Source organism: Pseudoalteromonas sp. RWi3 (genome assembly GCF_054960735.1).
On the sequence record NZ_JBHNYL010000005.1, the window covers coordinates 57672 to 173014 of the forward strand.

102 protein-coding genes (2 of these 102 cut by a window edge) are annotated in these 115343 nt (G+C 40.3%); 52 read left to right on the forward strand and 50 right to left on the reverse strand.

Translation table 11 applies throughout. The annotated features are described in order from the left end of the window. Positions 1-112: the beginning of a 5-carboxymethyl-2-hydroxymuconate Delta-isomerase gene (locus tag ACFI4Z_RS08910; protein ID WP_462670277.1), read on the reverse strand. Its footprint begins 218 nt before the window's first position; only the first 112 of its 330 coding nucleotides appear in the window; its start codon is at positions 110-112; the stop codon falls past the left edge of the window. Between the two features lie 286 nt (positions 113-398). Here ACFI4Z_RS08910 and ACFI4Z_RS08915 point away from each other — a divergent pair, with 286 nt between their 5' ends. From ACFI4Z_RS08915 to ACFI4Z_RS08940, 6 genes are all read left to right on the forward strand, one after another. After that, positions 399-869 (forward strand): CreA family protein, encoded by a 471-nt coding sequence (locus ACFI4Z_RS08915; protein ID WP_462670278.1) that lies wholly within the window; start codon positions 399-401, stop codon positions 867-869. Between the two features lie 15 nt (positions 870-884). After that, positions 885-1667, forward strand: a complete 783-nt coding sequence (locus ACFI4Z_RS08920; RefSeq protein WP_462670279.1) for a hypothetical protein — start codon at positions 885-887, stop codon at positions 1665-1667. 4 nt (positions 1668-1671) lie between these two features. Further along, complete coding sequence (locus ACFI4Z_RS08925; RefSeq protein WP_462670280.1) at positions 1672-2295, forward strand: LysE family translocator; 624 nt, start codon at positions 1672-1674, stop codon at positions 2293-2295. Between the two features lie 12 nt (positions 2296-2307). Then, positions 2308-2802: a gamma-glutamylcyclotransferase family protein gene (locus ACFI4Z_RS08930; protein WP_462670281.1), complete on the forward strand. Its 495-nt coding sequence runs from the start codon at positions 2308-2310 to the stop codon at positions 2800-2802. A 21-nt stretch (positions 2803-2823) separates the two neighbouring features. Then, positions 2824-4371: a serine hydrolase gene (locus ACFI4Z_RS08935; RefSeq protein WP_462670282.1), complete on the forward strand. Its 1548-nt coding sequence runs from the start codon at positions 2824-2826 to the stop codon at positions 4369-4371. Positions 4372-4457: 86 nt separating this feature from the next. Then, a complete protein-coding gene (locus ACFI4Z_RS08940) occupies positions 4458-5375 on the forward strand; it encodes a histone deacetylase family protein (RefSeq protein WP_462670283.1) in 918 nt (305 codons plus the stop codon). On the opposite strand, the gene ACFI4Z_RS08945 is transcribed toward ACFI4Z_RS08940, so the two are convergent. Next, the gene (locus tag ACFI4Z_RS08945) at positions 5361-5657 is read right to left on the reverse strand and encodes a DUF4144 family protein (RefSeq protein ID WP_462670284.1); all 297 of its coding nucleotides are present in this window, start codon (positions 5655-5657) and stop codon (positions 5361-5363) included. The two genes, ACFI4Z_RS08940 and ACFI4Z_RS08945, sit on opposite strands and share 15 nt — an antisense overlap. Before the next feature lie 74 nt (positions 5658-5731). Between ACFI4Z_RS08945 and ACFI4Z_RS08950 the strand changes: the two genes are divergently transcribed. After that, positions 5732-8251 (forward strand): EAL domain-containing protein, encoded by a 2520-nt coding sequence (locus tag ACFI4Z_RS08950; RefSeq protein ID WP_462670285.1) that lies wholly within the window; start codon positions 5732-5734, stop codon positions 8249-8251. On the opposite strand, the gene ACFI4Z_RS08955 is transcribed toward ACFI4Z_RS08950, so the two are convergent. From ACFI4Z_RS08955 to rsmD, 13 genes are all read right to left on the reverse strand, one after another. Beyond that, positions 8223-9032 carry a DUF2797 domain-containing protein gene (locus ACFI4Z_RS08955; RefSeq protein WP_462670286.1) on the reverse strand — a complete coding sequence of 270 codons (810 nt, stop codon included), beginning with the start codon at positions 9030-9032 and terminating at the stop codon, positions 8223-8225. The genes ACFI4Z_RS08950 and ACFI4Z_RS08955 overlap by 29 nt on opposite strands. Before the next feature lie 104 nt (positions 9033-9136). Further along, a complete protein-coding gene (locus ACFI4Z_RS08960; RefSeq protein ID WP_462670287.1) occupies positions 9137-11647 on the reverse strand; it encodes an EAL domain-containing protein in 2511 nt (836 codons plus the stop codon). Between the two features lie 106 nt (positions 11648-11753). After that, entirely contained in the window at positions 11754-13037 is a 1284-nt protein-coding gene (gene purD / locus ACFI4Z_RS08965; protein ID WP_462670288.1) for a phosphoribosylamine--glycine ligase, read from the reverse strand. 18 nt (positions 13038-13055) lie between these two features. After that, positions 13056-13874, reverse strand: a complete 819-nt coding sequence (locus ACFI4Z_RS08970) for a class I SAM-dependent methyltransferase (RefSeq protein ID WP_462670289.1) — start codon at positions 13872-13874, stop codon at positions 13056-13058. A gap of 108 nt (positions 13875-13982) precedes the next feature. Next, positions 13983-15569, reverse strand: coding sequence for a bifunctional phosphoribosylaminoimidazolecarboxamide formyltransferase/IMP cyclohydrolase (purH, locus tag ACFI4Z_RS08975; RefSeq protein WP_135473826.1), 1587 nt, complete (start codon positions 15567-15569; stop codon positions 13983-13985). A 214-nt stretch (positions 15570-15783) separates the two neighbouring features. Next, the gene (gene fis / locus ACFI4Z_RS08980) at positions 15784-16074 is read right to left on the reverse strand and encodes a DNA-binding transcriptional regulator Fis (protein WP_002957804.1); all 291 of its coding nucleotides are present in this window, start codon (positions 16072-16074) and stop codon (positions 15784-15786) included. Between the two features lie 20 nt (positions 16075-16094). After that, positions 16095-17066 (reverse strand): tRNA dihydrouridine synthase DusB, encoded by a 972-nt coding sequence (dusB, locus tag ACFI4Z_RS08985; protein ID WP_210114660.1) that lies wholly within the window; start codon positions 17064-17066, stop codon positions 16095-16097. 277 nt (positions 17067-17343) lie between these two features. Beyond that, positions 17344-18228 carry a 50S ribosomal protein L11 methyltransferase gene (prmA, locus tag ACFI4Z_RS08990; protein WP_462670290.1) on the reverse strand — a complete coding sequence of 295 codons (885 nt, stop codon included), beginning with the start codon at positions 18226-18228 and terminating at the stop codon, positions 17344-17346. Positions 18229-18295: 67 nt separating this feature from the next. Beyond that, positions 18296-20140, reverse strand: coding sequence for an RNA polymerase sigma factor RpoD (gene rpoD / locus ACFI4Z_RS08995; RefSeq protein ID WP_099294767.1), 1845 nt, complete (start codon positions 20138-20140; stop codon positions 18296-18298). A 123-nt stretch (positions 20141-20263) separates the two neighbouring features. Further along, positions 20264-22018, reverse strand: coding sequence for a DNA primase (gene dnaG / locus ACFI4Z_RS09000; RefSeq protein WP_462670291.1), 1755 nt, complete (start codon positions 22016-22018; stop codon positions 20264-20266). 163 nt (positions 22019-22181) lie between these two features. Beyond that, complete coding sequence (locus ACFI4Z_RS09005; RefSeq protein ID WP_394192596.1) at positions 22182-22628, reverse strand: GatB/YqeY domain-containing protein; 447 nt, start codon at positions 22626-22628, stop codon at positions 22182-22184. 20 nt (positions 22629-22648) lie between these two features. Beyond that, positions 22649-22864 carry a 30S ribosomal protein S21 gene (gene rpsU, locus ACFI4Z_RS09010; RefSeq protein ID WP_002957797.1) on the reverse strand — a complete coding sequence of 72 codons (216 nt, stop codon included), beginning with the start codon at positions 22862-22864 and terminating at the stop codon, positions 22649-22651. A gap of 164 nt (positions 22865-23028) precedes the next feature. After that, entirely contained in the window at positions 23029-23628 is a 600-nt protein-coding gene (rsmD, locus tag ACFI4Z_RS09015) for a 16S rRNA (guanine(966)-N(2))-methyltransferase RsmD (RefSeq protein WP_462670292.1), read from the reverse strand. Between the two features lie 198 nt (positions 23629-23826). On the opposite strand from rsmD, the gene ftsY reads away from it, so the two are divergent. The 6 genes from ftsY (at position 23827) to ACFI4Z_RS09045 (ending at position 29638) form a co-directional block, all read left to right on the forward strand. After that, a complete protein-coding gene (gene ftsY, locus ACFI4Z_RS09020; RefSeq protein WP_462670423.1) occupies positions 23827-25857 on the forward strand; it encodes a signal recognition particle-docking protein FtsY in 2031 nt (676 codons plus the stop codon). A gap of 58 nt (positions 25858-25915) precedes the next feature. Beyond that, positions 25916-26593: a cell division ATP-binding protein FtsE gene (ftsE, locus tag ACFI4Z_RS09025; RefSeq protein WP_462670293.1), complete on the forward strand. Its 678-nt coding sequence runs from the start codon at positions 25916-25918 to the stop codon at positions 26591-26593. Then, positions 26590-27576, forward strand: coding sequence for a permease-like cell division protein FtsX (gene ftsX / locus ACFI4Z_RS09030; protein ID WP_462670294.1), 987 nt, complete (start codon positions 26590-26592; stop codon positions 27574-27576). The genes ftsE and ftsX overlap by 4 nt, the downstream gene beginning before the upstream one ends. Before the next feature lie 223 nt (positions 27577-27799). Next, positions 27800-28663 carry an RNA polymerase sigma factor RpoH gene (gene rpoH / locus ACFI4Z_RS09035; RefSeq protein ID WP_099294756.1) on the forward strand — a complete coding sequence of 288 codons (864 nt, stop codon included), beginning with the start codon at positions 27800-27802 and terminating at the stop codon, positions 28661-28663. A 150-nt stretch (positions 28664-28813) separates the two neighbouring features. After that, on the forward strand, positions 28814-28948 hold the full coding sequence (locus ACFI4Z_RS09040; RefSeq protein ID WP_462670295.1) for a hypothetical protein: 135 nt from the start codon (positions 28814-28816) through the stop codon (positions 28946-28948). Positions 28949-29173: 225 nt separating this feature from the next. Then, positions 29174-29638 carry a DUF2059 domain-containing protein gene (locus ACFI4Z_RS09045; protein ID WP_462670296.1) on the forward strand — a complete coding sequence of 155 codons (465 nt, stop codon included), beginning with the start codon at positions 29174-29176 and terminating at the stop codon, positions 29636-29638. 276 nt (positions 29639-29914) lie between these two features. Here ACFI4Z_RS09045 and ACFI4Z_RS09050 read toward each other — a convergent pair whose 3' ends face one another. The 4 genes from ACFI4Z_RS09050 to gpmM all read right to left on the reverse strand — a co-directional run bounded on the left by ACFI4Z_RS09050 (position 29915) and on the right by gpmM (position 34697). After that, positions 29915-30655, reverse strand: a complete 741-nt coding sequence (locus ACFI4Z_RS09050) for a divergent polysaccharide deacetylase family protein (RefSeq protein ID WP_462670297.1) — start codon at positions 30653-30655, stop codon at positions 29915-29917. Positions 30656-30715: 60 nt separating this feature from the next. Then, the gene (locus tag ACFI4Z_RS09055) at positions 30716-31900 is read right to left on the reverse strand and encodes a S41 family peptidase (protein ID WP_462670424.1); all 1185 of its coding nucleotides are present in this window, start codon (positions 31898-31900) and stop codon (positions 30716-30718) included. 109 nt (positions 31901-32009) lie between these two features. After that, complete coding sequence (locus ACFI4Z_RS09060; RefSeq protein WP_462670298.1) at positions 32010-33149, reverse strand: murein hydrolase activator EnvC family protein; 1140 nt, start codon at positions 33147-33149, stop codon at positions 32010-32012. A gap of 3 nt (positions 33150-33152) precedes the next feature. Continuing rightward, complete coding sequence (gpmM, locus tag ACFI4Z_RS09065; RefSeq protein ID WP_462670299.1) at positions 33153-34697, reverse strand: 2,3-bisphosphoglycerate-independent phosphoglycerate mutase; 1545 nt, start codon at positions 34695-34697, stop codon at positions 33153-33155. Between the two features lie 203 nt (positions 34698-34900). Here gpmM and ACFI4Z_RS09070 point away from each other — a divergent pair, with 203 nt between their 5' ends. From ACFI4Z_RS09070 to gpsA, 4 genes are read left to right on the forward strand one after another with little or no spacing between them, the layout of a single operon-like run. Continuing rightward, positions 34901-35332: a rhodanese-like domain-containing protein gene (locus tag ACFI4Z_RS09070; protein ID WP_099294742.1), complete on the forward strand. Its 432-nt coding sequence runs from the start codon at positions 34901-34903 to the stop codon at positions 35330-35332. A 30-nt stretch (positions 35333-35362) separates the two neighbouring features. Then, complete coding sequence (gene grxC, locus ACFI4Z_RS09075) at positions 35363-35620, forward strand: glutaredoxin 3 (RefSeq protein WP_462670300.1); 258 nt, start codon at positions 35363-35365, stop codon at positions 35618-35620. Positions 35621-35667: 47 nt separating this feature from the next. Further along, the gene (gene secB / locus ACFI4Z_RS09080; RefSeq protein ID WP_462670301.1) at positions 35668-36153 is read left to right on the forward strand and encodes a protein-export chaperone SecB; all 486 of its coding nucleotides are present in this window, start codon (positions 35668-35670) and stop codon (positions 36151-36153) included. 3 nt (positions 36154-36156) lie between these two features. Then, positions 36157-37164 (forward strand): NAD(P)H-dependent glycerol-3-phosphate dehydrogenase, encoded by a 1008-nt coding sequence (gpsA, locus tag ACFI4Z_RS09085; RefSeq protein WP_462670302.1) that lies wholly within the window; start codon positions 36157-36159, stop codon positions 37162-37164. Positions 37165-37245: 81 nt separating this feature from the next. Here gpsA and trmL read toward each other — a convergent pair whose 3' ends face one another. Then, the gene (gene trmL / locus ACFI4Z_RS09090; protein WP_099294734.1) at positions 37246-37710 is read right to left on the reverse strand and encodes a tRNA (uridine(34)/cytosine(34)/5-carboxymethylaminomethyluridine(34)-2'-O)-methyltransferase TrmL; all 465 of its coding nucleotides are present in this window, start codon (positions 37708-37710) and stop codon (positions 37246-37248) included. A gap of 108 nt (positions 37711-37818) precedes the next feature. Between trmL and ACFI4Z_RS09095 the strand changes: the two genes are divergently transcribed. Further along, complete coding sequence (locus ACFI4Z_RS09095) at positions 37819-38727, forward strand: cation diffusion facilitator family transporter (RefSeq protein ID WP_462670303.1); 909 nt, start codon at positions 37819-37821, stop codon at positions 38725-38727. On the opposite strand, the gene ACFI4Z_RS09100 is transcribed toward ACFI4Z_RS09095, so the two are convergent. The 3 genes from ACFI4Z_RS09100 to ACFI4Z_RS09110 are packed head-to-tail and all read right to left on the reverse strand — an operon-like array spanning position 38694 to position 41729. Then, positions 38694-39644, reverse strand: a complete 951-nt coding sequence (locus ACFI4Z_RS09100) for an alpha/beta fold hydrolase (RefSeq protein WP_462670304.1) — start codon at positions 39642-39644, stop codon at positions 38694-38696. The two genes, ACFI4Z_RS09095 and ACFI4Z_RS09100, sit on opposite strands and share 34 nt — an antisense overlap. Positions 39645-39646: 2 nt before the next feature. Next, the gene (locus ACFI4Z_RS09105; RefSeq protein WP_462670305.1) at positions 39647-41062 is read right to left on the reverse strand and encodes an ATP-binding protein; all 1416 of its coding nucleotides are present in this window, start codon (positions 41060-41062) and stop codon (positions 39647-39649) included. Beyond that, complete coding sequence (locus tag ACFI4Z_RS09110) at positions 41040-41729, reverse strand: response regulator (protein ID WP_462670306.1); 690 nt, start codon at positions 41727-41729, stop codon at positions 41040-41042. Before ACFI4Z_RS09110 ends, ACFI4Z_RS09105 begins: the two co-directional genes overlap by 23 nt. Positions 41730-41895: 166 nt before the next feature. Between ACFI4Z_RS09110 and ACFI4Z_RS09115 the strand changes: the two genes are divergently transcribed. After that, positions 41896-42429 carry a Spy/CpxP family protein refolding chaperone gene (locus ACFI4Z_RS09115; protein ID WP_462670307.1) on the forward strand — a complete coding sequence of 178 codons (534 nt, stop codon included), beginning with the start codon at positions 41896-41898 and terminating at the stop codon, positions 42427-42429. A gap of 223 nt (positions 42430-42652) precedes the next feature. On the opposite strand, the gene yacG is transcribed toward ACFI4Z_RS09115, so the two are convergent. The 7 genes from yacG to nadC all read right to left on the reverse strand — a co-directional run bounded on the left by yacG (position 42653) and on the right by nadC (position 50837). Further along, positions 42653-42883 carry a DNA gyrase inhibitor YacG gene (yacG, locus tag ACFI4Z_RS09120; RefSeq protein WP_462670308.1) on the reverse strand — a complete coding sequence of 77 codons (231 nt, stop codon included), beginning with the start codon at positions 42881-42883 and terminating at the stop codon, positions 42653-42655. A gap of 961 nt (positions 42884-43844) precedes the next feature. Next, complete coding sequence (pilB, locus tag ACFI4Z_RS09125) at positions 43845-45524, reverse strand: type IV-A pilus assembly ATPase PilB (protein WP_462670309.1); 1680 nt, start codon at positions 45522-45524, stop codon at positions 43845-43847. Positions 45525-45647: 123 nt separating this feature from the next. Continuing rightward, positions 45648-46283: a dephospho-CoA kinase gene (gene coaE, locus ACFI4Z_RS09130; protein WP_462670310.1), complete on the reverse strand. Its 636-nt coding sequence runs from the start codon at positions 46281-46283 to the stop codon at positions 45648-45650. Position 46284: 1 nt separating this feature from the next. After that, on the reverse strand, positions 46285-47184 hold the full coding sequence (locus ACFI4Z_RS09135) for a prepilin peptidase (RefSeq protein WP_462670311.1): 900 nt from the start codon (positions 47182-47184) through the stop codon (positions 46285-46287). Positions 47185-47790: 606 nt separating this feature from the next. Further along, positions 47791-49014 (reverse strand): type II secretion system F family protein, encoded by a 1224-nt coding sequence (locus ACFI4Z_RS09140; RefSeq protein ID WP_462670312.1) that lies wholly within the window; start codon positions 49012-49014, stop codon positions 47791-47793. A gap of 83 nt (positions 49015-49097) precedes the next feature. Next, a complete protein-coding gene (locus ACFI4Z_RS09145) occupies positions 49098-49529 on the reverse strand; it encodes a pilin (RefSeq protein ID WP_462670313.1) in 432 nt (143 codons plus the stop codon). A 462-nt stretch (positions 49530-49991) separates the two neighbouring features. Continuing rightward, positions 49992-50837: a carboxylating nicotinate-nucleotide diphosphorylase gene (nadC, locus tag ACFI4Z_RS09150; protein ID WP_462670314.1), complete on the reverse strand. Its 846-nt coding sequence runs from the start codon at positions 50835-50837 to the stop codon at positions 49992-49994. A 235-nt stretch (positions 50838-51072) separates the two neighbouring features. Between nadC and ampD the strand changes: the two genes are divergently transcribed. From ampD to ACFI4Z_RS09205, 11 genes are all read left to right on the forward strand, one after another. Continuing rightward, entirely contained in the window at positions 51073-51618 is a 546-nt protein-coding gene (gene ampD, locus ACFI4Z_RS09155; RefSeq protein WP_462670315.1) for a 1,6-anhydro-N-acetylmuramyl-L-alanine amidase AmpD, read from the forward strand. A gap of 24 nt (positions 51619-51642) precedes the next feature. After that, positions 51643-52494 carry a beta-lactamase regulator AmpE gene (gene ampE / locus ACFI4Z_RS09160; protein WP_462670316.1) on the forward strand — a complete coding sequence of 284 codons (852 nt, stop codon included), beginning with the start codon at positions 51643-51645 and terminating at the stop codon, positions 52492-52494. Between the two features lie 590 nt (positions 52495-53084). After that, positions 53085-53834 (forward strand): pyruvate dehydrogenase complex transcriptional repressor PdhR, encoded by a 750-nt coding sequence (gene pdhR / locus ACFI4Z_RS09165; protein ID WP_099294704.1) that lies wholly within the window; start codon positions 53085-53087, stop codon positions 53832-53834. 93 nt (positions 53835-53927) lie between these two features. Beyond that, entirely contained in the window at positions 53928-56594 is a 2667-nt protein-coding gene (gene aceE, locus ACFI4Z_RS09170) for a pyruvate dehydrogenase (acetyl-transferring), homodimeric type (protein WP_462670317.1), read from the forward strand. 11 nt (positions 56595-56605) lie between these two features. Then, positions 56606-58519 (forward strand): pyruvate dehydrogenase complex dihydrolipoyllysine-residue acetyltransferase, encoded by a 1914-nt coding sequence (gene aceF, locus ACFI4Z_RS09175; RefSeq protein ID WP_462670318.1) that lies wholly within the window; start codon positions 56606-56608, stop codon positions 58517-58519. A 199-nt stretch (positions 58520-58718) separates the two neighbouring features. Further along, positions 58719-60146 (forward strand): dihydrolipoyl dehydrogenase, encoded by a 1428-nt coding sequence (gene lpdA, locus ACFI4Z_RS09180; RefSeq protein WP_099294698.1) that lies wholly within the window; start codon positions 58719-58721, stop codon positions 60144-60146. A 230-nt stretch (positions 60147-60376) separates the two neighbouring features. Continuing rightward, entirely contained in the window at positions 60377-61066 is a 690-nt protein-coding gene (locus ACFI4Z_RS09185; protein WP_462670319.1) for a tRNA-uridine aminocarboxypropyltransferase, read from the forward strand. Positions 61067-61879: 813 nt separating this feature from the next. Further along, on the forward strand, positions 61880-62884 hold the full coding sequence (locus tag ACFI4Z_RS09190) for a Fe(3+) ABC transporter substrate-binding protein (protein ID WP_462670320.1): 1005 nt from the start codon (positions 61880-61882) through the stop codon (positions 62882-62884). Further along, positions 62884-64515, forward strand: a complete 1632-nt coding sequence (locus tag ACFI4Z_RS09195; protein WP_462670321.1) for an ABC transporter permease — start codon at positions 62884-62886, stop codon at positions 64513-64515. Before ACFI4Z_RS09190 ends, ACFI4Z_RS09195 begins: the two co-directional genes overlap by 1 nt. Next, positions 64516-65559: an ABC transporter ATP-binding protein gene (locus tag ACFI4Z_RS09200; RefSeq protein ID WP_462670322.1), complete on the forward strand. Its 1044-nt coding sequence runs from the start codon at positions 64516-64518 to the stop codon at positions 65557-65559. Between the two features lie 46 nt (positions 65560-65605). Next, positions 65606-66505, forward strand: coding sequence for a Dyp-type peroxidase (locus tag ACFI4Z_RS09205; protein ID WP_462670323.1), 900 nt, complete (start codon positions 65606-65608; stop codon positions 66503-66505). A gap of 22 nt (positions 66506-66527) precedes the next feature. Here ACFI4Z_RS09205 and argR read toward each other — a convergent pair whose 3' ends face one another. Beyond that, positions 66528-66995 carry a transcriptional regulator ArgR gene (gene argR / locus ACFI4Z_RS09210; RefSeq protein WP_002957753.1) on the reverse strand — a complete coding sequence of 156 codons (468 nt, stop codon included), beginning with the start codon at positions 66993-66995 and terminating at the stop codon, positions 66528-66530. Positions 66996-67245: 250 nt separating this feature from the next. Here argR and mdh point away from each other — a divergent pair, with 250 nt between their 5' ends. Further along, the gene (mdh, locus tag ACFI4Z_RS09215; protein ID WP_099294685.1) at positions 67246-68181 is read left to right on the forward strand and encodes a malate dehydrogenase; all 936 of its coding nucleotides are present in this window, start codon (positions 67246-67248) and stop codon (positions 68179-68181) included. A gap of 86 nt (positions 68182-68267) precedes the next feature. Here the strand turns inward: mdh and ispB are convergent, their stop codons facing one another. After that, a complete protein-coding gene (ispB, locus tag ACFI4Z_RS09220; protein WP_462670324.1) occupies positions 68268-69239 on the reverse strand; it encodes an octaprenyl diphosphate synthase in 972 nt (323 codons plus the stop codon). 409 nt (positions 69240-69648) lie between these two features. Between ispB and rplU the strand changes: the two genes are divergently transcribed. The 5 genes from rplU (at position 69649) to ACFI4Z_RS09245 (ending at position 72550) form a co-directional block, all read left to right on the forward strand. Beyond that, positions 69649-69960: a 50S ribosomal protein L21 gene (gene rplU / locus ACFI4Z_RS09225; protein WP_004587921.1), complete on the forward strand. Its 312-nt coding sequence runs from the start codon at positions 69649-69651 to the stop codon at positions 69958-69960. Between the two features lie 16 nt (positions 69961-69976). Continuing rightward, positions 69977-70234, forward strand: a complete 258-nt coding sequence (gene rpmA / locus ACFI4Z_RS09230) for a 50S ribosomal protein L27 (RefSeq protein ID WP_087531066.1) — start codon at positions 69977-69979, stop codon at positions 70232-70234. A gap of 138 nt (positions 70235-70372) precedes the next feature. Further along, entirely contained in the window at positions 70373-71527 is a 1155-nt protein-coding gene (gene cgtA, locus ACFI4Z_RS09235) for an Obg family GTPase CgtA (RefSeq protein ID WP_462670325.1), read from the forward strand. A gap of 86 nt (positions 71528-71613) precedes the next feature. Next, a complete protein-coding gene (gene folA, locus ACFI4Z_RS09240; protein ID WP_462670425.1) occupies positions 71614-72093 on the forward strand; it encodes a type 3 dihydrofolate reductase in 480 nt (159 codons plus the stop codon). Between the two features lie 79 nt (positions 72094-72172). Further along, positions 72173-72550 (forward strand): DUF3718 domain-containing protein, encoded by a 378-nt coding sequence (locus ACFI4Z_RS09245; RefSeq protein WP_462670326.1) that lies wholly within the window; start codon positions 72173-72175, stop codon positions 72548-72550. Between the two features lie 670 nt (positions 72551-73220). Here the strand turns inward: ACFI4Z_RS09245 and ACFI4Z_RS09250 are convergent. The 7 genes from ACFI4Z_RS09250 to lptD all read right to left on the reverse strand — a co-directional run bounded on the left by ACFI4Z_RS09250 (position 73221) and on the right by lptD (position 81924). Further along, on the reverse strand, positions 73221-75236 hold the full coding sequence (locus ACFI4Z_RS09250; protein ID WP_462670327.1) for a methyl-accepting chemotaxis protein: 2016 nt from the start codon (positions 75234-75236) through the stop codon (positions 73221-73223). Between the two features lie 131 nt (positions 75237-75367). Next, the gene (locus tag ACFI4Z_RS09255) at positions 75368-76183 is read right to left on the reverse strand and encodes a symmetrical bis(5'-nucleosyl)-tetraphosphatase (protein ID WP_462670328.1); all 816 of its coding nucleotides are present in this window, start codon (positions 76181-76183) and stop codon (positions 75368-75370) included. A gap of 5 nt (positions 76184-76188) precedes the next feature. Continuing rightward, positions 76189-76578, reverse strand: coding sequence for a Co2+/Mg2+ efflux protein ApaG (gene apaG, locus ACFI4Z_RS09260; RefSeq protein ID WP_394192637.1), 390 nt, complete (start codon positions 76576-76578; stop codon positions 76189-76191). Continuing rightward, on the reverse strand, positions 76562-77368 hold the full coding sequence (gene rsmA, locus ACFI4Z_RS09265; protein ID WP_099294660.1) for a 16S rRNA (adenine(1518)-N(6)/adenine(1519)-N(6))-dimethyltransferase RsmA: 807 nt from the start codon (positions 77366-77368) through the stop codon (positions 76562-76564). Before rsmA ends, apaG begins: the two co-directional genes overlap by 17 nt. Next, positions 77365-78357 carry a 4-hydroxythreonine-4-phosphate dehydrogenase PdxA gene (gene pdxA / locus ACFI4Z_RS09270; protein WP_462670329.1) on the reverse strand — a complete coding sequence of 331 codons (993 nt, stop codon included), beginning with the start codon at positions 78355-78357 and terminating at the stop codon, positions 77365-77367. The genes rsmA and pdxA overlap by 4 nt, the downstream gene beginning before the upstream one ends. 3 nt (positions 78358-78360) lie before the next feature. Beyond that, positions 78361-79668, reverse strand: coding sequence for a peptidylprolyl isomerase SurA (surA, locus tag ACFI4Z_RS09275; RefSeq protein WP_462670426.1), 1308 nt, complete (start codon positions 79666-79668; stop codon positions 78361-78363). 12 nt (positions 79669-79680) lie between these two features. Then, positions 79681-81924: an LPS assembly protein LptD gene (gene lptD / locus ACFI4Z_RS09280; protein ID WP_462670330.1), complete on the reverse strand. Its 2244-nt coding sequence runs from the start codon at positions 81922-81924 to the stop codon at positions 79681-79683. Positions 81925-82027: 103 nt separating this feature from the next. Between lptD and ACFI4Z_RS09285 the strand changes: the two genes are divergently transcribed. From ACFI4Z_RS09285 to djlA, 3 genes are read left to right on the forward strand one after another with little or no spacing between them, the layout of a single operon-like run. Beyond that, positions 82028-83032 (forward strand): aminoglycoside phosphotransferase family protein, encoded by a 1005-nt coding sequence (locus ACFI4Z_RS09285; protein ID WP_462670331.1) that lies wholly within the window; start codon positions 82028-82030, stop codon positions 83030-83032. Position 83033: 1 nt separating this feature from the next. Beyond that, positions 83034-83705 carry an N-acetylmuramate alpha-1-phosphate uridylyltransferase MurU gene (murU, locus tag ACFI4Z_RS09290; RefSeq protein ID WP_462670332.1) on the forward strand — a complete coding sequence of 224 codons (672 nt, stop codon included), beginning with the start codon at positions 83034-83036 and terminating at the stop codon, positions 83703-83705. After that, positions 83695-84570: a co-chaperone DjlA gene (gene djlA / locus ACFI4Z_RS09295; RefSeq protein WP_462670333.1), complete on the forward strand. Its 876-nt coding sequence runs from the start codon at positions 83695-83697 to the stop codon at positions 84568-84570. Before murU ends, djlA begins: the two co-directional genes overlap by 11 nt. Here the strand turns inward: djlA and ACFI4Z_RS09300 are convergent. Both ACFI4Z_RS09300 and rluA read right to left on the reverse strand, forming a co-directional pair. Further along, positions 84553-85521, reverse strand: coding sequence for a DUF3530 family protein (locus tag ACFI4Z_RS09300; RefSeq protein WP_462670334.1), 969 nt, complete (start codon positions 85519-85521; stop codon positions 84553-84555). The two genes, djlA and ACFI4Z_RS09300, sit on opposite strands and share 18 nt — an antisense overlap. 76 nt (positions 85522-85597) lie before the next feature. Continuing rightward, positions 85598-86251 (reverse strand): bifunctional tRNA pseudouridine(32) synthase/23S rRNA pseudouridine(746) synthase RluA, encoded by a 654-nt coding sequence (rluA, locus tag ACFI4Z_RS09305; protein WP_462670335.1) that lies wholly within the window; start codon positions 86249-86251, stop codon positions 85598-85600. A 135-nt stretch (positions 86252-86386) separates the two neighbouring features. On the opposite strand from rluA, the gene ACFI4Z_RS09310 reads away from it, so the two are divergent. Further along, complete coding sequence (locus ACFI4Z_RS09310) at positions 86387-86614, forward strand: ribbon-helix-helix domain-containing protein (protein ID WP_462670336.1); 228 nt, start codon at positions 86387-86389, stop codon at positions 86612-86614. Next, positions 86614-86901, forward strand: a complete 288-nt coding sequence (locus tag ACFI4Z_RS09315; RefSeq protein ID WP_462670337.1) for a type II toxin-antitoxin system RelE/ParE family toxin — start codon at positions 86614-86616, stop codon at positions 86899-86901. Before ACFI4Z_RS09310 ends, ACFI4Z_RS09315 begins: the two co-directional genes overlap by 1 nt. A 143-nt stretch (positions 86902-87044) precedes the next feature. Here the strand turns inward: ACFI4Z_RS09315 and rapA are convergent, their stop codons facing one another. After that, entirely contained in the window at positions 87045-89939 is a 2895-nt protein-coding gene (rapA, locus tag ACFI4Z_RS09320) for an RNA polymerase-associated protein RapA (protein WP_462670338.1), read from the reverse strand. Positions 89940-90235: 296 nt separating this feature from the next. Between rapA and ACFI4Z_RS09325 the strand changes: the two genes are divergently transcribed. The 3 genes from ACFI4Z_RS09325 to ACFI4Z_RS09335 all read left to right on the forward strand — a co-directional run bounded on the left by ACFI4Z_RS09325 (position 90236) and on the right by ACFI4Z_RS09335 (position 96400). Further along, positions 90236-91633, forward strand: coding sequence for a PhoH family protein (locus ACFI4Z_RS09325; protein WP_462670339.1), 1398 nt, complete (start codon positions 90236-90238; stop codon positions 91631-91633). A 65-nt stretch (positions 91634-91698) separates the two neighbouring features. Further along, entirely contained in the window at positions 91699-95463 is a 3765-nt protein-coding gene (locus tag ACFI4Z_RS09330; protein ID WP_462670340.1) for a PAS domain-containing hybrid sensor histidine kinase/response regulator, read from the forward strand. Position 95464: 1 nt separating this feature from the next. After that, positions 95465-96400, forward strand: coding sequence for a diguanylate cyclase (locus ACFI4Z_RS09335; RefSeq protein WP_462670341.1), 936 nt, complete (start codon positions 95465-95467; stop codon positions 96398-96400). A 12-nt stretch (positions 96401-96412) separates the two neighbouring features. Here ACFI4Z_RS09335 and ACFI4Z_RS09340 read toward each other — a convergent pair whose 3' ends face one another. Further along, positions 96413-96796 (reverse strand): DUF3192 domain-containing protein, encoded by a 384-nt coding sequence (locus tag ACFI4Z_RS09340; RefSeq protein WP_462670342.1) that lies wholly within the window; start codon positions 96794-96796, stop codon positions 96413-96415. A gap of 167 nt (positions 96797-96963) precedes the next feature. Then, positions 96964-97908, reverse strand: coding sequence for a D-2-hydroxyacid dehydrogenase (locus ACFI4Z_RS09345; RefSeq protein ID WP_462670343.1), 945 nt, complete (start codon positions 97906-97908; stop codon positions 96964-96966). Positions 97909-98012: 104 nt separating this feature from the next. Here ACFI4Z_RS09345 and zntR point away from each other — a divergent pair, with 104 nt between their 5' ends. The 4 genes from zntR to ACFI4Z_RS09365 all read left to right on the forward strand — a co-directional run bounded on the left by zntR (position 98013) and on the right by ACFI4Z_RS09365 (position 101426). Continuing rightward, entirely contained in the window at positions 98013-98423 is a 411-nt protein-coding gene (zntR, locus tag ACFI4Z_RS09350) for a Zn(2+)-responsive transcriptional regulator (RefSeq protein WP_462670344.1), read from the forward strand. After that, entirely contained in the window at positions 98410-99558 is a 1149-nt protein-coding gene (locus ACFI4Z_RS09355) for an SO_0444 family Cu/Zn efflux transporter (RefSeq protein WP_462670345.1), read from the forward strand. The genes zntR and ACFI4Z_RS09355 overlap by 14 nt, the downstream gene beginning before the upstream one ends. A 161-nt stretch (positions 99559-99719) precedes the next feature. Beyond that, on the forward strand, positions 99720-100853 hold the full coding sequence (locus ACFI4Z_RS09360) for a 1-acyl-sn-glycerol-3-phosphate acyltransferase (protein ID WP_462670346.1): 1134 nt from the start codon (positions 99720-99722) through the stop codon (positions 100851-100853). Positions 100854-101183: 330 nt separating this feature from the next. After that, entirely contained in the window at positions 101184-101426 is a 243-nt protein-coding gene (locus ACFI4Z_RS09365; RefSeq protein WP_462670347.1) for a DUF1289 domain-containing protein, read from the forward strand. On the opposite strand, the gene ACFI4Z_RS09370 is transcribed toward ACFI4Z_RS09365, so the two are convergent. Then, complete coding sequence (locus ACFI4Z_RS09370) at positions 101423-102079, reverse strand: hypothetical protein (protein ID WP_462670348.1); 657 nt, start codon at positions 102077-102079, stop codon at positions 101423-101425. The genes ACFI4Z_RS09365 and ACFI4Z_RS09370 overlap by 4 nt on opposite strands. A gap of 444 nt (positions 102080-102523) precedes the next feature. Between ACFI4Z_RS09370 and ACFI4Z_RS09375 the strand changes: the two genes are divergently transcribed. Genes ACFI4Z_RS09375 through ACFI4Z_RS09385 form a run of 3 tightly spaced genes read left to right on the forward strand, consistent with a single transcriptional unit; the run spans position 102524 to position 107676 of the window. Beyond that, positions 102524-102727: a DUF3283 family protein gene (locus tag ACFI4Z_RS09375; protein ID WP_394192657.1), complete on the forward strand. Its 204-nt coding sequence runs from the start codon at positions 102524-102526 to the stop codon at positions 102725-102727. A gap of 2 nt (positions 102728-102729) precedes the next feature. Then, positions 102730-103158: a GNAT family N-acetyltransferase gene (locus ACFI4Z_RS09380; protein ID WP_462670349.1), complete on the forward strand. Its 429-nt coding sequence runs from the start codon at positions 102730-102732 to the stop codon at positions 103156-103158. 3 nt (positions 103159-103161) lie between these two features. Further along, the gene (locus ACFI4Z_RS09385) at positions 103162-107676 is read left to right on the forward strand and encodes an EAL domain-containing protein (protein WP_462670350.1); all 4515 of its coding nucleotides are present in this window, start codon (positions 103162-103164) and stop codon (positions 107674-107676) included. A 102-nt stretch (positions 107677-107778) separates the two neighbouring features. Here ACFI4Z_RS09385 and ACFI4Z_RS09390 read toward each other — a convergent pair whose 3' ends face one another. After that, positions 107779-108744 (reverse strand): ion transporter, encoded by a 966-nt coding sequence (locus tag ACFI4Z_RS09390; protein ID WP_462670351.1) that lies wholly within the window; start codon positions 108742-108744, stop codon positions 107779-107781. Positions 108745-108752: 8 nt separating this feature from the next. Continuing rightward, a complete protein-coding gene (locus tag ACFI4Z_RS09395; RefSeq protein ID WP_462670352.1) occupies positions 108753-111431 on the reverse strand; it encodes a bifunctional acetate--CoA ligase family protein/GNAT family N-acetyltransferase in 2679 nt (892 codons plus the stop codon). Between the two features lie 116 nt (positions 111432-111547). Here ACFI4Z_RS09395 and ACFI4Z_RS09400 point away from each other — a divergent pair, with 116 nt between their 5' ends. Next, complete coding sequence (locus ACFI4Z_RS09400; protein WP_462670353.1) at positions 111548-112264, forward strand: SIMPL domain-containing protein; 717 nt, start codon at positions 111548-111550, stop codon at positions 112262-112264. Positions 112265-112355: 91 nt separating this feature from the next. Here ACFI4Z_RS09400 and ACFI4Z_RS09405 read toward each other — a convergent pair whose 3' ends face one another. The 3 genes from ACFI4Z_RS09405 to hemW all read right to left on the reverse strand — a co-directional run. Further along, complete coding sequence (locus ACFI4Z_RS09405) at positions 112356-113048, reverse strand: hypothetical protein (protein WP_462670354.1); 693 nt, start codon at positions 113046-113048, stop codon at positions 112356-112358. A gap of 125 nt (positions 113049-113173) precedes the next feature. After that, positions 113174-115006, reverse strand: a complete 1833-nt coding sequence (locus tag ACFI4Z_RS09410) for a DUF885 domain-containing protein (RefSeq protein ID WP_462670355.1) — start codon at positions 115004-115006, stop codon at positions 113174-113176. A gap of 82 nt (positions 115007-115088) precedes the next feature. Beyond that, positions 115089-115343, reverse strand: partial view of a radical SAM family heme chaperone HemW gene (gene hemW / locus ACFI4Z_RS09415; protein WP_462670356.1) — the 3' portion only. The gene runs 882 nt beyond the window's last position; only the last 255 of its 1137 coding nucleotides appear in the window; its start codon lies beyond the right edge, outside the window — the gene reads right to left on this strand; it ends in the stop codon at positions 115089-115091.

Here is a 115343-nt window from a genome sequence, read left to right on the forward strand (position 1 = left end):
TTGTCGAAAGCTCAAACAAACCACTTTCAAACGTGGTCTGGTGTACTTTATTTACTAAGACTTGAGGTAATAGAGGTAAATCTTCAGAATGTTCAATCACTATATGAGGCATTGCAAATTCCTTAAAAGCGGTAAATAAATACACAGGTTTGAAATTGATTAAAAGCGCCGTCGTTAAAATGCATAAGCATCACTCATCATTAACTATAGTGGCAACCTTATGGGTTCCAAATAAAACGGCAATAGACTTATTAAACAGTGTTTGTTTTTTTCATCATAATGCCGCTCGTTGTCGAAGAATATTTCAGTTATTATTGAAACATAGCAATTACAAAAATGTAACCGTAGAGCACACAGTTTAGGTGTTAATGTTGCAGCATTTGAATTTAAGGAATGGTATGAAATCATTAAAAGTAATTAGTCTAGTGGGGTTGTTAGCTTTACAAGTTGGGTGCTCAGACGATGCTGCATCTGTAAGTTTAGGGCTATTTACAACGAAAGATATCAAAGTAGTTTCTCAACAAGACCCGTTGGTCACCGGGGTGACATGCCATATTAGTCATATTGAAGCGAATTTAGATTTTTCAGATCCATCGGATATGTCTATTGCATGTCGCCAAACCGGTCCTATTACAGCTGAGCAGTTAGCTGACATTGACCGAAGCAAGTCAGGCGAAGTTGTTTTTAAATCATCAAAAAGTATTTTATTTAAATCTTTAAAAGTACGTCGAATTTATGATGCACAAACACGGTCGTTATTATATCTCTCATATTCAACTAAAGAATCGACTGGGAGTCATCATCACGCTTTATCGACTGTGCCGCTTTATAATACTCAGGCATGGCAATGGGCAAGTACCCAACAATAAAATTAAGAGTTGATTATGTTAGCTTTATTTAAATCTAAGCCGTTGTTAGACGCACAAGAACAACAATGGTTAATCGATACATTTGTGTGGGCTGTTGAGCATTTTGACAGCGAGTTTTTTATCAATAAAACACAGTTAGTGTTACCGAATCATCAATTTTTTCCTGATCCAGTATCCAGTATTGAAGAAATGGCTAGCAAAGTATTTCAGCGAGTTGTGGATTATGCGGGTATGCAAGCGTGGCCAATCCAGCTTGTTGGGCCTACGCAGCTTCAGCCACAAGTGTTCCCCCATTTTGAGTTTACTGACACGCTACGCTCATCAAACAGCTCCCTCATAGTTGCACCGCCGCATTTAATTAATGTCTCGTTTAATCCAAACCAAATAAATCAACCGCAGGATTTGGTAGCGAGCTTTGCTGGCACATTAGCAACGATCATGATTCACCATGTTGGTGTTTTGCCTCCTGGCGGGAAAGAGTTTTTACCACAGGCTAGTGATGCGCTTGCATGCTTTTTAGGGTTTGGTGTGATGATGAGTAACACTGTTTATCAGTTTAAAGGTGGCTGCGGGTCGTGCTATAACCCTTACGCGAACAGGCAGGCTGCATTAACTGAGTCGCAAACTTTGTTTATGCACGCTTTAATATGTCACTTTAAAGGCCACCACGACACTAAAAAGCATCTCAAACCACATTTGCGTAGCCAATTCAAGAAAGCGCAAAAAGAGATAAAAGCACTATTAAATGAAACTGCAAACCCGCTTTTACTAGCGCTCGACGAAAAAAAGGCCGGATAAAGATTTGAATTATTTAGATGAATTTATCCTCATAGCGTTGGCACACTTTTTTGCAGTAGCAAGTCCAGGTCCCGATTTTGCAATTGTGCTTAAACAAAGTATTCAACATGGTCGGCGTAATGCGCTATGGACTAGCTTTGGTGTTGGCTTAGCGATTTTACTTCATGTGGGTTATTGCTTATTGGGGGTTGCGGTTTTGTTAGCTCAATCACCTACGGTATTTATGGCGTTAAAGTACTTAGCAGGCGCTTATTTAGCATATATAGGATTTCAAGCGCTGCGTAGCGCTAAGCCCTCAGTAAATTCGGGCGAAGAGGTACCTCAAACCCAAAGTGAGGAGTCACTCTGGGTTGCGTTTCGGCGTGGCTTTTTAACGAATGCACTTAACCCTAAAGCAACATTATTCTTTATGTCGTTATTTACTTTGGTGATCAGTCAAACAACACCGCTGTTAGTGCAAGCAGGTTATGGTGTGTATATGGCTGTGGCAACGTGGGTTTGGTTTTCGTTTTTATCATTAGTGTTATCAAAGCCTGTAGTTAGAGGCTTTTTTCAAAAGAGTGGTTATTGGTTCGACCGTGGTATAGGCGTGGTTTTAATCGCATTAGCATTACGTGTGGTTTTGTAGGAGTAAACAAGCATGGCACTTTATAATTTTTCGTTTGGCTCAAATATGTCGTCAAATCGTTTATTAGCACGTCTTCCTGAAGTTAAACGAGTAGGGACGGCACGTTTAATAGGGTATGAGTTAACGTTTGATATGGTCAGCCTGGATGGGTCTGGTAAATGCAGTGTAAGAAAAAGCACCGCTCAAGACGCACAAGTGTATGGGGTGGTATACCAAGTAACTGCTGATGAAAAAGAGATTCTCGATGTGATTGAAGGACCGCGTTACGATTGTGTTGATGTTGAAGTTATTTTACTTGATGGCAAAAAAATAGCCGCACATTGTTATATTGCAAATACCACAGATGCAACAATTCTACCTTATGACTGGTACATAGAGCACGTTCATCGCGGTGCGCTTGAAGCCGGGCTACCAAATGAGTACAGTGAAAACATAAAATCTCGGCCCACTCGCCAAGATAGCGATAAAGTACGTGCAGCTGTTGAGTTTGCCGTACATCAACAATAAAAAAATACGCCAAGGAATGTTATGAAATTAACAAAACTCGCTATTGCAGCCTCGTTATTCACGGGCTTTGCATTTAACAGCCACGCAGAAATAAACACCACGGAGCTTAATCACGTAATCGAAAACTCTATGGCACGTTTTGATGTCCCTGGGATGGCTGTCGCTGTTGTTGAAAATGATAAAGTCGTATTTGCTAAGGGCTTTGGTGTAAGCCATTTAGATACAGGAAAAAAAGTAAATAAAAACACCTTATTTGGTATTGCATCAAATACAAAGGCATTTACTGCCGCGGCGTTAGCCAAGCTGGTTGATGAAGACAAAATCAGCTGGGATGACAAAGTGATTGATCATCTACCTGAATTTCGTTTATACGATTCATATGTCACCCGAGAGATGACTATCCGTGATTTATTAAGCCACCGCAGTGGTTTAGGTTTAGGTCAAGGCGATTTGATGATCTGGCCTGATACTGATAAATCAGTAGAAGAAATCTTAGCAGGTTTAAAGTATTTAAAGCCGGCGAGTAGTTTTCGCAGTAAATACGCCTATAACAACTTAATGTTTGTTACCGCTGGCGAAGTCGTTGCCCGTGTTTCTGGTATGAGCTGGAACGACTACATTGAAAAAAACATATTACAGCCGTTAAAAATGAAAAACTCACGCGCTGGTTTTTCACGTATCCCAAGTAGCAATAAAAACTGGGCGACGGGTCACATACCTATGGATGGCAAATTAAATCCATTTTTTGTTAATTACTTAGAAGACTTTCGTGGTGCAGGAGCAATTGCATCAAGTGTCAGTGATATGAGTCAGTGGCTTCGTACGCAACTTGCTGGTGGCAAAATGCCAAATGGTGAGCAACTTTTTAGTGAAAAACAACAAGCGCAAATGTGGCACCCGCATATTACCTCTATGGCATCAAAAAAAGCGTATGAAGCGTATCACCAGCAGTTTAGAGGATACGGCTTAGGTTGGAGTATTGAAGACTTCCATGGGGTAAAAAAGCTTGCTCTCGGTGGCGGAATTTTAGGTATGGTATCGCAGGTAACATTGGTACCCGAGAAGAATTTAGGTATTGTCATCTTGAGCAATCAGCAAGCATTTAGTGCACTCTCTGCGATTACTTACGAAGTGCTAGAGGATGCATTTGACCTTGAAGATAAAGACTGGGTTGAAGATTTAGCGAAAAAGCACTTTGAAGGTAAGCAAAAAGCGTACGCCAATGCCAAGCCGGAAGCACCTGCAGATTACCAGCCACAACTACCAAATATCAGCTACACAGGCACTTTAAGTGATGATTGGTATGGTGATGTAATCATTGAAGAGTTAAACGGTAAGCTACGTATTGATTTTACCCATACTAAGCGTTTAAAAGGCCAGCTTGAGCATTACACAGGTAATACTTTTATTGTTAAGTGGGATGAAAAACTGTTGGAAGCAGATGCATTTATAACGTTTGAGATGAGTACGACAAACCGCGTTAAGCAGGCAAAAATGCGTGCAGTCTCAACGACAGTTACTGATTTTAGCTTTGATTTTAGAAACCTAAATTTACAAGCCCAAAACTAATAAGTAGAACACATAAACCAAAGTCGCAAAGCCACCTTAGGGTGGCTTTGTTATAGTTACCTCAGCTAAATTATTAGGAGCTTTGTATGCGTACTGCAATTATCTCTCATCCACACTGTCGTAAACATAAAATGATAGCGGATCATCCAGAGTGTCCTGAGCGTTTGGATGCAATTGCAGATCGTCTACTTGCAAGTGGATTGGATATTGCCGTAGAGCAAAAACAAGCGCCAAAAGCATCAAGAGATCATTATTTACTTGTGCATGATGAGTCTCTTATTAAGCATGTTGAAAATACTTTGCCTGATGAAGGACTTGCCTCATTAGATGGTGATACTTGGTTATGTCCTGATTCTTTAAAAGCAGTTGAACGAGCGGTAGGAGCTGGCCTGATGGCGGTAGATGAAGTACTTGCTGATAACTTAGATGCGGCTTTTTGTTCTGTCAGACCACCTGGACATCATGCAACACGTTCTGCATCGAGCGGGTTCTGCGTGTATAACAATTTAGCAATTGCGGTTAGGTATGCGCAAAGCAAAGGCGTTAAACGCATTGCTATTGTTGATTTTGATGTGCATCACGGTAACGGCACGCAAGATATTTTTATGGACGATGAAAACGTTCTTTTTTGCTCTTTGTTTCAATATCCCTTTTATCCCAATACTGCCATTGAAAATAATGCCACGTTAGTCAATTCTCCACTGCCAATTGCCAGTGATGGTAATGATTTAAAAGCACTTTATGATCAGCAATGGTTGCCTAAACTGTCAGCTTTTAAACCTGAGCTTATTTTTATTAGTGCAGGCTTTGATGCGCACCTTGAAGATGACATGGCAAGTCTAAAATTTGTCGAGGATGATTATGTTTGGCTAACAGAGCAGCTAGCCTCATTAAGCAAAACACTTAATTGTAAAGGGATTATCTCTTATCTTGAAGGCGGATATGCTTTATCGGCATTAGGACGCAGCGCTGTAGCGCACGTTAAAGCACTAGTCGATAGCTAATAAATCAAATGCCTGAGCCGGTGTTAAGTGGTCTATTTTAGCTAAGCAACATTGCCCTTCTTTTGCTAAATACTCTTTAACCAATGTGGCTAATTCGCTGGATGATAACGCTTGTGAGGGAGTGTTATTTAGTTTCTTATAGCCTGTTTTTTTATCTAATAAAATCACCTCTTCTTGCTGGTCTTTACTTATCCCATACAGTAAATTTTCGAGATCGCTAGGCTGTTCTATAATGTCAATTTCTTGGTTATAAATCAGTATTAAGGGGTGGAAGTGACTCATTTATTGTCCTAAATCAAGTTGTTTTTACTGAGGCTATTTATACTTTATACCCTTTCGCTGCCAAGAACTCTATTATGCCCCAAAACAGCCGTTATCAAAAAGTTCATGATGTATATACTAACAAGGTTATTGCTTGCGCAAAAGATACTAGGCTTATAGAGGCGGTCAAGCTTATGCGAGCACATAATGTGAGCGCTGTGTTTGTAAGGGGGCAGCAAGATATTGTTGGGGTTTGGACAGAGTCAGATTGCATGAAGCTCGATTTCACTAATCAATCTGTCAAAGACATTGTTATTGAACAGGTTATGTCTTCCCCTGTTTTGAAGGTCTCTAGTAAGCAGCTTTTGAGTGATGCAGCGCTTATTTTTCATCAAAATAACGTACGCCATTTATTAGTCACTGATGAAAATAATTTGCCGTGTGGGGTATTAAGTATCAGTGACATTGTACGCAATCAAGGGCTGGATCATTACTTACAATTTAGAACAATCAACGATCAATACAATAAAAATATTTTGATTGTACCAAGCGATATGATTGTGACTGACGCGATCGCTAAAATGCGCCAGCGCAATGATAAAGCAATTCTTGTGTATAATGAACATTTACAAGAGCACGGAATTATAACCCAGCGTGATTTACTGAACTTAATTCTTGATAGCTGTGGCGATGGTTTATGCTGGGACTTTGTTAATCGTTCTGTTCATCATATTAGCCCATCTGAAAGCTTATTTGATGCATATCGATTAATGTCTCATAACCATGTTCGGCATTTAATTGTTATCGAAGAAGGCGAAATCGAAGGTGTACTGTCACTTGAGCATTTGATTAATGAAATTGAAAGTGCGTATTGTTGTGAGCTTGAAAAAGTGCTGCAGCAACGAGATGCAGCATTACAACATTCACAACGTAATCTATTCCTAGCCAATAAAATTATTGACTGCTCGTTAGATGGCATCATGATCACCTCGCAAGAAGGTGAGATAATTCAAGTAAATCCTGCATTTACTGAATTAACAGGCTATAAAGAGTTTGAAGTTATAGGTAAAAATCCCAGTTTATTAAGCTCAGGTCGACACAATCATAATTTTTATAAACAAATGTGGCAGCAAATTGAAGAGCATGGAGTGTGGCAAGGAGAAATTTGTAATCGTAAAAAAAGTGGCGAATTGTATGTTGAGTGGCTGACGATTATTGAAATTAAGGAGCCGCATAATAGCGAAAAATTATATGCTGCAATTTTTAGTGATATTACAGAGCGCAAAAATGCAGAAGAAAAAATAGTCCAATTAGCTTATTTTGATGAACTGACAGGGCTACCTAACAGACGCTTATTTAACGATAGGTTAAATATGGCGCTGGCCAGTGCCCATCGTGATAATAGTATGCTTGCTGTTATGTTTATAGATTTAGATAGGTTCAAAGAGATTAACGACACGCTAGGCCATGGAGCGGGCGACCATTTACTGCAGTTAGTTGCTAAGCGTATAGACCGTATACTTGATGAAGGTGACACCCTCGCTCGTTTGGGAGGTGATGAGTTTGTTGTACTGTTTAATGTTGAAAATTTCGAATCGGTCAGCAAGCTGGCGAATACTATCTTAAAGAATTTAGAAGCTTCATTCGTGCTAGAGGGGACTGATGTGCGGGTGACCGCTTCTTTAGGGGCCGCAGTTTACCCTGAGGACGGTCAAGACAGCGAAACACTGTTAAAGCATGCTGATATTGCGATGTACCGTTCAAAAGATCAGGGCCGTAATTCTTTTCAGTTATTTAAATCCTCTATGAACGCACGCTCACTTGAGCGGTTAGCAATGATGAGCCGCTTTCAATTTGCTCTAGAAAATGATGAATTTGAGCTCTATTTTCAACCCAAACTAAATCTACAAAGCAAAGAACTTCAGGGGGTTGAGGCATTATTGCGATGGCACGACCCTACACTCGGTGTTATCTCGCCTGCGCATTTTATTCCATTAGCAGAAGAACTTGGGTTGATTGTGCAACTTGATTTATGGGTTATAGAGCAGGCAGGGAAGCACCTTGAACAGTGGCAAACTTTGGGTATCAAAGCGGGTCGATTAGCTATTAATATTTCCGCATGCCATTTAAGTCAGGGAAAATTGGCGAGTAGTATTGAAGCCATGCTGACTAAATACACGCTATCAGGTCGCTTACTTGAGATTGAACTCACCGAAAGCAGTTTTATTAGTTCGTTCACACAAGCTAAGAAAGAGCTGAAAAAGGTAAAGGCGCTCGGAGTTAATATAGCTTTAGATGATTTTGGTACGGGGTATTCGGCATTAAGTTACTTAACGAAACTGCCGTTTGATGCCTTGAAAATTGATGCCAGTTTTATTGCAAAAGTGCCCGATGAATACGGCAATAGCGAAATAGTGGCAGCTATTGTCTCATTGGCAAAAAATTTAAACTTAACGGTAATTGCTGAAGGTGTAGAGAAACCAACGCAACAAATGTATTTATTGAGTTTAGGCTGTGATGTTATTCAGGGATATCACTATTGCCGCCCGTTAGCGCAGCGGCAATGGTTAGCGTTTTATTCGCAATTTACTCAACAGTTACTTCATAAGATGTAAATTTACGGATATTAATAACGCCTTTATCAAAAATTAAGTATTGGCCTTTAATTCCTTGCAAAATACCGCTTACAACAGGTTCTTTATCAAAATTAAACGAACTTATTTTAGTAGGGTATTGTGTCACTGGAAAGGTTAAATCAACTACGTCTTCGTCAAGCTGTTCAATGGCTGTTGCACCAAATAGCTCGGCAAGCTCATTAAGCTTATCTGCAATTTGCGGTATTAATTCAGCAGCAGAGGCTTTCAAATCAAGCACTTCACTTTGACCTTTGAGCATATTGCGCCAATTGGTTTTATCAGCAATAAACTGCGCGAGTGCAACTTCAACTAAACCAGATTGTAAGCGTGTCTGTACTTTAAAAATAGGCAATGCTTGCGTTGCACCTTGGTCAACCCAGCGTGTAGGGATTTGTGTATGGCGAGTGATACCCACTTTAAGCCCTGACGTATTAGCTAAGTAAACATAATGTGGGATCATGCAGTTTTCTTCGCCCCACTGGGGTTCGCGGCAGGTACCTTGATCATAATGGCAAGTTTCAGGTTTCATGATACACATATCACAGCTGGCAAGCTTACGCATGCAAACAAAGCAATGGCCTTGCGAGTAGCTTTTTTTGGTCTTTTTACCACAGCTAGAGCATAAAATCGTGCCACTAAACGTGAGTGTAAGTTGCTTACCAATATAAGCATTCAAATCAATCAATTCATCACCAACAGGAAGGTGATATTGGATTGGCTGTGTCAGAGAAGATTTTAGCTTTTTGAGTGTGCCTTGCATCTTTACGCCCCTAAAGATGTTTAAAAAAGGGATGGTACCAAAAATACTGCTGTATGTGGTAGCTATAAGCGATTATGCATAGGCCAGAGTAAGGTGTGTCTTTCTTACTGCTCGTTTAAGAAATTAAGGTACTCATCGAATGGAATCGGTCTAGAGTAATAATAACCTTGAGTAAAATCAGCTCCCATTGCTTTTAGAGCATTGTGAGTATGCTCATCCTCAACGCCTTCAGCTGTTACCGTGATCCCTAAATTATGCGCCATATCAATGGCTGTTTTTACAATTACTTTATGGGATGCGTTACTCTCTAAGTTACTGACAAAGGAGCGATCAATTTTCAAGTTAGAAAATGTATAGTGTAGTAGATAGGTTAACGACGCATAGCCTGTGCCAAAATCATCAAGTATGACGTGTATACCTTGCTCATGAAATTGCGATATTAGGTGTTGCATTTTTTCTTGATTTTTCACTAATGCGGATTCAGTAAGTTCAAACTTAATTTGTCTTGCTGGTATGTTGTATTTTAGTAATATATTTTCAACTTTTTCCGCTAACTTGTTGATGCTTAAGTTTTTAGCACTTAAGTTAATACTCACTGTATGTTCAGTGAAACCTTGTTTATTAAGTTCTTGCAAATCGCGGCAACTTTTTTCTAATACCCATAAAGTTAGTTCATTGATAAGTCCTGTTCTTTCTGCAAGTTGTATGAGTTCTTCAATATTTAAATAACGACACTCAGGTGTTGGCCAGCGTAGTAAAACTTCGCTGCCAACAATGCGTTTAGTGCTAAGATCTAATTGTGCTTGGTGGTATAAAGCGAGGCTGTCATTTTTAATGGCGGCTTGCAGTTTTGCGGCAAGTTCTATATCCATAAATTGATTAGTCTTTTGTTGCGAATCACTAATACTTGTGAGGCTGCTTTTAGCTTGCTTTAGCGTGACGTAACCGCGTTGCAAGCATGCCTCAAAGTTATCACTATCTAATGAAAAGCTAATAGCGGCAGCATACTTTAATTGCAAACTTAATCCTTGTATTTCATATTGTTTAGGTAACCCCTTAACAATTTTAGCTAAGCATAATGACAACTCTTCTGCACTTTGTGTTTTTGTTGAAATGCAGGCAAAAATACCCGTTCCTAAGTCAGCTAACTTAGAGTGGCTATCTAATGTTGAATCTAAAAATGAAAATTGGCGCTCACCAGTAAGCTGTAGCTCCAGAGATTGAGCCACTTTAATGATTAAGTTATTACTTTGCGTGGGGGTCAGCAAAGTATGCAATGAGTGAAAGTAGCGAATTTTAATTAAACATAAGGTGTTTTTTCGCTGTGCTTGTTCAAGGCTCATATAAGCTTGCTTTAACATTGCGCTATTAAGTAATTTCGTTTGTTGTGTATGGGTTGCGTGGTAAAGCGCACGCTCACGCTGGTAGCGCACACGATCAGCCAGTGCCATAGCCATTAAAATAACTTCACATAAAATAGCTACTAAAAATGCATGGCGAATAGCAAAACTGTATGGCAATACATCGGTTAATTCTAAAGGCTGAATTGCAGCGCCAATAATAAGTGGTATCCATGAAATAACATAAAACTTAGCCCATCTAAAACCACTGCGAAGTTTGTTGTAAATCATAATGATGCAGATAATGTATAACAGCACCATGGTGGAAAAAAAGATCCTCGCCGCGATATTTTCAACAATAAAAAAGGAGGCTAAGGCCAAAATAAACATAATGACCATTAAGCCGATGCTGGCCTTAAAGCGCCAGCAGCGCTCTTTGTGATAACGTAAGAACATGGTGCAAAATGCGAGCGTGAAAATAGAGATAGCGTAATTGCTAACGATAATATATTTTTGAAAAAACAGCTGCCAGCTAACAGGCCAGAGGTAAAAGCCAAACCCAAGTACAGCGCCCATTAAAATTATGGCGCTGATAATGTAGCCAATGTAAATCAGGTATACACGGTCCCTAATACCAAAAAAGAGTACTAGGTTGTAGAGTGCAGCCATAATAAGTACGCCAACAAAGATACCCCAAATTGTTGCTTGTGAGCGGTTTAAACTTTGAAAGTCCACCTCTGAATACAAGTTAATAGGCGTTTTACTGATACCTGTTGTGTCTATCTTAACTAACAAGCTGTGGCTAGTATTTGAAGGAATGTCCAAATAAATATGAGGCACGCTATATTGGAAAAGAGTTAACCCCTCTTTTAAATCACCAAGCTGAGTCTGTGTAACCACCTCATTGTTCTCATCTAAGTGATACACCGTTAAGTGATCTATCATCGGGTTATCAAAGTGAGCGACAACGCTTTCGTCTTTATGGCTGCGGTTATCGAGTTTTATTTGTAGCCAATAATTGCGAGGGGTGAAGTTCCAGTTTATTGTCTCAAATGGCTTATTAATAAAAGTATGGAGGCTGTTCAATACAGTCTTATTTGGCAGCTTTTTAGTATCGTCAATTAAATAGCTATGCTTTAAATAGATTGGAGTTGTTTTATCAATTGTGTATTTAGTGGGGTTCGCGAGATTGCTTGCAAAATTTGCAATAACATAAAATAACAGTACTAATATTAAAACAGCAATAAAGTGATAACGTAAGTAATTATTTTTCAATGTTTGTCGTCTTTTGCGAATCGTCCAGTAAGTGTAGCACCTTTCTAAAAAGAAAAAGCGCAGTGAACTGCGCTTTATATTAAATTTTACAACAATAAAGTATGGCTTATTGCTCGCGTGCAATTGCACGATAAGCAATATCGGTACGGTACTCCATGCCTTCCCAGTTAATTTCCTCAACCAGTTTATAGGCACGCTGTTGTGCTTCGGTAACAGTGTTACCAAGGGCCGTTGCACATAACACGCGCCCGCCAGCAGTCACAACGTTATCGCCGTCTTGCTTAGTTCCTGCGTGAAATACTTTTTCGCCTTCAGGGTAGCTTACTTTTAGGCCATTGATTGCGTCACCTTTCGGGTAGCTATCAGGGTAGCCTTTAGCAGCTAATACCACACCTACAGCTGCGCGTGAATCAAACTCAATGGTTGTTTTATCAAGTTCTACACGGTTAGCAGCTTCAATCAATTCGACCAAGTCTGACTGTAAGCGTAGCATCATAGGTTGTGTCTCAGGGTCGCCAAAACGACAGTTATACTCGATAACTTTCGGTGTGCCGTCGCTGTCGATCATCAAACCTGCGTATAGGAATCCTGTATAAGGGTGGCCTTCACTAGCCATACCTGCAACTGTTGGGTTGATAACTTCATCCATAATGCGCTGATGGATTTCGTCAGTTACAACTGGGGCTGGTGAGTATGCACCCATGCCACCTGTGTTTGGACCTTTATCGCCATTGTAGGCACGTTTATGATCTTGGCTAGTAGCAAACGGTAGTACGTTTTCGCCATCAACCATAACGATGAAAGAGGCTTCTTCACCCTCTAAAAACTCTTCAATCACAACGCGACTGCCCGCTTCACCAAAAGCGTTTCCTGCCAGCATGTCACGAATAGCATCCTCGGCATCAGCTTCAGTCATTGCAACAATAACGCCTTTACCTGCTGCTAAACCGTCTGCTTTTATAACAATCGGCGCACCTTTTTCTTTTAAATAGGCAAGGGCAGGGTCGATTTGTTCAAACGTTTGGTAATCCGCAGTTGGAATATTGTGGCGTGCTAAAAAGTCTTTAGTAAACGATTTAGAGCCTTCCAGCTGAGCAGCCCCGGCTGTTGGGCCGAATATTGCTAAGCCGTGCTCACGGAATTTATCTACTACACCCAGTACCAGTGGTACTTCAGGGCCCACGATAGTGAGGCCAACATTGTTTTGCTTTGCAAAGTTAAGTAGGCCGTCTAAGTCTTCAACGTTAATGGCAACGTTCTCAAGCTTAGGCTCATGGGCTGTACCTGCATTACCAGGGGCAACGAATACAGTGGTTACTTTGGTGTTTTGAGCGGCCTTAAACGCAAGTGCGTGTTCGCGGCCGCCGCTGCCAATGACTAATACATTCATGGCGAATTATCCTATCTATTAAAGCGGTTTTTTAAATTTCAGCGTCATACGGTCACTTTCACCAATCGCTTTATATTTAGCTGCGTCTTTTTCATCAAGCGCTAAGCGAGGTGGGAGAGTCCATACCCCTTTAGGGTGATCAGCTGTATCAAGAGGGTTTGCATTAATTTCACTGCTTGCTTCAAGTTCAAAACCTGCTTGTTTAGCAAGTGCAATAACAACACTTTGCTTCATATAACCTGATGACTTTTGCATTTCATCAGCGCTACTTTCTGGTAAGCGATGCTCTACCACACCTAGCGTTCCGCCTGGTTTTAATGCTGAGAAAAAAGCCTGAAAGGCACTTAATGCCGCGTCTTTTTCTTTGCTCATATACCAGTTATGCACGTTGCGAAAGGTTAATACCATATCAGCGCTGTTTGCAGGAGCGATATCTAAATGTGTTAGTGGAGCAAACTCTGTCACCTTTACTTGGCTATATCGTTTATCTTCAGCGATTTTCTTTTTAAAGCTCGCTAGTGAACGTTGATAGTAACCAACTGATGAATCTGCAGGAAAGTGAGCAGCATAGTAAGTACCTTGCTCTTTTAATGCAGGCGCTAAAATGTCACTGTACCAACCGCCACCAGGGGCAATTTCAACCACGGTCATAGTTGGTTTAAAACCAAAAAAATCCAATGTTTGTACAGGATTACGATACTGGTCACGCTCATTGTTGCGCTCAGTTGATTCGACTGCTTTTTGCAGTGCCGAATCGGCGCTGTGGTTATGTGCAAGAGCTACTGTTGAGCTGACTGCTAACGTAGCAACCAATAGAGATTTTAGTGCAAATTTCATCGTCTGTTCCTTCATATTATAATTTTACAAGAGGTTATAGAATAAGCAGAATACGTGAATTTAGTGCAAACAAAAAGAGCTAACTGTATCAGTTAGCTCTTTGCGTGATTAGTGGCGGAAGTGACGCATACCAGTAAACACCATTGCCATGCCAGCTTCATCAGCTGCCGCGATAACTTCTTCATCGCGCATTGAGCCACCTGGTTGTATGACCGCTGTAATGCCAGCTTCTGCAGCTGCATCTATACCATCACGGAATGGGAAGAACGCATCAGATGCCATGACTGAACCTTTAACTTCCAGGTTTTCGTCAGCGGCTTTAATACCCGCTATTTTAGCTGAATAAACGCGGCTCATTTGGCCTGCGCCTACACCAATTGTCATACCGTCACGGGCATAAACAATCGCGTTTGATTTAACAAACTTAGCCACTTTCCAGCAGAATAATAAGTCTTTAAGCTCTTGCTCAGTAGGTTGGCGTTTAGACACAACTTTTAAGTCGCCTTGCGTTACCATACCTAAATCACGGTCTTGAATTAATACACCACCGTTAACACGCTTGATGTCATGGCTTGTGCCTTTAGCAGAAAACTCACCACATTCTAATAAACGCACATTTTGCTTTGCAGATACGATTTGTGCAGCTGCTTCAGATACCTTAGGTGCAATGATCACTTCAACAAATTGGCGAGCAACAATGGCTTCTGCAGTCTGGGCATCAAGCTCTTGGTTAAAGGCAATAATGCCACCAAATGCTGATGTAGGATCTGTTTTGAAAGCACGGTCATACGCTTCAAGAATGTTTTCACCGATTGATACGCCACAAGGGTTTGCATGTTTTACGATAACACAGGCTGGTACGTCAAACTCTTTAACACATTCAAGTGCTGCGTCAGTGTCAGCAATATTGTTAAACGATAATGCTTTACCTTGAAGTTGTACCGCAGTTGCAACAGAGGCTTCTTGTACGTCGTTCTCAACATAGAAAGCGGCGTCTTGGTGAGAGTTTTCACCGTAGCGCATATCTTGCTTTTTAGTGAACTGCATATTGATTGTACGTGGGAATTTAGTTTCCTCAGCCGCTTCATCAGTGTAATCAGCAACCATTTTACCGAAGTAATTAGCAATCATGCCGTCATATTGAGCTGTGTGCTCGTAAGCAGCAATCGCAAGATCAAAACGCGTTTTGTATGACGTTGAACCATCGTTGCTTTGCATTTCGCTGATCACGCGGTCGTAATCTTTTGCATTTACTACGATAGTTACGTCTTTGTGGTTTTTAGCCGCAGCACGCACCATAGTTGGACCACCGATATCGATGTTTTCAATAGCATCTTCAAGGCTGCAGTTCTCTTGAGCGACTGTATTCGCAAAGGGGTATAAGTTAACTACAACAATATCGATAGCAGAGATGTTGTTATCTGCCATTACGTCTTCATCTTGTCCACGACGCGCTAAGATACCGCCATGAATTTTTGGATGAAGAGTTTTTACGCGACCATCCATGATCTCAGGGTGACCTGTGTGGTCAGATACTTCAGTGACTTTAATGCCGTTATCAGCAAGTAATTTACAAGTACCGCCAGTTGATAAAAGTTCGACACCTTGTGATTCAAGTGCACGAGCAAATTCAACGATACCGGTTTTATCTGACACACTTAGTAGTGCGCGACGAATTGGACGATGTGTATCCATTGTAGTTTGATTACCTCAGTGTTTGAGCTAGCTTAGAAAGGCGCTATTTTAACTGAATATCGCTTAAAAAACGATATTTAAAGGGTGAGGATTTTGCAATTAGGCACTTTTTGAGGGTTTTTAAAGATATAAAAAAAGCACCCGAAGGTGCTTTTTCATTTAAAATAACATGGTTATTTTAAATTTTTATTTTTTATACCAGTTATAACTGATATTAGTTCATGCCGTATTTCTTAAGCTTCTTACGTAAAGTACCACGGTTGATACCTAGTAAGATTGCCGCACGTGTTTGGTTGCCACGAGTGTAAGTCATTACTTCTTCAAGTAATGGTGCTTCTAGCTCAGAAAGAACAAGGTCGTAAACGTCTTGCACATCTTGACCGTTAAGCTGTTTTAAATAATGATGAACAGCTTTTTTCACTGCATCGCGTAATGGCTGCGGTTTCTCGTGTGACTGAACATGAGGGTTAGTAATAAATGGAGAAGTCACGTTTTGTTCGAACATTGTATATATCTCTTTCTTTCTTAGTTAGCTGCTAGTGTTTTAAAGTATTGCTCTAATGTCTCGATTTGTGCCTGTGGATTATCGAGAGCATTAAATACTCGCCTAAACTGACCGTCACTGTCATGGGTTTGCAAATACCAAGATACATGTTTGCGAGCTATGCGCGCTCCCATTGGTTCCCCGTAAAACGTATGAAGGTTCACTAAGTGTTCCATCAAAATACCCCGCACTTCTGAAATCTCAGGTGTGGGTAAATGTTCTCCGGTTCGCAAAAAGTGGTCTATCTCCCTAAATATCCAAGGGCGACCTTGGGCGGCTCGACCAATCATAATGGCATCTGCACCCGTATAGTCCAAAACCTGCTTTGCTTTTTCAGGTGATGTAATATCACCATTAGCAACCACAGGTATCGACACTGAACGCTTTATATCCCTGATTGTGGCGTATTCTGCTTCACCTTTATACATACATGCACGCGTGCGCCCATGTACGGCTAATGAAGCAATGCCGTAGCGTTCAGCTATTCTCGCAATCTCAACACCGTTACGGTTATCCTGATCCCACCCAGTACGGATTTTTAATGTTACAGGTACATCAACCGCGTTAACCACTGCATCGACGATCTCTTCCACTAAATCAGGAAACTGTAATAAGGCTGAGCCTGCGAGTTTCTTGTTCACTTTCTTAGCTGGGCACCCCATATTTATATCTATGATTTGTGCACCATTGCTGACATTGAATTGTGCAGCCTGGGCCATAAGCTCAGGATCAGCTCCTGCTATTTGCACTGCGCGTATTCCTGATTCACCGCTGTGATCCATACGGTTCATCGATTTTTCGGTTTTCCATACCTTTGGATTTGACGACAGCATTTCAGACACAGCAAGCCCCGCACCTAAGCGTCGGCAAAGCTGTCTAAATGGTCTGTCTGTTATGCCCGCCATTGGCGCGACAATAACATTATTCTCAAGTTGGTATGAACCGATACGCACGATATTCAAAGGCCTCTTTTCAAGGGGCGCTAAGTTTACGGTGTTTTTACTAAAAAACAAAGGCTATAAATTGAACAAAAGTGACTTTTTTTTGACTTTTTCGTATTGACTTTTGATAACAGTTTGAAGGCTGGGTTGATTTGTTTGTTATTTGAACAGAATAAAAATAAAGGGGTTATTTTGTTTTTAAAGTATGTGTGTAAATAATAGGTAAAGCCTGTTAATTACAGGCTTTACAAACGTATTTAGAGTTAACTCTTTAATAAGTAAAACGCAATTAGTTCGCGTTTTTTTCACCGCTGACTCGCGTCCATTCACCCTCAACAGCAATTTCATCAAGGGCAACAAATGGTGCATAAACATCAGCTACTGATTGCGCTTGCTCTTCTAAAATGCCAGACATCGCAATTTTACCGCCAGGTTTTAACAAGCCTAAAATCACGCTGTGTAGTTCACGTAGTGGAGCGGCTAAAATGTTTGCTACCACTATATCAGCTGTAAACTCAGGTTGGTTTTCTGGCAGGTAAACTTCAAGTTTGTCAGCTACACCGTTACGCTGTGCATTATCTAAACTTGCTTCAAGTGCTTGAGGGTCTATATCAATGCCTATCATACGCTCAGCACCCAATTTTATTGCAGCAATGCCTAAAATACCTGAGCCACAGCCAAAGTCGACCACGGTTTTACCCGTTAAGTCTTGGCTTTCAAGCCATTTTAAACACAGTGCAGTTGTAGCGTGGGTGCCAGTACCAAATGCAAGACCTGGGTCGAGCAATACATTTACGGCATCAGGGTCTGGAATATCGCGCCAGCTTGGACAAATCCAGAGCTTTTCGCCAAATTGAATTGGGTGGAAGTTGTCCATCCATTCACGTTCCCAGTCTTTATCTTCGAGTTGCTCAACTTTATAAACTAACGAGTCTCTTATCTCGTCATGGCGCTTTAATAGCTCAATGACCGCATTCATATCGTGATTAGCCTCGAACAGGCCAATAACAGTGGTATCAGCCCAAAACTCGACAGTGCCAATTTTAGGCTCATAGATAGGTGTGTCTTTAGCATCAATGAAGGTAACAGACGCGCTTCCCGCTTCCATTAATAAGTCACTGACAGCATCAGCAGTTGCGGCATTAGCATTGATACGGATTTGGATCCAAGCCATGATTATTTCCTTGAAATAGAAAAAAGGCCGCTACAGCGGCCTTTTGATTATGTTTGTTAGCAGCTAATTATTTAGCGTCTAAGAAGCTCTTAAGTAAATCAGAGCGAGAAGGGTGGCGTAGTTTACGCAGTGCCTTCGCTTCGATTTGACGAATACGCTCACGTGTTACATCAAACTGCTTACCTACTTCTTCTAGAGTATGGTCGGTATTCATATCGATACCAAAACGCATACGTAATACTTTAGCTTCACGGGCTGTTAAGCCTGCAAGTACATCGTTAGTAGCACCACGAAGAGATTCCATTGTTGCCGAATCGATTGGCGAATCAATGGTTGTATCTTCGATAAAGTCACCTAGGTGTGAGTCTTCATCATCACCGATAGGTGTTTCCATTGAAATTGGCTCTTTCGCGATTTTAAGTACCTTACGGATTTTATCCTCAGGCATTAGCATGCGCTCAGCTAATTCTTCTGGGTTTGGCTCACGACCCATCTCTTGCAACATCTGACGTGAAATACGATTCAGTTTATTGATCGTTTCAATCATATGTACCGGAATACGGATAGTACGTGCTTGGTCAGCAATTGAGCGAGTGATTGCTTGACGGATCCACCACGTTGCATAAGTTGAGAACTTATAACCACGGCGATATTCAAACTTATCAACAGCTTTCATTAGACCAATGTTACCTTCTTGGATTAAGTCCAAGAATTGTAAACCACGGTTGGTGTACTTTTTCGCAATTGAGATAACAAGACGTAAGTTAGCTTCAACCATTTCTTTTTTCGCACGGCGAGCCTTAGCTTCACCAATGCTCATACGACGGTTGATGTCTTTGATACGCTCAATGCTTAAACCAGTACTTTCTTCGATAGCACTTAGCTTATTAATACAGCGTATTATTTCAGGCTTCACTTCTTCAAGCTTAGCTGAATGCTTTTCGTTAGCTGCAATTTCTAAATCAAGCCACGATGAATCTGTTTCGTTATTTGCAAAATGCTTAACAAACGTTTTCTTAGGTAATTTTGCAAATTGTACCGCTTGTTTCATGATAAGACGTTCTTGAATACGAACTCTGTCCATCATTTCACGCATGTTATTTACCATGCGATCAAACTGTTTAGGTACTAGTTTAAATGTTCTGAATAACTCACCGATTTCAAAAATAGCGGCTTTTGAATCAGGATGAGAACGGCCTTTTTTATCAAAAGTGTCGCGTGCTTTGTTATACAGATCGCGAAGATTTTCAAAGTGAACACGGGCTTCTTCAGGATCTGGGCCAGTATCTACTTCTTCTTCGTCTTCGTCATCATCACTTTCTGAATCATCTTTATCTTCTTCATCAAGCTCTTTTTCGCTTAATTCGGAACCGATGTGCGTTGCAGAAATTTGCGTTTCATCTTCATTAGGATCGAAGAAACCAGAGATAATGTCGCTTAAGCGCATTTCTTCAGCTTCAAATTTATCCCATTGTTCAAGAAGATAAGTAATTGCTTCAGGGTATTCAGCAACCGAGATCTGTACTTGGTTGATGCCTTCTTCAATACGCTTAGCGATGACAATTTCGCCTTCACGGGTCAGTAGTTCAACTGTGCCCATTTCACGCATGTACATACGAACCGGATCTGTAGTACGGCCGATTTCTTTATCTACAGTAGCAAGCGCAGCGGCTGCGGCTTCTGCTGCGTCTTCATCTGTCGTGGTTTCTTGCATCATCAATTCATCGGCATCAGGTGCGTTTTCGCTAACCTTGATACCCATATCATTGATCATGCTAATGATATCTTCTACTTGATCTGAATCGATAATATCTTGTGGAAGGTGATCATTAACTTCTGCAAAAGTTAAATAACCTTGCTCTTTACCTTTTTGAATCAGAAGTTTTAATTGTGACTGAGGAGTTGGATCCATAGAGATTGTTTCTTCCACTCTGATAAGTTGATACAACAGGCGCCAGCTTGCTTATAAATAAGCCAAACTAAGTATTATTTGACGCAGTGAATAGCACAGTATAACAGCATTTATCAATTTTGACTAGCTGTTAGTTCCTTTTAGCGCTTGAGTTAATAAATGACACTCGAGTCGCTCATCGCTATTTAATCCTTGTGTTTTGTCTTTTATTAATAGGGTCTCGAGTCGATAATTTAAACACTGATCTTCAATAAATTTAAAAGTATTTTTAAATTCATCTTCTAAGCGGTCGTCATTTATTTCATGACGCCAAGTGGCTAATTTAATCAGTGCTTCATACTCTGGGCTTTCTCTAAACGCTTCAAGTAATTGGGCGGTAGTAATTGTGCCTTTTTCTAACGCGTAGTGCTGTAATTTTATTAACAGGGCAATACCTGCAATATTCATTTGGGCTAGATCAGGTAAGTAAGGTACTGCATTTGCTAAACTCGGATGCTGCACTAGCAAGCCAATAGCACGGCGCATTGGCGTTATTTTAAATTTGCGCTCAATTGAATGTTGCTGCTTAGGTGTTTTTAAACGGCTATTTAGTTGCTCTTTTGTACGGCCAATTAATCGCCCTAGTTGCTCAAGTAAATTTTCTTGATAAAACTCACTGGGTATTTTTTCTATTAACGGCAGTACAGCGCTGAGTAATTTTGCTTTACCTGCATCGCTTGTTAAGTCAATTTCTTGGCTTAGTTTGTTAAATAACACTTGAGTAAAGTCATCAGCTTGGGCTAAACGTTGTTCAAACGCTTCTTTGCCCTCTTGCTGTACTAGTGAATCAGGGTCTTCGCCATCAGGTAAAAATACAAATTGCAGTGCTTTACCATCACTTAAGTAAGGCAGCGCATTTTCAAGCGCGCGCCAAGCGGCATCGCGACCTGCACGGTCACCATCATAACAACAAATTACCTTGTCAGTGGTTCTGAACAAAGTATGCATGTGCTCTGCTGTTGTTGCAGTGCCAAGAGCCGCTACTGCGTACTCTATATCTTGTTCACTGAGGGCGACCACGTCCATATAGCCCTCCACAATAAGGACATGCTCAAGCTTTTTATGTGCTTGCTTTGCCTCGTAAAGTCCATATAGCTCAAAGCCTTTATGAAAAATACGAGTCTCTGGAGAGTTTAAATATTTTGGCCCTTGGTCTGCTTGCATAACCCGACCACCAAACGCGATGACACGACCTCGTTTATCACGGATAGGAAACATTAAGCGATCACGGAAAAAATCAAACTGCCTGCCTGGTGTTTTCTCCGAAGCGAGCTTTAATTCTACAAGTTGCTCTTTTTGTTCTTTATTACGACCTAGCTGTTGGCATAAGCCTTCCCATTCACTCGGAGCATAGCCAATCATAAACTTTTTAACGGTTTCGCCACTCAAGCCACGGCCTTTTACATACTCAATAACATCAGCAGAATTTGCGTGGTGTTTCAATTGATGCTGGTAAAAACGGGCCGCGTGAAGCATTAAATCGTAATCAGAACGCTTTTGCTCTGCGGTCCTTTGTGGGCCTGAGCTGGTGTTACCTTGTTCACGTGGCACATCTAGGTTTAATAAGTTGGCAAGTTCTTCAATTGCATCAACAAACTCAAGTTTGTCGTATTCCATAACAAAGGAGATTGCATTGCCGTTAGCCCCGCAGCCAAAGCAATGGTAAAACTGTTTATCTTGTGAAACAGTAAACGAAGGAGACTTTTCGTTATGAAAAGGGCAGCACGCTTGGTAATCTTTACCGGCTTTTTTAAGACCAACTTTAGAGTCAATGAGCTCGACAATATCTGTTCTGGCGAGTAAATCGTCAATAAAATTTCGTGGGATCTTTCCGGCCATTAGTAAAGTGTAGTCCTGAAATAAATAGAAAAAGATGAACGAACTAGCTTTAGTTCTGCAAAATTAGATTTGAACACAAATGCTATTTTTGTTAAAGCTAAAAACGAAGAAACCGAGCACTTGGCTCGGTTTGCTTCAATCATACTTTATGTATGTGGGCGTATTAGGCAGTTAATCGTTGCTTAATTAAGCCAGAAATCTTACCTAAATCGGCGCGACCTTCAGCTTTGCTTTTGATTATACCCATTACTTTACCCATGTCTTGCATACCTGCTGCGTTAGTGTCAGCAATAGCCGCATCAATGAGAGCAATAATTTCGTCTTCACTCAATTGTTGAGGTAAAAACTCTTCAAGTGCTGTAATTTCACTGGCTTCAACTTCAGCTAAATCATCACGACCAGCATCTTTGTACTGAGTGTATGAATCGCGGCGTTGTTTAACAAGCTTCACTAAGACTGCGGTAATACCGTCATCATCAAGTGTTATTTGCTCGTCAATCTCACGCTGCTTGATTGCAGCAAGTACCATACGAATTGGGTTAAGACGTGTTTTGTCTTTCGCTCGCATCGCATCTTTTTGCGCATCTTTTAGCGTTATTAAAAGGCTCATTTATACAAGACCTAATACTATTAGTATAATTTAACGCGGCGTGCGTTATCGCGAGAAAGCTTCTTCATGTGACGCTTAACCGCTGCAGCTTTTTTACGCTTACGCTCAGCTGTTGGCTTTTCATAGTGCTCGCGACGACGAACTTCTGAAAGGATACCTGCTTTTTCACATGAACGCTTGAAGCGACGAAGTGCTACGTCAAACGGTTCGTTCTCTCTTACTTTAATTACTGGCATTAAAAATTCACCTACCTAAATAATGAGCGTTGCTCAAGTTGATCAAACAATGATCAAGTGGTTCAAAAATGGTGCGGTATTGTAATCCGAAGCCACACCACATGTAAAGGATAAATATTATCTAGTTCTAACTGCAAACTAAAATAAATTCTATGTTACTAATTTTATTGTACTTGATATAATTGACACTGTACTTGGCCTGCAATTTTTTCTTTTAATAACAGCCAATTATTCGGTATTGAAAGATTGTTCAATTCGCTTTCAATTTCAATATAAACAAGTGCATTTTCACTTAGCCAATTATTTTTTATCAGTAAATCAAAGCATGGCTTAGCTAAATCTTGGCGAAAAGGCGGATCGACAAAAACTAAATCAAATTGTTGTTCGTTAGGGTTTTGACCTAAATAACGCAAACTATCGGTGCAATGAATGTCTGCGTTATTCAAATTAAGCGTTTGCGCGTTTGTTTTTAATTGCGCGGCTGCTGAACTGTCCATTTCTAAAAAAGTGGCGCTGTGAGCAAACCGAGAGAGCGCTTCAAAGCCAAGCCCGCCGGAGCCTGCAAAGCAATCGAGAACTTTAGCATCTCGAGTATCTTGCATTAACCAGTTGAAAACGGTTTCTTTAATACGATCTGTCGTTGGACGCAAGCCTTGTACATCTTTAACTGGTAATTTACGGCCACGAAATTGGCCACTAATGATCCTGATAAAGCCATCACTAGATTTATTATTTGATTGTTTTTGTGGTGATTTTTTTCTCATTTAACTCACTAATAAATGGTATCTAGAACGCGGCTCAGATAATATTGTCATCATATGGTAGTGCGTCATTTTTCAACTGCGCTAAAAGTGTTACCATAAGCATCTTGGACAATAGTTTTATCAATGGCTTTAAAAGCGGGTTCAGATAAAACTATTTGCATTAGTTTATCAGATTTTTATAAGTGGTTATTAGCAACTATGGCAAAAAAAAGTAAATTCCTGTCTTGGCTAGGTTTTGGCAAATCAGAAAATAAACAACAAACAGAGCAAGCAGCAGATGCTGATAACCAAAAGCAATTAGCAGAGCAAGAGCGACTTGCTGCAGAAAAAGCAGAGGCTGAGCGTTTAGAGCAAGAGCGACTTGCTGCAGAAAAAGCAGAGGCTGAGCGTTTAGAGCAAGAACGACTTGTTGCAGAAAAAGCAGAGGCTGAGCGTTTAGAGCAAGAACGACTTGTTGCAGAAAAAGCAGAAGCTGAGCGTTTAGAGCAAGAACGACTTGCTGCAGAAAAAGCAGAAGCTGAGCGTTTAGAGCAAGAGCAACTTGCAGCTGAAAAAGCGCATGAAGAGTTGCTCGAAACAGAGAAGGCTGAGCAAGTTCGCCGCGACCAAGCTAAACGTTTGGTAGAACAAGAAGAAGCAATGCGTTTGGAAATTGAACGCAAAGCCGCAGAGCAAGCGCAGCATGATGCAGAATTAGAACATCAACGTATTGCCATAGAAAAGTCAGAGGTTGAGCGTGTAGAGCAAGAACGCATTGCTGCACAAAAGGCAGAGGCTGAACGTTTAGAGCAAGAACGTATTGCTGCGGAGCAGGCAGAGGTTGAGCGTGTAGAGCAAGAACGCATTGCTGCACAAAAGGCAGAGGCTGAACGTTTAGAGCAAGAACGTATTGCTGCGGAGCAGGCAGAGGCTGAACGTTTAGAGCAAGAACGTATTGCTGCAGAGCTGGCAGAGGCTGAACGTTTAGAGCAAGAGCGTATTGCTGCGGAGCAGGCAGAGGCTGAACGTTTAGAGCAAGAGCGTATTGCTGCAGAAAAGGCAGAGGCTGAACGTGTAGAGCAAGAACGCATTGCAGCAGAGCTAGCAGAGGCTGAGCGTGTAGAGCAAGAGCGTATTGCTGCGGAGCAGGTAGAGGCTGAACGTGTAGAGCAAGAACGTATTGCTGCAGAGCTGGCAGAGGCTGAGCGTGTAGAGCAAGAACGTATTGCTGCAGAAGCTGAGGCAGAACGCTTAGAACAAGAGCGTCTTACTGCTGAACTTGCTCAAGAGGAAGGTAAAAAAGCTGAAAAGCCTAAAAAAGAAGGTTTTTTCTCTCGCCTTAAAAAAGGCTTACTCAAGACAAAACTGAATATAGGCTCAGGTTTTGCGTCAATTTTTAGTGGTAAGAAAATTGATGATGAGCTATTTGAAGAATTAGAAACACAATTATTAACGGCTGATTTAGGTGTCGATACCACCATGAAGCTGATTGATAATTTAACCGATGCAGCAGATCGTAAGCAGCTAAAAGACGGTGATGCGCTTTATGAGCTGATGAAGCAAGAAATGGCCGCAATGCTTAAAACAGCAGAGCAACCACTAGAAATCCCAAGTGACAAAAAGCCATTTGTTATTTTAATGGTTGGCGTTAATGGCGTGGGTAAAACGACTACAATCGGTAAGCTTGCTAAGCAATTTCAAAACGAAGGTAAGTCAGTAATGCTTGCCGCAGGTGATACCTTCCGTGCTGCAGCTGTTGAGCAACTGCAAGTATGGGGTGAGCGTAATGAAATCCCTGTTATTGCACAGCATACCGGTGCAGATAGTGCATCTGTGGTATTTGATGCATTCCAAGCGGCCAAGGCACGTAATGTTGATGTGTTAATCGCTGATACAGCAGGGCGCTTGCAAAATAAAGATAATTTAATGCAGGAGCTTGAAAAAATAGCCCGTGTAATGAAAAAAATAGACCCAGATGCTCCTCACGAGGTCATGTTAACTATCGATGCTGGTACCGGTCAAAATGCAATTAGCCAAGTTAATCTTTTTAACCAGTGTGTTGGTCTAACGGGTATTACACTTTCTAAGCTGGATGGCACTGCCAAAGGGGGGGTTATCTTCGCGGTCGCTGATAAGTTTAATATTCCTATCCGCTACATAGGTGTGGGTGAAAGTATTGATGATTTAAGAGCATTCAATAGTAACGACTTTATCGATGCGCTGTTTAGCCAAGACGAGGACGAAGCGTAAATTTAAAAAAGGGGCTTAAATCAAATTGGTTTAGGCCTTTTTTAGCTGAGGGATAAGAATGATAAATTTTCAGCAAGTCAGCAAAACATATCCAGGTGGCCACAGAGCTCTGGAAAAAGTAAGCTTTCATATCAGGCCTGGTGAGCTGGCTTTTTTAACAGGCCATAGTGGAGCCGGTAAAAGTACCTTACTTAAATTAATTAGCTTGATGGAGCGTCCGTCGGCAGGGCAAGTGTTGATCAATGGCGTTGATTTAAGTGCTGTTAAATCAAGGCAGATCCCCTATGTCCGTCGTGACATTGGAATTATATTTCAAAACCATCGCTTATTAGAACGCCATACAATATTTGATAACGTAGCACTGCCGTTGGTCATCGAAGGCACTCACCGTAAGCAAATTGAAAAACGCGTACATGGCGCTTTAGATAAAGTAGGTTTGTTAGATAAGGTAAAATGTCACCCTTCAACACTATCTGGTGGTGAGCAGCAGCGAGTAGGTATTGCGCGTGCAATTGTTAATTCGCCACCATTGCTGCTTGCCGATGAGCCTACGGGTAACTTAGATCCAGAGTTATCCATGGATATACTTCGTTTATTTGAAGACTTTAATAAACATGGCACCACAGTATTAATCGCAACCCATGATTTAGGGCTAATCTCGCGTATGCGCTATCGTAGCCTGACTTTAAAAGAGGGTCGTATGAGTCAAGATCCATTGACTGAGGCGTCATTATGAGTTTGTTATTTAAAGGGCGTCAAAGCCAGAATGAACGAGCTAAAAAATCCTTTATAGCGGCTGGGTACTTTTTTATTTTAAATATTTTCCGTCAGGGTATTCATAGTTTAGGTGAGATGTGGCGAACGCCAATGGCGTCAATGATGACAATTGCAGTACTAGGCTTAAGTTTAACGTTACCGGCTACGTTGTATTTAGTGGTTAAAAATGTTCAACAAATTAATAGCGGATTTGAAGAGGCAGCTGAAATTTCATTATTCGTTAAAGAGTCAATGAGCGAACAAGAAACACAAACGTTAGTAAAGCGTTTAGCGTTATACCCCGAAGTTGATAAAGTCACATTTATTTCAAAGCAAAATGCGCTGGTTGAATTTAAAGATGTATCTGGCTTTGGCCAGGCACTTGAGTATTTAGATGAAAACCCACTACCAGACGTTGTATTGGTCACACCCACTAGCCGTCATCGCCAAGCAGATTCAGCTCGAACATTGCTTGCAAAACTTGAAAAAGAACGTGAAGTGGACTTTGGCAAGCTAGACATTGCTTGGCTTGAAAGGCTCAACGCGCTACTTAGTTTATTAAAAGAAAGCGTCATTACTATTGCATTACTTTTACTTACATCAGTAACGCTGATTATTGGCAACACGATTAGATTATCTATCATGGATAAAAAAGAAGAAATACAAGTAATGAAGTTAGTAGGAGCGACCAACACCTTTATCCACGCGCCCTTTTTATGGACGGGTATTTGGTATGGCATTATTGGCGGCTTGTTTGCCTTTATATGCGTTGCCTTAATGATGTGGTGGTTAGGTGCAGCTGTTACTGAAGTTGCGGGTGTGTATCAAACAAACTTTGATTTAATTGGGTTGAGTGTGCCAGAGTTTGGCTCATTAGTATTATTAGCAACCACACTTGGCTTTGTTGGCTCTTACCTATCAGTGAATCGTTACATTAAAGAAATAGAACCCGATAAAGTGTAACAATAGATGTGTAGTATCACCAAAAGCGTTAGAAAAATAGCCTTTGGTATTTTTTCTAACGCTCTGCAAAGCTAGAATTCATCGCATATTCAGACGTTTAAAGTAGAATAAAAAACATCGAAAAAATCACTTGCTTCAATCGAAAAAAAGATTTAAATTGAGGTTAGCACTCTCGGTTAAAGAGTGCTAAGATGGTTTCAAATGTTTATCACCGAGGTGAAAAATGAGTAAAGATTTATACGCAATGGCACTCACAGTTGGACAGCAAAGCGCGAGTATTGATGGTTACCTTCAAGCGGTAAGTACAATACCAATGCTAGAGGCTGAGCAAGAAAAAGAGTTGGCGACCCGCTTACAGGAAGACGGCGATCTTAATGCTGCAAAGCAACTCATCATGTCTCATTTACGCTTCGTGGCACACATAGCTAAAGGCTATTCAGGCTACGGCTTACCACAAGCGGATTTGATTCAAGAAGGTAACATCGGTCTGATGAAAGCAGTAAAACGTTTTGACCCATCAGTGGGCGTACGTTTGGTTTCATTTGCAGTGCACTGGATAAAAGCAGAGATTCACGAATTCGTGCTTAAAAACTGGCGTATCGTTAAAGTTGCGACCACTAAAGCACAACGTAAGTTATTTTTTAACTTACGTAAAAATAAAAAGCGCCTAGGTTGGTTTAACCAAGCTGAGGTAGCAACTGTAGCGAATGAGCTAGGTGTAAGTGAAAAAGAAGTACGTGAAATGGAATCGCGCATGAGCGGCCAAGACATGGGCTTTGATTTAACAAGCGACGACAACGACGACGCGCCAAGCAGCACTTACTCACCCGTTCAGTACTTAACTGACGGCAGTAACGATTTAGCTGAAGAAGTTGAACAGCAGCAGTGGCAAGAGCAATCTCACACACGTTTGTTTAGCGCATTAAAAACACTCGACGAACGCTCACAAGACATCGTAAGCGCGCGTTGGTTATCTGATGATAAGGCTACTTTGCAAGAGCTAGCTGCAAAGTACAGCGTGTCAGCTGAGCGTGTTCGCCAGCTTGAAAAAACAGCGATGAAAAAGCTACAAGCAGCAATGAGCTAACGCTTACCATTGTATAAAGTTTTGAAAGCCCTGCATGAAAATGTGGGGCTTTTTGCTTTAAGGGAAGCTATAAGTTTTAAGCGATAAGTCATAAGCATAAATGGCGCCGCTATTTTTCCCTGTTGCGAAACATGATAGAAAGAGCTTTAAGTGAGTTATTCGCAAAGAGATTTAGAAGCGCTGCGCTTAAGAGTTATCAACGTAGGTTGGTTTGAGCGCAGCGAAACCCAACGAAAAAATACCCAACCAACGAGCGTCAGTGTTTTGCATTATTGGTTGTCTTGAATAGCCATGAGCAGTTATTCAAGCGTAACTCATTTTTGCCCCAAAATAAGAGGATGCTTTCCCCTTTTTCACATGTTTAAATAAGCTACATTAAGCATAATATTTATAACTGGTAATAACTTACACTATTTGTTATTAATATAAGTTCATAAAATAAGGACATTTTCACGCTAAAATAGGGGAAATGTCCTCTGATAAAGCTGTTAGAATTACATCGAGGTTTAGGTGAAAAAATTATTATTAATTGTGTTGTTGCTCCCTTTTTTTGTTAACGCAAACGAACTGGCATTTAAGCTACTTGAAGTAAATGGAGCTAAAGCCTTTTTTGGTCAATCTAAAGGTCAAATGGCAAAAGTAATGTATATGACAGACCCTAATTTAAAGTCACATTCAGCTTTAGTTGAAAATTGGGAAGAAATTTACTTTTCTTGGGATAAAGTGAAACTTTCAATCGCTCCAATATATACAAGTAAGTTCACAAATAGTGAGTTGAAAGAAATTATAAACTTCTATAACGCGGGTAAACCAGATTCTTTTCTAGCAACAAATACAGGCAAAAAATTTAAATCATTATTACCTGAAATTAATCAGGAATTCACAATGAACGGTCACAAATATATGTCGCATGTAAGTCCATTTTTATATGAGGCGATAAGTAATTCTAACAAGTCGTTAAAGCAGGACAAATAACAGTTGGCTTTTGCTCCTTCGTCGCTAATTATAGCCAACATTTTTTGCCTCTTAACGAGGCGTTTCCCCATAGAAATTTTTATCCGAAATTTACCTGATGCAGTCGACGTTCTAACGCGGTTTTGTCCAAAAACGAGTTGACCCGGCAGTCCGGTTATCGCTCAAAGCCGTCTATTAACTCATACCTTTAATCGTTGGGTTTCGTTGCTCTCAACCCAACCTACGTGATTATTTTAACGACGGACTATATTCTGTTTACCTAGCACCTAGCACCTTTTATCTTGCATTTACTGCTTTAGATTCAGCCTGTGCGAGCTGTATATATTTTCGCTCTACCAGCTGTGAAAGTGGCACGAGCTCAAATCCTTGTTGTTCCAACTCAGGAAGTTTGCGCGATAAAAACTCAATGGTTTCAGGGTAGGGGTGAGCGATGGCGATAGCGAAATTATAACGCTGAGCTTTGTGCTTGAGTTCGTCAAATCTAAATTGCAGCTGTTGCTCATTGGGGATGTTATCTAAAAATACATGGCGGCCAACATTTTCAACTCCATATAAGTTGGCAACGTTTTGGGCTTGGCTTAACCCTGTTGTGCGGCTGTCTAAAAAGTACAGGCCACGTTGTTTGAGTACTTCCATTGTCCATTTCATTGGTGTGCTTTTTTGAGTTAGGTCTGAGCCCATATGATTATTAACGCCTTTCACTTGTGGAAGGCTTGCAAGTGCATTGTAAAGCGTACTTTGTAACTGCTCTTTGTTCATATCGTTGGTCAGTGCGCCAGGGCCGAGTACTTTAGTTTGATCCAGCGCTTGCATTGGGATATGGAGTAAAAGCTCTTTGTTAGTCTGACTGGCTAATTGCGCAAATATTTGAGAAAACGGGGTGTGGGGCAAAATCGAATACGAAATTTTACCAGGAAGGTTGAGAGTTTCTAGGTCGCGTTGATGGTTGCCGATGTCATCAATCACAATGGCTATTTGTTTACTGTGTACGTAACTAGGTAAAAGGCAAATAGCCATAATTAGCAAAAGTATTTTTTTCAAATTTATAATTTTTATTATCTTTTTATTTAAGCTACTTCACTTCATAGTAAGCAACTGCTTTGCTTTTAATAACTGTTGATCGGTTGGGTTCTCACTAAACCACGAGCCGTTGCTGTTTCCTTGTTCAGTTTTTATTATAGCGACTTTATTTATTTGTGAAAGTGTTGATTTATTAATCGCAACGTCAGGGGCAACACCTATTCCGTCGATTGATTTTCCTGAAGGTGAAAAGTATTTAGCCGTTGTTAGTTTTAAAGCTGTATTACCGTTACCTAAGGGAATTAATGATTGCACTGATCCTTTACCAAATGATTTATTGCCGACTAGAGTTGCGCGTTGGTTGTCTTTTAACGCTGCGGCAAGTATTTCGGCGGCTGATGCGGAGTTTTCGTTGATCAATACAACGATAGGTGAGCCATTTAAAATATCACCTGCGCTGGCTTTATAATGTTGGTTGGCATCATAAAAACGCCCTTTTGTGGTGACGATTGTGCCTTGTTGTAAAAATAAATCAGCGACTGCCACAGCACTTTGTAATGTGCCACCTGGGTTATCGCGTAAATCTAGCACAAGTCCTGCTAATGCTCCGCCATAGTTACTTTCAAGTTGTGCAAGCTGGCGTGAAACATCGTGTAATGTGTGGTTGCTAAAGCTATCAATGGCCATATAACCCACACCAAAGTCATACAATGCGCTTTTAACACTTTCAATGTTAATTTCTCTTCGGGTGAGTGCAAAACTAAGAGGTTGCAGAATATTGTTGCGCTTGATGCTTAACTGCACTGTCGCTGACTCACTTTTTAAAATCATATTTGCGACTTGGCTTATATTTTTATTAGCAACTGATTGATTATTTATAGCAAGAAGAACGTCGTTTTGTTTTATTCCTGCGCTATGGGCAGGGGAGTTGTTGAGTGCATTAATAATGACAATTTGGTCGTCTTTGGCTTGTACTTCAATACCTAAACCTGTGTATCGCCCATTAGTGCTATTAAATAGGGCGTCTAGCTCATTTTCATCAAGGTATTTTGAATAGGGGTCAAGCTGATTTAATAGTGCTTCGAATTGGCGTTTATCACTAAAGCTACTTTGCAACGAAAGGTCTTCTACATAGTAAGCATGTATATTAAATAGAATTTCGTGTTGCTGTTGTTGTTTTAGCTCATTGATAGAGGTTACGGCAAAGCAGTTTAGGCTAAAGCATATAAAAAACATTACCATTAAAGATTTTATGGCATTGTTGCTGGCTAAACAATTGGTTAGACGGTCAATAGTTGTTTGTGTTGTTGGCATCAGCTGCTCCCCATTGGGTGCAGCACTGTTTAGTCAATTAAATGCGTCTGCACCATTTTACAGGATTTACTGCGCGTCCTTTGTGGCGTAATTCAAAGTATAGACCAGAATTTGCTTGTCCGCCGCTTTGCCCAACTAAAGCTATAATATCGCCTTTACGCACCGTGTCGCCAACATCTTTTAGTAGAGTTTGTGTATGGCCATACAGGCTCATAAAACCTTCACCGTGGTCTACTACAATCACCCAGCCATAGCCTTTAAGCCAATCGGCATATACAACTTGCCCGTTATGAATACTGCTTACTTGGTTGCCTTCATTAGCGCTTATTAGTACACCTTTCCAATTAATGCCGCTATGCTTTCGCTGACCAAAGCGATGTGCAAGTTTACCTTTTGTTGGCCAATTTAAACGCCCTTTACTTGATTGTAAGCCAATCAATTCGATAGTCTGGTTTTTCTCTTTTTCGAGCTCTTGTAATGTAGCAACAAGAGTTTTTTCATTTTCTTTTAAATAGTTTATGGTGCCTTTAGTTGAATCAAGCTTCGCTTTTAATTCGCTAATATTGTTCTTTCGTTGTTTTTGCGCATCAACTAATGCTTGGTACCGAGACTTTTGTTCTTGGTGTAATGCGATAAGGTGTTTTTTAGATTGTTCGAGTTCGGCTTGAACCGCTTCTATCTCAACCATTAATGCTTTTAATTCTTCTATTTGCTCTATGCGGGCTTTGTTAAGGTAGTTGTAGTAACTTAGGGTGCGTTCTACTTGTGCCGTATTTTGTTGATTTAGCAGCATCTTTGCATAGTCATTGCCGCCTGACATATACGCACTTTTTAGTTGGGCAGCGAGCACACTTTGTAATTTTTGTTGTTGTTGCTTTAATTTATTAGCTTGGCGGTGCTGTGTAGCTTGCTGTGCTTCGGTTTCTTTAATCGATTGTTTTGCAATCGAGAGAGCCTTTGCGTTCTTCGCAATATTTAGTTCAAATGCTTTTAAGGTTTGTTGCAGTTTTGCAATGTCTTTGCGTTGTGCTGCTAAGTCGGCTTCACTTTGCTTTAACGCATTTTGAATTTCAGAAAGGTCTTTTTTAGTACGGTCTTCATTCGCTATTGCCGGGACAATAGCGAATGAAGTAAGTATTAACAGACTACCAATTAACTGGTTAACACTTTTTGTCATAGCTTATTTCAATGTCATAATAGGTGTGCCAGTCATTTCGCTAGGCTGTTCCATGCCCATCAGATGCAACATGGTTGGTGCTACGTCACTCAGTGCTTTGCCTTCACTTGGTGTGGCGTCACGGCCAACATAAATGAAAGGAACAGGCTCGCTGGTATGTGCTGTATGTGCTTGCCCTGTTTTTGGGTTTGCCATTTGCTCTGCGTTGCCATGGTCTGCGGTAATAAGTGCTTCGCCACCAAATTCATCAAGCGCAGCTACTACACGGCCAATACAGTTATCAACCGCTTCACAGGCTTTTACTGCTGCTTCAAATACGCCTGAGTGGCCAACCATATCGCCATTAGGGTAATTACAGATTATAGCGTCGTATTGTCCACTTTTAATTGCATCGACGAGTTTGTCGGTGAGCATTTCTGAGTTCATCTCAGGTTGTAAATCATAAGTCGCTACTTGAGGTGATGGGATCAGCTCGCGGGTTTCGCCATCAAACTCATCTTCACGGCCGCCACTGAAAAAGAAGGTCACGTGTGCGTATTTTTCTGTTTCAGAGATACGCAGTTGGGTTTTTCCATTTTTCTCGAACCATTCCCCTAATACATTAACAAGTGGTTCAGGAGCAAATGCCGCAGGCGCATTAATGTCAGCGGCGTATTCTGTTAGCATAACAAAGCCACTTAGTTCAGGCGCTTTTTTCTTAGCAAAGCCATCAAAGTCTTTATCAACGAATGCGCGGGTCATTTCACGAGCACGGTCAGCTCTAAAGTTTAGAAAAATAACCGTGTCGCCATCATTGATTTGAGCAGCTTGTTGGCCTTCTGCTGCAATTGTTGTTGCGGCAACGAATTCATCGTTTTCGTCACGCTCATATGCCGCAGCAAGTGCGTCAACACCGTTAGCAAAATTGTACTGTGCAATGCCGCTAACCATTAAGTCATACGCTTGCTCAACACGGTTCCAGCGGTTGTCGCGGTCCATTGCATAGTAACGGCCTACAATTGAAGCCAAGCGGCCACAGTTAAGCTCGCTAAATAAGGCTTCAACATGCTCTATTGAGGCTTGGGCACTGCGTGGTGGTGTATCACGGCCATCTAAAAATGCGTGGAAGTAGACTTCTTTTGCACCTCGGTTTGCTGCCATTTTGATTGCAGCAACAATGTGGTCTTCATGGCTATGAACGCCGCCTGGGCTTAAAAGACCCATAAGATGCACTGCTTTATCTGCGTTAATTGCTTTGTCGATATTTTCAACAAGCGTTGGGTTGTGCTCAAACTCACCGTCGTTAATTGATTTGGTTATGCGTGTGAAGTCTTGATAAACAATGCGTCCTGCACCTAAGTTAACGTGACCCACTTCAGAATTACCCATCTGGCCATCAGGCAGACCAACATCTAAACCAGACCCTGATATTAATGTATGTGGGCGGGTTGCCCAAAGCTCATCCAATACAGGCGTATTTGCCGCTAGGATTGCGTTGCTTTGAGTGTCTTCGCGGTATCCCCAACCATCTAAAATCATTAATACGAGAGGTTTTTTATGCTGTGTCATTGTAGCTCCTGAAATTTGCAACCTGTTGGATGCTTAGCATACCGTGTTTTTGCTTGTGGATCAGCATTCAAATCAGGATATTAAAATATTTCACTCTCTGGTAATTTTTCATCAAGCACGTATACTTGCGAGGCTAGATTATAGCCCTGTTATTAATAACCCCAGCGCCTTTGGTGCGGGACAATTTTCATAGTGGAAGTCGCATGGAACAATATATTGAATTTATCGGAAATCATCCGATTTTAAGTTTAGCGTGGGTCGCTTTAGTTGCGCTAATTGTGGGTGGGTGGTTTAAAAGTAAATTTTCAGCAATCCGTCAAATAAACCCGCAACAGTTAACGTTACTAATTAACCGTGAAGACGGCTTAGTTGTTGATATACGTGCACAAAAAGAATTTAATAATGGCCGTATTGCAGGCGCTGAGCATTTAAATCCTGAAAAAGCTAAACAATCTGACTTTTCTAGCCTTGAAAAGCATAAGAGCAAACCCATTATATTAGTATGTACAACTGGCATGACCGCTTCTGGTATTGCTACAGCTATGCATAAAGCTGGGTTTGAGTCGGTTTATGTTTTATCCGGTGGTATGGGCGCATGGCAAAGTGCAGGCCTACCAACCACAACAGGTCGTTAATAAATTTAACTGACCGATAGAGGAATTAGTATGAGTAATGTTGTTCTATACACCAAAGCGTATTGCCCTTTTTGTCAACGTGCTTTTGCATTGCTTGAAAGCAAAGGCGTAACGTTTAAAAATATTGATATTGGTGTACAGCCTGAGCTTCGCGCTGAAATGATAAAAAAAGCAGGTGGCGCAAGCACAGTTCCGCAAATCTTTATTAATGATGAGCATATCGGCGGTTGTGACGACATGATGGCTATTGAAGCTCAAGGTAAACTTGATGCTAAATTAAGCGCTTAAATTAATTAAAGTATTTATTATAAAAACGATTAAAGTTAGGAATTACAATGAACGAAGAAAATCAAAACGTAGCCGCTCAAGAAGCTGGCGCACAATTTAGCATTCAACGTATTTACACAAAAGATGTGTCTTTTGAAACACCAAATTCACCTGCTATTTTCCAAAAAGAGTGGACACCAGAAGTTAAGTTAGACCTTGATACACGTTCTAATAAATTAGATGAAGGCCTTTTTGAGGTAGTGCTTGCATTAACTGTAACTGCTTCTATTGGTGAAGAAACTGCGTTTTTATGTGAAATCCAACAAGCGGGTATCTTCACTGTAGGCGAAGTTGAAGAAATGCAATTAGCACACATGCTAGGTGCTTTCTGCCCTAACGTGTTATTCCCGTATGCACGTGAAGCTGTTTCTAACTTAGTTAATCGCGGTACATTCCCACAGCTTAACCTTGCACCAGTTAATTTTGATGCATTGTTTTCTCAGTACATGCAGCAGCGCGCAGCGCAAGCTGATCAGGCAACTGCAGACGCATAATTTATGAGTACAGCAAATTCAGCTGTTACTGTATTAGGGGCGGGGTCTTATGGCACCGCCCTTGCTATTTGTTTAGCCCGAAATGGTCATAAAGTGACACTTTGGGGACGCAATAGCGACGACGTTGCCGCGCTTGCAGCTGAGCGGAAGAATCAACGTTACCTACCCGATGTTACTTTCCCTGACACTCTTCACCTTGAATGTGATTTGCATCGCGCAGTTTGTGATAGTCAAATTATTTTGGTTGTAGTGCCTAGCCATGCATTTGGTGACACATTGCAACAAATTAAACCGTCGTTACTCGAAGGTGCTGAGGTTGCATGGGCAACCAAGGGATTAGAACCCAATACTGGCCGCTTATTACAAGAGGTTGCACAGCAAGAGCTGGGTGATGATGTGCCTTTAGCTGTGGTTTCTGGGCCTACTTTTGCTAAAGAAATGGCAATGGGCTTACCTACAGCGATTTCAGTGTCATCAACTTCACCTACTTTTGCTAAGCAATTAGCAGATTTACTGCATTGCGGGCGTTCATTTAGGGTGTATAACAATAACGACTTTATTGGTATACAGCTTGGTGGTGCGGTTAAAAATGTTATCGCTATTGGTGCAGGAATGTCTGATGGCTTTGGTTTTGGCGCTAATGCGCGAACCGCTCTTATCACACGTGGCTTGGCTGAGCTTTGCCGTTTAGGGTGTGCGCTTGGAGCAAAGTCAGAAACGTTTATGGGCATGGCTGGCCTTGGAGATTTAATTTTAACCTGTACAGACAATCAATCTCGTAATCGCCGCTTTGGTTTAGCGCTAGGCGGTGGTAAAGGGGTTGATGCTGCTATCGAGTCGATAGGACAGGTAGTTGAAGGTTATCGCAACACCAAAGAAGTGTATTTACTTGCGCAGCGTACCGGTATTGAAATGCCTATTACAGAACAAATCTATAAAGTTCTTTACGAGAATAAAGACGTTAAAGAAGCCGCAATGGCATTGCTAGGTAGAGAGCAAACGTCTGAATAGTGTTTATTTTTTAAAAGCCAAAAGCGCGATTTTATATCGCGCTTTTTTAATCTTTAGAGAAAAGCGGCTATAAGCAACACCTTATTCTGCGTTAGGAAATCCAAGCTGACGCCACGATTCATACACAAATACCGCAACAGCATTTGATAGATTCATACTGCGGCTATTCGCTTGCATTGGAATGCGTACCCGCTGCTCCCCAGGTAATGATTGTATTAGTTCATCAGGAAGGCCACGTGTTTCAGGGCCAAAAACAAGGCTGTCACCTGCTTCGTATTGTGCTTGGTGATGAAACTGGCTGCCCTTCGTAGTGCAAGCATAGACTTTTTTTGGTTTACACTTTTCTAAGTAGGCTTCAAATGAAGCGTGGCGCTGAACATTACTAAACTCATGATAGTCTAAACCCGCTCTTTTAACGCGCTTATCATCCCACTCAAAACCTAGTGGCTCAATTAGATGAAGTGAAAACCCAGTATTGGCACATAGGCGTATAATATTACCGGTATTAGGCGGAATTTCAGGTTGGTATAAAACGATATCGAGCATAGATGTGCCTTATTAGAAACTAATTTTTACTCATGTGAGTATACACTAAACGTTTTAAAAAAATGATATACTCTTAGCTATAAGAGCGGCTTACATATAGGTAAAAAAGTGCATCATCGCAGTTATGAGTTTTGGGTTAAAACAGCCAGTGTGGTTACCATGGTAATGGTCAGCCTAATGATTGCAACCAAATGTTGGGCATGGTTAGCGTCAGGCTCAGCGTCTATGCTTGGCTCCCTTACTGACTCATTAATGGATATTACCGCTTCTGCGATGAGTTTTTTAGTACTTGGGTATGCTCTTCGCCCTGCTGATGACGATCACCGTTTTGGCCATGGTAAAGCTGAGGCTTTAGCGGGGTTAGGGCAAGCGGCCTTTATTGCAGGTTCGGGGTGTTTACTTGCGTTTCACGGTATTGAGCGTTTATTTAACCCCGTTGAATTAAGTCATTCAATGCTCGGGGTTTGGGTAAGTGTGTTTGCAATTTTGTGTACACTGGTGGTGGTGTTTGTGCAAACTAAAGTGATTAACCATACAGAATCCATTGCCATAAAAGCAGACTCAGTGCATTACAAAGGCGATTTGATATTAAATGCCGCGGTATTAGTTGCGATTTTATTAGCAGGCAATGGCGTTCAGTATGCCGATCCTATTTTCGCGATTGGTGTTGCAGGGTACCTGCTTTATAACAGTTGGGATATTGCAAAACAAAGCGCAGATCATTTAATGGATAAAGAGCTGCCAGATGATGAAAAACTTCAAATAGTTGAAATTGCCAACAGCCATAAAGACGTTTTTGGTGTACATGATGTAAGAACGCGACAAGGTGGCAAGGTTAAGTTTATACAAATGCATTTAGAGCTTGAGGATACACTGCCACTCATCAGGGCACACTATGTGGCCGATGAAGTCGTCGATATGATTCAGCAAAAATTTGATTGTGAAATGGATATTCTCATCCATCAAGACCCATTATCATTGAGTCAGGCTGACGTTACTGAATTACAAAATTCGTAAAAGCGTGTTAATACGGCTTTACGAATGCTGTCTTGTTCAAAAAGGAGCTCATGTTTAGCATCGCTAAACGTTTCTAAAATTGCATTTTTTTGTAAGTGGGTAATGGTGTGTTGTGCAGAGTTATCAACTACGGTGTCTAATTGCGCGCTGGCAATAAATAGGGGAATAGGGAGTGTTAAGTTTGGCGCGTCTTTGATAAATTTAAAGGCAGCATTTAACCACCCATATGTAACCCCCCCTAACTGTACACTAGGCTCTTGCTGGTAAATCTGTCTAAATAATTGGTAGCGAACTTCGCTGCTTGTTAAGGTGTTTTGCGCAAATGTTTCTGGTTTATAGTTGCCTTGCCCCAATGCGTATAATTTATTTAAGCCCATAAAACAGGCTACTTTTGCGACTAGTTTAGCAATTGGTTTTGGTGTGCCTTTAGTGTAAATATCAAACATAGGCGCTGATAAAAATACGCCACTGTAGTTATGGTCAAACTGGGTTAAAAAATTAAATGCGATTGCTCCGCCCATTGAGTGGCCAAGCATTACTTTTTTGCCTTGCCAGTGCTGCGCTATAATTGTTGAATCAAATATGGCTAAATCGTTGGCGTAATCAGAAAACACATTAACAAAGCCCTTATGCGGGTTTTTTAATGCTCTATATGAGCGCCCTTGACCTTGATGATCCGCAATGAATACGGCAAAGTTATTGTTATATAACTCCCATATTAACTCTCTGTATTTATCTAACCCTTCAATACGCCCTGAGCTTATTACGATTGCAGTGTGAGCTTGTGTGGGAATCGCATAGCCATAGTATAAGTTGCCACTAGGGGTTGCTAGGTGTTGCTTAGTTACCTGTTGAGTAAAAAAGTCGTCAATGTGCTGTTGGTGCTCAAGAAGAGCATGTTCAGTGCTATAAAACATGGCTATGGCTGCTCGTTAATAGGTAAAACAATATGCACACTTAAACCACCTTGAGTCTGATTGTGTAGTGTTAAATGCCCAGCGTGGGCTGTAATCGCATTCTTTGCAATTGCTAATCCTAAACCTGTGCCACCACTGGTTCTATCTCTGGCATCGGATTGTCTAAAAAATGGTTCGCACAAACGGGCCAAGTTTTGCGGTTCAACACCTGGGCCATCATCACTGATCTCAATGTTGATAACATCTGTTAGTGTAAGCTTGATAGAAATGGATTTCGCTGCGTATTTTATCGCGTTACGCAGGATATTCTCAAGTGCGCTGGCGAGTAAGCTTTCATCACAGTTTATGTCAACATTGAGTTGCCCTTCAGTATGCAATGTTTTGTTGCTTTGTTTTGCTTCAAACTGTGCGTCATTTAACACATGATTGATGATCACTTGCATAGATTGTTTGTGTAACGACAGTGGTTGGCTTTTTGCCTCTAAGCGTGAAACTTGCAGCACATCTGCAATCATTTTATCAAGCTGGTTAGCTTCTTTTTCAATGCGCAATAAATAGGTTTGATTTTTATCCTCAGCTTGCATTTGGGCAAGGCCTGTCGCCATTTTTAAACGAGTAAGCGGTGAGCGTAGTTCATGGGAAATGTCAGCTAGTAAGCGTTTTTGTGCAGCAATTAGTTGCTCAATTTGCGTTGCCATGCTGTTAAACTCTCGGCCTAATATTCCCAGCTCATCTTGTCTGTTTTCATTAATATTTGCACGGGCTGTTAAATCGCCTTGCGACAGTTTGTTGGCTGCTTGTTTTAAATGATTGATCGGGGCAATTAAATTTCGACTAAATACAAAGCTCAGCGCTAATGAAGCAACTAAAGCAACGGCAATTTTTAACCATATAGGCATTAACTTTAAGCGTATTAAAAATGGAGGCTGATTGTTTTCATCTATTTCGTATAAATAAAATGTGCCTTCAGGGAGAGTTGTTTTGATTGGCCCAAATGCTATAAAGTTTTCAGTAAAAATAACTTGTGGCGACATGTTTTTAGTAAAATTAACAAGACTCAAATCAATATCACTTGCTGGGGGACGGCTAGTGATTGAATTGTCAGGTTGATCTGAATTTAAATAGAGTAGTTTTCGCTTAGCTAATCGTGGGTGTTGCAAGATATCCGCAGCACTTTTTTTGTGCTTTAAAGCGATTCGCTCAAAACTTTTGGCTGCATATTCTAAGTTTTTTAACATTGGGCCCTGAAGCTGCTCATTACTAACTTGGTTTATTGCTAGATTGCTAAGAAATACTAAAGACGCAATAGTGCCTATCACTGTTAGCCAAAACCAAACAAATATTTTAAAAAACAAAAAGCTTTTAGGGGGTTTTAGCCAAGCAAAGTGTGTTGTTTTATTCTCCTTGGATAAAGACATAACCGGTTCCTCGAATTGTTTTAATTCGCTCCGCACTGTTATGCTCTGCTATTTTTTTGCGAATATTGCTGACATGCATATCGATTGAGCGATCGAAGGCTGCTAAGCGCCTGCCCAGCACTTTTTCACTTATTTGCTCCTTACTAACAACATCGCCAGCATTTTTAACAAGTAAGGCAAGTACTTCATATTCGGTCCCGGTTAGGTTTAGCAAGCTTTCATCTATGTAGGCTTCACGAGCAGCAAGATTGATTGTTATGCTGTTTACATTAAGCTTGTTGGCTTGGGTGTTGCTCAAGCTAGTAATATGTTCTATTCGACGAGTAATTGCTTTTACTCTTGCTAGTAATTCTCGATGGTTAAAGGGCTTTGGAATATAGTCATCAGCGCCAAGCTCTAAACCAAAAATACGGTCAAAATCTTCACCTTTGGCAGTCAGCATGATGACAGGTGTTAACTTTTTTTGCCTTAGTTGTTTTAGTACATCAAAGCCGTCGAGCTTAGGTAGCATTACATCAAGTAAAATTAGCGCATATTCGTATTTAAGAGCGGATTGCAAGCCTAACTCACCATCATGAACACACTCAATTTCATAGCCTTGTGCACACAGGTATTCGCTAAGTAATTCACATAGCCCTATATCATCGTCAATCATTAATAGTTTCATTTAGCTAACCTTGTCATGCTGCAATACCGCTATTTTACGCTCTAATATGCACAAAAGTGAACCTTTACAAAACCTTTACATTGCTTTGCGTTGCTTTGCATTGCCATTGATATAGTTAACTTACTCGCTAAGGCGGCACACTATTTACAACCAAAAGGTAATGATTATGATCACACGTAAACTAACTAAACTAGTATTGATTTGTGGTTTAGCAACAACAGCACTGAATACGGGCGCTGTAATGGCTAAAGGCGCTATGCCTCATGGCAAAGGCATGTCAGAAGCGCGCTTTTTACTCTCTGAGCGTGGTGCTGCAAAACTAGATTTAACCCAACAACAGCAGGTACAGTTAAAAGCAGCATTTGAGGCTCAAAAAGAGCAAATGAAAACAATGCGCGGTAATAAAGAAGTGCGCACAGCGCAGCGTGATGCTTTTAAAGCTCAAATGGAAGCGCTGTTAGCAAAAACAACATTTGATGAAAGCGCCGCACAAGAAATTATAGATTTACGCAAAGCGAAAGTTGAAAAGTTTGCAATGCAAAAGCTTAAAATGGAGCACACAGTATGGCAAATTTTAAATACCGAACAGCGTGAAAAGTACACTAAAATAAAAAAGCGTTTTGCTAAAAAAATGAAAGATAAAGGTCACCGTAAAGGCAAACGCGGCGATAGAAGTGCGGATGAAAAAGCCGAAGGTTAAATTATTTTAAGCTCAACCATTATAAGGCGAAAAGTAACTTTCGCCTTTTTGTATATATACTTTTAATCAATTTACAGGGGTTGGGTAAGTACCCGAGCAAGCTCTAGCTTTAATGCTCTTTAGAATTTAATTATGGCTTAAAGCTAATCGGGCTTAAGCGCACTTCTTCGGGTTCTGTTCTAGAGCAAACCAATCGTAGCGTAATCATGGATATTGTTGATGGTTATTTAAAAAAGTCGTCGTCGTTTTTAGCGAGCATTGCTTCTATATCTTCGACCATATCTTGGCTTAAATCTTCGGTAGAAGTAATTGGAGCCGATATTTTATTGTTTTCAAATGACCACTCACCTAAGTCAATTAGCTGGCAGCGTTTTGAGCAAAATGGACGATGAGGGCTTTGCACTGACCATTCTACTTGGGCTTTACAAGTTGGGCAGTTAACTACAGTTGGCATAACATATTCTCATGAATAAAGCGTTGGAGCTTATTTTACAAAGATAAGTGGATGAGTGTAAATGATAAGGAATAAGTAAAAGTAAATGTTTCAGTATTCGGGGTATTACTGGATCATGGCTAGTAGGCTACGATCAGTGAACTAGCTGGGAGGCCAAACTCATCAGCGCTGGTTTAGCCATTAAATACCTATTAGCGCAAAGAGCAGTGAATGAGGGTAAATGAGTTAAAGCCACGGACGACGTGTAACCCATTGTAGGTCGTTATTCATGGCGACAATCTATTTCTTTGTGATTAAACAAAATTGACGCCCTACAGCACACCCATACTTGGCGACCCTCTTAAGCGCAGCGCTCTCTTAACCTCTTTGTGAATAAATCAATTACTTAAAATCACTTTGCACAAAGAGCAGTGAATGAGGGTAAATGAGTAAAAGCCACGTGCGACGGGTAACCCATTGTAGGTCGTTATTCATGGCGACAATCATTATAAAAATTAACGCGCTAAAGCACGCCCTACAGCACACCCATACTTGGCACTCTCTTAAGCGCAGCGCTCTCTTAACCTCTTTGTGAATAAATCAATTACTTAAAATCACTTTGCACAAAGAGCAGTGAATGAGGGTAAATGAGTAAAAGCCACATGCGACGGGTAACCCATTGTAGGTCGTTATTCATGGCGACAATCATTATAAAAATTAACGCGCTAAAGCACGCTCTACAGCACACCCATACTTGGCACTCTCTTAAACACTGCCTCTCTTAACTTCTGTGTCGGTGTGAATAAATATTTTATAGCTTTCGCGGCTAAAGCCGGCACCTGAGATTAGAAGTAGACGCTAGGCTTTTGGCTATCACCTATAACCTAGCACCTATAACCTATAACCTATAACCTATAACCTAGCACCTATAACCTAGCACCTATAACCTAGCACCTAGCACCTATAACCTCTAAACTTTGACTTAAAAACTTGTTACTCGGTTTATTTCAGCAAGTGATGTGACACCTGCTGCTGCTTTTCGAAGACCTGATAAACGTAAGTTATTAAAGCCAGACTTTAATGACACTTCTGCAATTTCCAAAGAATTACCACCACGCATAATGATTTGTGCTATTTCAGGAGTGATTTGCATGACTTCGTAAACACCTACACGGCCTTTGTAACCTTCGGTACAGCTATCACACCCTTTTGGTGCAAAGAGAGTAAGCTCACTGATTTGCTGCGCTGTGAAGCCTTGGCGTTGTAACTCTTCGGCAGGTAGGGTTTCTGGTGTTTTACACTTCGAACATAGGCGACGAGCGAGTCGCTGGGCAATAATCAAGCTAATTGAGCTGGCAACGTTATAAGCAGGTACGCCCATATTTAATAAACGCGTAAGTGTTTCGGGGGCTGAGTTAGTATGCAATGTCGACATAACTAAGTGACCCGTTTGCGCCGCTTTTATTGATATTTCAGCGGTTTCAAGGTCACGGATCTCACCAACCATTACTACATCGGGATCTTGGCGTAGAAACGCTTTTAACGCATTGGCAAAGGTCATATCAGCTTTTGGGTTGATCTGTACTTGGTTAATGCCTTCGAGGTTAATTTCAACAGGATCCTCTGCTGTGCTGATATTACGCTCAGGTTGATTAAGAATATTTAGCCCGGTATACAATGATACCGTTTTACCAGAGCCCGTTGGCCCGGTAACTAAGATCATGCCTTGCGGTTGTTGCAGCGCGTCCATGTAGAGCTGTTTCTGCTCAGGTTCATAGCCAAGTACATCGATTCCCAACATGGCGCTGGATGAATCGAGGATACGCATTACTATTTTTTCACCCCAAAGAGTAGGGAGTGTGCTGACACGAAAATCAATGCTTTTACGTTCAGTAATTTTAAGTTTGATACGACCATCTTGTGGTTTGCGCTTTTCTGCAATATCTAAACGCGACATAACTTTAATACGCGCAGATAAGCGAGTGGCTAAACTGTTTGGCGGGCTGGCCATTTCGTGCAAAATACCATCGATACGAAAGCGCACACGGTACTTGTGTTCGTAGGGCTCAAAGTGTAAATCAGACGCGCCTTTTTTAATCGCATCCATCAATATTTTATTGATATAGACAATGATTGGCGCATCGTCTTTATCATCTTCAGTGTTTTTTTGTGGCTCATTAGATGAGTCGGTATCTAAATCAGCAAACTCTTTAAACTCATCTTCACTGAGGTGCAAGCTGCCTGTCGCATCGAGTAGTTGTTCTATTTTATTGTCGAGCTGGCGGTAATCTACAACAACCACTTCGCATGAAAGGCCGGTGCTAAATTCGAAGTTTTCAAATGCGCCATAATCAGTTGGATCTGATGCGGCTATATATAACTTGCGGCCTTTTTTTATCAATGGAAGTATATGATGTTGCCTGATCAGTTTTTCTTTGATCAGATCTTGGGGAATGAGCGCAACATCAAAATCTTTTAAATCAAAATGCGGAACACGAAAAAAATCAATACATTGCTCGGCTAACTCTTGTCCGCTAATGCCACTGCATTTTGCAATAAGCTCCGCAGTAGAGTTAAATTCACGCTGCTTTAGTTTAACGTCTTCTGCGTCAACACGGCCTAACGTGATATATTTTCGAAGTAATGGTGAATTAATGTTCATTGTGCACCCAGTAAAATCCTTTCATATTCGCAATTTATCAGAAAAAAGAAGGGGAAAACATCTGTCTTGTCATTTTAGCGTACTTTAGCGACAAAAAGCGTAAAGTTTATCGAATATTTCGAATTAGTCGTTGGTTGCGTTAAATGCTTTTGCTTTTATTAAGTACTGTGTGTGTAATGTTTCTACGTCACCCGCAACCAGTGTTAAAGCACGATTATTATCAAGCACGTCATCTGCTCTTGCTAATTTATCTTCGCGTTTCATTTGGGCTGAAATGATACTCTTTGCTTGTTGTTCACTTACATTATCGCGGCGAACTGTTCTGCTTATTTGCACTTCAACAGGTACATCGACCACTAAAGTATGTTGGCAGTATTTATCTAGATTATTCTCAAATAAAAGCGGTGCGACCAGTACAACATATTGACTGGTTGCAGTATTTAAATCACTGAGTATTTTTTCTCTAATGAGTGGATGAAGTAAGTTATTCAACCACGTTTTTTGGCTTTCATCAGCAAAAATAATGTGACGCAATTGCGCGCGGTTTAAAGAGCCATCCTCGTTGAGTACTTTATCACCGAAGTGTGCCTTAATTTCTTTTAACCCTTTCGTTTTTGGTGCAACGACTTGACGCGCGACAATGTCAGCATCAACAACAGTTATATTAAACTGTTCAAACATATCACTCACAGCACTTTTACCAGAGCCAATGCCGCCTGTTAATCCAAGAACCCATTTATGAATAGCAGAAGGAGTCATATTAATAACCTAAGGTATTAAAGTAGTAGTGCTGAATCTGTTCGCCCCACAATAATGTTACCCAACCAGCGATTGCTAAATAGGGGCCAAAAGGAATTGGCGTGGCTTTGTCTTTCCCTTGAATACTTAGCAAAATGATACCAATAACAGCGCCAACTACACTTGAGAGCAAAATAATGGTGAGTAATGACTGCCAACCAAGTAGGGCACCGAATACGGCGAGCAATTTAAAATCACCGTAGCCCATGCCTTCTTTGCCAGTAACTAGCTTAAACAGCCAAAACACACTCCACAAGCTCAAGTAGCCACAAGCAGCACCAATAATGGCTTCTTCAGGTGTTACTTTTGTTATGCCAAATACCGAGGCGATTAATGCCAGCCACACTAAGGGGAGAGTGAGTTGATCGGGTAGTAACATGTGATCAATATCGATAAAAGTAAGGGCAATAAGCACCCACGTGATTACGATATAAAGTAGGGCTAAATTAGATGCCCCTAAACTTATAGCGACAACTAAACTGAGTAGGGCGGTCAGCATTTCAATTATAGGGTAGCGAACTGAAATTGGGTTTTCACAGCTGGCACATTTACCTTTTAGTAAAAGCCAACTAATAACAGGAATATTTTGCCAAGGTTTAATCGCTGTTTTGCATTTAGGGCAAGTTGAATTCGGTTTAATTAGATTAAACACTTCAGAAGGTGATTTATCCGCTGTTTTGAGCTCTTCGGCCAATAAAATGCGGCACTCTGCTTGCCACTCACGTTGCATCATTTTTGGAATGCGATAAATAACCACATTTAAAAAGCTGCCAACACATAAACTAACAAGGCCAATAGTGAGTAAATAAAACCATAAATGACTTTGCATTACAGTGATTATGTCGAGAAAAAATTCGTGCATTACATACCTAAAAAATTGAGTTAAAAACCATTTTCACAAAAAGAAGTGATTGAGCGCAAATTAACAAAAGCCACGCGCTTTGTGCAACGAGCTATGAATACGCCTAGCTCCTAGTCACCTCCCTAGAGCCTTTTCTACCCTCATAAGCGCAGCGCCTCTTAACCTCTTTGTGAATAACTCACTTAAAACAATTATGCACAAAGAGAGGAGAATGAGAACAAAATGAGAAAAGCTAAGGGCTTTATGCAACGAGCTTCGGGTTACAGCATCTTTTAACTTTGTAGGAGAGCGCTTTAGCGCCAATAGGCTTTAATAAATAACCGCAAAAACAATCACTGCTAAAGCCTGTTCCCACAAAACAATAGTACACCTAGGACCTTTAACCTCATAAACGCGGCGTCTCTTAACCTCTTTGTGAATAAATTATTTAAATAAAAAAGATGTTGCATTGCTTAATATAAATTAGGGACATTTTTGCTTACAGCTTACAGCTTACAGCTTACAGCTTACAGCTTACAGCTTACAGCTTACAGCTTACAGCTTACAGCTTACAGCTTACAGCTTACAGCTTACAGCTTACAGCTTACAGCTTACAGCTTACAGCTATTATATAACCGAGCCAAGCTGGAATATCGGCAAGTACATGGCGATTATCAAACCACCCACAAGTACGCCAAGCACTGCCATAATTAATGGCTCAAGCAAACTTGATAGACCATCAACGGCATCATCCACTTCTTGTTCATAAATAGTCGCAACTTTTGCCAGCATGCCATCCAGTGAGCCAGACTCTTCACCAATCGCGACCATTTGCACTACCATATCAGGGAATATTTTAGCGTTACGCATAGCCCAGTTCATTTGGTTACCAGAGCTAACCTCTGCTTTTATATCTAAAATAGCATAGCGGTAAACCGCATTGCCCGAGGCACCAGCCGCAGAATCAAGCGCATCAACTAATGGCACGCCAGCAGCAAAGGTGGTCGATAAAGTACGAGCATAACGCGCCACGGCGGCTTTATTTAAAATCATACCGATGACTGGGAGTTTTAAAATAGCTCTATCGTTTGCATCGCGCAGTTTTTTACTTTTCAGCAAGGCCTCTTTATAGGCGTAACCAAATCCGACAATCGCAATCAGGATTATCCACCAATATTCCTGCATAAATTCAGATATACCAATCACCATTAGGGTAAAGGCAGGCAGCTCTGCGCCAAAACCGGCGAAAATATCTTGGAACTGGGGAACTACAAATATAAGCAAAATCGATGTTACTATGCCAGCTATAACAAGTATTGAAATAGGGTAAAACATTGCCTTTTTAATTTTTGATTTTAGCGCTTCTGACTTTTCTTTGTACAGCGCTACACGGTCAAATATTTTATCAAGCGCCCCTGATTGCTCACCAGAGGCAACTAAATCGCAATATAAATCATCAAAATAACGAGGGTGTTTACGAAGTGCATCAGATAACGTACCACCGGCTTTTACTTCATCGCCAATGGTTTCCATAAGCTTGGCAACGCTTTTGTTACTTGCACCCGTACCTATCATCTCAATAGCTTGAATAAGTGGTACACCCGCCATCAACATCGTCGCTATTTGGCGTGTCACTAATGCAATGTCTTTCGGTGTAATTTTTTGCATACGTGTGCCAAATAAGGGTTTGGCTTTACGTTTGACTTTTGAAGGGGTGATACCTTGTTTACGAAGTTGTGCTTTGACTAGAGCAATACTCGCGCCAGTCATTTCGCCTTCAAGGCGTTTTCCGCGAGCGCTTACGCCTATCCACTGAAAAGTATCTATACCTTTTTCTTGTTGCTTAGTCATTTGATTAATCAGCACTTCTATTAAGCAATTAAAAAAGCTGAGCATTTGAAGCTCAGCTTTTCATTTATGCGTAAGATTTTATATTATCTACAAGTCGCAGGTAGTAGCTTAGCCTCTAAAGTGCCATCGCTAGCACACGTCCAACTAATAGAGCCACCTTCATCGTTAGGAGTGAATACCAATGTACCAGCACCTACTTTGGTCGCATCAAATGCAACAGAAATTACACCTGCATCAACAGTTACCGATGTAACTGCATTACCTTTAATATTGGCAGCAGCATCAAGCCCTGCAGCAGCATTATCTGCTGGGTATACTCCCGTTGATGAGTATGTTTCAGTAACTGCTGATTTTGCTCCTTGAGCCAAACTCATACCTTCACTCACATGTGCGCGCTTTGTGTAATCTTGATAAGCTGGTAGTGCAATAGCTGCTAAAATACCGATGATTGCAACTACAATCATTAATTCAATTAGGGTAAAACCCTTTTGACTTTGTTGTGTCATTTTTTCCATGTTCCTCTCCTAAAGGATAGTATGTGTGTAAGTTAAATTGGTTACGCGTTAAAGAGTATAAGCAACTTTTCTTACTGTTTTTTTAAATAATGCCTTGATACTTAATTTAAGACCTAAACTAATCGAAAGTCGGCTACTAGATTTACTTTAGCACTAAAACGTTGTTTTGGAAGTGACTTCCTAAGTATTTAACGGTATTTTACGAACTTTCCTAGTTATTCAAGAATGTTCAGTACGCATTTAATTAAACTAGTGGCACTGCTATACAGTCAGCGCTAGTTATTTAGTTTTGGCTTTTTTATCTATCATCATACATAAGGCTTATCATAGCACCTTTTTTTTGTAAAAAGGGAACTATAATTAACAGTTTGTTACAAAATAAGCCTTTCGGCGTATTTAATGATTAATTGCTTAAAATGTCAACGTTTTAGGTAAATATTATATTCATTAAACTTGGAATATTTACTCGAATCGCATGGATAAGTCAATTGATTGTAAATTTTTTGTAAGTGCACCACTTGAAATAAAGTCTACTCCGGCTTGTGAATATGTTTTGAGCGTTTCTATTGTCATATTGCCCGACACTTCAATTTTTGCTCGTTTATCCGTTAGTATGACTGCCTGTTTAATTTGCTCAGGTGTAAAGTTATCAAGCATTATAATATCAGCACCGGCCTTAATAGCTTGATCTAGCTCATCAAGTGATTCAACTTCTACTTCAACAGGCTTACTTGGGTGATTTAATTTTGCTTGTGATACTGCATTTTTAATGCCGCCGCAGGCCGCTATGTGATTTTCTTTAATAAGAAACGCATCAAATAAACCAATGCGATGGTTAGCACCGCCGCCACATTTTACCGCGTACTTTTGCAAAGCACGCAAGCCAGGGATTGTTTTGCGGGTATCGAGCAGCTGTGTTGTTGTTCCTGCTAGTTCTTTAACGTAATGCGCGGTGGTTGTGGCTGTACCTGATAGGGTTTGTACAAAGTTAAGCGCAGTACGTTCAGCAGTTAAAATAGCGCGTGCAGAGCCTTTGGCTGTAAACAAGGTGTCGTTGGTGTTTATTACATCGCCATCATTGACTAACACATCGACGTGTACGCTGGGATCTACCTGCTTAAACACTTCTAAGATAACGTTTCTACCGCAGAATACACCGTTTTCACGCGTGATTACTTTGGCGTTTGCTTGCTGTGAATGTGGGATTAAGCTGGCCGTAATATCACCTTGCTCAGCGCTTTGGTAATTTAAATCTTCATCAAGGGCAATTTTTACTAACTGGCTTAAAAGGCTGTGCGGGATAGACATTATAAAAGCTCATTATAATTAAGAAATTGACAAAATTTTACTATGTTTGCATAGCGAATAGAAGAGGTATAGAGCCTTTGCTATGGGGTGTTTGATATTTATTGGTATTTGCTATCGCAAGCACACTAGATTACGACTGGTTAAAATAAACATGGTACAAGGGTCTGTTACCTGCTTTTATTTATATGTTTTATCCTTTAGCATCTTCTATAGAGTGTAATAATGGTTTTGTAACATGCGAATTGATTGTGAAGGAAGACTTGAAGGTGCAATACAGCGTGAATGTGCGCACTTTGATGCACGCCCCTTTGTTGAAGAAATATCGCTATTAGTGATTCATAATATTTCGTTACCAGCGGGGGAATTTGGCACTGAGTATGTTGATGATTTGTTTATGGGAGCAATTGACTGCGAGGCTCATCCCAGTTTTATTGATTTAGAGGGTTTAAAGGTCTCAGCTCATTGCTTTATAAAGCGTACGGGTGAAGTAGTGCAGTATGTGCCTTTTAGTAAGCGGGCATGGCATGCTGGTAAGTCTGAGTTTTTAGGGCGCAAGCATTGTAATGATTTTAGCATTGGCATTGAACTTGAGGGAACCGATACCAGCGGCTATACCCAAAGCCAATATAATACATTACAATCAATTACTAAGTTATTGATGAATAAGTATCCTTCAATAAATAAAGCACGTATTGTTGGACACTGTGATATTGCACCTGGGCGAAAAACCGATCCTGGTGAAAGTTTTGACTGGCAACATTTTTTTGCCGACCTAAATTAACTTGGCTTTAGTAAAGAGAGCATTATGATTTTAATTTCAATAATTACCGCTTTGATTTTAGAGCGCCTTGGTGCGCGCTCCGATTATTGGCAGATAAGCTATTACGCACAAGGTTATTTAGTGCGTTCTAAAAAGCAATTGAGTGAAAATGGTCTGTTTAACTCAGCATATGGTTTTTTGATTTGGCTAGTTTTGCCCGTTATCGCAATGGCGTTAATTTATACGTTTTCTGATTTTGTGGTCTGGCAATTAGTCGTTAACACAGTGGTATTACTAGTATGCTTTGGCTGCGCTAAACACCGGGCATTATACAAATCATACCTTAACGCACTAACCCGTGATGATAGAGAAGCTGCAACTTTATATGCTTTGCAAATGGGGCAGAAAAAAACTGAGAATGAGCCCGGTGGTGAAACGTTTGGGCAAACACTGGCTTGGATTAATTTTCGTTTTTATTGTGCAGTGATTTTTTGGTTTGTGGTTTTAGGTGCACCCGGTGCTGTATTTTATGCGTTAGTACGTACTTACGCCGACTTGGTGCGTGAAGATAGAAAAGTGCCTTATGTAGCTCGATTCAAACTTATTCACACACTACTATTTTGGCTTGATTGGTTACCTGCACGTATTACCAGTTTTGGTTACCTAGTGATTGGTAATTTTAATAAGGGTACAAGCTGCTTGCTTAAGTATGCGTTTGACTTTTCTGTTAGCAATCGCAAAGTTGTGGCCAATACGGCGTTAGCTGCTGAGCAAATTGAACAAGCGCATTTTGGTTGCACAGTAGAGGCAACATGCATGATGAAGCTAGTTAAACGCAACGTTTTATTTTATCTAGTACTAATAGCACTGCTTACCTTATTTGGTGGGCTGGCGTAAGGAAATGGTGAAAGGCGCTAGGCTCTAGGGAAGTGACTAGGTTTTAGATATATAGCCTGTAATTTTTAAAATAGCCCTAAGTGATTTATTCAAAAAGAGATTATGAGGCGCTGCGCTTAAGGGTTATATAAAATATTGAGGTGTAGGTCGTGCTTTAGCGCGTCAATCTAAGATTAGACTGTCGCCATGAATGACGACCTACATTATCACTAGTTTTTTATGACCCGAAATTTGTTTACCGTGACTAGTCGTTTTTCTCATTTACTCTCATTCACTTCTCTTTGTGCAAAAATTTTAAGTGATTTATTGATAGTCAATCACCCGCTTCTCAAGGTGAATTATCTGGTCAGACCATTTAGAGGTTTGCCAAAAAACCTTCCCAAAGCCACTCGTTTTAACCTACTGTTTATTCTTTGAGCTAAATGCGTTAGGCTGTTTTGTTGTATGTATTCTTAGTGAAATTGACAGCAAACTTGCTTTTTGATAACGTATGGCTCAAATTTGGTATGACCAATTTACCTATTGGTTTCAGCTATAGGCACTATCTGGTTGTTTTATGCCAGAGCCCACTACAATGCGGACGTTGATGAATGTCTTTAAAGATTAAAGCAGCAAAATTGTCGGATGTTATTTTACAGCAACTTGAGAATATGATTCTTGAGGGTTCATTAGCACCCGGTGAAAAACTGCCGCCAGAGCGGGAATTAGCAAAACAGTTTGAGGTGTCGCGCCCTTCATTGCGTGAGGCAATTCAAAAGCTAGAAGCCAAAGGCTTAGTTACTCGCCGTCAAGGTGGCGGTACCTTTGTAAAAAACCAGTTAGAGGAAGGGCTCACTGATCCGCTTTTTGATTTGATCAGTAAACACCCTGAATCACAATTTGACTTATTAGAGTTCCGTCACGCCTTAGAAGGTATTGCTGCATATTATGCTGCACTTCGTGGCACCAGTACTGACTTTGATAAAGTGAAACAAAGTTTTGACAGCATTGCATCAGCAAATGATGATTTACAACAAAAAGCTAAAGCAATTAATGCTTTTCATTTTAGTGTTGCGGAGTCATCACACAATGTGGTGTTGCTTCATTTAGTGCGAGGCATGCAAGCACTGCTTGAACAAAATATTTTACAAAACTTAACCGTATTGTTAGAGAAACCACATATAAGTAAACAATTAGCAGAACATCGCCGTTTGTTAATGGATGCGGTGATTGAAGGGAATCCAGAACAAGCTCGTTTAGCCAGTAATGCTCACTTAGCCTTCATTGAAGAAGCATTGCTTGAAGCAGGCAAAGAGCATTCGCGAATTGAACGTAGTTTAAGACGCACAAAGCAAAATTAGCAAAGTAACTATTTAAACAAGTACGGTGATGCAACACACAATTTACCGTATTAATTAAAAACATTCGTATTTTAAACATAAGGAAACCTCCATATGTCTGAAGTCAATAAAATTGACGTAGACGCGCTAGAAACACAAGAGTGGTTACAGGCTCTTGAATCAGTTGTGCGTGAAGAAGGTGTTGAACGTGCTCAGTTTTTACTTGAGCAAGTATTAGAGCAAGCCCGTTTAGACGGTGTTGATATGCCTACAGGTATCAACACGAACTACGTTAATACGATTCCGGTAGATCAAGAACCAGCATACCCAGGGGATGTTAACCTTGAGCGCCGTATTCGTTCTATTATTCGTTGGAACGCAATCATGATTGTATTGCGCGCATCGAAAAAAGACCTCGACTTAGGCGGCCATATGGCGTCTTATCAGTCTTCTGCTGCTTTTTATGAAGTGTGCTTTAACCACTTCTTTAAAGCGCCAAATGACGTAGACGGTGGTGACTTAGTTTATTATCAAGGTCATATCTCTCCAGGTATCTATGCCCGTGCATTTGTTGAAGGTCGTTTATCTGCTGCCCAGTTAGATAATTTCCGCCAAGAAGTAGACGGTAAAGGCTTACCTTCATACCCTCACCCTAAGTTAATGCCTGAGTTTTGGCAGTTCCCTACAGTATCTATGGGCCTTGGTCCTATCGCGTCTATTTATCAAGCGCGTTTCTTAAAATACTTAGATGGCCGTGGCTTAAAAAATACTAAAAACCAACGTGTGTATGCGTTTTTAGGTGATGGTGAAATGGATGAGCCAGAATCACGTGGTGCTATCTCTTTTGCTGCTCGTGAGAAATTAGATAACCTATGCTATCTAATCAACTGTAACTTACAACGCCTAGATGGCCCAGTAATGGGTAACGGTAAGATCATTCAAGAACTTGAAGGTCTATTCAAAGGTGCTGGCTGGAACGTAATTAAAGTCGTTTGGGGTAGCGGTTGGGATATCTTACTTGCTAAAGATACAACGGGTAAGTTATTACAATTGATGAACGAAACCATCGATGGTGATTACCAAACATATAAAGCAAAAGACGGTGCTTACGTACGTGAACACTTCTTTGGTCGTTACCCTGAAACAGCAGCACTAGTAGCTGATATGACAGATGACGAAATTTTTGCCCTTAAGCGTGGTGGTCATGAGCCATCAAAACTATACGCTGCATTCAAAAAAGCTGAACAAACTAATGACCGTCCAACGGTTATCCTTGCTAAAACTGTAAAAGGTTATGGCATGGGTGAAGCAGCTGAAGGTAAAAATATTGCTCACCAAGTTAAGAAAATGGATATGACACACGTTGAGCACTTACGTTCGCGTTTAGGTCTACAAGATCTTGTGTCTGATGAAGCAATTAAAGACTTGCCTTATTTAGAGCTTGAAGAAGGTTCTGAAGAATACAAATATTTACATGCACGTCGTGATGCGCTTAAAGGTTATACACCAACACGTATTCCTAATTTCTCTGAAAAGTTACAGCTGCCAGAAGTAGATGCATTCAAGCCGCTACTTGATGAGCAAAAGCGTGACATTTCAACAACTATGGGCTTTGTACGAGCATTAAATATCTTATTAAAAGATAAAGGTATTGGTAAGAACATCGTACCAATTATTGCAGATGAAGCACGTACTTTTGGTATGGAAGGTTTATTCCGTCAAATCGGTATTTATAACCCAGGCGGCCAAAACTACACACCACAAGACCGTGATATTGTTTCTTACTACAAAGAAGCAACCTCAGGCCAAGTATTGCAAGAAGGTATCAATGAGTTAGGTGCAATGTCATCGTGGGTTGCAGCGGCAACGTCGTACAGCACTAACGATTTACCAATGATCCCATTCTACATTTACTATTCTATGTTCGGTTTCCAACGTGTTGGCGACATGGCGTGGATGGCAGGGGATCAACAAGCACGTGGTTTCTTATTAGGTGCTACAGCAGGTCGTACGACGCTTAATGGTGAAGGCTTACAGCATGAAGATGGTCATAGCCACATTCTTGCTAACACAGTACCTAACTGTATCTCTTATGATCCAACGTATGCGTACGAAGTAGCGGTAATTATTCAAGATGGTATTCGTCGTATGTACGGTGAAGGCCAAGAAAACATTTACTACTACCTAACGCTGATGAACGAAAACTACGCACAGCCAGCAATGCCTGAAGGTGCTGAAGAAGGTATTCGCAAAGGTATTTATAAGCTTGAAAGCTACGAAGGCAAAAAAGCCAACGTACAACTATTAAGCTCAGGTACTATCATGACTGAAGTACGTAAAGCGGCAGCCATTTTAAGTGATGACTATGGCATTGCGTCAGATGTTTTCTCTGTTACGTCATTCAACGAACTTACTCGTGATGGTCAAGACGTTGAGCGTTCAAACATGCTTAATCCAGAAAGCGAGCAAAAAACGCCTTACATCACTAGCGTATTAAATGATTCAGTGACTGTTGCAGCAACTGATTACATGAAAAACTACGCTGAGCAAGCGCGTTCATTCATTCCTAGCAGCAACTACAAAGTATTGGGCACTGACGGTTACGGTCGTTCAGACAGCCGTGAAAACTTACGTCGTCACTTTGAAGTTAACGCAGGTTATGTTGTTGTTGCTACGTTATCTGAACTTGCTAAACGTGGTGAAGTTGAAAAGTCAGTGGTTGTTGACGCACTTAAGAAGTTCGACATCGACACTAACAAACTTAACCCACTGTACGCTTAAGAGGTTTTGCAATGAGTATTGAAATTAATGTACCAGATATCGGTGGCGATGAAGTCGAAGTAACCGAAATCTTAGTAAGTGTTGGCGACGTTGTTGAGGTTGACCAATCATTACTAACTGTTGAAGGCGATAAAGCGTCAATGGAAGTACCGGCTGCGCAAGCTGGTACAGTAAAAGAGATTAAAGTAAGCGAAGGTGACACGGTTACTACTGGCTCTTTAATTATGATTTTTGAAGGCGAGAGTGCTGGCGAAGAAAAAGCGCCAGAAGCCTCTGCTAAATCTGAAGACGCAGCACCTGCTGCCTCTTCAGGCTCAACAACAAAAGAAGTGACCGTACCAGATATCGGTGATGATGAAGTTGAAGTAACAGAAATCATGGTTGCAGTAGGCGACAGCGTAGAAGAAGAGCAATCTATCTTAAACGTTGAAGGTGACAAAGCGGCTATGGAAGTACCTGCACCGTTCGCAGGCACTGTGAAAGAAATCAAAATTGCGACTGGCGACAAAGTAAAAACAGGCTCTTTAGTGTTTGTTTTTGAAGTTGCTGGTGGTGAGTCAGCAACCCTTGCACAAGACGAAGCTGCACAAGACGAACCAGTACAAGAATCTGCACCAGCAGCAAGTGCTCAGTCAAGCAGCAAAGAAGTTAACGTGCCAGATATTGGTGGTGACGAAGTTGAAGTGACTGAAGTCATGGTTGCGGTTGGCGATAAGGTTGAAGAAGATCAATCAATCTTAAACGTTGAAGGCGACAAAGCGGCAATGGAAGTTCCAGCGCCGTTTGCGGGCACAGTGAAAGAAATAAAAGTAGCCGCAGGCGATAAAGTATCGACCGGCTCACTTATTTTTGTTTTTGAAGTTGCCGGTAGCGCGCCAGCTGCAGCACCTGCAGAAAAATCAGCACCAGCGCCAAAAGCAGAATCAAAACCTGCGCCTGCGCAAACAGCACCTACAAAAGCAAGTAATGAAAGCTTTGAAAACAATAGCGCTTATGCTCATGCATCGCCAGTTGTTCGACGTTTAGCCCGTGAGTTTGGTATTAACCTTGCGAACGTGAAAGGCTCAGGCCGTAAAAACCGTGTTATTAAAGAAGACGTGCAAGACTATGTTAAAAACCTAGTTAAGCAAGTTGAGTCTGGTCAGTTATCAGCTGGCAAAGGTAATGCAGGTGGAGGTGAGCTTGGTTTAATCCCATGGCCAAAAGTAGATTTTGCTAAATTTGGTGAAATCGAAGAGAAGAAACTTTCGCGTATTCAAAAGTTATCAGGCAAGAACTTACACCGTAACTGGGTGCAAATCCCACATGTTACACAGTTCGATGAGGCCGATATCACTACTCTTGAGCAATTCCGTAAAGAGCAAAATGCACTTAACGAGAAGAAGAAGCTCGGTGTTAAAATTACGCCATTGGTATTTGTAATGAAAGCAGCAGCAAAAGCGCTAGCTGAATTCCCTACATTTAACTCGTCGTTATCTGAAGATGGTGAAAGCTTAATTCTTAAAAAATACATCAATATTGGTGTAGCGGTTGATACGCCAAATGGTTTAGTTGTACCAGTATTTAAAGATGTTGATAAGAAAGGCATCATTGAATTATCACGCGAGCTGATGGATATCTCTGTTAAAGCGCGTGAAGGTAAGCTTACCTCTTCTGATATGCAAGGCGGTTGTTTTACTATATCAAGCTTAGGTGGTATTGGTGGTACTGCATTTACGCCTATCGTTAATGCGCCAGAAGTTGCTATTTTAGGTGTGTCTAAATCTGAAATGAAACCAAAATGGAATGGTAAAGAGTTTGAGCCTAAATTAATGGTTCCACTTTCAATGTCATACGACCATAGGGTGATTGACGGTGCATTAGCAGCACGCTTTACTGTAACGCTTGCAAGTTACATGAGCGATATTCGCCAACTAGTGATGTAATGCAGTAATTGATGCACCTAGCTAAATAAATAGAATCAAATCCCAGCCAGTTGTTTTTTGCTGGGATTTTTACCATTTGCAATGATACACTATTGGTATATTTGCATAAATTTTTGATCTGCTCTGGCTTTCTGCCCATGCAGAAACATGGCAGTTAAACTTTAGGGCAGTGTCCCGTTCAAACAATTAAGGTAATAGCATGAGCAACGAATTAAAAACTCAAGTTGTTGTACTAGGCGGTGGTCCTGGTGGTTATTCTGCGGCTTTCCGTGCTGCTGACTTGGGCTTAGAAGTAACATTGGTAGAATCTCGCGATACATTAGGCGGTGTATGTCTTAATGTTGGTTGTATCCCTTCAAAAGCATTATTACACGTAGCTAAAGTAATTGATGATGCTGCTGAAATGTCATCTCATGGTGTTACTTTTGGCGCACCACAAATTGACTTAGACAAAGTCCGCTCTTGGAAAGACTCTGTAATTGGTCAGCTAACTGGCGGCCTTGACGGCATGGCTAAGATGCGTAAAGTTAAAGTGGTTTATGGTTATGGTAAATTCACTGGCAGCAACACAATCGCAGTTGAAGGTGCTGATGGCGCAACAACGATTACCTTCGATAATGCTATTATTGCAGCCGGTTCACAACCAGTAAACTTACCTTTCATCCCTGAAGACGACCGTGTTATTGATTCAACTGGTGCACTTGAGCTTAAAGATGTACCAGAAAAACTACTTGTATTAGGTGGTGGTATAATTGGTCTTGAAATGGGTACCGTATACCGTGCACTAGGTTCAAACATTGATGTTGTTGAGTTTGCTGATCAGCTTGTTCCTGCTGCTGATAAAGACATCATCAAAATTTACCAACGCTACGTTAAAGACAAGTTTAATGTAATGCTTTCTACCAAAGTAACTGGCGTTGAAGCAAAAGATGACGGTTTATATGTAACGTTTGAAGGCAAAAATGCACCAGCAGAGCCGGTACGTTACGACAAAGTACTTGTTGCTGTTGGTCGTACACCAAATGGTAAATTACTTGATGCAGATAAAGCTGGCGTAAACGTTGATGAGCGTGGCTTCATTAATGTTGATAAGCAACTTAAAACGAATGTTGATAACATTTTTGCAATTGGTGACATTGTTGGTCAACCTATGCTTGCGCATAAGGCTGTTCATGAAGGTCATGTTGCTGCAGAAGTTATTTCTGGTCAAAAACATTACTTTGATCCTAAGTGCATTCCTTCAATTGCATATACTGACCCAGAAATCGCATGGGTAGGTGTTACTGAAAAAGAAGCAAAAGAGCAAGGTTTAAGCATTGAAACTGCGGTATTCCCTTGGGCTGCATCAGGTCGTGCAATTGCATCTGCTCGTACTGAAGGTTCAACTAAGCTTATTTTTGATAAAGACAGTGGCCGCGTAATCGGTGGTGCTATGATCGGTATCAATGCAGGCGAAATGCTTGGTGAAATCGGCCTAGCTGTTGAAATGGGTGCTGATGGCGAAGATTTAGCACTTACCATTCACGCTCACCCAACATTGAACGAATCAATCGGCCTTGCGGCTGAAATATTTGAAGGTTCAATCACTGACTTACCAAACAAAAAAGCTGTTAAAAAGAAGAAGTAAGTTCTTTTAGTTAATTGTTTAAAAACCCAAGCCTCGGCTTGGGTTTTTTGTTAGTAAAGCTGTAAAGTCTTAAGCTATAAGTTTTAAGCTGCCCGAGTATTTTTTAACTACTGACAAGTACCTTACTACGCTCAAACTTTTTTTGACTTACCACTTACCACTACATTGATATCTATTCCCACTGTTTTTAGCTACAATATGCGCCGATCATTTTTTAGGTATTAAATCACGTGACTAATCGCTCTACAAACTCAGTACTTGCTTTACGAGCTCAGCAAATAAGTGAATCTCGGCGTGAGTTTAATGCTCGTGGTGGCAAGATGGATCGCTGTGAACAATGCTTAATCGCAAAACATTACTGTATTTGTGACGGTGTAGAGCAGGCTCAATGCGCTGCTGCGGTTTGTATGCTGATGTACCATAATGAAAGCTTTAAACCTTCTAATACAGGGCGATTAATAGCTGAAATAGTGCCTGATAACTTCGCTTTTCGTTGGGACAGAACAGAGCCTGATGAAAAGTTATTAGCGTTATTGAATAACCCGCAATATCAGCCTATAGTGATTTTTCCTGCCACTGATGTTGAAGATGCCTCTCGTGTAATTACAGCTGTAGAGCACCTGCCAAGTAAACGTCCTTTATTTATCTTTTTAGATGGCACGTGGCGTGAAGCAAAAAAAATGATCCGTAAAAGCCCTTACCTAGATGGTTTGCCTGTCTTGTCTATCAGTGCTGAAAAACTCTCTGATTACCGCTTGCGTGTTGCACCACATGCCCACCAGTTAGGAACAGCTGAAGTGGCAATCATGGTTTTAGCATTAGCCGGAGAACTAGATGCCTCAAGTAAACTTGAGCAGCATTTTATGAAGTTCCGTGATGCTTACTTATTAGGCAAACGAAATAAGGGCCGGCCACAGTAGAACTTGTGTATTTATTGGGTAGGCTTATCTGAGTGATGAATTTTACGTAAAAGAAAAGCGCGTACTATCTCTAGTCGCGCTTGCGGAATCTTCTAACTTTCTGCATCCTGCAATTGAACTTAATCAACTCCTAATTTTTACTAATCCATGTTATTGCGCTGTTACTTATTCGTTCTGCACAATTTAGGCTATCCGGGCCTATATCCAATTGTATCCGTACGCCATTTTGGTAACGTCTATTACCCGTCCTTTACGCATCATCCTGATGCTATCCATTTATAAAACAGTTCCATTGTGGTGCCTTGAAGGCCTGTCCATGATTTTTCCTATTTTACATCCTGTATAACAACTCTCTTTCGAGCCCTGTTGTTAGTCCATTTCGCATCATCAGTGATGCTGTCCTCTTTTTACCAATCCCTTGTGTTACTCTTCCTGAGCCTGTCCGTATATCCTTGTTTCCAACTAAACCTTTCTTAACGATTATTGAGCTACTATTCCTTGTTGCAAACTTATCTAAGTTGTCTGCTTAACCGATAGAATAAGTATAGAGAGTTTATGCAAACAAAATAGGCGAAAAACTACATTCAAAATTTTACTGTTTAAATTGAAAATTAATTTAGTTATTATAAATCAGTTTCTTAGCTTTAATCTGGGTGATAATTAGTCATATTTATACTCAATAGCTGCCAGTAGCGTAAGAGATATCTCACAAGCAACTTCTGTATATGCTCTCTAACTAGATTTTAGGTGCACTTTAAGTGGGGAAAAGGTATTATTGATTGATAATAATTACTATTTGTGCGAGCACGATTTATGAAAAAAACATTAGCAGTTTTGATTGGACTTACAGTAGCAGCCCCTGCTTTGGCTGATGATGCAGTAAATATTTATTCTTTTCGTCAGCCATTTTTAATCCAGCCTATTTTGGATGATTTTACTAAGCAGACGGGCATTGAAACCAATGTCGTTTTCGCTAAAAAAGGGCTTATTGAACGAGTTAAGCGCGAAGGTAAACACAGTCGAGCAGATTTAGTTTTAACGTCCAATTTTAGTGATTTAGTCCAGTTAGACGAACTTAATTTAACGCAAACAATTAACAGTAAAACAGTTGATGAAAATGTTCCTGCAAAGTTCCGTGATAATGAAGGACAGTGGATAGCATTAACCAAGCGGGTGCGAAATGTTTATTCATCTAAAGATAGAATGGGACCGCTGGCAGATTTAAGTTATGAAGATTTAGCCTTACCAAAGTATAAAGGAAAACTGTGTACTCGTTCAGGTAAACATCCATACAACTTAGGTCTTGTTGCTTCTATGATTGCGCATCATGGCGAAGCTCAAACAAAGCAATGGCTTGAAGGTGTTAAAGCAAATTTAGCCCGTAAACCTCAAGGCAATGACCGCGCGCAAGTCAAAGCGGTAAAAGAAGGGTTATGTGACTTAGCTTTGGGCAATAGTTATTACTTTGGCAAAATGATTCAAGATCCAGCTCAAAAAACATGGGCTGATGCTGTAAATATAAACTTTCCAAATCAAAGTGATCGTGGCTCACATATTAATGTATCTGGTGTGGTTATGACCAAATACGCTAAAAATCCAGAAAATGCCTTGAAACTCATCGAGTTTATGACCGACAATAAGGCGCAAAATATGTATGCCTCGGTCAATATGGAATATCCGGTTAAACCAGGTGTGGAATTATCAAGTTTAGTGGCATCTTGGGGTAACTTTAAGGAAGACAGTTTACCACTGGATGAAATTAGCAAATATCGTCCGTTAGCGCTTAAGTTGATTGATGAGGTGAAGTTCGACCTTTAATGAGTTTAAAATTTTCACTGTCTCGATGGCAGTTATTTGCGTGGGTTATCGGTGTTGTACTGGTAACTCCGCTATGCTTTCTTTTATTTGAATCGCTGCAAGGCGATTCAGATGTTTTTAGCCACCTTTGGGATACCGTGTTGTGGGATTACGTACGCAATACTTTATTGTTGATCCTGGGTGTGTGTATTGTCAGTAGCGCAATTGCATTACCGCTAGGTTGGATCACCGCTTATTGTGATTTCCCTGGTAGAAAACAGTTTGAATGGGCCCTTATGCTGCCCCTTGCTATGCCAACCTATATAATTGCCTATGTATATACCGATTTACTTGATTATGCGGGGCCGATACAAGTCGCGCTTCGTGATTGGTTTGGTTGGCAATCCCCAAGTGATTATTGGTTTTTTGATATTCGAACGCTACCCGGCGCGATTATTATGATTGCCCTTGTTTTATACCCATATCTCTATTTAATTTTTAAAACCGCTTTACGTGAACAATCATTTAAGTTGGTACAAGCTAGCCAAATTATGGGACTGTCACCGTTTAAAAGCTTTTACCGTGTCAGTATGCCGTTAGCACGTGGTGCTATTGTTGCAGGTCTTGCGTTAATTAGCATGGAAACAATGGCTGACTTTGCCACTGTTAATTACTTTGCGGTGAGTACACTTACAACGGCTGTTTACGATACATGGCTTGGCTATTATTCCCTAACAGCAGCCGCTAAAATATCCGGTATTATGTTATTAATGCTATTTTTAGCGTTAATGTTAGAGCGCTTTAGTCGCCGTGAGCAAGCTGTTTATGAACGTCAATCAGGTGTTAATAGTGAAACACTGTATAGTTTAAAAGGGTTTTACGCCTGGTTAGCAACGCTGTTTTGTTGTGCCGTGTTATTTTTTGCTTTTATATTACCAGTTGCTGTACTGCTCAATTATGCTTTTGCGTATGCTGACCAAGCATGGAATGATGCGTTTTTCTTGTATGCTTGGCAAAGTTTTAAAGTGGCTGCAATTGTGTGTGTTATCACCATTGTATTAAGTCTATTAGTTGTTTTTTATCAACGCATCGCAAAGCAGCAATATCCACTCATACCTGGTCGACTGGCCAGTACGGGCTACGCATTACCTGGCACTGTTTTAGCTATTGCAGTGTTATTACCCTTAACAATGCTTGATGAGAGGCTTAATGTTTGGCTGGAACCATTTGGTTTTTCGCCAGGCTTACTACTTAGCGGTACTTTATTTGCCATAATCTTTGCATATGTTGTACGATTTTACGCCATTGCCCATGGCGCTGTTGAAGCGAGCTTTATGCGTATTAGCCCTTCGTTAGATATGGCTAGCCAATCAATGGGAAAAAGCCAAGGACAAACGTTAACAAAGGTGCATATTCCTCTGTTGCGCCGTGGTATTCTAACAGCTGGTTTGTTGGTATTTATTGAGTGTATGAAAGAGCTTCCGGCGGCATTATTACTTAGGCCTTTTAATTTTGAAACCCTTGCAACGCATGTGTTTCAATATGTGAGTGATGAGCAGTTAGAGCTTGCTTCAATTTCAGCGCTCTCGATTGTTTTAGTGGGGCTTGTGCCATTGTACCTTGTTAACCGCTCAATGGAGCAACGTAGTTAAATGAGTAGTTTAGTTTTAGAAAATTTATCGTACCAATATAACGGTACTTCAGTGATTGAACACTTAAACTTAACTGTTGCAAAGGATGAGATTGTTTGCCTGCTTGGTGCCAGTGGCTGTGGTAAAACGACCACGTTAAAAGCTATTGCAGGCATTATTGAAGCGAAGCAGGGAAAAGTATTTATTGACTCAAAGTTAGTGTCGGATGAGCAGTCATTTTTAGCACCAGAGCATCGTAATATAGGCATGATGTTTCAAGATTATGCGTTATTCCCACACTTAACGGTTGCTGATAATATTGCTTTTGGCCTAACAAACATGACTAAAGCGCAAAAAAAAGAACGTGTGACTGAAATGCTGGAGCTAGTTCATTTACTTGGGTGTGCAACACGTTTTCCTCACCAACTATCTGGTGGGCAGCAGCAGCGCGTAGCCATTGCTAGAGCACTCGCTTACAAGCCTAGTTTACTGTTACTAGATGAGCCATTTTCCAATATCGACACGCAGGTACGCTTTGAGTTGATTGCAGATATTCGCCGTATAATAAAAAATCAGCAAGTTTCAGCAGTATTTGTTACTCACTCAAAAGAAGAGGCATTTGCATTTTCAGATAGTTTAGCTGTCATGCACGAAGGTAAAATTGCGCAACAAGGCTCTCCTGAACAGCTTTTTAGTATGCCAAATTCAAAGGTAGTTGCGGAATTTCTCGGTCAGGGCATATACTTAGATGCGAAAGCAGTTACAGCAACAGAGTATTCAACCTGTTTTGGGCAGGTTAAATCCTTGCAAGCACATAACCATAAATCAGATATAGGGCAGTTATATATTCGCCCACATCATTTAGTTTTATCTGCTGTTTCAGAATCAGATAGCCACCCAGTGACCATATTAAGTCAGCGCTTTATTGGCTCATCTAATGTGTTTAAGGTGGCATTATGTGGTCAAGAGATAGAAGTTGCTGCCGAGCTAAGCCAGTCATTTAATATAAATGAACAGGTAACAATAAAAATAAAACCACACACGGTAAATTTTTTCGCTGATTAATTATCAAAGTGTAATGCTGTGTACAACCTAGAGTTAAGGAATCACCATGGCGCAAGCGCAATCAGGGATTTGTGCTGAAGCAAACTTACACGGTTTGCATTTGTTTTTTAATGTATTTGATGGTCATGACGAGTCACTACGTAAAAAGCTAAAGCGTGTTAGCATTATTCAAGATGAATTCTCAGATCAGTTTTCAGAATCAATGCTCTCAAGCTTTGTTGCTGTAGGTGCGCAATATTGGCCCCACATACTCCCTGAGTTTATTCCTAGTCAACTACAAAGCTTTCCTAATATTACTCACAATGATCACGTTATGGCAGCACAGCCATTCGATTTGTTTGTTCAGATTCGCTCAGATAGAGAGGATGTAAATCACTTATTTGCGTTACAGATTCTAAAGCTATTTTCACCTGATGTTGAGTTGGTTGAGCAAGTTCGTAATTTTAGGTTTTTAGATGGCCGTGATTTTAATGGTTTTATACTTGGTGGCGACACACCACATGGGCGACAAAAGCGAGCCACCGCATTGGTTCATAAGGCTGATAACTTTGAAGATCAGGGGAGTTATATACATGTCCAGCGTTATAAACATGATTTGACAGTATGGCAGCATTTATCGTTACATGAGCAAGAGCAAATTATGGGGCGAACCCGCCTCGACAATACGCCATTGAACCCTGAGGTTCAAACTAGTCATGCAGCACGAACGGAGCTCAAAGATGAGCAAGGGCATCCATTATTACTTAACCAAAGTATGCCATATGGCGATGTTCATGAGCAGGGGGTATTAGCAATACACTGTGCTGCAAATGGTAGTGTATTTGAAAAGGTGCTGCAAAGCCGATTGGGGCAAGGGGAATATTATGACCACTGGCTTGATTTTACTCAAGCAGACATGGGATCCGCATTTTTTGCCCCATCGATTAACTTTTTAAAACAGTTATAACTTAACCTGAGGTTTGGGTTATTTATACAGTATCAAATAAGATTCGCACACGTTCCAATGTCACGTCAATTTCAGATATTTTGGCTGGTGCAATAAAAATGGTATCGTCACCTGCAATCGTTCCTAGTACGCCATCAGCTTTACCTAATGAGTCTAATAAACGGGCTATTAACTGTGCAGCACCGGGGCTTGTACGGATTATAATCATCATTTCATTATGCATGATATCAATGACTAATTGACGAAGTGGGCTTTTTGCTGTCGGCACCCCCATCTCAGCCGGTAAGCAATAAACCATCTCTTGTTTAGCATTACGAGTTCGTACGGCACCAAATTTACTTAACATGCGTGACACTTTACTTTGGCTTATGTTATCAAAACCTTGGTCTTTTAATGCGTCAACAATCTCACCTTGGGACCCAAAGTTTTCTTCTTTTAAAAGTGATTTAAAAGCTTTAACTAGCGCTTCTTGTTTATCTTGTGGTTGCATGTTGTTGTCTGCTTTGTTATTTGATGCTCTAAATTCTACACAAAAATGCATACTTATGCAGTAGTTGTTTTTATTACTGAATAAAAGGCATAAATAGCTGCTTGAGAATGATTTATTATCTCTTGCTCAAGTTATTTACAACTATGGTCGAAATTATGTGCAAAATAAGCAGGATAAATTTGTCTTTAGCCGTTAATTTCTTTATCTTAGTGCCACAAATATTTTCTACCTTAAATTACGGAGAATTCCAATGAAAGTTGCTGTATTAGGTGCTGCAGGCGGTATCGGTCAAGCGTTGTCTTTATTACTAAAAACAGGTTTACCAGCAGGTTCTGAGTTATCACTTTATGATGTTGCCCCAGTTGTTCCTGGTGTTGCTGTTGACCTTTCTCACATCCCAACTGATGTTAAAGTTGCTGGTTTCGGTGCCGATGCACTAGATCAAGCATTAACTGGTTGTGACATTGTACTTATTCCAGCTGGTATGCCACGTAAGCCAGGTATGGACCGTGCTGATTTATTCAACGTAAATGCTGGTATCATTAAAACATTAGCTGAAGGTATTGTTGCTAACTGTCCTAAAGCATTGGTAGGTATCATCACTAACCCAGTAAACGGTACAGTGCCAATTGTTGCTGAAGTATTCAAAAAAGCGGGTACTTACGATGCAAACCGTGTTTTTGGTATCACAACACTTGACGTAATTCGTTCAGAAGCATTCATCGCTGAGCTTAAAGGTGTTGATGTTGCTTCAGTTAAAGTACCTGTTATTGGTGGTCACTCAGGCACAACAATCCTTCCATTACTTTCTCAAGTTGAAGGTGTTACTTTCACTGATGAGGAAGTTGCAGCACTTACTCCACGTATCCAAAATGCGGGTACTGAAGTAGTAAATGCTAAAGCGGGTGGTGGTTCAGCTACATTATCAATGGGCGCAGCAGCAGCACGTTTTTGTATGTCTTTAGTAAAAGGCCTACAAGGTGAAGACGTTGTAGATTATGCATACGTAGCTGTTGAAGATGGCGATGCAGAATACTTTGCACACCCAGTACGTTTAGGCAAAAACGGCGTAGAAGAAATTCTTTCTTACGGTGAACTAAGTGCGTTTGAGCAACAAGCTAAAAACGACATGCTAGATACACTGAAAAAAGACATTCAAGAAGGTGTTGATTTCATCAACGCATAATCTTGCCATTATCGCCAAGCAGTTGGCGGTAATAAAAAAGCCTGCAATTGCAGGCTTTTTTTATGCTCGAAATCAAATCATTAATTTTAGTGACTACGATCAACCGCAATACGGGCTAGGCTAACTAACGCTTCTTTATAAGGTGAATCAGCTAACACAGATAAACAGGAAATAGCTTTATCTGCTTCTTCGTCTGCTTTATTCATAGTAAACTCAAGTGCATTTGTTTCTCGTAGAGCGCATAGAATTGCTTCTAAATGATCCATTCCATTGCTGTGCTCTATAGCGTCGCGGATTAACTGAACCTGCTCTGCATTTCCTTGCTGCATTGCATAAATAAGTGGCAGGGTAGGCTTACCTTCCGCGAGATCATCCCCAATATTTTTGCCTAATTGTTCAGCATCAGCATTGTAGTCAAGTACATCATCTACTAACTGAAATGCGGTGCCTAAATGCATGCCGTACAGATTGAGCGCTTTTAGCGTTGCTTCGTCTTGTTCAGTAATAACTGCTGCAAGCCCTGTCGCTGCTTCAAATAGCTTAGCTGTTTTTGAGTAGATAACCTGCATGTAGCTGTCTTCAGTCGTGTCAGGGTCATTGCAATTCATTAATTGCAGGACTTCACCTTCAGCGATTACGTTGGTTGCATCAGCAAGTATTTGCATGACTTGCATTTTGCCAATGCCAACCATGAGCTGAAAAGAGCGAGTATAGATAAAGTCACCAACAAGAACACTTGCAGCATTACCAAACTCAGCATTTGCAGTGGGTGTGCCACGGCGTAAGTTAGATTCATCAACAACGTCATCATGCAGCAAGGTTGCTGTGTGGATAAACTCCACAATGGTCGCCAGTGTAATATGATCACACCCTTTATAGCCAAGTGCTTTAGCGGCTAAAATAGCCAACATAGGGCGAACTCGCTTGCCACCACTATTTACTATATATAAGCCAAGTTGATTGACTAATGCTACATCAGAGCGCATTTGTGCGTGAATAAGTTGATTGACGTCATTCATATCGTTTTCGATTAACGTCTGGATAGCTTTTATATCCATTGATCTCCGAGCCAATTTTAATGGGTATACGGTGCCGATTGTACAACAAAAAACGCGCTTGCTCGATGTTTTGTGACAATTCGCTGAAAAAACAGGTTTAAAATACTAAATTTAGCCTTTATTACGAGAGATAACTTAAAAGTGGTGATAATTCACGCGGTTGTTTTTTATTCATCAAGCGATATTTAGTTGCTGTAATTTATTTGTCATCATGGACAAAAAAGCACTTGGCATAATGCTAATTTAATATAAAATAGGTGAAAATATTGAATTGCTCTCAAAGCAGCTATTTTTTATTCATTTAATTAAAAAACGGGCTTGCTAGTTTTTGCACATTAGCGTAAACTTCGCGCCCTATTGAAGAATATTTTAGTTGCGTCGATTTGAGGGCGCACAGACGGAGTTAATTATGTACGCGGTTTTCCAAAGTGGTGGTAAACAGCACCGTGTGACTGAAGGTCAAACAATTCGTCTTGAGAAATTAGACGTTGAGACTGGTGCAGCAGTTGAATTTGATTCAGTACTTTTAGTTGCTGATGGTGAGAAAATCGAGATCGGTGTACCGTTCGTAAACGGTGGTAAAGTAACAGCTGAGGTTGTTTCACATGGTCGCGGTGAGAAAATTAAGGTTGTTAAATTTAGACGCCGTAAGCATTCTCGTAAGCAAATGGGCCATCGTCAATGGTTCACAGAAGTTAAAATCACTGGCATTAGCGCTTAATTAGAGGTACTTAGAAATGGCACATAAAAAAGCAGCTGGTAGTACTCGTAACGGTCGCGATTCAGAAAGCAAACGCCTAGGTGTTAAGCGTTTTGGTGGCGAATCAGTTCTAGCGGGTAGCATCATTGTACGTCAACGTGGTACTCGTTTCCACGCTGGCGCAAACGTAGGTATCGGTAAAGACCACACTATCTTCGCAAAAGCAGATGGTAAAGTTCAGTTTGAACAAAAAGGTCCTTTAAACCGTAAATACGTAAGCATCGTATCTGAGTAATCAGAGCCGGTTCTTAAAAACCCCGCCTTTGCGGGGTTTTTTGTTTTAAGCCTCTGTAAATATATACCCAAGCCTGCAATTAAGTTGGCTTGGGTATATAATAGTGTTATTAACAAGCCAATCCTAAAGTGAGTAATCATGAAGTTTGTAGATGAAGTAGAAATTCGCGCAGAAGCTGGTGACGGTGGCAGCGGTATCGTGTCTTTCCGTCGTGAAAAATATGTGCCGGACGGTGGCCCTGATGGCGGCGATGGCGGTGATGGTGGCAGTGTTTATCTACAAGCGGATGAAAACTTAAATACCTTAATAGATTACCAATTTGAGCGCTTTCATCGTGCTGAGCGTGGAACGAATGGCCAAAGCCGTAATTGTACAGGTAAAAAAGGTGAAGACCTTTACATAAAAGTGCCTGTGGGTACGCGTGTAACTGATGTTGATACACAAGAGTCATTAGGTGATTTAACTCAGGATGGTCAGCGTTTAGTTGTTGCTAAAGGTGGTTTTCATGGCTTAGGAAACGCACGCTTTAAATCAAGTACTAACCGCGCGCCACGCCAAAAAACGTTAGGTACGCCTGGTGAAGTTCGTATGCTAAAGCTTGAGCTAATGCTATTAGCTGATGTTGGCTTGCTTGGGTTACCAAATGCAGGTAAATCTACTTTTATTCGCAGCGTATCTGCTGCAAAACCAAAAGTAGCTGATTATCCGTTCACTACACTTATCCCTAATTTAGGGGTTGTTCGTCCTGATGCGAATAAGTCTTTTGTTATTGCAGATATACCTGGTTTAATAGAAGGTGCATCTGATGGAGCTGGCTTAGGTATTCGATTCTTAAAGCATCTTGAGCGCTGTCGTGTGCTATTGCATATAATCGACATTATGCCTGTGGATGGTTCAAGCCCTGTTGATAATGCATTTGCCATTATTAATGAGTTGCATCAATACAGCCCTAAGCTTGCTGAAAAGCCACGTTGGTTAGTATTTAATAAAATAGACTTATTGCCTGAGGATGAAGTGCAGGTATTGTGTGAGCAAATTGCCGAAGAGTTGGGTGAAGAAACAAATATCTACCGTATTTCTGCAGTTAATAAGCAAAATACGCAAGCACTTTGCCATGATATTATGGCGTTGCTTGATAGTATGCCTAAAGAAAAGTTTGTCCCAATCGAGGATGAAGAGGTTGAATTTAAGTGGGATACTTACCATAAAGATGCAACCAAACATACTGATGACGATGATTGGGAAGATTGGGACGAAGATGATTACGACGTAGAAGTTGTTTACGAGCGTTAATAGAAAATAGATTTATATAAAAAGGAGCTTATGCTCCTTTTTTCTTTATTCATTAAAAAGTATTAGGTGGTTTTGTGAAAATTTCAATGATTGCAGCAATGGCTAATAACCGTATTATTGGTAATGACAATAAAATGCCATGGCATTTACCTGCAGACTTGCAGCACTTTAAGCAAGTGACGATGAGTAAACCCGTGATCATGGGACGAAAAACATTTGAATCAATTGGGCGCCCACTTCCTGGTAGACAAAATATCATCATAAGTCGTAACGAGACATATAGTGTGCCCGGTATTGAAGTGGTCAAATCACCTGAAGAGGCGTTAGCATTAGTGAGTAATGTTGATGAAGTAATGATTATTGGTGGTGGGAATATTTATCAGCAGTTTTTGGATAAAGCGACTACACTTTACTTAACGTTCATCGAACTTGATGTAGCTGGCGACACCCAGTTTCCAGATTACGAGGAAGTAGCTGATTGGCAGATCATTGAAGAGTGCGTTAACGCCCCTGATGATAAAAATTTACATCAGTATAAATTCGTAACTTTAGATAAAGTTGGGTAACATTATTGCGATTAATCTTATAGATTGGTACAATATTAAACAATCGATATAGGTAAAAAGTATTACTTAAGGGTCTCTAATGGTTAAATTATCAACATTACTAGTTGTTACTGCGGTGGTTTCTGGGTCTTTTGCTTTTAGTGTACCAGCTAAAGCCAATGATCAGTTAGCTGTGTCTATTTGTGAGTATATAGCTGCAGATGATAAAAATCGCCTTCGTAGCAAGTTAAAAAGCTCTCGTGTGAAAATTCGTAACGTATACGATGCAATTCAGTGTGATGGAAACAACTTAGTACGCCATGCTATTGCAAGCAATGCAGTTGATGCGGGTGAGTTTGTTGTTAAAAACCTTTCTAAAAGTTCTTTAGAAGACGGCGCAGACATCGCGTGGGCTGAATCTAATGGACATGGCGGCTCTGCGCTCATCGCAGCAATTAAAGACCGTGCTGGCTTATAATAACCTTATAGGTTATTAGTAAAAACCGCGTTTATCGCGGTTTTTTTGTGTCTATTACTTATATACTTTAATATATTTATATAACTTTGAGTGAAATCTTTTAAGGATCTAGCCCATTGATTACATGCTGGCTAGTTAGTAGGCCATGAATACTATTCTTTTTCTGCATCTATATTTTAATCTAACGTTACGCTAAAGTGAGATATGCATAGAGTAAGGGAAGGCTATAAATGCTTAATCGATTAAAGGGATATGCTACCAAGGGGCTGTGGCAGTCATTAGCAATTATAATTGTAATGTTTACTGCTGGGCCAGAGATAGTCATTAGTATGGAGCTAATAGCGTTAGTAGAGGTAATGGGGGCTTCCAGCTTTGTGTTAATGTATTTTTCTGGGCTAAGATTAGCATGTAACAACACGCTCAACGGACTCAGTAAGTTTGAATGCTACTCCTTATTTTTTATTCCTAGCTTTGCAAACCTACGGCACATGCCTGGCCTTTTATATCACATCATTCCACATCGGCTTTGCGTCGTAAGTTTTTTAAGTGTAATAACAGCTGTAGTGTTATTGAGCTATATTCAACTATTATTTAGTGTATAAATTAGGTATTAAAAAGCCGCATTTGATTTCTCAAATACGGCTTTTTACTATTTTATTTAACTGATAAATTACACTTTAAATTCATCAACTGATAAGCGTAACTCTTCTGCTAGTTTTGCAACTTCAGAGCTAGATATATTGGTCTGATTCGCACCCTCTGCAGTTTGCTCTGCAATTGCAACGATTGACTCAAGTCGTTCACTTATCTCTTGAGATACTTGCTGTTGTTCCTGCGCTGCAGTTGAAATCTCTTCACTGACATCGTGGGCTTGCGCCACCGCTGCGGTAATTGAGTCCAAAGCCGTGTTTGCTAAATCTGATTGCTCGACACATGACTCAGCTTGTTGCTTGCCTTTTGACATTGCAGATACAGCTGCTTCAGCACCACTTTGTAACGACTCAATCATAGCTTGAATCTCTTGAGTCGACTCTTGTGTCTTGCTGGCAAGAGAACGTACCTCATCAGCTACAACGGCAAAGCCACGGCCTTGCTCACCGGCTCGTGCAGCCTCAATAGCAGCATTAAGTGCGAGTAAATTAGTTTGGTCTGCAATACCGCGAATAACATCAAGTATGCTACCGATTGATGCACTGTCCTGATGAAGCTTATTAATAACTTGCGATGCATCATCTACCTCGCGGGCAAGCTGTTCAATTGTTGCTTTGTTTTGGCTTGAAATACCTTTAACGCGATCAGCTTCTTTATCTGCATTTTTTATTTCTTTAAGTGCTTGTTGAGCGCTGCTGCTTACAGTTTGAGAGGTACTACTCATTTCGGTTGTTGCAGTTGCCGCCTGCTCAACCTGCGCTTGTTGATTACGAATTGCTTGGCTAGATTCGCCAGTAATCGCTGATGTTTCTTCTGAAGCTGCTGCAAGCTGAGTTGAACGCGAAATAATGCCCCTGATCAAGCTTCTCAAGCTATCAATAAGCGTGTTACAGCTGCGAGATAGTTCACCAAACTCATCCTGTGCTGTATCGTCCAGGCGTTGTGTCATATCGCCGCTCGCTACAATATCAAGCACACGGTTTACTTCAGCCAATGGTTTGGTAATTCGGCTAACAGTAATGTATGCAACAATAATAGCAAGTAAGGTGGCGCTTATCATACCTGCCCATGTCCATAAATTTGCTGAGCTTACATCACTACTAACGCCTTTTTGTAATTCAAAGGCAACGTTACTCGCTTGACTCACTAATTCATTAAGCTGTTTAAGCGCCTTCGTTGTTGCTGTTTCAGCTTCTGCCAGCTCAGATTTTGTCATCGCTATTGTATCAATTAAGCGCTTTTTGTTAGTAGATAAGCTGTTATTACCTCTTACATTATCTTTAATTGATACAAAGTAATTATTTAAGTCATCAAATAGGTCTGGGTCATTTGCTTCAACCGCAGGCTTTAATAGGTTAATACTTCTTTCGATTTCTTCAAGGAAGTAAATTTGTTCATTTTTTACTATATCAAGCGTGTTTTGTGTTTTTACCGTGAGCATATCTGTGCTGGTTGTTACTAACGATAAAAAGTTGTTCTCAAGCATGTTCGCAGCTTGATAAGCGCGAGAGTCGCTTTCTTCGAGTCCGTCAATATCAATGATATCAAGCACAACAGAGTTAGCATCCTCAGCCGCTAATTCAATTGTTTCCAACTGCATTTTTAGCTCTTTATTAAGTCTTAGTTCAGCTGCTTTATCGTTTAATAGGGCTTGGACTGAAGCGGTAAATTCATTATAGGTTTGCTCTACATCACGACTACTTTTACTAAGTTGCGCATTGTTAGCAACCACTTGTTTGAGTTGAGACTGAGAACGGTCGAATTGTACTTTACGCTCTTGTATCGATTTTTTTATTGGTTCTAACTCTGCACTAGATGTAGTGTAAAAACTGGCTTGTGCAGCCTTACTCATAAGGATGAACTCAACCTGAAGCTCTGAGCTTTCTTCTAAAGCAGGTAAAGATAACTGGTTGACCTGTTGCGCAGAGTTATTAATGTTTGCAATTCTGAACAGAGAGTTCCCACCAATTAAGAGAAGCAATAAGGTGATGCAGATAAATCCACCCCAGATGCGTTGGCTAACAGTTAAGTTCATATGAATTTCCATAAAAGAGTAATGATTAGACTTTATCGGCTTAATTGCAGATAAGTTAAGTAATTAAATTTAATTACTTTTAACATTTATTATACTAAATCTAACAGAGAATGGCTTTTTTTTCAGTTAATTTAGATGAATTGATTAGAATTAACACTAAAGCATTGCTTATTTTTAAGCTCCATTAGTGTCATTTCCCCACCCCAGACACAGCCTGTGTCAAGTGCATGTAAATTTGATAAGGGGGTTTTCCCTTCAAGCGCGGCCCAGTGACCAAAAACAATTTCACAATCTAATGATTGAAAACGTGGATGAGAAAACCAGGGTACTATTGTGTTTTTATCATTAATAGTGCCTTTAGATTTTAATTCTAACTGCCCATCTAAAGTTAAAAAGCGCATTCGTGTAAAGTAGTTAACAATAAAACGAAACCGTTCAATATCTGTTAGTTGTTTACTCATTTGTGGCGGGTGCTGTGCGTACATCCCCTCCAAAAAAGAGTTTACTTCATCGCTTTGGTAGCATTGTGTGGCAAACTTAGCGTGTTTAAGTGCTTTGGGTATTGACCACTCGGGGTTTAAGCCTGCATGAGAAATGAAGGTTTTATATTTTTCTAACCATAAGGCAAGTGGTTGCTGGCGTAAAAAATGAATATAGTGAGAAAGTTTTGGTGAGTTAAATACAGCACCTAGGTTATCTTTAGGGTTAACAGGCTTGTCTAATAAATAGCATGCAATCATATGTAAATCATGATTGCCTAATGTAATAGTCACGCTGTCTTGGTTTTTATAAAGATACTCTAGGCAGGCAAGGGATTTTGGGCCCCTTGCAACAATATCGCCGACCAAGTATAGGTGATCTTTAGCGGGGTTAAAATTTACCAACTTTAACAAAGCTTGAAATTCGTCATAACAGCCTTGTAAATCACCTATAGCATAGTCAGCCATATAGCTTAGTGCAGAATGTTAGGTTGAGCTAATCTAAACACATTAATTGGCGCATCAAACTCAGTGCCAAATTCATTCTTTAATGTGTAATAACCTTGCATGGTACCTACTGGAGTTTCAATTACAGCACCACTGGTGTATTTGTAGCTCTCACCAGGCGCTATAGTTGGTTTTTCTCCAACTACACCTTCACCTTGTACTTCAATTTCTTTACCGTTAGCGTCAGTTATCAACCAATAGCGGCTTACTAATTTTGCACTGCATAAACTATGGTTTTTAATAGTCACCGAGTAGGCAAAAACGTATTTATCTAGCTCAGGTTGAGATTGTCCTTCGACATAAAAAGTTTCAACCGACACTTTTATGGGGGAACCCAAATTACTGCTTGTTGTCATAAATCCAGTTAGCTATATCAATAAATTGTTGTAATGAAAGATTTTCAGCGCGAAGAGTGATATCAATGCCAATACTTGTCAGCTCATCGGCAGTTAATAGATTGCCCAAGCTATTACGAAGCGTTTTTCGGCGTTGGTTAAACGCTTCTAAACATACAGTATTGAGTATTTTTACACTTTTAGCTGTGCGTTGTTCTGGTTTTTTCGGGATGAGACGAATTACTGCAGAGTCAACTTTTGGTGCAGGTTTGAAGCACTCAGGCGGCACCTCAACAACTGGCATTGCATTGCAGTAATATTGTGTCATAACACTTAGGCGACCAAACGTTTTACTGCCAGGCCCTGCAACCATACGTTTTACGACTTCTTTTTGAAGCATAAAGTGCATATGTTCAACGTTGTCTGCAAATTCAAATAAATGAAACAACAGTGGTGTTGAAATATTGTAAGGCAGGTTGCCAAAGACTTTTAATTTTTTGTCATCACGAACCAAGCTTGAAAAATCAAACTTCATCGCATCACCTTGATGCACGGTTAATTTAGGACCCAAAAAAGGGTGCTCTGTTAAACGTTGTGCAAGGTCTTTATCGAGTTCTACAACAGTTAAGTGACCACTTAACTCGCTGACAGGTTCAGTAATAGCGCCCAAACCAGGGCCGATTTCAACAAGGTTGTCTTCAGGTTTCGGATCGATTGCAGTAACTATTTTATCGATGATTGATTCATCAAATAAAAAGTTTTGCCCAAAACGTTTACGGGCGCGGTGACCTAAGTGTACTTTATCTGTCATTGATTCTGTGCTTTTTCATGGGCGAGCTTAATTGCTTCGCGGATCGCTAATTCAAAACTACCAACATCAGCATCACCTGTACCAGCTAAATCTAGCGCTGTACCGTGATCAACTGACGTGCGAATAAAAGGTAAACCTAAAGTAATATTCACTGACTTACCAAATCCTTTGTATTTTAGCACAGGTAAGCCTTGATCGTGATACATTGCAAGCACGGCATCTGCTTGTGATAAATATTTATCTTGAAACAGTGTATCAGCAGGAAGAGGACCTATTAGGTTCATACCTTGGTTATTTAATAACTGTAGAGTCGGCGTGATTGTTTCAATCTCTTCGCGGCCTAAATGGCCATCTTCACCTGCATGCGGGTTTAACCCACAGACTAAAATTCGTGGCTTTTCGATACCAAACTTTGTTGTTAGATCGTGGTGCAAGATACCTGCAACTTTAGATAACCGTTCGACAGTGATAGCGCGTGACACATAAGCAAGGGGAATGTGCGTGGTGACTAAAGCAACACGCAGGCCTTCTGTAGCCAACATCATGACAACATCAGGGGTATTTGATTGCTGAGCAAAATACTCAGTATGGCCGCTAAATGAGATACCAGCTTTGTTAATAATACCTTTATGTACAGGGCCAGTTACAACAGCATCAAATGTCCCATCCATATTCTTCTCTGAGGCAATGCGCAGTGTATCGAGAACATATTGACCGTTTGCATCATCGAGTACGCCTAATTCGACCTGTGCACCCAAATCAACCTGATGTAAATAAACAGTTCCAGCTGGGCAGGTTGTTGCAGGCGCTGATTCATCAAATTCAATTAAATTAATAGATAAACCCAGCTGATTAGCGCGTTGTTTTAATAACTGACCATCAGCAATCACTACAAGCTGTGCAGGCCAATCATGTTGAGCTAGCTTAAGTAATAAATCAGGGCCTATCCCGGCGGGTTCGCCGGGGGTAATCGCAATACGTAACGTCATTGGTTAGTCTTCAATTGGGAAAATATCAACATGGGCTTGTTCGCGCATTTCTTGCTGCCAGTTAAAGCTTTCTTCTTTAAATTTACGGTTAAATAACATGCTGTGAGCACGGTTACGCTTAGCAAGTTCTGTTTTATCAGCTACACGTTTATCTAGCAGCTGCACAATATGCCAACCAAATGTAGTTCTAAATGGGTCACTGATTTCATTTTGATCAAGTGAAAGTAGTGTATCTCTAAAGGCAGGAACGTATGTTGTTGGATCTGTCCAATCGTACTCACCGCCTTTAAGTGCAGAGCCTGGATCTTCAGAGTACTCTTTAGCTAATTCGCCAAAGTCGGCCGTACCTTCACGTAATTCTTTGGCAAAACCATTAAGCATTGAGCGCGCTTTTTCTTCACTTAAAATAATTGACGGTTTGATTAATATATGACGTGAGCGAACCTCTGTTGTTTCAACAACCTGACGTCCACGGATATCTTGAACTTTAACAATGTGAAAACCTGCACCAGAGCGAAGAGGCCCAATGATTGCGTCTTTTTTAGTGCCCTTTACTGCTTCAGCAAACAATGATGGCATTTCATTGATACTCATCCAACCTAGCTGGCCGCCTTCAAGCGCCTTTGAACCGCTTGATGAAGAGATAGCAATACGTTTAAATTCTTTACCGTCTTGTAAGAATTCAATAACTTTATCTGCACGTGTTTTTGCGCTGCTGATTTCGTCGGCCGTTGCATTGTTTGGAATATCAATCAATATGTGACCAATATCAAATTCTTCTGTATTTTGCCCTTGGCTTTCCATTATTTTTAATAAGTTATCTACTTCTTGCGGGCTTATATAGATACGACGATCTACATTTGCACGCATTACTTGCTGTGTCGTAATCTCTTTGCGTATCTCTTCACGATACGATTGAAAGCTTTCGCCTGACTCTTCAATTGTACGGCGCAAATCAGCAATAGAACCACCTTGCTCTTTTGCCATACCAACTAATGTTTGATCAAGTTGACTATCTGAAATCTCAAGACCCATACGCTCAGCGAGCTGCATCATAAGCGTTTGGTTAACTAGACGTTCCATCGCTTGAATACGTAACGTTTCATCTGATGGAAGTTGCTGGCCTTGCTCTTTAGCCTGCATTTTGACTCGATTAACTATGGTGTCTACTTCACTTTGTAAAATTACACCTTGGTTAACGATGCCGACTACTTTGTCAATTTCTACGGGTGCTGCGATAACGTTTTGGCATAAACCAAAACCTAATAATGCTGATGCTAATAATTTTTTTAAATTCATACTTTTTCTAATACTCTGCTAATACTAGTTATTAAGAAAATACGGTCTACGATAGCCAAAAATACCTTGTTGTAATAATTTTTGTGCATCATAACGGCTTTTACTACCTAATCCTTTCAAGACAATATTAAATCCAATGCTTGAGTCAAATGTAGCTTGTTCTTGGCCTATCGATTGATTTAAATCAGTTTCGATTTGGCGACGGGCTGTGAGTTGAAAAGCCCAACAGCACGATTCATATTGCAATCCACTGAATATCTCAATGCTACGTCCGGTATCAAGGTCGCGGTGGTAGCTATTCACAAATTGCCATTGCTCACTAATTGGAAAACTAGTAAACAAGCCAACTTGTTCGATTGTATTGCCTGAGACATCATTTGCATAGCGATGGTTCAATTGGACTAGCTGATTATTGTCACCTTTGTAGTCTAAAGTTACATTTGACTGAATAATTTGCTTACCATCAGCGTCATATTGAATCCCACCTGATAAATACCAACGACGGTGCCAATGTACCATGGTTTGTGCTGCAAACAAGGCATTATAGTTAGTATTAGGGTTTATCCCTTGCGCCGAAGGTTTGGCTGAATCATTTAAGTAAAATATTTGTCCGGCACTGAAATTAAATAGCTCTTCATTACTTTCACTGAACAAACGAGTGGTTGCACCCAATGTAAATTGATTGGCAGCTGCAATACGGTCTACACTTGAAAAACGTTTATCACGAAATAAACCAAAAAAGTCATCTTGCAGTTTTGTTGTGTCGTACAGGCCTATGTCGGATTGATCTTTATCTGGCGTATATAGATATTGCATCTGGGGTTCAAGAGTTTGAATTCCATTCTTAACGAGAGAGGTGTCACGTTCAAAGTTTAACTGACTATACAAGCGCACTTTAGGTAATGTTCTCGATACTGAATCGGCATAATCGCTGCCCTCCAAGTCGCCTTCTTGCTTATAATTAGTGTGTAATAAACTAAACTCAGATAAAAATGACCATGCGTATTCTTGATAACCATAGCTCGCCTTCGGTTCTAGGTGAAGTCGGGTGGCTTTATCAATAACTGCATCACTATTTGTGAAATGACTGATTTCGCCATCAAGAGTAAATTCAACATTACTTAATTTATATGGTTCTGTTTGCGAAAAGCCAATTTGTGGCCACGCAGCATAGGAATCGGAATGGTTACCTAGCACTTCAAAATTTTGCACTTTTATATCTGTGCGCCAACGCTCGCCTAAGTAAGATAAAGACCCTGTGCGATATAGTTGAGTGTCAGTACGCGTTGCATAATCTGAACCTAAATCAGTCAAATAGTTATCATCGCTGACGTTTGTTATATCAATATTGGCACGCCACTTGTCACCAAAATAGCTTTGTTGTTGCCAGTGAAATAAGAAACGCTCTTTTAGTTGTGGCTCCGAATCGTCCTTTTGTAAAAACTCCAACCCTAACAAACCATTACTATTTTCAGTTAAGTAACGGAACTCATTAATAAGCTGAATCCCTTTTTTAGACATGTAACGTGGTGTAATTGTGGCATCAAAATTAGGGGCAATATTCCAGTAATAAGGGGTTATGGTTTCAACACCGTAGCGGTCTGAACTAGAAATATTAGGAGTTAACAACCCTGATTTACGGCGATCATCAATAGGGAAAGTAAAGTAGGGTAGATAAAGTACAGGCGTATCCATAATACGCAACACCATATCATGTGTTTCCCCCCAGCCACTTTCACTGGATAATAAAATCTCTTCGGCTTGAATTGCCCATAAAGGAGTGTCGTTTGGGCAGGTAGTAAAGCTTGCATTCAGTAAGTTTAAGCCAGACTGATTAATAGTGAGCTTCTCAGCGCCACCGTGACCTTGTTGCTCTGTTAATTTGTAATCAGCACCAAGCAAACTAATCTCTGAGTTGTTTAAATCGGCATTGAGCCCTGCACTATTAACCTCACTAATTGCATCGCGATAGGTAATCGGTCCCGTAGCATTTAGTAAGCCTCGTTGTTTGTCAATTAATGCACTTTGTGCGGACAAACTCATATTAAGGGTGTTAATATCAACGTCGCCAGTAAATTCAGCGCTTTGTGTACCAAGCAGCTCAATATCATCTGAACGGATATCGATCATGCCAAGATCAAGGCCAATAAGCGGTTGCCAAGCACTGGTTTGCATTGAATTGCCACAAAAGTTGTGTGCCAGTTCAGTTTCGGCAAGCGATGGTGCGCTCAGTACGCTTAGCATCATAATGCCCCAGGTTTTGCTCATTTAATAACCTTAATATGGTGTCTTTGAATACAGGACTGACATAATAAAGGAAATTAATGGCAAATACAGTATTTGACTTAGTGAAAAATAGATATCGTGCCCAATGAATCGTTATAAATGTTTACAACAATTTTTAAATCAGCACTTCAATAATGAACCGTACCAGCTTTCGTTGATTACAGGAGATGCAAGTTTTCGCCGTTATTATCGTGTAGGTTGCGAAGCTAAAAACTACATAGTAATGGACTCGGACCCTCAAGTAGTTAACAACACACCGTATGTTGAGCTAAATCACGCGTTTTCAAAGCATGGTTTTATACTTCCCAAAATAATAAATTTAGATGCTCAGCAAGGTTTTTTTATCTTGAATGATTTGGGCAATACACACCTAGCTGATTTACTCCAAGACACTGAGCGAAAAGCGTATTACCAGCAACTGATTAGCTTAAGTTCAGAGTGGGCAAAAGTACCTGCTACCGAACACATGAAAGACTATGATGCTGAATTTATCCAATTTGAACTAAATATTTTTATCGAGTGGTTAGTTGAAGGGGTTTTACAGCAGCCACTCGATGCACGGGTAAAAATACTGTGGCAAACCAGCTGCGCTGTGCTTGTTGATAATTTTTTAATGCAGCCCAAAGTAACAGTACATCGTGATTTTCACAGCAGAAATATTATGCGCAGCGATGACCAATGGGTGATTATTGATTACCAAGATGCTGTCACGGGACCGGTATGTTATGACCTTGTGTCATTATTGCGCGATTGCTACTTTAAATTACCAGAAGATGAGTTAGACAGTTTAATAAACTACGCTTTTACTGAATTTTCTAAACAAGGGCTAATCAAAACAAGTGATTATGCTCAATTTACTCGCTGGTTTGACTTAACTGGTATTCAGCGCCACCTAAAGGCTGCGGGAATATTTTGTCGTCTTAATCTGCGAGATGGAAAGTCTGGATACGTAAAAAATATCTTACCAACTCTCAATTATGTCGTAGAAATAGCTAAAAAATATAACGAGCTAAATGAATTAGGTCATTGGGTTGAGTTTGATGTCATACCGGCTTTAACTAATGCTCTAAGCGAACATCTAGGTGATTAATATGAAAGCACTAATATTAGCCGCAGGTCGTGGACAACGAATGATGCCATTGACCGCATCAATGCCTAAACCTATGTTAAAAATAATGGATAAACCGTTAATTGAGCACCACATTGAACGCTTAAAAGCTGCGGGCATTACAGAAATAGTTATTAACCTTGCATGGCAAGGTAATAAAATCAAAGAGTACTTTGCAGATGGTCAAGCATTTGGTGTTCAAATTAATTATAGTCAAGAGCCTGAACAAGGCCTTGAAACTGCCGGTGGTATCATTCGTGCGTTACCACTTTTAGGTGATGATTTTATTGTTATTAATGGTGATGTATTTACCGATTATGATGTGAGTGCATTAAAGTCATTACATTTAGATGATGGTGAAGGTCATATCGTGCTTGTTGAAAATCCAGCACATAACCCAAATGGTGACTTCACGTTGCGTCACCAAGGGCCACAAAGTCAAAAGTATACGTTTTCTGGTATTAGTAGGTTTAAGGCGTCTTTTTTTCAGGGCATACCAGATGGCGTATTACCGTTGGGGCCTTTATTACGTGAGCGCTTAGCAACGGCTGATGTATCAACAGAGCTTTATATAGGGATGTGGAACGATATTGGTACACCTGAACGACTATCACAATTAAATGAAATGCTAAAAGGAGTAATGCATGTGGGGTAAAATCTTAGGTGCCTGTTTTGGTTTTATGTTTGGACGCATTATTGGCTTGTTTATTGGCCTGTACTTAGGCCATATGTTTGATAAAAGTTTAAAGCAAAACTTTGATAAAGCAGGTGGCTTTTCAAGCTTGTTTAATGGTGATGATGATATTGACCAGCGCCAAGCATTGTTTTTTACTAGCTGCTTTGCTGTTATGGGTCATATAGCAAAATCAAATGGCCGAGTCAGTGAAACGCATATTCGCGCCGCCAGTTTATTTATGGATGAAATGGACTTAACCGGTGAAAATCGAAAAGAAGCGCAAGATGCATTCAAAGCTGGTAAAGACGCTGACTTTTCATTAAAAGAAACAGTATATGACTTTAAAGAACGGTTTGCTCGGCGCCATGATTTAATCCAGTTATTTTTAGAGATCCAGATTCAGATGGCCTTTTCTGATGGCGTGTTAGCGACTCAAGAAAAAGAGCTGCTACAATTAGTGAGTAAGCAATTAGGTATTTCAAAGACTCATTTTTCGTTCGTACTAAAACGCTATCAAGCAGAATTTAATTTTCGCCAGCAACAACAGCGCTTTAATCAACAACAGCAACGCCAGCAAGGCCATAGCAGCAGTTACCGTGAAGGCTCAGGCCACCATGTGCCGCCTAACAATAATGGTATGAGCCGTACTCAAGCATTAGCATTACTAGGGCTTAATAACGAAGCCAGCGTGCGAGATATAAAAGTGGCATACAGAAAACTGATGGCTCAGCATCACCCTGATAAACTAGTATCGCAAGGTTTACCTAAACATATGATGGAGCTAGCAGTTAAAAAAAGCCAAGATATTCAATCTGCTTACGAGTTTTTAAAAAAGGCGGCGTAAAAAGCCGTCTATTTCCTTAGTTAAACGCGCGTGTTGTTCAGGTGCTGAACTAAGACCAAATAACTCCCTCTGACGATAGTCATACTTGCTGTGGCGCTTAACCCAACGCTTTCTGTCAGTTATGCTCATCAATAAGTCAGGGTTATCATTACTATAAAAAACATCTAAAAGAGGTGGGCTGATAGTTGATACAAGGGTATTTAACTGTTGGTTGCGCTCACTATTTGGTAAGTAACTACTTAAGCTAATAAATGCTTCTAAATCATCATTAGGAAAGCTGGCATAGTGCTCTAACAGCACTCCAGAACTCGCTCCTTGAGCAATCAGAACAATTTTATTTCCATCATTAAGCGCTGCTTGATAGAGCACTTCAAAACGAGCAATTAAGTTTTCTTTATAGTCATCAATCACATCATCACTGACATACTCAATTGCATCAACGTGTTTTACTGTGTTTTCTGCGCTTTCGCTAGCTTGGTCAGCTGGTGAATTTGTTTCGTTCGTATTTTCGTTTTGTTGGCTATCTGCTGTTACAGTGTCAGTTTCAGTGCTCTCAGTTTGGCTGGCTTTTTTACTTGCTTGCCAATCAATATCGGGCACTGTCATTGCTAGTGTTGTATAACCTAAGTCATTTAGGTGAGTACGTAAAAAGTTTATACCCGCGTTGTTAGTGGGTAAATTTTGCCAATCAGGAATAATTAAAACCACCGCACGTTGCTCAGCGCTCATGTACTCACGATGCAAACTAATAAATTCAGTCTCACCGGCTTTTAATTGCCTTACTTCGCTTTTAGGCATTAATCGCGATAAGTCGCTACTAACAATACTTGACCAAGAGGTGGGGGCAATGTGTTCTGCTGCACTGATAGAGTGACTTATAATGCAAATACTTATAGCACAAGTAATTACACCCGCACGTAGAAATTGCAAAAGATAAGTTGCTGAACACATATATCATCATGGCCTATTAAAACTAATAAATATATATCGGCAATAAGGCGCAAAAGTTTAACGGATTTTAAGTCGTCTAAAAGTCAGGTTGCGCTTCAAAAGTCATTAGCTGCTCAGTAATAGGATGAGTGAGCTGTAACATTTGAGCATGTAACTGCAAGCGTGCAGCTGCTGCTAATGCATCAGGGTGAGCATAAAGGCGATCACCTAAAATAGGGTGGCCTAATGACAACATATGCACTCTTAGCTGGTGAGAGCGCCCAGTAATGGGGATAAGTTCGACTCGTGTAGCGAACTCTTCATATTCAAGTACGTTGAAATGAGTTAGAGAAGGTTTGCCGTTTTCATGATCAACCATTTGTTTTGGTCTATTAGGCCAATCACAAATAAGCGGTAAATCAACAGAGCCCGTTGTTTGTGCTAATTTACCATAAACACGCGCAATGTAGCGTTTTGAAGTTTGGCGTTCTTGGAATTGCATACTTAAGTGGCGATGCGCAGCTTTATTCATCGCTAAACAAAGTACCCCTGAGGTTGCCATGTCTAAACGATGGACAATTTTAGCAGTAGGAAATACACGGTTCACACGAGATATTAAACAATCTGCGTGTTTTGGATCTTTACCTGGAACGGTTAATAATTCACTGGGCTTATTTACAATCAGTAAATCGTCATCTTGATATAAAATAGTCAAATACGGATCGAGCGGGGGATTGTAATTAATTAGCACGGCAGACCTTAGTGATTTTTAAGTGCGCTATTTTAGTTGAGTGAGTCATTTGGCTCAAGGGAAAAGGTAAAGTTTAATTGCATGCTTTTTGAACTGGTGTAAAATTACACCAGACTAAAGTTGCAGGAGTTTATTATGGCAAGACAAAGTATTTCTCTTACTGAAAAAAATGATTTATGGCTACGTAATCATGTAGAAAATATCGGTGACTACGCAAATAAAAGTGAACTGGTAAATGATTTAATACGCCGAGCAAGAAGGGCTGAGGCGATAAATAATAAGCTTGCTAAGTCAGAACAAAGTGGCTTTAGCGCTCAGTCCGCCGATGAAATGTTAGCAGAGTTCAAATCAAAGACTAAGTAATGCGAACATTTAAGCTCTCAAATGATGCGAAAGAAGACTTACGTCGTATTTATCAATACGGTTGCCAAGAGCTTTCACAGCAACAAGCAGATACTTACTTTTACAGTTTCTTCGCTATGTTTGAAAAACTAGCTGCAAACCCTTATTCCTACCAATCAGTTGACCATATACGTACAGGCTATCGGCGCGCTGTTTGCGGCTCAGACAGCATTTATTACAGAATTACAGAAACTGATGTTGAAATAATGGCTATATTAGGTGGCCAAGATACTGATGAATGGTTGTAACTTTATAAATTGAGGTGGCAAATACCTACACGATAAGCATTTAATGTGAGCCAAACTGAAGAGCTAAATATAAAAAGCGCGGTGTTTATACCGCGCTTTTTGAAATGGTGTTTTTTATTAATGCCTAACTAACCACTACACCCCTAGTGTGATACCACAATCAAGCGAATTGCATCGAGCTTTAACTGGGCCTTTTTAATATGCGTGGTTAATTCACTGCGTTGCTTATCGTAAAAAGTTAGCTCTTCTTCACGAATATTCGGGTTGATTTGCTTAAGGGCAGCCAAACGAGCTTGCTCTTGCGCTAACGACTGCTGCATTTGTTCAAGGGCTTCGGTGCGAATAACTTCTAATTTAGCTTGTGCCATCTCTTGGGCTGATTTAATCATTGGGTGAATTGCACTTTGCAGTGCACCCGCAAGTTTGCTGGCTGTTTGACGACCCACTGCTGAAAGTTGCTGATTAAAGCCATCAAAACCTACATTATCACCTAGGTTATTGCTCGCTTTATCAAGCAAGATGCGGATCGGGGTAGGAGGCAAGAAACGGCCAATCTGTAGAGATTTAGGCGCCATAGCTTCACCAACAAAAATAAGCTCAACAAAGAAAGTACCTGCAGGTAGCTTTTTATTTTTTAATAGCGCAACAGAAGCTGTACCAAAGTCATCATCGCAAATCATATCGAGCGTGCCTTGAACCATTGGGTGATCCCAGCTGATAAAGTGCACGTCTTCTTGTGAAAGTGCGGTGTCGCGGTCAAAAGTAACGGTGATGCCATCATCTTTTAAGCTTGGGAACGATGGGTTCAGCATGTGCTCCGTTGGCTTTAAAATAATGGTGTTTTCGCCTTTATCTTCTTGGCTTACGCCGAATGTATCGAATACGTTGATCATGTAGCTTGGTAATTCAAACTGATTATCGAGCTTTTCAATATCAGTGACTAATGAATCAGCTGCGCCTTGACCTGATGAATGTAGCTCTAGTAAACGGTCACGACCGCTTTCCATTTGCTTACGCAACTTCGTATTTTGGCTGGCAACTTGCTCAAGAAGTGGATCTAACTCGTCTTCATCACAGTTATGCGCGGCAATAAATTCAAGTAAGTCTTCGCTAAATTCTTTATACAGCAATTGCCCTGTGGTCGAGGTTGTTTCAAATGCATCTAGGCCTTCATTGTACCAACGCAGCAGTACTTCTTGTGCTGTGTTTTCAAAGTATGGTACATGGATGTTCACATCTTGCGTTTGACCAATACGGTCTAAGCGGCCAATACGTTGCTCTAATAAATCAGGGTTAAGTGGTAAATCAAATAACACTAAGTGATGAGCAAACTGGAAGTTACGTCCTTCTGAGCCAATTTCAGAGCAAAGTAGAATTTGCGCATTATCGTACTCATCAGCAAAGAATGCAGCTGCGCGGTCCCGTTCTATAATCGACATACCTTCGTGGAATACCGAGGCTTTAATTGCTTCACGCTCGCGCAGGATTTGTTCAAGACTAATTGCGGTTTCTGCTTTTGCACAAATCAGTAATACTTTTTCGTGCTTAAGTGTTTTAAGTGTGTCGATTAACCAATCTACACGCGGGTCAAATGCGCCCCAGCTGGCACTTTCACCTTCAAACTCTTGAAATATTTTCTCAGGGAATAAAGCACGTTGTGCACTTAATTCAGCGCTTTGAATACCGCTCATATTACCCAGTACTGAAATAGCCGTTTTATACTGCTTAGGCATTGTCATTGGATAGGCGTGTAATTTACGGCTTGGGTAGCCATCAATACCGCTGCGGCTATTTCTAAATAAAATACGGCCTGTACCATGACGGTCAAGCAGCATTGATAAAATTTCTTTGCGCGCTTTGTCATCACCACTTTGTGCTTGCTCTAACACCGAGGTGATATCGGTTTCTTTTAGTAACTCAATAAGGGTTGCTTTAGCGCTGTCGTCAAGTACTTGATGTTGCAATAGCTGATTTGCTGCTTCTGCAACATGCTTATAATTACTTTCTTCTTCAACAAATGCATCGTAATCATAAAAACGATCTGGGTCGAGTAATTGTAAGCGAGCAAAGTGGCTACGATGACCTAGTTGATCAGGTGTTGCGGTTAATAAAATAAGCCCTGGAATATCTTGGCTTAGTTCAGCCATGCGTTGGTATTCAGTACTTGGTTTACCATTATTGATACTTAGGTGGTGTGCCTCATCAACAATCAGAAGATCCCAATCGGCCAAAGTGGCTTGTTCAAACCAGCGCTTTTTCTTGGTGATGAATTCAAGGCTAGTAAGTACTAACTGCTCAGTTTCAAATACATTTGGCGAGTCGGCAAAGGCCTCATCACAACGTTCTTCATCAAAAATAGAAAAATGTAAATTAAAGCGGCGTAGCATTTCAACAAGCCATTGATGCTGCAGATTTTCAGGCACCACAATAAGAACACGACTAGCGCGGCCACTGATAATTTGCTGGTGTAATATCATACCTGCTTCAATGGTTTTACCCAGGCCTACTTCATCAGAAAGTAATACGCGGGGTGCAAAACGTTTACCCACTTCTTGGGCAATGTATAACTGATGAGGAATCAGGCTTGCACGTTGACCAATTAAGCCCTTAATTGGTGATTGCTGGCGTTCAAACTGATGTTGCCACGTTTGATAACGTAATGTGTAACGATCAAAACGGTCTACTTGACCGGCAAAAAGGCGGTCTTGTGGCTTATTAAACTTGATAAAGTGATCAAGAAAGGTTTCTTTTAATTGTGCTTGCTCACCGTTATCAACACGGGTGCCGTGATAACACAGTAGTTCACCTTGAACTTCAATAGATTCGACTTCAAGTTCCCATTCTTCAACGCTTTTGATCACATCGCCAGGATTAAATGCCACGCGAGTCACCGGCGCTTCTGTCATCGAATAAACGCGGTTTTCGCCACTGGCGGGAAATAATATGCTGACCTGACGGCCTTCAAGGGCAACGACTGTGCCTAATCCTAAATCTGACTCTGTATCACTGATCCAACGCTGACCTAAGGAAAAATTCATGTATGTCTCGTCTATGAAGAAAAAGGCGGCTATGTTACCTGTTACCTAACACCACTGCAAGGCGCTAACTAGCTCACTTTTAATTAATTTTATAACTGTGAATTATTCTTGTTTCAGTGATTACTGAGCAGACTAATTCAAAACAAAAAAAGGTTTGTCATAAAACAGACTTTTATGACATCTAAGCTAAACTTAGAATATACCTTAGCAATTAAGTTTTACAGGGCGAAGAGCCAGCCCGTTAAACCTGATTAGTTGGGTATAGCATAAAAATCATAAAACGTAAGGAAAGTGCTATGGAAAAAGCTTCGAACCTTGATAGTAAAATGTATGTGCTAGATACCAACGTACTACTTCACGAACCTCTCGCCTATTTATCTTTTCAAGAGCATGATGTTGTTATTCCTATGACTGTGTTGGAAGAATTAGATCACATCAAAGACCGCAAGCATGATGTTAGTCGTGATGCGCGGGTTGCGATTCGCGGACTCGATGACGTGTTAAGAGATGCAACACCAGAGCAAATGCTAAAAGGGGTTGCATTACCAACAAACAAAAAAGCTAAGGTGTCTTCCACGGGGACCTTGATTATTGTTAATGATCACCTTTTTGCGGATTCAATCTCAGGGTTACCCGGCAACGAAAACGACCACCGTATAATTAATTGTGCTGTTCATCTACAAAAGCAACACAGCGATGCCAAAGTTGTACTTGTGACTAAAGATATAAACATGCGTTTAAAAGCAAAAGGCGCGGGGCTTAAATTTGTTGAAGATTACCGAACTGATCAGCTTATTGATGATATTGAATTATTGAGCACCGGCTATAAAAAAGTTGAAGGTGACTTTTGGCAGCATGTGGGCGAGTGTAAAACACAGCAGCATGGCCGAGATACGTTTCATAAAGTAGCTAAAAGTTTAATACCTGACGTGTTTTGTAATGAATATTTGTTGGATGACAGTGGTCATTTTGCTGCGCGTGTTAAATCTTATGACGATGATAATATCATGCTCAAAGATATGGGAGTTGAGCGTTTAATGCATCAATCAGCGTGGGGTGTTAAACCTAAAAATATTTATCAAGGCATGGCGTTGGATGCATTGTTGGACCCCAGTATTGAACTCGTTATATTAACGGGCCCTGCGGGGTGCGGTAAAACTTTACTTGCACTTGCCAGTGCCCTTGAAATGATCATTGAAAAAGGCATTTACGACAAGGTCATTGTGACTCGTAATACGCCGGAGATAGCAGAATCTATAGGCTTTTTACCAGGCACTGAAGAAGAAAAAATGGCGCCTTGGCTTGCTGCAATAACAGATACTCTAGAGGTCCTACATAAAGGCGATGAAAACCCAGTATCAAGCCGCAACTACATTATGGAAAAAGCCAACATGCAATTTAAATCGGTCAATTTCATGCGCGGGCGAAGCATTCAAAACGCAGTGGTGATTCTTGATGAAAGCCAAAACTTAACAGCATCACAGCTTAAAACAATTATTACGCGCTGCGGCGAAGGTACTAAGCTTATTTGTTCAGGTAACCTTGCGCAAATAGACAGCAATTACTTAACGCCTGTAACATCAGGTTTAACCTATATTGTAGAGCGTTTTAAAGATTTTGAAGGCAGTGCAACGGTTAACTTAAATGGCGTGGTGCGCAGTCGTCTTGCATCATTTGCAGAAGAGAATTTATAACTTGCGTCCGAGTGCTTGGCTCGATAGTCTAGAAAAGATTATTGAGCCATACAACGGATTTTAGGTTGGAATTTTTACCCTTAAAACATTATTACCGCTCACTTGCCGTTGCTTTGGTTGTACCTTTACTTGTTGCTTTCCTTCTATGCCTGCACCTTTATAATATTAAATTTGACCGAGCAATCACTCAACGCCAAGCGGAGTTTAATAATTTATCTGCTCAACTGGCGTATCGAATGGATGCCGCCGCAAATTTAGTTACTACTTTATTAGCACAATATGAGCAGCCGCTTTTTTATCGGTTCGATCGCCAATGGTTAAATGATGTAAACCAGTTTAATGACTACTACTACCGCAAAATACCCGCACAAGGCGGAGAAATTGTAGGGCAAGGGCGCTTTTCATCAAGTCCGCGAGCTATAGCTCAGTGGCAGCAAGTTACTGCGCTTGGACCTGCATTTAGTACTACTTTATCGCTCATTCAGTCTTTGTCGGCGATAGCCTATGTTAATGAGCAAGGCTTTGCTTATGTAAAACGACGTAATGATAACGGGAGCTTTTTCCTTACTCAGATACTAGATAACCAATTTAGACCTCAGTTTAGAGATAATATGCTCGCATCCAGTAAAATTATTCAGCTCGATGATAAAGCATACTTTGCTTTGGGGCAGCGACGAAGCTCGAATAGCAATGATTATGTTATTTTAATTTATGATTTGCAGGCGGTATCTGCTTGGTTAGATAAAATTTCTTCGGATAGAGGGGAATATATTTTTCTAACAGAATCACGCCACATTATTGCCAGTTCTAAAAAGACAATACAATCAACACAACTTCTTGAGCATTACTGGTCTGAGGTTTTATTGACAGGTAGCACATTACAAGAGCAAAGCAATGACAGTCAATTACTTCTTTTTCAACAGCCACATACGCAACCAGTCACTTTAGCTTTCTATGAAACAAATGAGCAATTAACAGCGGCTATTCGATATGAAGTATTGATTGAATTTGTTTTTCTTAGTGTATTTTTAGTATCTATGTTCAGTGCTGTTTTATGGTTAAGCCAACGTATATTTGTTAAACCCATTACCCACTTAATGGCGTACCTTGAGCATAATGACACGCAAAGCTCTAAGTCGTCACATTATCAAATACCAAAAAATTGGCAGCCTTGGTTCAGCAGGATAAAAAAAATATTTAATAAGAATGCGCAGTTAGTAGATTCATTGCAGCAAGCAAATACCGAGTTAGATTCACAAGTAAAAATAAAAACGCGAGAACTTGCAAGAAGTTATGAAGCCAAAGAGCGTCATCTTGCTTTATTAAATACCATGTTAAACAGTGTGCCAGACCTAATTTATTTTAAGAATATAGATGGCTCATTTTTGGGTTGTAATCGCGCGTATGAAAAATACATTGGTGTTGAGCAAGGGCAATTAGTTGGCCTACAACTATGTGATATTAGCGATGACAGTGGAAAAATTAGCGAATTAGAGCAAGAGGTCCTTCAGAATAAAAGTCGTGCAGAGCAGCGTATTGAAAACGATAGTCATGTTTACCAACTGACCATATCGCCTTTTTATAATGAGCAAAATCAATTATTAGGCTCGATGGCAATTGGCAGAGATATTACTGCGCAAGAGCACGCGCTTAACGCCTTAAAAAGCTCTGAGTCAAAATTTAGAAGTGCTATTGAGTACGCCGCTAACGGTGTGATATTACTTTCTTTAGAACACACTATTCTTCAGTTAAATAGGGCCGCTAGAAAGCTATTTGATATTGATAAAAATGACTCTAAGCTGCTTTTTAGTTCGCTCTTTCCTAAGTCTCAGTGGCAACAAATAAACACATTCCTAGCGCGATTGCTGACGGAAAAACAGAAGGTTTATCACCTTACTCTTGAACAAGAAGCAAAGCAGAGATGGTGGCAGTTAAGTATATCGTTAGTATGGGATGCGCAGCTGGCACCCTACTATTACACTATTCATATTCAAGATATTAGCGCACTGACACAAGCTAAGCAGGATGCAGAGCGAGCGACTCAAGCGAAAAGTCGATTTATTGCAAATTTGAGCCATGAAATACGCACGCCGTTAAATGCCGTTACGGGCTTAATTGATATGGTGATGAAACAAGGCTTATCAGTACAACAGGTGCAGCATGCTAATCAGGCTAAAGACGCAGCACAGAACTTACTGGTTATGCTCAATCGTATGTTGGACTTTGCCCGAGTGGAAAGTAATCAAGCACAGCTGCAACTAAAGCCATTTAACTTCGTTGAATTAGTTGATAGCTGCGAAAGCCTGCTGTTAGGTTTATGCCAAAATACGCCGATAGACATTTATATAGAGGTCGACCCTGCAATTGCTGCCCAGCTAGTGGGTGATTATATTCTTTTACAGCGTGTACTTGGTAACTTAATAACGAATGCAGCTAAGTTTACGCATCATGGGTCGATTACATTAAAAATAGATAAAATTGACGAGCAAGGAGGCTTACAGACTCTCGCCTTTAAAGTGATAGATACCGGCGTTGGAATTGATGATGCGGATCAAAAGCGTTTGTTTGATGCGTTCACCCAGGGAGATGAGTCGTTAACCCGCCAGCACCAAGGTGTAGGTTTAGGACTTGCTATCGTTAAACATGAACTTGCACTTATGGGAGCTAAGATAGTAGTTAATAGTAGTAAAAACAATGGCAGTGAATTCTCTTTTAACGTCACTTTTAATAGCCTTGAAAATAACCAAGCAAGCCAAATTGATTGGTGTAACGCTTTAGTTATAACTGATGTTGAAAAAAGCAATGATTTTAGCCAAGCCTGTGAACTATTATCATCAGGTATTAAGTGTAAAACGTTAACTCAAGTGAAGGCGGACAGTGAATTAATCGATTGCGAATACATCATTATTAATGATTATGATTTAGCGCATTTATTAGCTATTGAATCTATTAAAGTGCAATTAAAAACGTCGAAAATCCCTATTTACTCAATAAAAAACAATCAGCAAATAGCTACCTCAGAGGATGGGGCAATTTGTGTTATCAGTATAAAGCGCTCAGCCTTTATCCAGCGATTAGCCTCTCAACATGTTTTAACTAAAAGTACATCAGTCTCGCATGCCTCGCAAGTTGAGTTTAATGGTTTACTTATTCTTGCTGTCGATGATAATCCGCTTAATCTCGATATCATTAATAATATTCTGTCTCAGGCAGGCATTAACGTATTATTTGCCACTAGTGCTCAAGAGGGGATTGAACTCGTAGAAAAAGTAAAACCTGATCTGATCCTAATGGACGTACAAATGCCTGAGTTAGATGGTTTACAAGCGACACAGATTTTACGACAAAACTATACCTCACAGCAGTTACCTATCTTTGCATTAACCGCTCATTGTGAAGCGGAAGATGAAGCGCGATCAATTGCATCTGGTATGAATATGCATTTGACCAAACCCATAGTTGCCAATACGTTATTCGAGGCTATAAGTACTGTAGAGATTGGTAAGCTAGCATTTTTTGACTTGTCCTTCGCTTTATCTCAATTTGCTGGCGATAGCGAATTGTTACAAGTGATGTTGAATAAATTAGCTGATTTATGTGAAAGTCACTTAGCAAACTTAGATAGGGAAAGGCCGCCTGCAGACATAGAAAAAATTGTACATAATATTAAAGGTGTTACTGGGAATTTAGGGTTTGTTCGTTTATCTGAATTGGCACAGCGGTTAGAAATTGCACTGAGAAAAACGTCAGAAGTTGACTATACTCTTTATAATGAGCTTATAATAGAGTTACAACAGGTGTATGCGTTTATTCAAGTAAGGAATATATAACATGTTGAAAAAAGCGAAAATACTCATCGTTGATGATGCTCCGCTTAACCGGTTAATATTAGAAAGAACGCTGGCCAATGAATACGACGTATTTTCTGAAGAAAATGGTGAAAAGGCGCTTAACTTTTTAAAATCCAATACTGTTGATTTAATTGTACTTGATATTGTCATGCCGGGTTTAAATGGCTATGAAGTGTTGGGTCGATTAAAAGAAGATCAAGCCACGCAAGCTATTCCTGTTATTTTTATTTCTGCTAATACAAGTCATGATGATGAAGCAAAAGGGTTTGAGTTAGGTGCGATGGACTACATAACAAAACCTTTTAGTACCGTTGTAGTAAAAGCCAGAGTTAAGAACCAATTGTTGATTAAGCAAAAAAACGATTTGTTAGAAATGCTGGTTGCTATCGATGGCTTAACCGAGATCCCGAATAGGCGGTTTTTAGACGAAACACTCAGTAGTGAGTGGCGCCGTAGTGTTAGAAATCATACACCATTGTCAGTTATTATAGCCGATATAGATCACTTCAAACGTTATAATGACCACTATGGCCATAGGGCTGGTGATGAATGCCTTAAAAAAGTGGCGCAAACATTAGCCAGTCAGTGCCAACGTGGTGGGGACTTTGTAGCACGCTATGGTGGAGAAGAGTTTGCCGCTGTTTTGCCTGGTGTTAATAAAGAACAAGCCTTAGCATTTGCCAATAAACTACGTGATGCTATTAAGTTGCTTAATATTGCTCACACTGAGTCGCTTAACGCTGATCACGTCACTATAAGCCTAGGGGTTGCAACAACACAGATTGAAAACTCTCAAGCCGAGACCTTACTGGTAGGAAACATTGAAAAGCAACTTCTTGAAGAAGCCGATTCTGGTTTGTATGAAGCAAAAAAATGCGGGAGAGATAAAATCATCTCCCGTAAGTTTGTCCGTTAAACGAGGGTGAAATTAGTTATTACTTAATGATTTATATAGTGTATCGCCTACACCGATAAGTTTGTCATTTTTAAACACCAAGGGGGTGCACTCATCTTTAGTCATTTTTCCATCAGAATGAATACTGTGTGTAGCATAGAATAACACTTGGTAAACGTCGTCATCTTTTTTTAATAGCTCAGTGAAGTTTGGAGTTTTAAGGCGGTTTAGCACCATTTGGTAGTTGCTATCGAGTGCTAAGTTAGCGATAGTTTCACGATTATTTTTATGGTGCTTTTCCCAGCTGCTCGATGAATCACCAGCCCAATGGGTTTCGGCTTCGCCGTCTGACACAGCGATAACACAACCTGTAAGAAATGGAGCGCTCATAGCGGCAATTAACATTAATTTTTTCATTTTTAAAAATCCTGGATTTAACTACGTTTTTCTTTAATTTGGATAGTTAACAGCAAATAATCGGCCAACTTTAAAACTCCTTTAAAATTAATACCTTAAAATTTAAAGAAATGACGAATGAGTATTTACACTATTCACTTTGGTATAAAAAGCTAAATTTTGGTCAATTAGACTAGCCTATTTCTATGTTTATCTTCGCGGTATGCGTTAATGTTTAAACAGATTTCATTTACTAGGCGGATAATTGACTCCTTGCTCGCCCAAGCAATGTGCGGGGTAAGAATCAGGTTATCTTTATTGTAATTTGCTAATGGATTAGTTGATTGTGCAGGCTCATTAGTTAATACATCAAAACCTGCCCCAGCTATTACATTGTTATCAAGTGCTTCACAAAGCTGTGCTTCATTTACAATCCCGCCTCGTGCTGTATTTATTAAGAGTGCGTTAGGTTTCATCATCATGAGCTCTTCAGTACCTATTAGGTTGAGAGTGTCATCATTTAAAGGGCAATGAATACTGATAATGTCAGCGGTTTTAATTGCTTGGTAAAACTCAACCCTTCCTTCTCGTGGTGAACTATTTTTGCGTTCGCTCACAATAACATTGGCACCAAATGCTCTGGCAACGTTTGCAACACCTTCACCCAAAGCACCATGACCAATGATTGCCAGCGTTTTACCCGCAATTTCATTAATGTTGTAATCAAGCCTGCAAAACATTTGGCTTTTTTGCCACAGTCCTTGTTTACAGTCTGCAGCATAGCGATGTGTTTGTCCTAGTAAGTTGGTGATGAGTGTAAATGTATGTTGTATGACTGAAGGGGTAGAGTAACCAGCCACATTTGTCACAGCGATCCCCAGCTCTTTTGCTGCATTAAGATCTATATTATTAGTGCCAGTTGCTGCTACGCAAATTAATTTTAGGTCCGGCAACATGCGCATTGATTCACGATTCAATTTTACTTTATTGGTGATTAATATATTTGCACCAGCGCTGTGTTGTAAAACTTGCTCAGGTGTTGTTAAAGGATAATGAGTGAAATTCCCAAGTGATTCAAAAGGCGCTAGAGGAGTTTCAGCCAGTGTGGCTGAGTCAAGTAATGTTATTTTCATATATTTTCCTTTTAATCAATTTAAATGCTTGACCTTAGTGTGTACTCTAAGGTTTATAGTGTAATCATATTAGCTCAGCCCACTAATTATCTGTGGAGACAATGATGAAAATAGGCGAATTTGCAAGTCAGCTTGGTGTAAGTACAGATACGCTAAGGTACTATGAAAAGCATAAGTTGTTAATGCCTTCTAGGCGAACTAGTGCAGGCTATCGAGACTATTCTCATTCGCAGCTGAGGCAAATGAGGTTTATATTAAGAGCTAAAAATGTTGGCTTTAGTTTGGCTGAAATAAAAGAGTTATTACAAATAAAGTTTCACAAGCAGCAACATTCGTGTAATGAGGTAAAAGAGTTAACGGTGCAAAAACGTGATCTAGTTGCTGCGCGGATTGAGGAACTTAATCGTTTTCATCAATCGTTGACAATATTGGCCGAGACATGTTGCGGGGGAGAAGAGCCTGCAGATAATTGCTCAATTTTATCGACTTTGGAGGATTTAGATGGACTTAATTAATAATTTTTGGCAACTATTTCTTTTGTCAGCGCCTTGGCTCATGTTGGGGTTATTTATCGCCGGTGTATTAAATGTTTACTTACCTGCTAATTTTTTAAATAAACACCTTGGTAAAGAAGGTTTTTGGACGACGGTTAAAGCCGCACTTATTGGTGCACCTATGCCACTGTGCTCATGTGGTGTGATCCCCGCTGCTATTGGGCTGCGTCGAGCTGGTGGGTCAAAAAGTGCGACCACTGCATTTTTAGTGTCAACCCCTGAAACTGGCGTTGACTCAGTATCCGTATCGTATGTGTTGTTAGGCCCGTTCATGGCAATTATCCGTCCTATAGCGGCTATCACGAGTGCTATTGTTGCTGGGGTTTTAGTTGGGCGTGATGCTACAAGAAGTAGCAACACAGTTGATAACGTCACTGCAGAGCCAAATTCACAAGCAAGTTGCTGTGCAAGTAAGGATAAGCCTAAGCCAGAAAGTACCTCTTGTTGTTCATCAACATCACAACCTTCAACGAAACCTAAGCAGTCTAGTTGTTGTGCAAGTAAAGAAGTTACAGCGCCGACACAATGGCAGAAAATCCAGCAAGCTATTAAGTTTAGTTGTAATAAACTACTGTCAGACACGATGACATGGTTAATGATTGGATTGTTTTTTGCGGCTTTAGTACAAACGTTTGTTCCCGAGTCGTTTCTAAGCCAGTGGGGGAGTGGACTTTTAGCCATGACCGTGGTGATTTTAATTAGTATCCCTATGTATATCTGTGCAACAGCTTCTACGCCGATAGCAGCAGGTTTATTACTGAGTGGTGTTGCACCTGGTGCGGTATTGGTTTTTATGTTGGCAGGACCTGCAACCAATGTGGCGACCTTGGGAGTGGTAGCAAGCGAGCTTGGTAAACGAGCTGTGGCTGCGTACTTAATCGGTGTAATCGGTGTTGCAATTGCTTTTGGTTTTTTAACTGACTACCTAGTAGCGCAATATGGTTTTGTAGTAAGTCCTATGTTGGGACATGAACATGAAATTCTACCTTATTGGTTTAGCCTAGTTTGTGGCCTAATATTAATGGTGTTAATGTTACGTTTAGTGCTAAAAGCAACGATATCCAGAGTTACAACAACTGGTAAGAGGATTACTTAATTATTTGTTCTAAATGTACTTTTATGGACAACTTATCGAGCAACTTGTCGTGTGACATATTGAGTTAGTTCGCATTTTCGTTAGCCTGAGTTATAATCCAGTTCTGATTTAAACTGTGCGTATTTTTACGCGCAGTTTTTTTAATTTTATATGATGCAGTAATGAGTGAATTAGTGGACAAGTACGCCGATATAAGACCTTATAATGACGATGAAGTAGCTGCTTCTGTTGAGCGCTTAATTAATGATAATGCATTTTTAGATGTGTTAGCTAAATACAATCTACCGCGATTTTTATCTACGATTCCATTTGTTGCTCGCTTTTTAGTTAAACGTCAATTGCAAAAAAAATGGGGAGATGTAAGGTCTGTAGAGCAAGTTCAGCAAGAAGTTGCTTATTACTTGGAAATGTTGGTAAAGCGTACAACGTCTGAAGTGACTTTTTCAGGTTTAGATCAGCTTGATCCTAATCAATCCTATCTGTTTATATCCAACCATCGGGATATTGTGCTCGATCCTGCGTTAGTGAACTGGGGGCTTTTTAGTCACAACATGAAAACGGTCCGCATTGCTATCGGTGATAATTTATTACAAATACCTTATATTACTGAGCTAATGCGACTCAATAAAAGCTTTATAGTTAAACGCTCTGCAAAAGCACCCAAAGAAATGCTTAAAGCACTCTCTCAGCTTTCAGCCTATATTTATGACTCGTTGAATGAAGGCCACTCTATTTGGATTGCTCAAAAAGAAGGGCGAGCAAAAGATGGCTTTGATCAAACAGATCCCGCTTTATTAAAAATGTTACAGCTGCAAGGGCGAAAGCAAAAGAAAGAGTTTGCAGAATATATACGCGAATTAAAAATAGTCCCTGTATCCATTTCGTACCAATATGAGCCTTGTGCTATTGCAAAAGCGAAAGAACTCTACCACAAACAGCATCATGGCAAATATGTAAAATCTGCTGGTGAAGATATCGCAAGTATTGTAGAAGGGTTTAGTACTGCAAAAGGACATGTACATCTAGCCTTTGGACAACCTGTAACACAAGAGTGTGATTCACCAGAGCAACTAGCTAAAACTATTGATAAACAAATTGTCGATTCATTCTTTTTACACCCAGGTAATTACATTGCTGGTGGATGCAAGCAAGCCGTGATAGATAAACAAGATGCGCAAGCATTTGAACAACGGCTTGCGCGTGTTCCTGAAGAACTGAGAGCGCTAGTTACAGCCATGTACGCAAAACCTTTTCATCGAAAAACGGAAATTAATAACGATGAGCTCTGCAAATAACTAAATAACCTGAACTCTGGATAATAAATTTATCTCCAGCGGCTACTTTCAACGCTAACTGCGTTGAATTTACTTGCAATAGGCCAGCTATTGACGCGTAAATTCGCCTTGTTATCGCTAAAAGTTTCCGGCTGGAGACTAATAAATATATTTGTGATTTAATATCAATACATTAGTACATCTCTTTGTGATTTAATATCAATACATTAGTACATCTCTTAACCAGAGTTCAGGTTAAATAACCAGAGAAAAGTCGCAATTAAGCGGCTTTTTTTTTGGTTGAAAAACGAGCTATACTAAACTTAGTATTGAATTAATAGTGTATTGCGAATGCAACAAATTGAAATATTTGAAATTCCCAGCCCTTGCAAAGGAATATGTGAGGTCAATAACCGGGGATATTGTAAGGGATGTTATCGCAGTCGAGATGAGCGCTTTTCTTGGAACTCATTCTCCAACACACAAAAAAAGAAAGTGATAGAGCTATGCCAGCAACGTTATAAGCGTTATTTACAAAAGCAACGCGCTGACATTAAAGCGCCACAGTCTGAGCAAAAGGGATTTGATTTTTAGTGGTTTAGGTGCTTTTTTCTTAACTTATCTACCGTACCATCTTGTTCAAGTAATATAAGTTGCTGTTCTAGTAACGGGATTAGATTTCTGTGTTGCTTATGTAAAAAATGAAAACTATAAATAGGCATTAATACTTCGGTTGAAAACCTTGATAAGTCAAATCTAGGGTGTTTACTTTTTAGAAGAAAATCCAACAGTAGTACACCTTCAACCTTTTTTTGAGCTAATAAATTAAGTTGTGCAGTGACACTTTTTACATTGATTACTTCGCCAATGAAAGGGTTATGATCTAAGTAGCTTTTTGCTGCAGGGTATCCCGCTTGTATGGCAATGTTTTTTAGTTGCTCAAAGCTGCATTCATCGCAATTTTTTAACAGGATCAAATTGAACTCAAATAATGGGAAGTTAACTAAATTTAAGTTTTTATATTGCTGAGAAATAGTACTAATTCGGCCTAGCTGCCCATCGAGAGTTCCGTTATTTGCAGCAGTTAAAGCGCTCTGGTGGTTAAAGTCGATTATCTTAAGTTCATAACCGAGATTACCATAAGCGACAGACATTAACTCAATGACATAACGTGCTTGAGGGGTGTCCGCTGGGCGATTAAATTGTAATGAACGAACAGCTGCTGAGCTTACTGCAGTAAAAAGCATGCAACACACCATTATTGTAATAATATAAAACTTTAACAATATGTTTCCAATATAGGGCGAAAAATCGCCATTAATCTACGTCTAAATTAACGTAAGTGCAAGTTTGAGAGTGACTATTTCTACTAATTTATAATAGTTTAATATACCCAAACCACCCCAAGATGCAGAATTCAGCGTTTCACAGGGGCTTAATATCAAGGCGTTACTTTGCAAGAATAGCCATCCCTTTTAAGAAGAAACAACGATGAGAGTAAGTCACTGTGAAACGCTCAACGGGTTGGTTTAAAAGCGATTTATACTGCGTTGTCGTTTTAAACAATAGAACCCTATTACTCGCAATCAATGCCTTGCCTAAATCGCTTTTAATTCCAACGACGCTCGCATCTTAAGGTGGCTTGGGTATATACTCAGTGCCAATATAGGTTTTAATATAGTTGGAAAATCATGGCATATAATTTGTGTTCTTTACCGCGTGATCAAAAATATCAAATTCAACTCGATTATGAGGCCTCCTTTTGGGCGTACCAAATTAAAAGAGGTAAGAAAACTCGTGAGAATGTTTATTCGACTATAAACAGTCGACCGAATGCCGAGCAGGCATTTTTAAAACAAAAATTCGAACAATATTTAGCATTAATGCAAAGCTAACAATGCCAAGGTTTGAGCGATTAACTGCGCTAAAAACCCCTCTTGTGAATAAATTTTATGCTCAACATAATGCAAGAGGACGAGCAAACAGGCAGGATGCGGTTTGGGTTGCTTATGATGGTTTTGACATTATAGCAGCATGTCGTATGCAAAATCGCGACAGCTATTTATTTTTATCCACTGTATTGGTTGCGCCACAATGGCGTAAGCAAGGTATCGCATCTAAGTTAATAAAGCAGGCAACCTCTGCACAGCAAGGTGTTGTGTACACATTTGCTTATGAAAATTTAATTCATTTCTATCAGTCAATTGGCTTTAACTTTGTGTTAACATTACCTGCGCCATTAAAGGTTCTTTTCAAGGCGTATGAGCAACGCAATATTGTTCCTTTGCAGTGCTCAATAGATGTAAATTTAGAGTATGTGAGTTAGTGAATGGGTAACTGGTTAAAAGTATGTCTCTTTACAGTGTTCGCTATTGGCGTTGGAATGGCCTTTGATGTGGGCGCTAAAGTAAAGCGTTTATCGCCCAGCGAAGGGTTATCCCAAAGCTACGTTAGCAAAATGCTGATAGACAATAATGGATACCTTTGGCTGGCGACAGAAGGGGGGTTAAATCGATACGATGGCTACCAAGTTATTCATATTGCGGGCCCTAATGGTGAGCTGGATGAAGTCATTATTGACCGTATTTACCAAGACCCTGAGGGCTATATTTGGATTGCCTCTTTATTAGCTGGATTATTTCGCTATGATCCAGTCACCGATAGTTATCAGCAGTTTTTATCAAAGCCTGTCAGTGAGGAACAATTTTTAAGCCAATCAGTTTTCAGTATGCTCGCCACCGATGATAAATCGTTATGGATAGGTCGTGGTTGGGACTTTGCCAGATTAGACCTAGCAACAAGCAAGATTGAAACTATATTTGAACTGCCTGAACGAACTCGCAGTACTGTCATTCGTGATTTATTTCATTACCAAGATTATATTTTCATCGCAACAAGTGATGGTGCCTACGTTTACAAAATTAGTACAGGTCAATACCGCTCTTTGGAGCACCTAAGTACCGAGCCTGATCATATTTATCAAAATTACGTTAAGTCATTTGCTTTAGCTGAGAATAATAAACTGTTAGTAGGAGCTGTTCGCGGTTTATATGAAGTAGATATTAGTGACTTACCAAGCATGTTTGAGCGCCCAGACACCCCGTTTAAAAATAGAACATTATTGCCAAACCTGAATATTTGGAAAATTATTAGCCACGAAGGCATGTACGACTTGGGCACAGATAAAGGGCTATTTAAATATAATGCTAAAACTGGTGAACTTGAAAAGGATAACCGTATTCAACAAAGCAATTACGCCTTATCCGACACCAGCATCATTGATATTGTAAAAAATGAAAACGGTTCAATGTGGGTAGCAACCAAAAGTGATGGTGCCTTTTACTTGCCATTTGATAGCTATAACTTTGAAAATTTAGACGCCAGTAAAATTAAAGGGGATGGTCTATCACACCCATCAATTTGGGGAATTACCGAGTACGGTGATCGGGTATGGTTGGCAACTCACAATGGCTTAACTGCTGTTGATTTAACAACGATGCAAAGCGAGGTGTTTTTAAAAGATTATCAGGTTGATTTATTTACAACTGAATTTAGCGTCTACAAAATTAAAGCGCACAAAGATAAGTTATGGTTACATACTAACCGCGGGGTCTTCAGTTTTGACCCCAATAGCTATGAAATTTTACCTGCCAAAACCAACGACCCCAGCCAACAACACTTGATCCAAGGTTGGGTGCATGGGACTGTACTTATGCCCAATGGTGAGTTGTTTTATGTACACCCTGAATATGGGGTATTTATGTACAATGTGGAAAGTCAGATTATTACACCTTTAAAAGGTGAGTTTGAGAATTTTGAACCATTTTTAGCGTATGGCTTTTTACCACCACTATCCACTAAGCCCGACTCACCTTTATTTTATAATGCGGGAGTTTTGTACCATGTAGACCCTCAAACGTATGCGCTTTCAAAAATATATACGGTTCCTGAGCAGCACGAAAATGTAGCTATTAATGTCATGTCCTACATTGTTGATAAAAATAATGTGTTGTGGATTTCACTTTCAAACTTTGGCTTGATAGGCCTTGATGCCAGCACTTATAAGCTTTTATATACCATTGATTTGGATAAAAACCAATTGGGTACTTTATTATACGATATGGTGCTTGATGAGTCTGGTATGATTTGGATGAGTAGCCATAAAGGTATATGGCGTTTAAACCCTGAAAATAAACATTTTCAGCAATTTACGGATTCTGAAGGTGTTGTTTCTACTGAGTTTAATAGTGGTGCATTTACCCGATTAAAAACAGGCCAAATTGTGTATGGCACACTCAAAGGTATTACTTACTTTTTTCCTGATGATAATAGTCCAAAGCATGGCTTAATTGATCGTGTTAATGTGACCAGCATTGATATTATGTCACGTGAATTATCTGTCGATTTAAAGCAGCCTATTAAAAAAGTGACGCTAGAGCACGATGACATAGGATTAGAGATCGCGTTTTCTGCTATGGCGTTTAATTATCAAGAACGAATTGTTTACGAGTACCAGCTTTCTGATGGGCAAAAATCGTATACCCGTAACAACAACCGAGTATTGTTTCCAAAATTAAACCCAGGTAATTACCAACTAAAAATTTGGGCTAAAGACCCATTAACAGGTGATTTTACTCGCCCCGCCACATTAGATATTGAAGTTAAATACCCACTATGGCGATCGCCACTGTTTATGGCTTTATACGCCGTTACTTTATTTGCGGTCATTGCGGGCTGGGTTATGCGCAGAAATCGTATCCAACATATATTGATGGCTGCACATAGGGAAAGTCAAGAAAGTGAAGCTAGATTAAAATTAGCGCTAGAAGGGAGTCACTCAGGTGTTTGGGATTGGCAATCATCGAGCCCTATTATCTATCAACCGAGATTGAAAAACGAACTGGGCTATGAGTTTGACACGGTTAATTTAGATGAATATTTAGCTAAAATTCACCCACAAGATAAGCAAAAATTTAGGCTCGAGTGGCTAGAGTTCTTATCGACTGAGAAAGGCTACTTCAACTGCACTTATCGGCTTCGTCATAAGGCTGGAAACTGGCGTTGGTATAAAGATTTTGGCAAAGTAGTGGCATGGCAAAGTGGCACCCCTGAGAAGGTGGCTGGTACTTATACCAATATGACAAGAGAGCTTGTTTTTGAAGAGCATGCGCGCCTATTTGGCGCTGCGTTTGAGCAAACCCGTGATTGGGTATTTATTTTAGATAAGAATCTGCGAATTTTAGCAACCAATCAAGCATTACAAAGTGCCTTCGATTTTCCTACAGATTTTAACTCTAGCCGAAGTTTACATTTAGGTATGAGTCGTTCAGAGCGAATGAACTACATACGGATAATGAAAGACCAGCACGTTGGAGAGCATTACAGTGCGGAGGATACGGTAAGGTTAGCAAATGGCGAGTTACGTCATGTATTAATTAAAATAAGCGCCGTTGCAGACAATGATAATCGCCTTGAGAGTTATGTAGTAATTTTAACCGATATACACGCCCAAAAGCTGGCAGAAAATGAATTGTTCTTGTTAGCTAACTATGACGGCCTTACTGGATTACCCAACAAAACACTCTTTAATGACCGTGTAGAGCATGCGCTTGAGCAAGCTCAATCACATCACCGAAAAGTCGCCGTACTCAATGTTAATATTAAGCGCTTTAAGCATTTTAATGACTCTCTAGGCCATGAAGCAGCAGACACTATAATTAAATTAGTGGCGCAACGTATTAAGTCGAGATTGCGCAATAATGACAGTATTGCCCGCTTTAATGGTGATGAGTTTATGCTCTTAGTAGAAGATATAGAGCATATTGAAGAAGTAGTTTTGTTGTGCGCTAAGATTATGAATAGCGTCAACGATGGCATATTAATTAACGAGCAAGTCGTAAATGTGAGCTTAAGTATTGGTGTTGCTATCTACCCCGATGATGCGAACTGCGGTAAAAGTTTACTCAAAGCCAGTGATGTGGCGCTTTATCATGCGAAAAAAAGCGCGGAAGGCAGTTACCAATTTTATAAGCAGGAAATGAATGTACATGTTCAAAGAGCATTACATTTAGAATCGCAATTAAATAAAGCCTATAAAGAGCACGAGTTTTGCAATCATTATCAGCCTATCGTAAATGCTAACAAGCAGCAGGTTGAAGGATTAGAGGTGCTGTTACGCTGGCCAGATAATGATGTGTATGGCACTCAAGAGTTTGCACTTGTGGCTGAAAGCATAGGCTTGATAACGAAGATAATGTTACAAACGTTATCGCGGGCACTTATTGAATTAAAACAATGGCAGTTAATTAACCCTAATTTGTACGTCTCGATCAATTTATCCGCACTCGACTTTGAATATAAAGGACTTGTGGATGAGATTAGCACGGCCCTAAAAAGCGCGAATGTTAAGCCAGATACCGTAGTGTTTGAAATAACAGAGTCGGTATTAATGGATGACTCAGAAGATGCGTTAAAGAGCATGCTTAAATTAAAAGACATAGGGTGTCGTTTATATATGGATGATTTTGGCACTGGGTATGCGTCACTCACTTATTTAAAACGCTTTCCCATTGATGTGTTAAAAATAGACCGTAGTTTCGTGGCAGACATAGGTATAGATAATGGTGATGAGGCGATTATCGAATCTACCATGGCATTAGCAAAAAGCTTAGGTAAAGAATGTGTTGCTGAAGGGGTAGAAACAATACAGCAGTTAGACTTTTTACGCGCACTTGGCTGTAATATGTTCCAAGGCTACCTGTTTAGTAAGCCTATTCCAGGTGATAATGTTGCAGCATTGCTGAATAAAAACTGGTGCAGCTTATTAGCTAAATCTACTGATTGAAAAGCACTTACAGCTCATTAAGTTAAAATTTCAGGTGATAGAAACCGGCTGCACTTTTATTCACTCTTTGGTTTTAGTGTTCATTCTATGAGCTCATTAAGGTCAATCTTGTCTTGCACCGCATTGACGACAATATAAGTGTTGGTTTCGCACATTGAGTTGTTCTTTTATGACTTTATTAGCCTCTTGTTTACTCAACCCCAGTTTAATGCGTAGGGTTTCTAAGTACTCAAGTTGCTCATCGTCGAGCTTACCGTCATGAAGGTTCTCGTGTACAGCATCACTAAAATCTAAACGGCGCTTTCGTAATTGCTCAGAAAAGCTAGAGGCAAGTAGCCCTGTTGGAATAGCGACCATGCCCATGCTCACTAAGGTGATCATACCGCCGAAAAAGCGACCCATAGGAGTAACTGGAACAACATCACCATAGCCTACCGTTGTCAACGTGGCCATAGCCCACCACATTGCTGCTGGTATAGAACCAAATTTATCGGGCTGTATATCGTGCTCTATCAGGTATATTCCACACGATGCTAAAATAAGCACCACCGACATGATAAAGAATGCTGCCAAAAGCGAACTACTTTCATCACGAAATGATTGCAAGAGTAGCTGCATTGCGCGCGAGTAACGAGTGAGCTTAAAAACACGTAGCAATCTGAGCACTCTTAAAAAACGTAAATCAAAGGTGATAAACATCATTAAAAGAGTAGGTAGGATTGCTACGAGATCAATTAATGCTAAAGGGGAGAGTAAATATTTTAAACGACGTTGAAAATTACCACAGTCTAGACTTTTATACTGTGCACGTTCAACGCAAGACCAAAGACGAAGTAAATACTCGATAGCAAAAATACTCACAGAAACTAACTCAAGAAGTAAAAACTCATGTTGATACTGTTGAGCCAAACTGGCAACGGATTCAAGCACAATAGCAATCACATTAATCATGATTAGCGATATTAGAAATATATCAATGTAATGCCCCGCCTTACGGTATACCCCATTACCTTCAAAAAATAGCGCTGTGCGTTTACGTAAAGTAGTCAAATTAGGTTCCGTGTGCATTTATTTTGTTACTGCTGTGTATTTAATTCAAGTACCATATTGATACTACCTTCTTCAAAATCACGACTGATTTTAAAGCCAAGCTTACGAGCAAGCTCTATCATACCGGTATTTTCAGGCAGCGTGATTCCTTCAATAACTTGCACTCCTTGGCTCTTGCAGTGCTCAATTGCGGCCTGCATTAACATACCCCCTAGCCCTAACCCTTGGCAGTTTGAGCGCACTACAATCGCAAATTCGGCTCTAATTTTATCAGGATCCATTAATACTCGCGATACACCTAAAGTCAGGTTTTGGCCTGCTTGTTCTTGTGTGATGATAAAAGCCATTTCACGGTCATAATCAATTTGTGTCATTTTTGCTAGTTGATCATGGTTAAACTGTGGCAATTCACCAAAAAAGCGTTTGTAACGATCTTCTTTGCTTAGGGATTGATCAAATGCCTGATGTGCTTGCTCATCTTCTGGCTTTATAGGGCGTAGCACTGCCTTTGTATCGTTTTTTAACGTGACATTTTTAACCAACTCAATTGGGTAAGGGCGGATAGATAAGCGCTTACGATTCGATTGTACTTGGTAGTGGCTCAGTGTAATGGTGGCATCAAGTACCAAAAACTGTCCATTACTCGCTAAAATAGGGTTTAACTCAACCGAGGTTATATCGGGTTGGTCAATGACCAGTTGTGATATTCGTGTAAGTAAAGCACACAGGCGGTACTTATCAACTTTTTCAGGCAAAATACGATCTTTCAGTACGCCTTTATCATGTGCGGCAGCAATTAAGTATTTTGCTAAATTCATGTTCAATGGTGGCAGCGCAACAGCAGCCTGAGCAAACTCAAGCCCTGTGCCGGCTTCTCCAAGGAGTATAACAGGGCCAAAATTAGGCTCAGTTTTTACCGCAATACGTAGTTCATTAGCACCCGCACGTGGTGCCATTTTTTGCAATGAATAGCCTTCAATAATAGCATCAGGGTAAGTGTTTTTAATTCGTAACAACATAGCAAAAGCGGTCTGTTCAACTTCTTGTGCATCATTAAGGTTTAGTACCACTCCCCCGACTTCTGATTTAGAAGGAATGCTTGGGCTTATCAGCTTTAAGGCAACGGGAAAGCCTAAATCGATTGCCTGTTCTTTTGCTTCTGTTGGCGTGTAAGCGACTTCAGTTTGAATGCACTCAATACCATAGTGAGCAAGGATTTGGCTTGATTGATGGGTAGATAAGTAACTTTGTTGGTCGGCTAAAAATTGATGCACTAACTCTTTCGCAGCGCTTTTATTTATTTTCGCATTGTCGGTATTTGACTCCGGAGTTTGCGTTAGATGCTTTTGATTTCGTCGGTATATAACAAGGTGCATATATGCCCTTACCGCGCCTTCAGGAGTCCTGTATGTAGGGATGGCATGCGTGCTGCACAACTTCCTCGCAGCATAAGCAGCATCTTCGCCCATAAAGTTGGTGATAACATACGGCCGTGCCATTTTAGGTAATGTATTTAGGGTTTGTGCGATAATTTGTGCGTATTCTTCGCTTGGGGCAATCGCCGAAGGAGTGTGAATAATTAAAAGGTTTTTAACTTCTTTTGCGTGCAATAAAATTTCAAGTGCTTGCTTATAGCGGGTAGGGGAAGAGTCGCCAAAAATATCAACTGGGTTAGAGGTCATATCTGATTGCGGAATGACTTTATTAAGTGCTGCGCGAGTTTCTTCGCTCAGTTGAGTAAGCTTCCCTGAGCTTTGTAATAAGCTATCAACCGCCATTACACCAGGCCCGCCGCCATTCGTTAAAATGGTGAGTTGTTCTATTTGTAGTAGTTTAGGGTGCATTGCAAGCGTTTGAGTTGCTGCAAAAAGCTCTGTTAAATCGCTTACCCTTAACATACCAGCTCGTTGAAATAACGCATCATAAACGGCGTCTGAGCTTTGTTTTCCACCAGTATGAATTTCAGCAGCGAGTGCGCCAGCGGCCGTTTTGCCTGTTTTAATTGCAATTACAGGTTTACTGAATGCTGCTGCACGCGCAGCTGAAATAAAGCTTCTGATATTTTCTATGTTATCTATGTACAGTAATATCGCTTTGGTTTTTGCGTCTCGACCCAAAAAGTCCAATAACTCAGCAAAGTCGATATCTAAACAGTCTCCCACAGACACAAAGTAAGAAAAACCAATCTCTTTATTCTTTGCCCAGTCTAAAATCGTTGAACATACAGCTGCAGACTGGGAAATGAAGGCAATTTTACCCGGTGAAGTGACCGTGTGGGAAAAGCTCGCATTAAGGCCTATGTGTGGAATAAGTAATCCTAAACAATTGGGTCCAAGCAGTGATACATTGGCTGCTTTAGCCGCAACTTTCAGCGACTCTTTTTGTTCTATACTCATTCCTGCAGCAATGACTACGGCATTTTTGCAACCGAACTCACCCAGCTCAACTATAATGTCTGTTACTGTATGTTTGTTGGTACAAATAACGGCCAGATCAGGCACCATGGGTAATTTAGTGATAGAGGAGTAGGCCAGTACACCATGCACGGCTTTGTGTGTCGGGCTGACAGGCATTATGGGACCTTTAAACCCACCCTGAAGCAAATTACGCATCACTATAAAGCCTGCACGAGATGCATTATTTGATGCCCCAATCACGGCGACTGAGGTAGGGTTAAAAAATTGGCTAATGCGCTTAACACTCATGGCTTTTCCTTTGCTGTAAAGTGGCGGTTAAGGTTAATCACTTAAACTCTAGCATTTAAATTTTAATGAAACACGTTTTAGTGCTATTTTTCGCGATCTATATCAAGGAGTTATAAATGAGTAAAACACAAAGTACTCATATTGCCATTGCAGCCGTTGCATTTGTAATTGGTCTATTAGGGTTAGGGGTTATTTTAAAAAGTGCTGCAATCGATGTAAAAAGCATGGAACGTACAGTCACGGTTAAAGGTCTTGCAGAGATGGAGGTCGAAGCTGATACAGTTATATGGCCATTACAATTTAGTGATGCGGATAACGACCTTGAAAAGCTCGTTGAGCGAATTGAACAAAAAAATGATGCAGTTATCGCATTTTTAAAATTACATGGTTTTGATGACAACGAAATAAGTCGTGGAGCTCAGTCCATAGTTGATAAACAAGCGCGAGAATATGGCGGCGAAAACCAACAGTTTAGATACATAGCGCGTGCCAATATTACAGTTTATTCATCGCAGCCATCAAAAGTGCAAAATGCCTTAGCAAAAGTAAGCCAATTAGCCAGGCAGGGGATTGCAATAGTGCAAGATAGTTACGAAACCCGCATTGAGTATTTGTTTACCGGCCTAAATGATGTAAAACCTGCGATGGTGCAAGAAGCGACAGAAAAGGCACGCGAAGTCGCCATTAAGTTTGCTAAAGACTCACAATCTCAATTAGGTAAAATAAAAACAGCGCGTCAGGGGCAGTTTAGTATTTCGAACAGAGATTCAAATACACCTCAGCTTAAAAAAGTGCGTGTGGTGACGAGCGTAGAATATTACTTGTCAGATTAATTTACCCAGCGTCTGGCGTTTAATGTAATCAGTAATGTGAACACTCTAAGGCGCGATTGTAATTAAAGTTAGCTCTTCACGGCCACTCTTTTTAATGTTGTTGAAGGTAAGTCTCAATTTTTTCTGTTTTACAACGCAGGTAAGCGCTTGCTAACAGCACTGTGTACTCATTAAGGCTTTGACTTTTTAGTGTGTTTTTTAGCATGATCAGCGCTTTTAAAAATGCAGCTGTATTGATGTCTTCGTGCTGTTTAAACTGCGCTTCCATTAGCGCGAGCAGTGCGGAAAATTCGTGCTTAGGTAAACTTTTTTGTTCAACATTGCACGTGATGTAACATGCAACAGGCGTTAATCCTGCATTATTTGCTTGTGTAAGTGCGAGTAAGAGGCTTTCATTGCTTTCAAATAGCATTAATGAACGAACATAATTAAAGGGAAGTTTATTAGCTGCGCAGTGGCTAAATAATGTGTGAATCACATTGTTATTTTGGCCATTTTGCAGTGCAAAGCCATTGTTAAATTTAAGCCCAGGAGTAAAGAAGCTTAATAAGTCAGTGTTTTTAAATTCACTAATCAAATCTTTAGGAAATGGATGCTCTGTAAGTATTCGGGTCGCTACATTTTGCAAATAGCTGTATTTAACATCCATCCGCTGTGCAGTTTGATATAAATGTACCAATTGCATGCTTTGTTGCTGTGACGATAATGTAGGGAAGTCATCCACAACAGCTTGTAGCTGGTGGTGCTGTAACTGGTGTGTTAGTTGTTTTATACATGTATCCATTGGTATTCCCTCATTATCGTTTATTCTATCCTAGCTGAAACCATTTACAGGTCAAGCTGTTAACTAGGTTTACAAACAGCAAAAAGGCCGCAATTGCGGCCTTTAATATACTAACTTAGGTGTTGTTAAGCTGCTGATTTACTTGCAACCCATTGGTCAACAAATGTTTCTAGTACGTTTAAGGGTACTGCACCATTTTTTAATACAACGTCATGGAATTCACGAATATCAAACTTGTCACCAAGTTTCACTTTCGCAGCTTCACGTAGCTCTAAAATCTTAAGCATACCTACTTTGTAAGCTGTTGCTTGTGAAGGCATTACAACGTGACGTTCAACCATTTTTACGCCATCTGAGGTCGCGTTTGGTGTGTTATTCACGTAGTAGTCGATACCTTGTTGGCGAGTCCACTTCATTTCGTGGATACCGGTATCTACAACTAATCGACATGCACGCCATAGTTCCATAGCAAGGCGGCCGAAATCTGAATATGGGTCTTCATATAGGCCCATTTCTTTTGGTACTAATTCAGAGTATAAACCCCAGCCTTCAATGTACGCTGTGTAGCCACCGAATTTACGGAATTTAGGCACGCCTTCTAGTTCTTGCGAAATAGCAATTTGCATATGGTGGCCAGGCATACCTTCATGATAAGCAAGTGCTTCCATTTGATATGTTGGCATCGCTTCCATATCGTAAAGGTTTGCGTAGTAGATACCAGGGCGTGAACCATCTGGTGCAGGTTGCTGATAGAATGCTTTACCTGCAGCTTTTTCACGGAATGCTTCAACTGCTTTTACTTTTAAATCAGCTTTTGGCTTAACAATGAAAAGCTCGTCTAAACGCGTCTTCATGTTATCAATCATAGCCGTTGCTTCGTCAAGGTAGCGTTGCTTACCCTCAGCTGTATTCGGGTAATAAAATTGTTTGTCAGTTTTCATAAACTGCATAAACGCTTTTAAATCACCTTTAAAGCCAACCTTGTCTTTGATTTCACGCATTTCATCATGAATACGAGACACTTCAGCTAGGCCTATAGTGTGGATTTCTTTTGCTGTTAGGTCAGTCGTCGTTGTACGTGCTAATGCGTTGTTGTAGAACGCTTCACCATCAGGGAATTTCCAAGCACCATCGCGGTCGTCAGCACGTTTTTCAAGCTGCGCTAAGTAATTAATAAGCTTAGAGTAAGATGGCTTTATAGCTGACTTAAGTGCTGCTTCAGCATCGCTGATCAGGCTATCTTTCTGTGCTTGTTCGATTTCTAGTGCAGCTACTTTACGCTTAAAGTCAGCAAGTAACGTCGAATCTTCGCCTTTTTCAAATGGCGCGCCAACAATGATATTTTTGCTTGAGTCAATCACATGTGGAAACACAAACTTAGGCGCAATAATGCCTTTGTCAGCGCGTGTTTCTAAATCTTTAATTAACTGATCGATAACGGTTGTTACACCGTTCAGACGCGAGATATACGCTTTAGCATCTGATAAGTCAGACACTTGATGCTGGTTTATCATAAACGCAGGGATCATCGAGTGAACACCAAACATTTGGTTCACTGGGTAATTATGGTAGCGCCACTTAAAATCAGCGATGCTGTTTTCAAGGTCTTGTTTTTTAAGGTCGTAGCTTACTTTCGTATTTTCATCGAGTAGGTCACGGTTAATCGCATTTAATGCTATTAAGTCGTCTTTAGTTTGCTGAAGATCTTTAAGTGCTTTTTCTTCGCTACCATCATCCCATTTGTCGTAATCTTTTTTGATACCCATGTAAGTTTGATAAACAGGACTGCTCATCACGTCACGGTTGAAGGTATCTTCAAAAAACGCATTGGCTTTGTCAATTTCGCTTTGAACAGGTTGCACTTGAACTGTTTGAGTGCTTTTTTGCTCAGTCATTTGCTGGCAGCCACCTAGCAGTGCAATACTCACTGCGGCAGCGATAAAGGTAAGTTTACGCATGTTTTCCCTTTTGTTGTTAGAAACCAATAAAGGTTATAAATTAATTATTATTAGTATGAGGCGACAAGCTCTACACTCGCCACTACACAAACAATTCTAGCAGGTCATTTAAAAAACGATGACCTTTTTGGCTTACTTGCCAGTAGTTGTCCATATCAATAAGTAAGCCCTTATTTATCGCTTTGTTCAAGGCTTGCGAATGACTTTGTAGCGATAAATTTGTAAGTGCATGTAAATCACTTTTAGGGCAGGCTTCGAAAAGTCTAAAACGATTCATAAAGTATTCAAAAGGTAAGTCGTCTTTTTCAACCGTCCACTGCTTAAATAAATAAGGTTT

What these genes read in the sequence shown, in the direction of transcription:
- ACFI4Z_RS08915 (WP_462670278.1), top strand. Translation starts at nt 399, where the DNA reads ATGAAATCATTAAAAGTAATTAGTCTAGTGGGGTTGTTAGCTTTACAA.
- ACFI4Z_RS08920 (WP_462670279.1), top strand. Translation starts at nt 885, where the DNA reads ATGTTAGCTTTATTTAAATCTAAGCCGTTGTTAGACGCACAAGAACAA.
- ACFI4Z_RS08930 (WP_462670281.1), top strand. Translation starts at nt 2,308, where the DNA reads ATGGCACTTTATAATTTTTCGTTTGGCTCAAATATGTCGTCAAATCGT.
- ACFI4Z_RS08935 (WP_462670282.1), top strand. Translation starts at nt 2,824, where the DNA reads ATGAAATTAACAAAACTCGCTATTGCAGCCTCGTTATTCACGGGCTTT.
- ACFI4Z_RS08940 (WP_462670283.1), top strand. Translation starts at nt 4,458, where the DNA reads ATGCGTACTGCAATTATCTCTCATCCACACTGTCGTAAACATAAAATG.
- ACFI4Z_RS08945 (WP_462670284.1), bottom strand. Translation starts at nt 5,657, where the DNA reads ATGAGTCACTTCCACCCCTTAATACTGATTTATAACCAAGAAATTGAC.
- ACFI4Z_RS08950 (WP_462670285.1), top strand. Translation starts at nt 5,732, where the DNA reads ATGCCCCAAAACAGCCGTTATCAAAAAGTTCATGATGTATATACTAAC.
- ACFI4Z_RS08955 (WP_462670286.1), bottom strand. Translation starts at nt 9,032, where the DNA reads ATGCAAGGCACACTCAAAAAGCTAAAATCTTCTCTGACACAGCCAATC.
- purD (WP_462670288.1), bottom strand. Translation starts at nt 13,037, where the DNA reads ATGAATGTATTAGTCATTGGCAGCGGCGGCCGCGAACACGCACTTGCG.
- ACFI4Z_RS08970 (WP_462670289.1), bottom strand. Translation starts at nt 13,874, where the DNA reads ATGAAATTTGCACTAAAATCTCTATTGGTTGCTACGTTAGCAGTCAGC.
- purH (WP_135473826.1), bottom strand. Translation starts at nt 15,569, where the DNA reads ATGGATACACATCGTCCAATTCGTCGCGCACTACTAAGTGTGTCAGAT.
- fis (WP_002957804.1), bottom strand. Translation starts at nt 16,074, where the DNA reads ATGTTCGAACAAAACGTGACTTCTCCATTTATTACTAACCCTCATGTT.
- prmA (WP_462670290.1), bottom strand. Translation starts at nt 18,228, where the DNA reads ATGGCTTGGATCCAAATCCGTATCAATGCTAATGCCGCAACTGCTGAT.
- rpoD (WP_099294767.1), bottom strand. Translation starts at nt 20,140, where the DNA reads ATGGATCCAACTCCTCAGTCACAATTAAAACTTCTGATTCAAAAAGGT.
- dnaG (WP_462670291.1), bottom strand. Translation starts at nt 22,018, where the DNA reads ATGGCCGGAAAGATCCCACGAAATTTTATTGACGATTTACTCGCCAGA.
- ACFI4Z_RS09005 (WP_394192596.1), bottom strand. Translation starts at nt 22,628, where the DNA reads ATGAGCCTTTTAATAACGCTAAAAGATGCGCAAAAAGATGCGATGCGA.
- rpsU (WP_002957797.1), bottom strand. Translation starts at nt 22,864, where the DNA reads ATGCCAGTAATTAAAGTAAGAGAGAACGAACCGTTTGACGTAGCACTT.
- rsmD (WP_462670292.1), bottom strand. Translation starts at nt 23,628, where the DNA reads ATGAGAAAAAAATCACCACAAAAACAATCAAATAATAAATCTAGTGAT.
- ftsY (WP_462670423.1), top strand. Translation starts at nt 23,827, where the DNA reads ATGGCAAAAAAAAGTAAATTCCTGTCTTGGCTAGGTTTTGGCAAATCA.
- ftsE (WP_462670293.1), top strand. Translation starts at nt 25,916, where the DNA reads ATGATAAATTTTCAGCAAGTCAGCAAAACATATCCAGGTGGCCACAGA.
- ftsX (WP_462670294.1), top strand. Translation starts at nt 26,590, where the DNA reads ATGAGTTTGTTATTTAAAGGGCGTCAAAGCCAGAATGAACGAGCTAAA.
- rpoH (WP_099294756.1), top strand. Translation starts at nt 27,800, where the DNA reads ATGAGTAAAGATTTATACGCAATGGCACTCACAGTTGGACAGCAAAGC.
- ACFI4Z_RS09050 (WP_462670297.1), bottom strand. Translation starts at nt 30,655, where the DNA reads ATGGCTATTTGCCTTTTACCTAGTTACGTACACAGTAAACAAATAGCC.
- ACFI4Z_RS09055 (WP_462670424.1), bottom strand. Translation starts at nt 31,900, where the DNA reads ATGGTAATGTTTTTTATATGCTTTAGCCTAAACTGCTTTGCCGTAACC.
- ACFI4Z_RS09060 (WP_462670298.1), bottom strand. Translation starts at nt 33,149, where the DNA reads ATGACAAAAAGTGTTAACCAGTTAATTGGTAGTCTGTTAATACTTACT.
- gpmM (WP_462670299.1), bottom strand. Translation starts at nt 34,697, where the DNA reads ATGACACAGCATAAAAAACCTCTCGTATTAATGATTTTAGATGGTTGG.
- ACFI4Z_RS09070 (WP_099294742.1), top strand. Translation starts at nt 34,901, where the DNA reads ATGGAACAATATATTGAATTTATCGGAAATCATCCGATTTTAAGTTTA.
- grxC (WP_462670300.1), top strand. Translation starts at nt 35,363, where the DNA reads ATGAGTAATGTTGTTCTATACACCAAAGCGTATTGCCCTTTTTGTCAA.
- secB (WP_462670301.1), top strand. Translation starts at nt 35,668, where the DNA reads ATGAACGAAGAAAATCAAAACGTAGCCGCTCAAGAAGCTGGCGCACAA.
- gpsA (WP_462670302.1), top strand. Translation starts at nt 36,157, where the DNA reads ATGAGTACAGCAAATTCAGCTGTTACTGTATTAGGGGCGGGGTCTTAT.
- trmL (WP_099294734.1), bottom strand. Translation starts at nt 37,710, where the DNA reads ATGCTCGATATCGTTTTATACCAACCTGAAATTCCGCCTAATACCGGT.
- ACFI4Z_RS09100 (WP_462670304.1), bottom strand. Translation starts at nt 39,644, where the DNA reads ATGTTTTATAGCACTGAACATGCTCTTCTTGAGCACCAACAGCACATT.
- ACFI4Z_RS09105 (WP_462670305.1), bottom strand. Translation starts at nt 41,062, where the DNA reads ATGTCTTTATCCAAGGAGAATAAAACAACACACTTTGCTTGGCTAAAA.
- ACFI4Z_RS09110 (WP_462670306.1), bottom strand. Translation starts at nt 41,729, where the DNA reads ATGAAACTATTAATGATTGACGATGATATAGGGCTATGTGAATTACTT.
- ACFI4Z_RS09115 (WP_462670307.1), top strand. Translation starts at nt 41,896, where the DNA reads ATGATCACACGTAAACTAACTAAACTAGTATTGATTTGTGGTTTAGCA.
- yacG (WP_462670308.1), bottom strand. Translation starts at nt 42,883, where the DNA reads ATGCCAACTGTAGTTAACTGCCCAACTTGTAAAGCCCAAGTAGAATGG.
- pilB (WP_462670309.1), bottom strand. Translation starts at nt 45,524, where the DNA reads ATGAACATTAATTCACCATTACTTCGAAAATATATCACGTTAGGCCGT.
- coaE (WP_462670310.1), bottom strand. Translation starts at nt 46,283, where the DNA reads ATGACTCCTTCTGCTATTCATAAATGGGTTCTTGGATTAACAGGCGGC.
- ACFI4Z_RS09135 (WP_462670311.1), bottom strand. Translation starts at nt 47,184, where the DNA reads ATGCACGAATTTTTTCTCGACATAATCACTGTAATGCAAAGTCATTTA.
- ACFI4Z_RS09140 (WP_462670312.1), bottom strand. Translation starts at nt 49,014, where the DNA reads ATGACTAAGCAACAAGAAAAAGGTATAGATACTTTTCAGTGGATAGGC.
- ACFI4Z_RS09145 (WP_462670313.1), bottom strand. Translation starts at nt 49,529, where the DNA reads ATGGAAAAAATGACACAACAAAGTCAAAAGGGTTTTACCCTAATTGAA.
- nadC (WP_462670314.1), bottom strand. Translation starts at nt 50,837, where the DNA reads ATGTCTATCCCGCACAGCCTTTTAAGCCAGTTAGTAAAAATTGCCCTT.
- ampD (WP_462670315.1), top strand. Translation starts at nt 51,073, where the DNA reads ATGCGAATTGATTGTGAAGGAAGACTTGAAGGTGCAATACAGCGTGAA.
- ampE (WP_462670316.1), top strand. Translation starts at nt 51,643, where the DNA reads ATGATTTTAATTTCAATAATTACCGCTTTGATTTTAGAGCGCCTTGGT.
- pdhR (WP_099294704.1), top strand. Translation starts at nt 53,085, where the DNA reads ATGTCTTTAAAGATTAAAGCAGCAAAATTGTCGGATGTTATTTTACAG.
- aceE (WP_462670317.1), top strand. Translation starts at nt 53,928, where the DNA reads ATGTCTGAAGTCAATAAAATTGACGTAGACGCGCTAGAAACACAAGAG.
- aceF (WP_462670318.1), top strand. Translation starts at nt 56,606, where the DNA reads ATGAGTATTGAAATTAATGTACCAGATATCGGTGGCGATGAAGTCGAA.
- lpdA (WP_099294698.1), top strand. Translation starts at nt 58,719, where the DNA reads ATGAGCAACGAATTAAAAACTCAAGTTGTTGTACTAGGCGGTGGTCCT.
- ACFI4Z_RS09190 (WP_462670320.1), top strand. Translation starts at nt 61,880, where the DNA reads ATGAAAAAAACATTAGCAGTTTTGATTGGACTTACAGTAGCAGCCCCT.
- ACFI4Z_RS09195 (WP_462670321.1), top strand. Translation starts at nt 62,884, where the DNA reads ATGAGTTTAAAATTTTCACTGTCTCGATGGCAGTTATTTGCGTGGGTT.
- ACFI4Z_RS09200 (WP_462670322.1), top strand. Translation starts at nt 64,516, where the DNA reads ATGAGTAGTTTAGTTTTAGAAAATTTATCGTACCAATATAACGGTACT.
- ACFI4Z_RS09205 (WP_462670323.1), top strand. Translation starts at nt 65,606, where the DNA reads ATGGCGCAAGCGCAATCAGGGATTTGTGCTGAAGCAAACTTACACGGT.
- argR (WP_002957753.1), bottom strand. Translation starts at nt 66,995, where the DNA reads ATGCAACCACAAGATAAACAAGAAGCGCTAGTTAAAGCTTTTAAATCA.
- mdh (WP_099294685.1), top strand. Translation starts at nt 67,246, where the DNA reads ATGAAAGTTGCTGTATTAGGTGCTGCAGGCGGTATCGGTCAAGCGTTG.
- ispB (WP_462670324.1), bottom strand. Translation starts at nt 69,239, where the DNA reads ATGGATATAAAAGCTATCCAGACGTTAATCGAAAACGATATGAATGAC.
- rplU (WP_004587921.1), top strand. Translation starts at nt 69,649, where the DNA reads ATGTACGCGGTTTTCCAAAGTGGTGGTAAACAGCACCGTGTGACTGAA.
- rpmA (WP_087531066.1), top strand. Translation starts at nt 69,977, where the DNA reads ATGGCACATAAAAAAGCAGCTGGTAGTACTCGTAACGGTCGCGATTCA.
- cgtA (WP_462670325.1), top strand. Translation starts at nt 70,373, where the DNA reads ATGAAGTTTGTAGATGAAGTAGAAATTCGCGCAGAAGCTGGTGACGGT.
- folA (WP_462670425.1), top strand. Translation starts at nt 71,614, where the DNA reads ATGATTGCAGCAATGGCTAATAACCGTATTATTGGTAATGACAATAAA.
- ACFI4Z_RS09245 (WP_462670326.1), top strand. Translation starts at nt 72,173, where the DNA reads ATGGTTAAATTATCAACATTACTAGTTGTTACTGCGGTGGTTTCTGGG.
- ACFI4Z_RS09250 (WP_462670327.1), bottom strand. Translation starts at nt 75,236, where the DNA reads ATGAACTTAACTGTTAGCCAACGCATCTGGGGTGGATTTATCTGCATC.
- ACFI4Z_RS09255 (WP_462670328.1), bottom strand. Translation starts at nt 76,183, where the DNA reads ATGGCTGACTATGCTATAGGTGATTTACAAGGCTGTTATGACGAATTT.
- apaG (WP_394192637.1), bottom strand. Translation starts at nt 76,578, where the DNA reads ATGACAACAAGCAGTAATTTGGGTTCCCCCATAAAAGTGTCGGTTGAA.
- rsmA (WP_099294660.1), bottom strand. Translation starts at nt 77,368, where the DNA reads ATGACAGATAAAGTACACTTAGGTCACCGCGCCCGTAAACGTTTTGGG.
- pdxA (WP_462670329.1), bottom strand. Translation starts at nt 78,357, where the DNA reads ATGACGTTACGTATTGCGATTACCCCCGGCGAACCCGCCGGGATAGGC.
- lptD (WP_462670330.1), bottom strand. Translation starts at nt 81,924, where the DNA reads ATGAGCAAAACCTGGGGCATTATGATGCTAAGCGTACTGAGCGCACCA.
- ACFI4Z_RS09285 (WP_462670331.1), top strand. Translation starts at nt 82,028, where the DNA reads ATGAATCGTTATAAATGTTTACAACAATTTTTAAATCAGCACTTCAAT.
- murU (WP_462670332.1), top strand. Translation starts at nt 83,034, where the DNA reads ATGAAAGCACTAATATTAGCCGCAGGTCGTGGACAACGAATGATGCCA.
- djlA (WP_462670333.1), top strand. Translation starts at nt 83,695, where the DNA reads ATGTGGGGTAAAATCTTAGGTGCCTGTTTTGGTTTTATGTTTGGACGC.
- ACFI4Z_RS09300 (WP_462670334.1), bottom strand. Translation starts at nt 85,521, where the DNA reads ATGTGTTCAGCAACTTATCTTTTGCAATTTCTACGTGCGGGTGTAATT.
- ACFI4Z_RS09310 (WP_462670336.1), top strand. Translation starts at nt 86,387, where the DNA reads ATGGCAAGACAAAGTATTTCTCTTACTGAAAAAAATGATTTATGGCTA.
- ACFI4Z_RS09315 (WP_462670337.1), top strand. Translation starts at nt 86,614, where the DNA reads ATGCGAACATTTAAGCTCTCAAATGATGCGAAAGAAGACTTACGTCGT.
- rapA (WP_462670338.1), bottom strand. Translation starts at nt 89,939, where the DNA reads ATGAATTTTTCCTTAGGTCAGCGTTGGATCAGTGATACAGAGTCAGAT.
- ACFI4Z_RS09325 (WP_462670339.1), top strand. Translation starts at nt 90,236, where the DNA reads ATGGAAAAAGCTTCGAACCTTGATAGTAAAATGTATGTGCTAGATACC.
- ACFI4Z_RS09335 (WP_462670341.1), top strand. Translation starts at nt 95,465, where the DNA reads ATGTTGAAAAAAGCGAAAATACTCATCGTTGATGATGCTCCGCTTAAC.
- ACFI4Z_RS09340 (WP_462670342.1), bottom strand. Translation starts at nt 96,796, where the DNA reads ATGAAAAAATTAATGTTAATTGCCGCTATGAGCGCTCCATTTCTTACA.
- ACFI4Z_RS09345 (WP_462670343.1), bottom strand. Translation starts at nt 97,908, where the DNA reads ATGAAAATAACATTACTTGACTCAGCCACACTGGCTGAAACTCCTCTA.
- zntR (WP_462670344.1), top strand. Translation starts at nt 98,013, where the DNA reads ATGAAAATAGGCGAATTTGCAAGTCAGCTTGGTGTAAGTACAGATACG.
- ACFI4Z_RS09355 (WP_462670345.1), top strand. Translation starts at nt 98,410, where the DNA reads ATGGACTTAATTAATAATTTTTGGCAACTATTTCTTTTGTCAGCGCCT.
- ACFI4Z_RS09360 (WP_462670346.1), top strand. Translation starts at nt 99,720, where the DNA reads ATGAGTGAATTAGTGGACAAGTACGCCGATATAAGACCTTATAATGAC.
- ACFI4Z_RS09365 (WP_462670347.1), top strand. Translation starts at nt 101,184, where the DNA reads ATGCAACAAATTGAAATATTTGAAATTCCCAGCCCTTGCAAAGGAATA.
- ACFI4Z_RS09370 (WP_462670348.1), bottom strand. Translation starts at nt 102,079, where the DNA reads ATGCTTTTTACTGCAGTAAGCTCAGCAGCTGTTCGTTCATTACAATTT.
- ACFI4Z_RS09375 (WP_394192657.1), top strand. Translation starts at nt 102,524, where the DNA reads ATGGCATATAATTTGTGTTCTTTACCGCGTGATCAAAAATATCAAATT.
- ACFI4Z_RS09380 (WP_462670349.1), top strand. Translation starts at nt 102,730, where the DNA reads ATGCCAAGGTTTGAGCGATTAACTGCGCTAAAAACCCCTCTTGTGAAT.
- ACFI4Z_RS09385 (WP_462670350.1), top strand. Translation starts at nt 103,162, where the DNA reads ATGGGTAACTGGTTAAAAGTATGTCTCTTTACAGTGTTCGCTATTGGC.
- ACFI4Z_RS09390 (WP_462670351.1), bottom strand. Translation starts at nt 108,744, where the DNA reads ATGCACACGGAACCTAATTTGACTACTTTACGTAAACGCACAGCGCTA.
- ACFI4Z_RS09395 (WP_462670352.1), bottom strand. Translation starts at nt 111,431, where the DNA reads ATGAGTGTTAAGCGCATTAGCCAATTTTTTAACCCTACCTCAGTCGCC.
- ACFI4Z_RS09400 (WP_462670353.1), top strand. Translation starts at nt 111,548, where the DNA reads ATGAGTAAAACACAAAGTACTCATATTGCCATTGCAGCCGTTGCATTT.
- ACFI4Z_RS09405 (WP_462670354.1), bottom strand. Translation starts at nt 113,048, where the DNA reads ATGGATACATGTATAAAACAACTAACACACCAGTTACAGCACCACCAG.
- ACFI4Z_RS09410 (WP_462670355.1), bottom strand. Translation starts at nt 115,006, where the DNA reads ATGCGTAAACTTACCTTTATCGCTGCCGCAGTGAGTATTGCACTGCTA.